The sequence below is a fragment of the Dermabacter vaginalis genome (assembly GCF_001678905.1).
In the GTDB taxonomy this organism is placed as follows: domain Bacteria; phylum Actinomycetota; class Actinomycetes; order Actinomycetales; family Dermabacteraceae; genus Dermabacter; species Dermabacter vaginalis.
The window spans coordinates 1,614,804-1,728,734 of record NZ_CP012117.1; the positions used below are offsets into that span (position 1 = coordinate 1,614,804).

110 protein-coding genes, 2 tRNA genes and 1 other RNA gene (2 of these 113 running past the window's edge) are annotated in these 113,931 nt (G+C 62.4%); 34 read left to right on the top strand and 79 right to left on the bottom strand.

The annotated features are described in order from the left end of the window. From DAD186_RS07055 to DAD186_RS10880, 7 genes are all read right to left on the bottom strand, one after another. Positions 1 to 3,437, bottom strand: the 5' portion of a protein-coding gene (locus DAD186_RS07055; protein WP_081976507.1) for an LPXTG cell wall anchor domain-containing protein. 1,129 nt of this gene lie to the left of the window's left edge; the window shows 3,437 of its 4,566 coding nt (coding positions 1-3,437); the start codon lies at positions 3,435 to 3,437; its stop codon lies beyond the left edge, outside the window. A 134-nt stretch (positions 3,438 to 3,571) separates the two neighbouring features. Then, positions 3,572 to 4,789, bottom strand: a complete 1,218-nt coding sequence (locus DAD186_RS07060; protein WP_065248068.1) for a hypothetical protein — start codon at positions 4,787 to 4,789, stop codon at positions 3,572 to 3,574. Between the two features lie 100 nt (positions 4,790 to 4,889). After that, a complete protein-coding gene (locus DAD186_RS10655; RefSeq protein WP_082991127.1) occupies positions 4,890 to 5,927 on the bottom strand; it encodes a helix-turn-helix domain-containing protein in 1,038 nt (345 codons plus the stop codon). A 3-nt stretch (positions 5,928 to 5,930) separates the two neighbouring features. Continuing rightward, positions 5,931 to 6,260: a hypothetical protein gene (locus DAD186_RS07070; RefSeq protein ID WP_157457113.1), complete on the bottom strand. Its 330-nt coding sequence runs from the start codon at positions 6,258 to 6,260 to the stop codon at positions 5,931 to 5,933. Between the two features lie 46 nt (positions 6,261 to 6,306). Next, positions 6,307 to 7,056 carry a sigma-70 RNA polymerase sigma factor region 4 domain-containing protein gene (locus DAD186_RS07075; protein ID WP_034373829.1) on the bottom strand — a complete coding sequence of 250 codons (750 nt, stop codon included), beginning with the start codon at positions 7,054 to 7,056 and terminating at the stop codon, positions 6,307 to 6,309. A gap of 41 nt (positions 7,057 to 7,097) precedes the next feature. Further along, the gene (locus tag DAD186_RS10875) at positions 7,098 to 8,177 is read right to left on the bottom strand and encodes a helix-turn-helix domain-containing protein (protein WP_144246009.1); all 1,080 of its coding nucleotides are present in this window, start codon (positions 8,175 to 8,177) and stop codon (positions 7,098 to 7,100) included. Continuing rightward, positions 8,174 to 8,401 (bottom strand): hypothetical protein, encoded by a 228-nt coding sequence (locus DAD186_RS10880; protein ID WP_144246010.1) that lies wholly within the window; start codon positions 8,399 to 8,401, stop codon positions 8,174 to 8,176. Before DAD186_RS10880 ends, DAD186_RS10875 begins: the two co-directional genes overlap by 4 nt. 123 nt (positions 8,402 to 8,524) lie before the next feature. Here DAD186_RS10880 and DAD186_RS10660 point away from each other — a divergent pair, with 123 nt between their 5' ends. Beyond that, positions 8,525 to 8,827, top strand: coding sequence for a helix-turn-helix domain-containing protein (locus DAD186_RS10660; RefSeq protein WP_167550769.1), 303 nt, complete (start codon positions 8,525 to 8,527; stop codon positions 8,825 to 8,827). Here DAD186_RS10660 and DAD186_RS07090 read toward each other — a convergent pair. Then, positions 8,793 to 8,866 (bottom strand) — tRNA-Lys (locus DAD186_RS07090). The genes DAD186_RS10660 and DAD186_RS07090 overlap by 35 nt on opposite strands. Positions 8,867 to 9,001: 135 nt before the next feature. Between DAD186_RS07090 and DAD186_RS07095 the strand changes: the two genes are divergently transcribed. The 5 genes from DAD186_RS07095 (at position 9,002) to DAD186_RS07115 (ending at position 13,330) form a co-directional block, all read left to right on the top strand. Continuing rightward, positions 9,002 to 9,898, top strand: a complete 897-nt coding sequence (locus DAD186_RS07095) for an NAD-dependent epimerase/dehydratase family protein (RefSeq protein ID WP_065248072.1) — start codon at positions 9,002 to 9,004, stop codon at positions 9,896 to 9,898. Positions 9,899 to 9,991: 93 nt separating this feature from the next. Then, entirely contained in the window at positions 9,992 to 10,891 is a 900-nt protein-coding gene (locus tag DAD186_RS07100) for an ABC transporter ATP-binding protein (RefSeq protein ID WP_065248073.1), read from the top strand. Next, complete coding sequence (locus tag DAD186_RS07105; protein ID WP_065248074.1) at positions 10,891 to 11,637, top strand: ABC transporter permease; 747 nt, start codon at positions 10,891 to 10,893, stop codon at positions 11,635 to 11,637. The genes DAD186_RS07100 and DAD186_RS07105 overlap by 1 nt, the downstream gene beginning before the upstream one ends. Further along, entirely contained in the window at positions 11,637 to 12,728 is a 1,092-nt protein-coding gene (locus DAD186_RS07110) for a sensor histidine kinase (protein WP_065248075.1), read from the top strand. The genes DAD186_RS07105 and DAD186_RS07110 overlap by 1 nt, the downstream gene beginning before the upstream one ends. Next, positions 12,725 to 13,330: a response regulator transcription factor gene (locus DAD186_RS07115; protein WP_074299018.1), complete on the top strand. Its 606-nt coding sequence runs from the start codon at positions 12,725 to 12,727 to the stop codon at positions 13,328 to 13,330. Before DAD186_RS07110 ends, DAD186_RS07115 begins: the two co-directional genes overlap by 4 nt. A gap of 34 nt (positions 13,331 to 13,364) precedes the next feature. Here the strand turns inward: DAD186_RS07115 and DAD186_RS07120 are convergent, their stop codons facing one another. The 4 genes from DAD186_RS07120 to DAD186_RS07135 are packed head-to-tail and all read right to left on the bottom strand — an operon-like array spanning position 13,365 to position 16,537. Then, complete coding sequence (locus tag DAD186_RS07120; RefSeq protein WP_065248076.1) at positions 13,365 to 15,083, bottom strand: cation:proton antiporter; 1,719 nt, start codon at positions 15,081 to 15,083, stop codon at positions 13,365 to 13,367. A 33-nt stretch (positions 15,084 to 15,116) separates the two neighbouring features. Next, complete coding sequence (locus tag DAD186_RS07125; RefSeq protein WP_065248077.1) at positions 15,117 to 15,869, bottom strand: SDR family oxidoreductase; 753 nt, start codon at positions 15,867 to 15,869, stop codon at positions 15,117 to 15,119. A gap of 33 nt (positions 15,870 to 15,902) precedes the next feature. After that, the gene (locus tag DAD186_RS07130; protein ID WP_065248078.1) at positions 15,903 to 16,226 is read right to left on the bottom strand and encodes a GroES family chaperonin; all 324 of its coding nucleotides are present in this window, start codon (positions 16,224 to 16,226) and stop codon (positions 15,903 to 15,905) included. Then, positions 16,223 to 16,537 (bottom strand): hypothetical protein, encoded by a 315-nt coding sequence (locus DAD186_RS07135; RefSeq protein WP_065248079.1) that lies wholly within the window; start codon positions 16,535 to 16,537, stop codon positions 16,223 to 16,225. Before DAD186_RS07135 ends, DAD186_RS07130 begins: the two co-directional genes overlap by 4 nt. 105 nt (positions 16,538 to 16,642) lie before the next feature. Between DAD186_RS07135 and DAD186_RS07140 the strand changes: the two genes are divergently transcribed. The 3 genes from DAD186_RS07140 to DAD186_RS07150 all read left to right on the top strand — a co-directional run bounded on the left by DAD186_RS07140 (position 16,643) and on the right by DAD186_RS07150 (position 18,030). Further along, positions 16,643 to 16,724 (top strand) — tRNA-Leu (locus DAD186_RS07140). 44 nt (positions 16,725 to 16,768) lie between these two features. Further along, on the top strand, positions 16,769 to 17,497 hold the full coding sequence (locus tag DAD186_RS07145; protein WP_065248080.1) for a histidine phosphatase family protein: 729 nt from the start codon (positions 16,769 to 16,771) through the stop codon (positions 17,495 to 17,497). After that, positions 17,494 to 18,030, top strand: a complete 537-nt coding sequence (locus DAD186_RS07150; protein ID WP_065248081.1) for a DUF4916 domain-containing protein — start codon at positions 17,494 to 17,496, stop codon at positions 18,028 to 18,030. Before DAD186_RS07145 ends, DAD186_RS07150 begins: the two co-directional genes overlap by 4 nt. Before the next feature lie 34 nt (positions 18,031 to 18,064). Here the strand turns inward: DAD186_RS07150 and rdgB are convergent, their stop codons facing one another. The 6 genes from rdgB to clpS all read right to left on the bottom strand — a co-directional run bounded on the left by rdgB (position 18,065) and on the right by clpS (position 22,072). Then, entirely contained in the window at positions 18,065 to 18,694 is a 630-nt protein-coding gene (rdgB, locus tag DAD186_RS07155; RefSeq protein ID WP_065248082.1) for an RdgB/HAM1 family non-canonical purine NTP pyrophosphatase, read from the bottom strand. Beyond that, positions 18,691 to 19,434, bottom strand: a complete 744-nt coding sequence (gene rph, locus DAD186_RS07160) for a ribonuclease PH (protein ID WP_065248083.1) — start codon at positions 19,432 to 19,434, stop codon at positions 18,691 to 18,693. The genes rdgB and rph overlap by 4 nt, the downstream gene beginning before the upstream one ends. 31 nt (positions 19,435 to 19,465) lie before the next feature. After that, entirely contained in the window at positions 19,466 to 20,248 is a 783-nt protein-coding gene (locus DAD186_RS07165) for an MBL fold metallo-hydrolase (protein WP_208854252.1), read from the bottom strand. Continuing rightward, positions 20,245 to 21,066 carry a glutamate racemase gene (gene murI / locus DAD186_RS07170; protein ID WP_065248084.1) on the bottom strand — a complete coding sequence of 274 codons (822 nt, stop codon included), beginning with the start codon at positions 21,064 to 21,066 and terminating at the stop codon, positions 20,245 to 20,247. The genes DAD186_RS07165 and murI overlap by 4 nt, the downstream gene beginning before the upstream one ends. A 71-nt stretch (positions 21,067 to 21,137) precedes the next feature. Beyond that, entirely contained in the window at positions 21,138 to 21,791 is a 654-nt protein-coding gene (locus tag DAD186_RS07175) for a DUF2017 family protein (RefSeq protein WP_065248085.1), read from the bottom strand. Beyond that, positions 21,791 to 22,072 (bottom strand): ATP-dependent Clp protease adapter ClpS, encoded by a 282-nt coding sequence (clpS, locus tag DAD186_RS07180; protein ID WP_065248086.1) that lies wholly within the window; start codon positions 22,070 to 22,072, stop codon positions 21,791 to 21,793. Before clpS ends, DAD186_RS07175 begins: the two co-directional genes overlap by 1 nt. Positions 22,073 to 22,156: 84 nt before the next feature. Here clpS and DAD186_RS07185 point away from each other — a divergent pair, with 84 nt between their 5' ends. Next, positions 22,157 to 23,500, top strand: coding sequence for a nicotinate phosphoribosyltransferase (locus DAD186_RS07185; RefSeq protein WP_065248087.1), 1,344 nt, complete (start codon positions 22,157 to 22,159; stop codon positions 23,498 to 23,500). 73 nt (positions 23,501 to 23,573) lie between these two features. Here DAD186_RS07185 and DAD186_RS07190 read toward each other — a convergent pair whose 3' ends face one another. From DAD186_RS07190 to hrpA, 4 genes are read right to left on the bottom strand one after another with little or no spacing between them, the layout of a single operon-like run. Next, positions 23,574 to 25,439 (bottom strand): DEAD/DEAH box helicase, encoded by a 1,866-nt coding sequence (locus tag DAD186_RS07190; protein WP_082991128.1) that lies wholly within the window; start codon positions 25,437 to 25,439, stop codon positions 23,574 to 23,576. Between the two features lie 40 nt (positions 25,440 to 25,479). Then, entirely contained in the window at positions 25,480 to 25,887 is a 408-nt protein-coding gene (locus tag DAD186_RS07195) for a DUF3039 domain-containing protein (protein ID WP_065248088.1), read from the bottom strand. A gap of 9 nt (positions 25,888 to 25,896) precedes the next feature. Then, positions 25,897 to 27,096 carry an NAD(P)-dependent malic enzyme gene (locus tag DAD186_RS07200; protein ID WP_065248089.1) on the bottom strand — a complete coding sequence of 400 codons (1,200 nt, stop codon included), beginning with the start codon at positions 27,094 to 27,096 and terminating at the stop codon, positions 25,897 to 25,899. A gap of 40 nt (positions 27,097 to 27,136) precedes the next feature. Next, positions 27,137 to 31,057, bottom strand: coding sequence for an ATP-dependent RNA helicase HrpA (hrpA, locus tag DAD186_RS07205; protein ID WP_065248090.1), 3,921 nt, complete (start codon positions 31,055 to 31,057; stop codon positions 27,137 to 27,139). A 152-nt stretch (positions 31,058 to 31,209) separates the two neighbouring features. Here hrpA and tdh point away from each other — a divergent pair, with 152 nt between their 5' ends. Then, the gene (gene tdh, locus DAD186_RS07210; RefSeq protein WP_065248091.1) at positions 31,210 to 32,271 is read left to right on the top strand and encodes an L-threonine 3-dehydrogenase; all 1,062 of its coding nucleotides are present in this window, start codon (positions 31,210 to 31,212) and stop codon (positions 32,269 to 32,271) included. Positions 32,272 to 32,280: 9 nt separating this feature from the next. Continuing rightward, complete coding sequence (locus tag DAD186_RS07215) at positions 32,281 to 33,477, top strand: glycine C-acetyltransferase (protein ID WP_065248092.1); 1,197 nt, start codon at positions 32,281 to 32,283, stop codon at positions 33,475 to 33,477. A gap of 157 nt (positions 33,478 to 33,634) precedes the next feature. Here DAD186_RS07215 and DAD186_RS07220 read toward each other — a convergent pair whose 3' ends face one another. The 3 genes from DAD186_RS07220 to DAD186_RS07230 all read right to left on the bottom strand — a co-directional run bounded on the left by DAD186_RS07220 (position 33,635) and on the right by DAD186_RS07230 (position 34,570). Continuing rightward, positions 33,635 to 33,925: a hypothetical protein gene (locus DAD186_RS07220; protein WP_065248093.1), complete on the bottom strand. Its 291-nt coding sequence runs from the start codon at positions 33,923 to 33,925 to the stop codon at positions 33,635 to 33,637. After that, on the bottom strand, positions 33,918 to 34,217 hold the full coding sequence (locus DAD186_RS07225) for an ArsR/SmtB family transcription factor (RefSeq protein ID WP_065248094.1): 300 nt from the start codon (positions 34,215 to 34,217) through the stop codon (positions 33,918 to 33,920). The genes DAD186_RS07220 and DAD186_RS07225 overlap by 8 nt, the downstream gene beginning before the upstream one ends. Before the next feature lie 77 nt (positions 34,218 to 34,294). Beyond that, complete coding sequence (locus DAD186_RS07230) at positions 34,295 to 34,570, bottom strand: hypothetical protein (RefSeq protein WP_236886226.1); 276 nt, start codon at positions 34,568 to 34,570, stop codon at positions 34,295 to 34,297. A gap of 200 nt (positions 34,571 to 34,770) precedes the next feature. Between DAD186_RS07230 and DAD186_RS07235 the strand changes: the two genes are divergently transcribed. Beyond that, entirely contained in the window at positions 34,771 to 35,460 is a 690-nt protein-coding gene (locus tag DAD186_RS07235) for a SatD family protein (RefSeq protein WP_065248095.1), read from the top strand. Positions 35,461 to 35,472: 12 nt separating this feature from the next. Here DAD186_RS07235 and DAD186_RS07240 read toward each other — a convergent pair whose 3' ends face one another. The 14 genes from DAD186_RS07240 to DAD186_RS07305 all read right to left on the bottom strand — a co-directional run bounded on the left by DAD186_RS07240 (position 35,473) and on the right by DAD186_RS07305 (position 46,615). Continuing rightward, positions 35,473 to 35,961, bottom strand: a complete 489-nt coding sequence (locus tag DAD186_RS07240; protein ID WP_065248096.1) for a GNAT family N-acetyltransferase — start codon at positions 35,959 to 35,961, stop codon at positions 35,473 to 35,475. A gap of 151 nt (positions 35,962 to 36,112) precedes the next feature. Beyond that, positions 36,113 to 36,483: a transfer-messenger RNA gene (gene ssrA / locus DAD186_RS07245) on the bottom strand. A gap of 236 nt (positions 36,484 to 36,719) precedes the next feature. Beyond that, on the bottom strand, positions 36,720 to 37,226 hold the full coding sequence (smpB, locus tag DAD186_RS07250; protein ID WP_065248097.1) for an SsrA-binding protein SmpB: 507 nt from the start codon (positions 37,224 to 37,226) through the stop codon (positions 36,720 to 36,722). A 35-nt stretch (positions 37,227 to 37,261) separates the two neighbouring features. Beyond that, a complete protein-coding gene (locus DAD186_RS07255) occupies positions 37,262 to 38,674 on the bottom strand; it encodes a M23 family metallopeptidase (RefSeq protein WP_065248098.1) in 1,413 nt (470 codons plus the stop codon). 13 nt (positions 38,675 to 38,687) lie between these two features. Next, positions 38,688 to 39,605, bottom strand: coding sequence for a permease-like cell division protein FtsX (gene ftsX / locus DAD186_RS07260; RefSeq protein ID WP_065248099.1), 918 nt, complete (start codon positions 39,603 to 39,605; stop codon positions 38,688 to 38,690). Continuing rightward, the gene (ftsE, locus tag DAD186_RS07265; RefSeq protein ID WP_065248100.1) at positions 39,602 to 40,495 is read right to left on the bottom strand and encodes a cell division ATP-binding protein FtsE; all 894 of its coding nucleotides are present in this window, start codon (positions 40,493 to 40,495) and stop codon (positions 39,602 to 39,604) included. Before ftsE ends, ftsX begins: the two co-directional genes overlap by 4 nt. Positions 40,496 to 40,743: 248 nt before the next feature. Next, complete coding sequence (gene prfB / locus DAD186_RS07270) at positions 40,744 to 41,856, bottom strand: peptide chain release factor 2 (RefSeq protein WP_065248101.1); 1,113 nt, start codon at positions 41,854 to 41,856, stop codon at positions 40,744 to 40,746. Positions 41,857 to 41,955: 99 nt separating this feature from the next. Further along, complete coding sequence (locus DAD186_RS07275) at positions 41,956 to 42,414, bottom strand: flp pilus-assembly TadE/G-like family protein (protein ID WP_065248102.1); 459 nt, start codon at positions 42,412 to 42,414, stop codon at positions 41,956 to 41,958. Then, entirely contained in the window at positions 42,411 to 42,860 is a 450-nt protein-coding gene (locus DAD186_RS07280) for a hypothetical protein (protein WP_082991129.1), read from the bottom strand. The genes DAD186_RS07275 and DAD186_RS07280 overlap by 4 nt, the downstream gene beginning before the upstream one ends. Before the next feature lies 1 nt (position 42,861). Continuing rightward, complete coding sequence (locus DAD186_RS07285; RefSeq protein WP_065248104.1) at positions 42,862 to 43,260, bottom strand: hypothetical protein; 399 nt, start codon at positions 43,258 to 43,260, stop codon at positions 42,862 to 42,864. Between the two features lies 1 nt (position 43,261). Next, positions 43,262 to 43,510 (bottom strand): hypothetical protein, encoded by a 249-nt coding sequence (locus DAD186_RS07290; protein WP_236886227.1) that lies wholly within the window; start codon positions 43,508 to 43,510, stop codon positions 43,262 to 43,264. A gap of 53 nt (positions 43,511 to 43,563) precedes the next feature. Beyond that, positions 43,564 to 44,520: a type II secretion system F family protein gene (locus DAD186_RS07295; RefSeq protein WP_065248105.1), complete on the bottom strand. Its 957-nt coding sequence runs from the start codon at positions 44,518 to 44,520 to the stop codon at positions 43,564 to 43,566. Then, positions 44,517 to 45,395, bottom strand: coding sequence for a type II secretion system F family protein (locus DAD186_RS07300; protein ID WP_065248106.1), 879 nt, complete (start codon positions 45,393 to 45,395; stop codon positions 44,517 to 44,519). The genes DAD186_RS07295 and DAD186_RS07300 overlap by 4 nt, the downstream gene beginning before the upstream one ends. Further along, positions 45,392 to 46,615: a CpaF family protein gene (locus DAD186_RS07305; RefSeq protein WP_065248786.1), complete on the bottom strand. Its 1,224-nt coding sequence runs from the start codon at positions 46,613 to 46,615 to the stop codon at positions 45,392 to 45,394. Before DAD186_RS07305 ends, DAD186_RS07300 begins: the two co-directional genes overlap by 4 nt. 240 nt (positions 46,616 to 46,855) lie before the next feature. On the opposite strand from DAD186_RS07305, the gene DAD186_RS07310 reads away from it, so the two are divergent. Together DAD186_RS07310 and DAD186_RS07315 are read left to right on the top strand one after the other, a co-directional pair. Then, positions 46,856 to 48,067 carry a YihY/virulence factor BrkB family protein gene (locus DAD186_RS07310; protein ID WP_065248107.1) on the top strand — a complete coding sequence of 404 codons (1,212 nt, stop codon included), beginning with the start codon at positions 46,856 to 46,858 and terminating at the stop codon, positions 48,065 to 48,067. Between the two features lie 14 nt (positions 48,068 to 48,081). Next, positions 48,082 to 48,807: an SOS response-associated peptidase gene (locus DAD186_RS07315; protein WP_065248108.1), complete on the top strand. Its 726-nt coding sequence runs from the start codon at positions 48,082 to 48,084 to the stop codon at positions 48,805 to 48,807. A 13-nt stretch (positions 48,808 to 48,820) separates the two neighbouring features. Here DAD186_RS07315 and DAD186_RS07320 read toward each other — a convergent pair whose 3' ends face one another. Further along, positions 48,821 to 49,255 (bottom strand): hypothetical protein, encoded by a 435-nt coding sequence (locus DAD186_RS07320; RefSeq protein ID WP_065248109.1) that lies wholly within the window; start codon positions 49,253 to 49,255, stop codon positions 48,821 to 48,823. A gap of 248 nt (positions 49,256 to 49,503) precedes the next feature. Here DAD186_RS07320 and DAD186_RS07325 point away from each other — a divergent pair, with 248 nt between their 5' ends. Beyond that, entirely contained in the window at positions 49,504 to 49,752 is a 249-nt protein-coding gene (locus DAD186_RS07325; protein ID WP_016664986.1) for a WhiB family transcriptional regulator, read from the top strand. A gap of 137 nt (positions 49,753 to 49,889) precedes the next feature. On the opposite strand, the gene DAD186_RS07330 is transcribed toward DAD186_RS07325, so the two are convergent. After that, positions 49,890 to 51,395 carry a sensor histidine kinase gene (locus DAD186_RS07330; protein WP_065248110.1) on the bottom strand — a complete coding sequence of 502 codons (1,506 nt, stop codon included), beginning with the start codon at positions 51,393 to 51,395 and terminating at the stop codon, positions 49,890 to 49,892. A gap of 103 nt (positions 51,396 to 51,498) precedes the next feature. Between DAD186_RS07330 and DAD186_RS07335 the strand changes: the two genes are divergently transcribed. Further along, positions 51,499 to 52,002: a DUF2505 domain-containing protein gene (locus tag DAD186_RS07335; protein ID WP_065248111.1), complete on the top strand. Its 504-nt coding sequence runs from the start codon at positions 51,499 to 51,501 to the stop codon at positions 52,000 to 52,002. Here the strand turns inward: DAD186_RS07335 and DAD186_RS07340 are convergent. The 3 genes from DAD186_RS07340 to DAD186_RS07350 are packed head-to-tail and all read right to left on the bottom strand — an operon-like array spanning position 51,999 to position 54,323. Next, a complete protein-coding gene (locus tag DAD186_RS07340; RefSeq protein WP_065248112.1) occupies positions 51,999 to 52,445 on the bottom strand; it encodes a hypothetical protein in 447 nt (148 codons plus the stop codon). The two genes, DAD186_RS07335 and DAD186_RS07340, sit on opposite strands and share 4 nt — an antisense overlap. Positions 52,446 to 52,485: 40 nt before the next feature. After that, entirely contained in the window at positions 52,486 to 53,673 is a 1,188-nt protein-coding gene (locus tag DAD186_RS07345) for a CpaE/TadZ family protein (RefSeq protein WP_065248113.1), read from the bottom strand. Further along, positions 53,670 to 54,323, bottom strand: coding sequence for an SAF domain-containing protein (locus DAD186_RS07350; protein ID WP_167550770.1), 654 nt, complete (start codon positions 54,321 to 54,323; stop codon positions 53,670 to 53,672). Before DAD186_RS07350 ends, DAD186_RS07345 begins: the two co-directional genes overlap by 4 nt. A gap of 163 nt (positions 54,324 to 54,486) precedes the next feature. On the opposite strand from DAD186_RS07350, the gene DAD186_RS07355 reads away from it, so the two are divergent. Beyond that, positions 54,487 to 54,729, top strand: a complete 243-nt coding sequence (locus tag DAD186_RS07355) for a helix-turn-helix domain-containing protein (protein ID WP_065248114.1) — start codon at positions 54,487 to 54,489, stop codon at positions 54,727 to 54,729. Here DAD186_RS07355 and DAD186_RS07360 read toward each other — a convergent pair. Further along, positions 54,726 to 55,265, bottom strand: coding sequence for a hypothetical protein (locus DAD186_RS07360; protein WP_065248115.1), 540 nt, complete (start codon positions 55,263 to 55,265; stop codon positions 54,726 to 54,728). The genes DAD186_RS07355 and DAD186_RS07360 overlap by 4 nt on opposite strands. A 200-nt stretch (positions 55,266 to 55,465) precedes the next feature. On the opposite strand from DAD186_RS07360, the gene DAD186_RS07365 reads away from it, so the two are divergent. Together DAD186_RS07365 and DAD186_RS07370 are read left to right on the top strand one after the other, a co-directional pair. Beyond that, positions 55,466 to 56,422 carry a LysM peptidoglycan-binding domain-containing protein gene (locus tag DAD186_RS07365; RefSeq protein ID WP_065248116.1) on the top strand — a complete coding sequence of 319 codons (957 nt, stop codon included), beginning with the start codon at positions 55,466 to 55,468 and terminating at the stop codon, positions 56,420 to 56,422. Positions 56,423 to 56,455: 33 nt separating this feature from the next. Beyond that, complete coding sequence (locus DAD186_RS07370; RefSeq protein WP_065248117.1) at positions 56,456 to 56,845, top strand: Rv3235 family protein; 390 nt, start codon at positions 56,456 to 56,458, stop codon at positions 56,843 to 56,845. 28 nt (positions 56,846 to 56,873) lie between these two features. Here the strand turns inward: DAD186_RS07370 and secA are convergent, their stop codons facing one another. The 8 genes from secA to DAD186_RS07410 form a co-directional block, all read right to left on the bottom strand. Further along, positions 56,874 to 59,663 carry a preprotein translocase subunit SecA gene (gene secA, locus DAD186_RS07375; protein ID WP_065248118.1) on the bottom strand — a complete coding sequence of 930 codons (2,790 nt, stop codon included), beginning with the start codon at positions 59,661 to 59,663 and terminating at the stop codon, positions 56,874 to 56,876. 205 nt (positions 59,664 to 59,868) lie between these two features. After that, a complete protein-coding gene (gene hpf / locus DAD186_RS07380) occupies positions 59,869 to 60,513 on the bottom strand; it encodes a ribosome hibernation-promoting factor, HPF/YfiA family (RefSeq protein ID WP_065248119.1) in 645 nt (214 codons plus the stop codon). Between the two features lie 152 nt (positions 60,514 to 60,665). Then, positions 60,666 to 61,448, bottom strand: coding sequence for a ComF family protein (locus DAD186_RS07385; RefSeq protein WP_065248120.1), 783 nt, complete (start codon positions 61,446 to 61,448; stop codon positions 60,666 to 60,668). Between the two features lie 80 nt (positions 61,449 to 61,528). Then, on the bottom strand, positions 61,529 to 63,232 hold the full coding sequence (locus tag DAD186_RS07390) for an LpqB family beta-propeller domain-containing protein (protein WP_065248121.1): 1,704 nt from the start codon (positions 63,230 to 63,232) through the stop codon (positions 61,529 to 61,531). Next, positions 63,229 to 64,851 carry an MtrAB system histidine kinase MtrB gene (gene mtrB, locus DAD186_RS07395; RefSeq protein ID WP_065248122.1) on the bottom strand — a complete coding sequence of 541 codons (1,623 nt, stop codon included), beginning with the start codon at positions 64,849 to 64,851 and terminating at the stop codon, positions 63,229 to 63,231. The genes DAD186_RS07390 and mtrB overlap by 4 nt, the downstream gene beginning before the upstream one ends. After that, entirely contained in the window at positions 64,844 to 65,524 is a 681-nt protein-coding gene (mtrA, locus tag DAD186_RS07400; RefSeq protein WP_065248123.1) for an MtrAB system response regulator MtrA, read from the bottom strand. Before mtrA ends, mtrB begins: the two co-directional genes overlap by 8 nt. A gap of 64 nt (positions 65,525 to 65,588) precedes the next feature. Then, entirely contained in the window at positions 65,589 to 67,235 is a 1,647-nt protein-coding gene (locus DAD186_RS07405; RefSeq protein ID WP_065248124.1) for a hypothetical protein, read from the bottom strand. Continuing rightward, positions 67,225 to 67,602 (bottom strand): DUF3499 domain-containing protein, encoded by a 378-nt coding sequence (locus tag DAD186_RS07410; protein WP_082991132.1) that lies wholly within the window; start codon positions 67,600 to 67,602, stop codon positions 67,225 to 67,227. The genes DAD186_RS07405 and DAD186_RS07410 overlap by 11 nt, the downstream gene beginning before the upstream one ends. Positions 67,603 to 67,659: 57 nt before the next feature. Between DAD186_RS07410 and DAD186_RS07415 the strand changes: the two genes are divergently transcribed. Next, a complete protein-coding gene (locus tag DAD186_RS07415; protein WP_065248126.1) occupies positions 67,660 to 68,073 on the top strand; it encodes a metallopeptidase family protein in 414 nt (137 codons plus the stop codon). 13 nt (positions 68,074 to 68,086) lie between these two features. On the opposite strand, the gene DAD186_RS07420 is transcribed toward DAD186_RS07415, so the two are convergent. Genes DAD186_RS07420 through DAD186_RS07430 form a run of 3 tightly spaced genes read right to left on the bottom strand, consistent with a single transcriptional unit; the run spans position 68,087 to position 73,617 of the window. Further along, positions 68,087 to 69,718: a DUF5719 family protein gene (locus DAD186_RS07420; RefSeq protein ID WP_065248127.1), complete on the bottom strand. Its 1,632-nt coding sequence runs from the start codon at positions 69,716 to 69,718 to the stop codon at positions 68,087 to 68,089. Further along, a complete protein-coding gene (locus DAD186_RS07425; RefSeq protein ID WP_167550771.1) occupies positions 69,715 to 73,284 on the bottom strand; it encodes a glycosyltransferase in 3,570 nt (1,189 codons plus the stop codon). The genes DAD186_RS07420 and DAD186_RS07425 overlap by 4 nt, the downstream gene beginning before the upstream one ends. 30 nt (positions 73,285 to 73,314) lie before the next feature. After that, positions 73,315 to 73,617 (bottom strand): WhiB family transcriptional regulator, encoded by a 303-nt coding sequence (locus tag DAD186_RS07430; RefSeq protein ID WP_065248129.1) that lies wholly within the window; start codon positions 73,615 to 73,617, stop codon positions 73,315 to 73,317. A gap of 252 nt (positions 73,618 to 73,869) precedes the next feature. Here DAD186_RS07430 and DAD186_RS07435 point away from each other — a divergent pair, with 252 nt between their 5' ends. Both DAD186_RS07435 and DAD186_RS07440 read left to right on the top strand, forming a co-directional pair. Next, on the top strand, positions 73,870 to 75,135 hold the full coding sequence (locus tag DAD186_RS07435) for a folylpolyglutamate synthase/dihydrofolate synthase family protein (RefSeq protein ID WP_065248130.1): 1,266 nt from the start codon (positions 73,870 to 73,872) through the stop codon (positions 75,133 to 75,135). Beyond that, a complete protein-coding gene (locus DAD186_RS07440) occupies positions 75,132 to 75,779 on the top strand; it encodes a TIGR03089 family protein (protein ID WP_065248131.1) in 648 nt (215 codons plus the stop codon). Before DAD186_RS07435 ends, DAD186_RS07440 begins: the two co-directional genes overlap by 4 nt. Here the strand turns inward: DAD186_RS07440 and DAD186_RS07445 are convergent. The 6 genes from DAD186_RS07445 to DAD186_RS10665 form a co-directional block, all read right to left on the bottom strand. After that, entirely contained in the window at positions 75,776 to 76,519 is a 744-nt protein-coding gene (locus tag DAD186_RS07445; RefSeq protein WP_065248132.1) for an ABC transporter ATP-binding protein, read from the bottom strand. The genes DAD186_RS07440 and DAD186_RS07445 overlap by 4 nt on opposite strands. Beyond that, the gene (locus tag DAD186_RS07450; protein ID WP_065248133.1) at positions 76,519 to 77,427 is read right to left on the bottom strand and encodes an ABC transporter permease; all 909 of its coding nucleotides are present in this window, start codon (positions 77,425 to 77,427) and stop codon (positions 76,519 to 76,521) included. The genes DAD186_RS07445 and DAD186_RS07450 overlap by 1 nt, the downstream gene beginning before the upstream one ends. Further along, positions 77,424 to 79,430: a glycosyltransferase gene (locus DAD186_RS07455; protein ID WP_236886229.1), complete on the bottom strand. Its 2,007-nt coding sequence runs from the start codon at positions 79,428 to 79,430 to the stop codon at positions 77,424 to 77,426. Before DAD186_RS07455 ends, DAD186_RS07450 begins: the two co-directional genes overlap by 4 nt. A 42-nt stretch (positions 79,431 to 79,472) precedes the next feature. After that, positions 79,473 to 80,630: a UDP-galactopyranose mutase gene (gene glf / locus DAD186_RS07460; RefSeq protein ID WP_065248134.1), complete on the bottom strand. Its 1,158-nt coding sequence runs from the start codon at positions 80,628 to 80,630 to the stop codon at positions 79,473 to 79,475. A gap of 134 nt (positions 80,631 to 80,764) precedes the next feature. Beyond that, positions 80,765 to 81,640, bottom strand: coding sequence for a glycosyltransferase (locus tag DAD186_RS07465; RefSeq protein WP_157457115.1), 876 nt, complete (start codon positions 81,638 to 81,640; stop codon positions 80,765 to 80,767). Next, positions 81,637 to 83,673: an NAD-dependent epimerase/dehydratase family protein gene (locus tag DAD186_RS10665; protein WP_167550772.1), complete on the bottom strand. Its 2,037-nt coding sequence runs from the start codon at positions 83,671 to 83,673 to the stop codon at positions 81,637 to 81,639. The genes DAD186_RS07465 and DAD186_RS10665 overlap by 4 nt, the downstream gene beginning before the upstream one ends. 564 nt (positions 83,674 to 84,237) lie before the next feature. Here DAD186_RS10665 and DAD186_RS07475 point away from each other — a divergent pair. Next, positions 84,238 to 85,110: an LCP family protein gene (locus DAD186_RS07475; protein WP_236886230.1), complete on the top strand. Its 873-nt coding sequence runs from the start codon at positions 84,238 to 84,240 to the stop codon at positions 85,108 to 85,110. Positions 85,111 to 85,141: 31 nt separating this feature from the next. Here DAD186_RS07475 and DAD186_RS07480 read toward each other — a convergent pair whose 3' ends face one another. Then, positions 85,142 to 85,825 carry a glycosyltransferase family 2 protein gene (locus DAD186_RS07480; protein ID WP_065248135.1) on the bottom strand — a complete coding sequence of 228 codons (684 nt, stop codon included), beginning with the start codon at positions 85,823 to 85,825 and terminating at the stop codon, positions 85,142 to 85,144. A gap of 374 nt (positions 85,826 to 86,199) precedes the next feature. On the opposite strand from DAD186_RS07480, the gene DAD186_RS11155 reads away from it, so the two are divergent. Together DAD186_RS11155 and DAD186_RS07490 are read left to right on the top strand one after the other, a co-directional pair. Beyond that, positions 86,200 to 86,808: a hypothetical protein gene (locus DAD186_RS11155; protein WP_065248136.1), complete on the top strand. Its 609-nt coding sequence runs from the start codon at positions 86,200 to 86,202 to the stop codon at positions 86,806 to 86,808. Positions 86,809 to 86,955: 147 nt separating this feature from the next. After that, the gene (locus DAD186_RS07490) at positions 86,956 to 87,375 is read left to right on the top strand and encodes a DUF2304 domain-containing protein (protein WP_065248137.1); all 420 of its coding nucleotides are present in this window, start codon (positions 86,956 to 86,958) and stop codon (positions 87,373 to 87,375) included. A 4-nt stretch (positions 87,376 to 87,379) separates the two neighbouring features. Here DAD186_RS07490 and DAD186_RS07495 read toward each other — a convergent pair whose 3' ends face one another. From DAD186_RS07495 to DAD186_RS07525, 7 genes are all read right to left on the bottom strand, one after another. After that, positions 87,380 to 87,589 (bottom strand): DegT/DnrJ/EryC1/StrS family aminotransferase, encoded by a 210-nt coding sequence (locus DAD186_RS07495; RefSeq protein ID WP_082991134.1) that lies wholly within the window; start codon positions 87,587 to 87,589, stop codon positions 87,380 to 87,382. 211 nt (positions 87,590 to 87,800) lie between these two features. After that, positions 87,801 to 88,343: a 5-(carboxyamino)imidazole ribonucleotide mutase gene (gene purE, locus DAD186_RS07500; protein ID WP_065248139.1), complete on the bottom strand. Its 543-nt coding sequence runs from the start codon at positions 88,341 to 88,343 to the stop codon at positions 87,801 to 87,803. A gap of 3 nt (positions 88,344 to 88,346) precedes the next feature. Beyond that, complete coding sequence (locus DAD186_RS07505) at positions 88,347 to 89,540, bottom strand: 5-(carboxyamino)imidazole ribonucleotide synthase (RefSeq protein WP_190870426.1); 1,194 nt, start codon at positions 89,538 to 89,540, stop codon at positions 88,347 to 88,349. A 4-nt stretch (positions 89,541 to 89,544) separates the two neighbouring features. Next, on the bottom strand, positions 89,545 to 91,005 hold the full coding sequence (locus tag DAD186_RS07510; protein ID WP_065248140.1) for a sensor histidine kinase: 1,461 nt from the start codon (positions 91,003 to 91,005) through the stop codon (positions 89,545 to 89,547). A gap of 19 nt (positions 91,006 to 91,024) precedes the next feature. Further along, the gene (locus DAD186_RS07515) at positions 91,025 to 91,723 is read right to left on the bottom strand and encodes a response regulator transcription factor (protein WP_065248141.1); all 699 of its coding nucleotides are present in this window, start codon (positions 91,721 to 91,723) and stop codon (positions 91,025 to 91,027) included. A gap of 72 nt (positions 91,724 to 91,795) precedes the next feature. After that, the gene (locus tag DAD186_RS07520) at positions 91,796 to 92,905 is read right to left on the bottom strand and encodes an adenylate/guanylate cyclase domain-containing protein (protein WP_065248142.1); all 1,110 of its coding nucleotides are present in this window, start codon (positions 92,903 to 92,905) and stop codon (positions 91,796 to 91,798) included. Then, on the bottom strand, positions 92,865 to 93,764 hold the full coding sequence (locus tag DAD186_RS07525) for a biotin--[acetyl-CoA-carboxylase] ligase (protein WP_150332949.1): 900 nt from the start codon (positions 93,762 to 93,764) through the stop codon (positions 92,865 to 92,867). The genes DAD186_RS07520 and DAD186_RS07525 overlap by 41 nt, the downstream gene beginning before the upstream one ends. Positions 93,765 to 93,804: 40 nt before the next feature. On the opposite strand from DAD186_RS07525, the gene DAD186_RS07530 reads away from it, so the two are divergent. The 7 genes from DAD186_RS07530 (at position 93,805) to DAD186_RS07560 (ending at position 102,579) form a co-directional block, all read left to right on the top strand. Beyond that, complete coding sequence (locus DAD186_RS07530; RefSeq protein ID WP_065248144.1) at positions 93,805 to 95,391, top strand: acyl-CoA carboxylase subunit beta; 1,587 nt, start codon at positions 93,805 to 93,807, stop codon at positions 95,389 to 95,391. Next, the gene (locus DAD186_RS07535; RefSeq protein WP_065248145.1) at positions 95,388 to 95,681 is read left to right on the top strand and encodes an acyl-CoA carboxylase epsilon subunit; all 294 of its coding nucleotides are present in this window, start codon (positions 95,388 to 95,390) and stop codon (positions 95,679 to 95,681) included. Before DAD186_RS07530 ends, DAD186_RS07535 begins: the two co-directional genes overlap by 4 nt. Before the next feature lie 22 nt (positions 95,682 to 95,703). Next, positions 95,704 to 97,404, top strand: a complete 1,701-nt coding sequence (locus tag DAD186_RS07540) for a DUF885 domain-containing protein (protein ID WP_065248146.1) — start codon at positions 95,704 to 95,706, stop codon at positions 97,402 to 97,404. Next, positions 97,401 to 98,120 carry a Maf family protein gene (locus DAD186_RS07545; RefSeq protein WP_082991136.1) on the top strand — a complete coding sequence of 240 codons (720 nt, stop codon included), beginning with the start codon at positions 97,401 to 97,403 and terminating at the stop codon, positions 98,118 to 98,120. Before DAD186_RS07540 ends, DAD186_RS07545 begins: the two co-directional genes overlap by 4 nt. 76 nt (positions 98,121 to 98,196) lie before the next feature. Continuing rightward, positions 98,197 to 99,972, top strand: a complete 1,776-nt coding sequence (locus tag DAD186_RS07550; protein WP_065248147.1) for an acetyl/propionyl/methylcrotonyl-CoA carboxylase subunit alpha — start codon at positions 98,197 to 98,199, stop codon at positions 99,970 to 99,972. 28 nt (positions 99,973 to 100,000) lie between these two features. Beyond that, positions 100,001 to 100,837 (top strand): purine-nucleoside phosphorylase, encoded by an 837-nt coding sequence (locus DAD186_RS07555; protein ID WP_065248148.1) that lies wholly within the window; start codon positions 100,001 to 100,003, stop codon positions 100,835 to 100,837. Further along, positions 100,834 to 102,579, top strand: a complete 1,746-nt coding sequence (locus DAD186_RS07560; protein WP_065248149.1) for a phospho-sugar mutase — start codon at positions 100,834 to 100,836, stop codon at positions 102,577 to 102,579. Before DAD186_RS07555 ends, DAD186_RS07560 begins: the two co-directional genes overlap by 4 nt. On the opposite strand, the gene deoC is transcribed toward DAD186_RS07560, so the two are convergent. Continuing rightward, positions 102,576 to 103,256, bottom strand: coding sequence for a deoxyribose-phosphate aldolase (deoC, locus tag DAD186_RS07565; RefSeq protein WP_065248150.1), 681 nt, complete (start codon positions 103,254 to 103,256; stop codon positions 102,576 to 102,578). The genes DAD186_RS07560 and deoC overlap by 4 nt on opposite strands. A gap of 65 nt (positions 103,257 to 103,321) precedes the next feature. On the opposite strand from deoC, the gene DAD186_RS11090 reads away from it, so the two are divergent. Beyond that, positions 103,322 to 104,455, top strand: coding sequence for an NUDIX domain-containing protein (locus DAD186_RS11090; protein ID WP_236886231.1), 1,134 nt, complete (start codon positions 103,322 to 103,324; stop codon positions 104,453 to 104,455). Between the two features lie 62 nt (positions 104,456 to 104,517). Here the strand turns inward: DAD186_RS11090 and DAD186_RS07575 are convergent, their stop codons facing one another. The 8 genes from DAD186_RS07575 to DAD186_RS07610 form a co-directional block, all read right to left on the bottom strand. After that, positions 104,518 to 105,804, bottom strand: a complete 1,287-nt coding sequence (locus DAD186_RS07575; protein WP_065248151.1) for a thymidine phosphorylase — start codon at positions 105,802 to 105,804, stop codon at positions 104,518 to 104,520. 38 nt (positions 105,805 to 105,842) lie between these two features. Further along, complete coding sequence (locus DAD186_RS07580) at positions 105,843 to 106,244, bottom strand: cytidine deaminase (RefSeq protein WP_065248152.1); 402 nt, start codon at positions 106,242 to 106,244, stop codon at positions 105,843 to 105,845. Positions 106,245 to 106,258: 14 nt separating this feature from the next. After that, the gene (locus DAD186_RS07585) at positions 106,259 to 107,608 is read right to left on the bottom strand and encodes an ABC transporter permease (RefSeq protein WP_065248153.1); all 1,350 of its coding nucleotides are present in this window, start codon (positions 107,606 to 107,608) and stop codon (positions 106,259 to 106,261) included. A gap of 1 nt (position 107,609) precedes the next feature. Further along, positions 107,610 to 108,941 (bottom strand): ABC transporter permease, encoded by a 1,332-nt coding sequence (locus DAD186_RS07590; protein WP_065248154.1) that lies wholly within the window; start codon positions 108,939 to 108,941, stop codon positions 107,610 to 107,612. After that, the gene (locus tag DAD186_RS07595; protein ID WP_065248155.1) at positions 108,938 to 110,512 is read right to left on the bottom strand and encodes an ABC transporter ATP-binding protein; all 1,575 of its coding nucleotides are present in this window, start codon (positions 110,510 to 110,512) and stop codon (positions 108,938 to 108,940) included. Before DAD186_RS07595 ends, DAD186_RS07590 begins: the two co-directional genes overlap by 4 nt. A 155-nt stretch (positions 110,513 to 110,667) precedes the next feature. Then, entirely contained in the window at positions 110,668 to 111,762 is a 1,095-nt protein-coding gene (locus DAD186_RS07600; RefSeq protein ID WP_065248156.1) for a BMP family lipoprotein, read from the bottom strand. A gap of 130 nt (positions 111,763 to 111,892) precedes the next feature. Then, positions 111,893 to 113,014: a mannose-1-phosphate guanylyltransferase gene (locus DAD186_RS07605; RefSeq protein WP_065248157.1), complete on the bottom strand. Its 1,122-nt coding sequence runs from the start codon at positions 113,012 to 113,014 to the stop codon at positions 111,893 to 111,895. A 26-nt stretch (positions 113,015 to 113,040) separates the two neighbouring features. After that, positions 113,041 to 113,931: the 3' portion of a Dyp-type peroxidase gene (locus tag DAD186_RS07610; protein ID WP_065248158.1), read on the bottom strand. It continues 354 nt past the right edge of the window; 891 of the gene's 1,245 nt are visible here — the last part of the coding sequence; its start codon lies beyond the right edge, outside the window; the stop codon is at positions 113,041 to 113,043.

The following is a 113,931-nucleotide window of genomic DNA, read 5'->3' on the forward strand; positions in this document are numbered from 1 at the left end:
GTTTCGGTCTGCTGAACAAAGTTGTTCGTGGACTGCCAGGCCGTGTTGAGGATGGTGTAACCGTCGGTTTCTTTCTTCACGGTTGCGGGCAGGTACACGTAGTAGTCCTTGCCGAGTAGCGCCTGGTCGATGATTGCGCTTGTTCGAGCGTTCACCGCTTGGGCAGCATACGCGGCAAGGTCAGCGGGCTGCGGGTCGCCCGGGATGTCCTCGTCCCAAGCGTTATGCGTGTCGATGGTCTTGGCGAAGATGTAGGCCTTGCCGTCCTTGACCTGAACGTTGAACTTGCTGGTGACGTCGTCGCCGGTCTCCTTGTCCACGACACTGATTCCCTCGGCCTTGAGGTCGAGGTAGTTTTCGTCGTAGTCGTCAACGAGGCCGAGCTTGCGCACGTCGTAGGCGAGTTCGCTGCGCGGTGCGCCGCCGTCGAGGGTGAGGCGGTACAGAATAATGTCGCCTTCCACAACGGTCTTACCGTCAATGTCCTGCTTGTCGGTGTTGAGGTCTTCCTTGTGAGGTTCCACGTTCGGAATGTTCACTTCGGGGATCTCGGTTGCGGTCTTGGCGCCGTTGAGAATTTCGAAGGCTTGGTTGCGGACCTGAGTTCCGCCGACAGCGGTGTCTTTGATTGTGCCGTCGAAGCGCATGATGAGCCATCCGCTTTCGCCTGCCTTGAGGTTCTTGGCAACCCAGTCGTCGTGGAACGTGACCACGAAGGAGTGGGTGTCGGTGTTCCACTTGACGGTGTAGTTGCTGCGCGGGATCGGGCGGTTCGTGCGCGTGTCGTAAAACTCGAGGGAGTCACGGTTCGGCTCGAACTGCGGATCGTACTGGTCTTCAACGGCGAACGACTTGACCGGCTGATCACCGTGGGCGGTGTTGTCGGGGATGTTCACGTCGAGTTCGACGTTGTATTCGACCGTCTGGCCGGGGAATACACCGAGGCCGTCGATGGAGGCCTGGTCGCCGCCTTCGCTCAGCGAACCGTAGACGTCCTTGTGGGGGTCGGGGGTCCACGTGAACACGGGCGGTACGTTCGTGGGGCGCTCGGTGTCGTTCCATTGTTCGAAGCCAGCGTTCGTGAGCTTCACGAGGTCGCCGTGGGTGGCGTAGTCGTCGCGGAAGTGTCCGCCGATCACGAGGTCAGTGACGCCATCCTTGTCCAGGCCCTTGGTCTGATCGAGGAAGGACTGCTTGGCGGTGGCAATCGTCTTGGTGCCGTCGACCTTGATGGTGAACTGGTCCGTGACGTCCTTGCCGTTGAAGAACACTTTCGCCTTAGAGGCGTCAGTGAAGTCCACATACTTGGCCGCGTCGGTCCAGTCGTCGGTGATGACGTACTTGGTCAGCGGGCGGGCGAGGTTCGCGGGGACCTTGCCGTTGACGCTCGCATACACGGTGTCGTTTTGAAGGAACGTCTTTTGGTCGGCGCCTTTCTTGTTTGTCCACTCGGGATCGTTCGCTACGAGGGCACCGTTTTCGTCAAGCGCCCACACCTTGTCAGGCTTCGGTGTTTGCGTGAACACGGGCGGGGTGTTGGTTTGGTGGCCTTCGTTGTTGAGGGTGAACGTGCCGTCGTTGTGGAGGACGGTGTTCTTCCCGTTCGTGTCGTAGTCGCTCTTGAATGCGCCCGTGATGACGAGCTTGAGTTCACCGTCTTTGTCCAGGCCCTTGGTCTTGTCCAGGAAGGACTTCTTGGCGGTGGCAATCGTCTTGGTGCCTTCCACCTTGATAGTGAATTGATCCGTGACGTCCGCACCGTTGTAGTACACCTTGGCCTTGGAGGCGTCGGTGAAGTCTACGTACTGTGCGGCCTTCGTCCAGTCGTCGGTGATCTCGAGGGATTCGAGGTTGCTTGGCATGTGCGCGGGCACGTTGCCGTTGACGACTGCGCTGACGGGTGAGCCAGGAAGGAATACTTTGCCGTCCGCGCCAACGGTGTTGGTGTGGTCGGGATCGGCGGTTGTGAGGGCGCCTTCCTGGTCGAGTACCCATGCCTTGTCGGTGTGGGGAATGACCTTGCGGGTGCCCTTGCTGTTGCCGTTGTAGGTGGTGCCTTCGATGATGACCTTGGAGTCGTCGGGAAGGTCGTATTCCTTCTTGTTCGGCAGAACATAGGTAGGTACGACGAGGGTGTAGTCGCCTGGAGCCGTCATGCCGGTTACGTGTGCGGAGACGATGATCTTTCCGCTAGTGCCGCGATCAATCTTGATATCGGCGGGGACCTTCTTGCCGTTCGGGTCGAGAACATACACGGCGTCTTTGACGTCGGCGGCGTTGGAGCCGATGAAGGCCTGATCGGTGTTGATCGTGTCCACGATGGTCATTGCGTCGTAGCCGTTGGAGTTCGCGACGATACGCGCGTCGGTTGCTTGACCAGCAACGAGCTGAGCGCTGCTTGGCAGGGTCTCGGTGGTGCCGGGGACGTAGAGTTCCTTTTCGACGCTCGGGTTGAGTTTCGCATCCCAGGTTTCGCGCGGGTCACGGTCGGGAGTATCGACCGCTGCGGCCATTTTCCCTTGTTTGTCGATCTTCACGTCGAACCAGAACTTGCCTGCGGGCCATTCGCTCCAACCGAAGTCGGCGGGAGTGAAGTTGGGGCTGCGGGTGTCGCCCTTGGTTTTGAGGTCGATGTTCTTAGAGACGGACTTGCCCTTGTTCTTGCCAGCGCCGTCCCAGTGGAGGATGACGTCGGCCTTGACGCTCGAGCCGTCACCGTCAGCGGCGTGAATCATGTCGTTGACGGGGGTTGTCGTACCGGCCATCTCGAACGAGGTCGCCACGTCGGTGGTGATCTTGAGGTTGTAGTTCGGGGACTTCGGTTCTTCTTCGTTCAGCGCCACGCAGACAACGGAAACGTTCGCGCCGGCGTCGCGAGTTTCCTGCATAAACTCCTCATACACACTGCGCTGCTGTGCTGCGTTATATCCCTTGAGGGATTTGGCGGCGTCGGCCCAGTACTGGTTGTACCAGCGTTGATAGTCGGTGTTGACCGCGCCAAAGGTCGAGAACTTGCCGTCGACTTTGCCGTAGGAGACGCCTACCTGGACAACGCGCGACGGTCGCTTGCCATCGGACGAGCGTGCGGTGGCTTCTTGAAGGGCATCGCTACAAGCATTCGTGAATGAGTTTTGGATGCGTTCGGGGCGTGTGAGGGGGAAGGTCTCATTGTTTTGCGCCATGTTGATGAAGTAGTTGATTGAGTCCGTTCCCCATCCCTGTCGCGGGTTGGTGTTCGGATCGCCATCAGTGACCGCGTATGCGTCGTCCTCGGTGTAGAGGGCGAAGTGGGTGGCGGCGCTTCCACCTGCGCCGCCGCCGCTTACTGCGCCGCCTCCGACGGCGGCGAACGCTGCCGGGGCACTGATCGCGGTAATGGTCACTGCCGCGCCTACTGCTCGAAGCAGGGGCCGTTTGTTGGGGGTTGTGGTAGTCATGTATGTCCTTCTCACGTGAAAGAGGGGTATTACCACCTACTTATCGCGCAACGAGTGACACTGTGACTGAGTTCTATGGGACACAGCAAAGGCCCGCCACAGGCGTGGCGGGCCTTGTGCTTCGTGGGGGCGTTCTACGGCCAGATTTCGTTTCCGGTGCAGTCACGACCGTAGATGTTGCCGAAGGAGTCCTTGTGGCAACCCGGAGGAGCGCCGCGGTCGTCGTAGTTATCCTCGAACTTCGGGGTCTTGAAGCCGGGGGTGGTGTTGGAGTCGCCTCCCTTGGAGGGTTTCTTCGACTTCTTCGGGGCGTCCTTCTTCTTCCCACTGCTCTTCTTTGGCGTGGACTTCTTTGTGCCGGACTGTTTCTTGCTGCTGCTCTTCTTCGAGTCCGACTTCGATGTTTTCGAGCTGGACTGTTTCTTGCTACTGCTCTTCTTCGAGTCAGAGGAGGGCTTCTTCGAGCTGGACTTGGACTTCGTGGAGTCCGACGTTGACTTCTTCGAGCTGGTCTTCTTGCTGCTGTCCTGCTTAGAGTCCGAGGAGGACTTCTGCGAGGTGGACTTCGTCGAGCTGGAGTGTTTCGAGTCGGACGTGGCCTTCTTCGAGGCGTCGTCGTTGGTGTTCGAGCTTGCTTTGGAGTTGTTGCTCTTGGGTTGAGCGTTCTGGGCGTTGGCCTTGGTTTGCTGGGATGCTTCCACGGCGCCCTTTTGTTCATTCAGGGCCTTGAGCTGGTTGTGAAGCGCTGCTGTGTGTTCGTCGAGGGCTGCCGGGTCGTTGGTGTCAACGGTGGCGTTGAGTGTTTTCTGAGCTTCGTCGATCCTCGCGCGTAGCTGGTCGCGGGTAGCGTTGTCGGCTACCTTGTCGGCGCTGGAGTCGTGAAGGGTGTTGGCGGCGTCGAGCGCAGTGGTGAGTGCTTGTGCGGCTTCGCTGTTGCGGTCTTTTGCGGCTGCAAGCACCGTTTCGTCGAGGTCGGCAATGAGGGCGCTTGTGGAGGTATTGAGGTTCGTTGTGGCGCTTTTGAGTGTGGCGGCGTGTTGGTCGATTGTCGCTGCGTCGTCTTTGCCTTGGCATGCGGGGACACTGTCGGCCTTGGTTTCTTCGAGTGTGGCGGTCAGTGCCTTAGCGTCTTCGTTATTGTCGAGGGTGAAGCCTTCAGTGGCACGGGCTTTATCGAGGGTGGCAGTGGCGGTGTCCGCTGCGTCGTGGTAGGCGGTGAGTGCGGTCTGGTAGCTCTTTGTGGCGCTGTCGCAGGTCGGGGCGGCGGTGGCGTTGGAGGTGCAGCCGGTGCCTCCGATGACGAGGGCGAGCGCCGTGATCGCGGTGGCGATGATCGGCGTTGTGCGTTTCATTGTCGCGTCCTTTTCAGTGTGTGGGGTTCGGTTTCATTGTCTGCCAGGAGTGGCGGGACTGTCATGGGTTTGCGGGGTTGCTGTGAGCGGGTTGTGGTGGTTAGGGCGAGTTGTTGGCGATGCGCTCCATCCAGTCGCGGGTGGTTTCTCCTTCTCGTCGTTTGGTTTTGTTAGCACTCGTGCGGCGTTCCTTGCGGCACTTCCAGCATTCGGTGCGAGTGATGTCCACACGTGTGTGTACCGGGCAGAACACTTTGGTCGGTTCGGGTTCTGGGGCTGGGGGTTCGAGTTCGCGCAGGTAGGTGATTACGGCTCCGGAGCGTGCTCCGGTCCAGTCGCGTGCGAGGGCGTCGCGCAGTTGTTGGAGGGTGATGCCGAGTGCGAAGGGGCGTTGGAGGGCCTTGCGGATCGCGGTCGGGGTGAGCGTCATCGACAGTTGGCGGGGTAGTCCGTGGCGGACCTCGTAGATCAGCGCGTTCATGTCAGTGGAGGAAGTGTTTCCACCACTAGCCGCGTCAGCGGCCCTCGCGAGACTGCTCACCTCGTTTGGTGTCGGGTTATTGCTAGAACCATTGGTGGTTGGTGTTAACTTTTCTTTTTCCTTTAAAGAGGTATCGGGGTCGATGTCCGGCAGATTTTGCCGGACAGTCCGGAAGTGTTTGCCGGACAACTCTTCTAAACCGGGTGCTAAAGGCTCGCGTGTCCGGCAGATTTTGCCGGACAACTCTTCTAAACCAGGTTCTAAAGTGTCCTCGAGTGGGGCTTGGGTAGGGGTTGTTGAGCGGGCCGCGCGTTTTCTGGCTGCCTCTACCATGCGGCGTTTCGTGCGTGTGTCGGCGAGGTGTCGTCCGTGGTTGGAGCTGCCGTCACACGTTGGTGGGCAGGTTAGGGCCAGGGTGTAGAGACGGGTGCCGTCGCCGCTCTCACTGATAGTGAATTCGTTGAGTGTTTCGAGTTCTTTGAGGGCTTTGCGGATCGTTCGCTCTGATGCGCCGGTGTCGAGCATGAGCAGGTCGATGCTGGGCCAAGCGGCGAGGGTGTCCGCGTTGCAGTAGTGCGCGAGGACAAGACCGATAAAGCGGGTCATTCCGTTCGTCTCGGAGTGGGCTTTGAACAGGTCTACGGCTTGATAGCTCATGCCCTATGCCCTCCTAGGGGTGAGGGCTGCAAAGTCGCTTTTGGTGCGGTGCGCGGCGGTGCGGTCGCACTCCAGCGGGCAACGAAGAACGAGGCGCATAACGCGGGTGCCGTTAATCGTGGGGCGGGACCACTCCCCTAGTTTGAGGAGCTGATCGAAAGCACGTGCGACTTGCGCGGGTGTGGCGTTTGCTTCGCGGCATAGGAGGGCAATGGATGCCACGGAGTAGTCGGCCTCGGGGTCGTAGTTATTGGCGAGGCTCATGGCCACCAGGCGCGTGACGGCCTTGGACGCGGAGTGAGAGACAACGAGTGCCATATGTGATGCGCTCATTGCGGAAAGTCTCCTTCAGGGATGGATGTATGGGATGAAAGCGGGGTTAGTGGGTGTGGGTGCGTGCGGCGCGTGCCGCTTGAAGTAGGCCCTCGTAGACGTCGGCGCTGGTACCGCACAGCGTGCAGTGCACGTGGTAGCCGTCGCCGCGACTGATTGGGTGGGCCACAACTGTCCCGGGGTCAGTGGCCTCGGTCGCTTCGCTGCCGAAATAGGTGACGGGCAGGCCGCTCTCGTCGGCGAGAAGCTCGCGCAATTCGCTACGGGCGGCTGCGCCTCGCTGTTCCTGCGGCGCCATATGCGTGAGGCGTTGCCACTGTTTGATTCCACCAGGGGTAGCAAGAACTCGCTCCCGCACCTTTTGAAGGAGGAACTTGAGGAAGTCCCCCTCGTCCTCGAGAGCGTCCATCGTGATGACCTCTCGGGCGAATTCCTCGGTGTAGGACACTTCGCGGGCACGGCGTTTGCCGCTTTGGCGATAGTGCTCGTTCAATCGTGACTTGGCGACGCCGGTCGCCCACCTCACCAGCGGCACGTTTCCCTTCGCTTCGTAGTTGGGCAGGGAGTTAAGGACGTGCTCGCTTATGTCGCCCATGACGTCATCAAAGTCAGCGGTGGCACCGCGTGACTTGAGGGTGGAAAGGACCATCGGGCGCTGTGCGTCGATAGCTTCGGTGATCTCCTCTTTAGGGAAACGTGCAACCGACTGAGCGATGCGTTGACGTTTGGCGAGAGCTTGCGCGTCCTCGCGGGCGAGTTTCTGTAAGGGGGTTTCGGTCTCGTTCGGATGGTGCATGGGATATGCCTTCGCTAGAGATAAGAATCAGGGCGTTGGGTTTAGTCCTCCGGAACGAGGTTTCCGGTCGCTGACGAAAGCGCCTTGACAGCCTCGATCAGGTGGTCGTGGTACTGCATGCGCTTGTCTTCGGGCACGTCGTCCCAACGAAACTCGTGGCCAAGCCAGTGCGCGAACGCGTGGATAGTCGAGATCAGGGAGGGAGCAAGGATGCTCGAGCACTCAGCCTCGGCACCCAGCCACGAGTCGTTGAACACGACACTTTCGGTCAGGAACTCGACGTCTGCACTAAGGCCTTTCGCGGCAGAACGGGCAGCACTAACAATTGCGCGCTGTGTACTCGAAATCGGCGTCAAGCCCACAAGCTCGGTCAGTTCCGTACGACTCAAACGCCCTTCGTCTAGACGCTGCTGTTGAGCGCTATCGAGTTTTTGCTTGTACTGTGCAATCGCTTGAGTGTCGTTCGATACTGTGCGCTGGGTCAGGTCAAGCTCGGCAGCAATCTCAGCCTGCGTCTTCCCCTCAGCACGCTTTTGCGCCACCAGAAGACGACGGTCCACCAGCTCTTGCCCAATAGGACGCTGACGAATTGCGCCGTCAAGGCCACGACTCTTGCGCGGACTGGACGAGGCTAGGGCTGTATCTGAAGTTGAAGGAGGTTGCGTAGCAACTGCGACATTTGACGCAGTTGCTACATCGTTTGCGTCACTACCGGTAGCAACTGCGTCATTTGACGCAGTTGCTAAGTCGCGGCGAACAGTCGCGTCGCTCGTGCCCATGACGGCGGCGATAGCGCGTGTGCTCATACCAACGTTCAAAAGGAGGCTATGAACTGTCTTTCGGCGCGCTTCGATGGTGTCCCACATGCGGGCTTCCGAAAACTCGCGTTTGCACAGTTCCTCCCAGGAGGCGTAGCCCATTTCTTCCCATGCGCGCTGCAAGTACGCGACTTGAATGCAGGAAGAAAGTTCTTCGTCCGTCTCGGCAAGCTGCGTAAGCTGCTCGTGACGCCGCGCGGCAAGCTGACGAATGCGGTCACAGATTTGACGCCCCTTCTCCAACGGAAGGACGGGCAGGTCATCACGCTCCGCGATAACTGAAGGAATCATTGCGGTACTCACGCCTGCACCTCCGCACGCTTGCGCTCAATGGCCTTGAGCCACTGGCACAACGCCTGGCCGGTCACGACTACACGCCCATCCGAGATCTGTCCCAGCTCGTCGGCAAGAAGGTTGTATGAGGGCGGCCGTACCTTCCCGTTGCGGCGGTTCATTGCCCAAGTCCAAAGGTCTCCGTGGCCTTGTGCCTGAAGAATCATGTCTGCAAGTTCTGCTGTCGTTGTCATATCTCAACTGTAGTACAGAAAAGTGTACGTACATCCGCAAAACTGATAACGATTTGATAACGCGTCACTGTGAAGCGGTTTCTCAGCTAGCATGCGTATATGGCTAGAAGAAATACAAGTATCGTGACAACTGACCACTACGACACTGCAATCTCATCGGCAGCACGCGCCCTTGTCGCCCTCAACGGCGAAAAAAATGAAAAGTTAATGGACGTTCTCGGCTTGTCATACGGAGCCGTCTACGCAAAACTTCGAGGCGATTCACCGTGGAAGGCCTCGGAAGTGGCGATCATGGCGGAGTACTTCGGTGTACCCATCGCCTCGTTCTACGACGGCCTTGCTTCGCTATATAGCAGTGAAGCCCCCGCTCAAGGAGCGAGGGCTTCTGTTGTGCGCCATCAGGGACTCGAACCCCGGACCCACTGATTAAGAGTCAGTTGCTCTAACCAACTGAGCTAATGGCGCCTAACGAAGAAATACTTTACGCCGCACTGTGCCGCTCGCGCCAATCGAGCCTGGATTTTTATGCCGAAGCACACATTCAGTGCCGCCACTTAGACTGTGACGGTGAGTCGTAGCCGAACCATAAGGAGCTGAGCGGTGAGGATCGCAGTCACGGGTGCCACGGGAGTCCTTGGGCAGCAGGCTGTCGAAGCTCTCGTCGCGGCCGGGCACGAAGTCACGGGTGTCACGCGTCGCGAGCGCGGCCTTCCCATTGTCGAGGGGCGCGGCGCCCACGGCGTCATCGCCGATGTCTTCTCCGCAAGCGACCTCGAGCGCACCTTTCGCGGCCACGACGTCGTGATCAATACCCTTGCGAAGATCCCCACGGGAATGGGCGCACTTCGCCCCTTCGCCTGGCGCGAGGACGACCGCCTTCACCTTGAAGCCTCCGCGGCAATCGCCACAGCTGCCGCGCGTGCAGGGGTCGGCAAACTCATCCAAGAATCCTCGATGTTCATGTACCCCGATAACGGGAGCAAATGGATCAGCGAGGATCACCCTCTCGCCGTGAAAAACCAGGCCTTCAAACCCCGCGTGCGCGAAATGCGCGCGGCGGTCGACTTCGCGGAAAATGGACGCAGCGCCGTCATCCTCCGCCTCGGGCAGCTGTACGGCCGCGACCCGGGCACCACCTACGCTCTTCGCAAGACTCGCGAGGGCGAAGCGGTTCTCCTCGGCAAGCCGAGCGACTACCTCACTCTCGTGCACCACATCGACGCGGGCCGAGCCTTCCTCGCGGCCCTCGGTGCCCGATCCGGCTTCTACAACGTGGGCGGCGAGCCCATTACCCGTGCACGATGGGCGAAGGACCTCGGTCGTGAAGCGCGCGCGGGCATGGATGCGAAGTTCTTTCCCGCAGCAACCCAGGCCGTACTCCCCGCAAAAATGGACGTGCAACGCCGCTCGCTGCGGGTCTCCTCGATTCGATTCATGCGCGAGACGGGCTGGCGACCCACGATCGGGCCGTCGAGTCTCGGCTGGTCGCGGATCTAAACCGCCGACGCACGACGATTCATGACACCTGTCACGTCAATGTCGTGACAGGTTCCGATAGCGAGAAATTCGTGCCTGAAAAAGACTTGAGGCATGAACGAAGTAGCAGTGGAGATCACGGGGCTCCGTAAACAATTCCCCTCGGTGCTTGCCGTCAACGACATCGATCTCACGGTCGAACGCGGCGAGATTCTTGCGTTTCTCGGGCCGAACGGCGCGGGAAAAACCACGACGCTCGACATGGTGCTCGGCCTCTCGCACCCCACGTCGGGGAGCATCCGGGTGTGCGGCACCACGCCGCGCGAAGCGATCAAGGCCGGGAAAGTCTCGGCGCTTTTGCAGACGGGCGGGCTCATTGCCGACATCACGGTGGGAGAAACCGTCGATTACATCGCCTCAACCTTTCCGAAGCCCACGATGGGCCGGCGTGCTCTTGAGCTCGCGGGCATCACGGACCTCGCTAATCGCAAGGTCAAAGCGTGTTCAGGCGGCGAGCAGCAACGCCTCAAGTTCGCGCTCGCGCTCCTGCCTGATCCCGAGGTACTCATCCTCGATGAGCCAACGGCTGGCATGGACGTCACGGCTCGCCGCGCTTTTTGGGATCGAATGCAGGCCGAGGCAACCTCCGGACGCACGGTCATTTTTGCCACCCACTACCTCGAAGAGGCCGAGCAGTTTGCGCGGCGCGTCGTTTTCATCTCCGAGGGTTCGATCGTGGCCGACGGCCCCACGGACCAGATTCGCGATCTCACCGGCGCGCGCGAAGTGCGTGTGCGCGCGAACAATCCCGAAACTGTCATGGCTGCCCTTCGCGAGCGCTTCCCGAGCCAGCGCGTAGAGATCGCTGGTTCGAGTGTGGCGACCGTCAGCACCGAAAGCGACAACGTCGCTCGGTTCCTGCTCGCCATGGACGGCGTAAGTGCACTCGAAATCTCACATCCCTCCCTCGAAGACTCCTTTGTTCGCCTCACGAAAGATCGGAAGGTCAGCTAATGTTTGCGATCGAACTCAAGCGCCAATTCAGAGATCTCGTCAATCTCTTCTTCATCGTGGGGTTGCCGGTCCTCATTTACATCGCGATCGGGACGACAAACGACTTTGCCGACATCAACTTCGGCGACGGCAACATTGCCATGTCGATCATGATTGCCCTCGCCGCGTATGGCGCCGCAAGCGCGACAACCGGCATTGCCACGCAGGCCGGCGTTGAAAAAATCCGCGGTTGGGGCAGGCAGCTCGGACTCACGCCGCTGAGCGACGCACGCTACATCGCGGTCAAGGTGGGAGTTGGAAGCATCATCGCTCTCCTCCCGCTCGTGATCGTGTATGCGATCGGCGCCCTCACCAAAGCAGAGGCCCCACTCGAGGATTGGATTCTCACGTTCCTCATCCTTTTTGTGGGCTCAATGATGTTCGGATTTTACGGATTGATTTTCGCATTCGCCATGCGAAGCGAGGGCGCTGCCAACGCTTCGACCGGCCTTCTCGTGCTGTTCGGCTTCCTCGGGAATCTCTTCATTCCCCTCAGCGGCACGCTTCTCCAGATCGGCCGGTTCACGCCGTTTTACGGGTATGCGATGCTCGCCAAATACCCCGTGGTCCATGGGAAGATGTATTCCACCGGCGCAGACTTTTACGAGGACCCGCTGTGGTACGGGCTTGTGAACATGGCGGTGTGGCTCGTGATCTTCGTAGTCCTCGCCCTCGTGCTCGCCCGGAAGACTCGCGAAAGGCAGTAATGCTCGACAAAACGGAACAGGAAGCCACGAAGGCACGCGGGCGCGCAATCGCGTATGCCATGTCGCTCGTGTGGCTCCTTTTCCTCACCTTCCCGCTGATCACGGCATGCCAGGGAGGGTTTCCGACGCTCGCCGGCGCCGCCTCGATCCTCCTGACTCTCGCGTTTGCCGCGCTCTATGCGATATCGATGATTCGGTACTTTCGCGATCCCGATAGGATCACCGAATCGCTCACGTGGCAAAGCGTCGCGTTCATCGCGCTGCTCATCGCGATTTGCGTCGCGCAAATGTTCCTGATCGGCACGGACGCCTTGTCACTCGCGATTTTCGTCGTACCCGTGACGGTCTTCCTCCTCCCCCCGCGCCCCGGTTACCTCGCAGGCGCGTGCGTCGTCTTCGCGACCCTCGCCTATCCCCTCCTTGCGCGGGAGTTCTGGTCGCTCTCCTTCGGAATCATCGCCTCGGGCGTGTTCCTTGGCTGCGCGGGATCGGTGTTTTTCACGAAGTCCGCCCTCGACGACTCGAGAGTGGCCTCGCAAGAGGCGGTGCTCGATGAGCGCGAGAGAGTCGCACGCGACATCCATGACGTTCTCGGGCACACCCTCACCGCGATTGCCCTCAAGTCCGAGCTCGCCGAGCGGCTCGTGGATAAGGATTCGGCCGCGGCGAAGCGCGAAATCGCCCTCATCACTCAACTCTCACGCGAGGGCATTGCCGATGTGCGCTCCACGGTGCTCGGTCTTCGCGTGCGCCAGCTTGGAGTCGAGCTCGAGCAAGCCCGCTCCGTCGTGCGCGAAGCTGGGGTCGATTTGACGGTCTTTGGCGAGGCAGACGACGTTGACCCCCGTTACCGGATCCTTTTCGCGTGGGCTTTGCGCGAAGCCATGACGAACATCGTGCGTCACGCACACGCCTCCCACGCAAGGATCACCCTGCACAATCACCGCATCGAAGTTAGCGACGACGGCGTAGGGTTCTCGGGCACGAGCGGGAACGGCCTGCGCGGCCTTCGCGAACGCGTCGAAGATGCAGGCGGATCACTCACCCTCACCGGCGGCAACGACGGAACGACAGTGCAGGTGCAGATGTGATCAGGGTTCTCATCGCGGACGACCAGGCGATGGTGCGCGGAGCACTCGTCGCCCTCCTGAGTCTCGAAGACGACATCGACGTCGTTGCCGAGGCCTCGAACGGCGAAGAGGCACTCGCGATCCTGCGCACCACTGACGTGGACGTGGCCCTCCTCGACATCGAGATGCCCAAACGCGACGGCATCGACGCGACCGCCGCGATCGCGCGTGAGGGTCTTGGAGCACGCTGTCTCATTGTGACCACGTTCGGCCGTCCCGGATACCTGCGCCGTGCCCTCGACGCCGGCGCAAGCGGCTTCGTGGTGAAAGAAACCCCCGCCGATCAACTCGCCGAAGCCGTGCGGAAAGTCCACGCGGGCCAGCGAGTCGTCGACCCGGCTCTCGCCACGGAATCCCTTTTCGAGGGGGCAAACCCCCTCACCGAACGCGAGCAAGAAATCCTGCGTATCGCCCGCGAAGGCGACAAAATCTCAAGCATCGCGAAGAGGGTTCACCTGAGCGAAGGAACCGTGCGAAACTACCTCTCTTCAGCGATCCACAAGACCGGCGCCGCGACGAGGGCCGCCGCCGCAAAGCGCGCCGAAGAACGCGGCTGGCTCTAAACGCCAGCTAACGTCGGCCCCCACCCGCCGGGACTTAGCCACGCGAGCGAGAGTTGACCTCGAACCGGTCGAGCATCTCCTCCGCCGCACGGAGCGCATGGTGGGAGTACGCACCCACGGAGCGCTCCTCCTCGAGGGCAAGTCTGAGCGCGTCGAGATACCGCGTGAAAAGCGCCCAGTAGATATCGCGCGTATCGCGCTCGAGGCGAAGCGCCTCCGTATTCGTGCGGTTGTTGAGCACCGCCATACGCCGCTCAAGTCGCGTGATGACGTGAGGCGGGACCGGCTCGCCGTCAATCAGCTGGTCGGCGAGGGGGCCTAGCTCGCGATTGACTGTCTCGAGCATGCTCCTCACAAGCATCTTCTCCTCGTGCCGGCGCTCATCAACGCCGGGAGCCGCTAGCCCCGTGGCCCGAATGATGAAAGGAAGAGTTCCTCCGAAAAGCAAGAGCGATGCCACGGCGACAAGGAAGGCCACGAGAATCACGGTTTCGCGATGCTGCACCAGTTGCCCACCCGCAACATACGGGAGAGTTTGGATCGCCGCGAGCGTCACCACTCCTCGCATCCCGGCCCACGCAAGGACGATTCCGCCCTTGGGCGAAATCTGCTCGGTAAGCGCATAGTCGATATCAGCTCGCGTGCGGTTGAGCCATCGCGAGCTTTCCGATTCCCAGTTCTCACCGAAGCGGATCCGCGCCCGCTGCTCTCCCTCGTCGGAAAGCCCACCCTTGAGCGTGCGGCCAAGGGCGCGCGCACGAGCCTCACGGTGGTTCGACATCCACACGACACACGCAACCCCAACGGCCCGCAAGACGATGAGCACAACGAGCACAACGGTTGCCATGAGCCACACGCTACCCATGCCACCACTTAACCGTGAATCGCTCACGAGCAGCGTGATTTGCATGCCCATGAGGAGGAACACCGCGTGCTCAAGCACATAGCTCACCGTCGCCCACGTCGACCTCACCATTGTCCGTTCCTCGGCATTAAGCGAACGCGGCGCAAGGTGCGTCATGACAACCGAACTGACGACGACCGCAATCACGCCAGAAGCGTGCACCTGCTCGGCGGGAATGTACGACGCCCACGGACTCGCGAGGGTCGCGACGGTCACGAGGATCGGATCATCGAGCCTTCCGCGCGCCCAATTGATGAGCCTGCCCACCACGTATCCGATCGCGAGGCCACCCGCCACGGCCCACAGGAAACCAATACTCGCTTCCACGAACGAGAAGCCGGCAGCGAGGGCCGCAACCGCCATCCGCATCGTCACGAGAGCCGCAGCGTCGTTAAAAAGGCTCTCCCCTTCAAGCAGGGTCATGATGCGATCGGGCAGGCCGAGCCTTCGGCCAATGCTCGTCGCCGCGACTGCATCGATCGGGGACACCGCCGCGCCAAGGGCGATCGCAAGCGGAAGCGAGATCTCACGAAAGAGAGCGTGAACCGTGATGCCCACGACCAGCGCCGGCACGATCACCATGACGATGCTGAGCCACGCTATCGGCTTCAGGTTCCTTCGAAGCTCGATCGCTGGAACGTTACGCCCCGAGGCGAAGAGAATCGGCGGCAAGATGCCGAAAAGCACCAATTCGTTCGTCAGCTCAACATCGGGGACCCACGGCACAAAGCTCGCGATAATCCCGAGAACGAGCAGCAAAAGCGGGGCGGCAATTCCCGTTCGGCGAGAGAAGATCGCCGAAAGCAGAAGAACCGTGAGGCCCACGAGCGCGAGAACAATCAGTTCCATGCTTGTGCCTTCTTCCTTGCGAGAGCCGTTGACTTACTTGGAATCAACGCGCGCGAGGAAATCCTTCGCGCCACCCACGAGCTCGACGTGCCCGGTGGGAAGATCAGCGAGGGCAAGCTTCGCAATTTCCTCGGCGAACTCGCGCACCGAGTAGAGCTTGCCCGCGGCCTCGCGACGCGCCTCGAGCGCACCAGGCTCCATGCGGTTGAGAAGGGTCGCCGTGACGGTGCCCTCGATCATGTCGCCGGAGGCCACCACGAAGCTCACGCCTTTCTCACTCATCTCGGGGATGCGCGAGGTCAGTTCGTCTTCACCCGCGCGCTTCGATTTCGCGACCGCGTCGTACGCGTCCATGGTCTCGACATCATTGATGAAGTGCGCCTGGTGGCTCGTCACGAAGATCACGCGACCGCCGGGATTCATGCGCTTAAGGGCGGCGGTGAGGGCGTTCGTTTGCGCGTCGCGGTTGAGGCGAAGAGCGTAGTTCTCGCCGAGGTCCTTTTCCATGCCGCCCGAGGCGTTGAGCACGAGAAGATCGAGCGAACCGAATTCGTCAATCGCCGTTTGCATGAGGCGTTCGAGATCGTCCTCGTTCGTGAGGTCGGCCCCCACGGCAATGGCGTGACCGCCAGCCTCCTCGATCTCCTTCACGACCTTGTTCGCGCGCGGCGCCTTCTGTCGGTAATTCACGACGACGTTGTAGCCGCCCGCGGCAAGGATCTTCGCGGTATCGGCGCCCACGCCTCGCGACGAGCCCGTGATGACGGCGGTCTTAGTGGTGGTCATGAATGATTCCTTCCGTTCGGAGGCGAAATGGGGTCAGAGGTAGAGGCCGGCGACGTCACCCTCGCGCGCGTCTTCGTACACGGCATGCACGTCGCGCTCGCGAAGGAGCACATACACTTTCGCGTCGAGTTCAACCTCGGCACGGTCGGCGGGATCAAAAAGCACACGGTCCCCCACGCGCACTTGGCGCACGTTGCTACCGGCAGCGACAACGTTTGCCCACGAGAGCCGAGTCGAAACGTTTACTGTCGCCGGAATGAGAATGCCGGACTTGCTGCGGCGCTCACCCTCGGGATCGGGCTCCACGAGCAGTCGGTCGTGGAGCATCCGCAGGGGAAGCGCGGGTGTGTCGCTCACTTCTGGCGGTAGTCGCGGTCGAAGTAGTCGCCGTCCTTCGGCGTGCGTGTCACAAGCACAATGGCGCCGGCAGTGATCGCGAGGAGGCCGAGAGCGCCACCGATGAGGCCTGCGACCGGAGCAGGCTTCACGGCGCCGCTATCGGCGACGAAAAAAGACTTCGCGGAATCCGTTGCTTCGTTCTTCCAGCGCTGGATGGCGTTGACGGGGTTGATGCGGTCGAGCAGTTCGTCGATGTCAGCGGCGAGGTTGTCCTGGCGGCGCAGTGCCTCACCCTTCATGTCCTCGAGGCTTTCCTTCTTCTTTCCCACGAGTTCCTCCCGGGATGTGTCGTCGCATGGTCGTACCGCTCGAGTCTACCGGGCGCCGGCTGGACTTTCACCGCGATGCGTTGGCCGGGTAGGCTAGACGGGTATGCGCACGTGGCGGAATTGGTAGACGCGCTGGATTTAGGTTCCAGTGCCCTCGGGCGTGGGGGTTCAAGTCCCCCCGTGCGTACTCGCTCTTAACTCGACAGCGCCTCGTGCGTTGAGGAGGAATCGATGACCCTGATCGGCCTCGTGCGTCACGGCCAAACCGACTGGAACCTCAACAACATCTTCCAGGGGGCGAGCGATGTGCCCCTGAACGCGACCGGTATCGAGCAGGCCCACCACGCGCTCGACTTCTCCCCCGCACTCCCGTGGGACTTCGTCATGAGTTCGCCGCTCATCCGCGCACGCCGCACCGCTGAGATCATCGCCGCCGACCACAACCTCCGATTTACCGGAGTTCACGAAGGCTTTCGCGAGGTAGATTTCGGGTGGGCCGAAGGTAAGCCGACCGCCGAGGCCTACGAAGCGTACCCCCAGCGTGACTTCCCGGGCCGCGAAAGCATCGACGCGGTTCTCGAGCGCGCATGCGCGGCGCTTCGCGATGTTTCGTCGCAGCACCCCGATGGGCGCATTCTCGTGGTCGCCCACGGAACGCTCATCCGCTATCTTGTGAGCGCCGTGGCCGAGCGTGCCTTCACCTCGCTCCCCAACACCTCCCTCACGATGCTCGAGGTATCCCCCACCCTGTGGCGCGTGCCTATGATCGCCGGCTTCTCCCTTCGCAAGCCCTTCGAGTGGCGTCACAGCGAGGGAGCGATCCCCACGATGAATCCCGCGTGGGACGCACCTTGCGGCATCGACCCGTCCACCCTCCCCCTCGCGGAGCACTCCGCGCTCGAGGCCTACCTTCCCGCCACCGATACCGCCCCCGCGAACGATCCCGAGGAGTCACAATGACGCGCACTGCAGTGGGAACTGAATCCAATTGGTTTGACGACGACGAGATTCGCGATCTTCGCCGCAAACTCCCGATCCTCTACGTTGATGTCGTTCCCGTGCGGCTCGACTCCTACGGGGCCATCAAAGACATCGGGCTTCTGCTTCGGGCCGACGGTTCCGGACGCATCATCCGCTCCCTCGTGTCGGGTCGCGTTCTCGTGCACGAAAGTTTGCGCGAAGCGATCATTCGCCACGTTGAAAAGGACCTGGGCACGGTCGCACTCCCGAAGGTGCCCACCTCGATGGTGCCGTTCACCGTTGCCGAATACTTCCCCACACCGGGCCAGTCGCCGTTCGTGGATCCGCGCCAGCATGCAGTGTCACTCGCCTACATCGTTCCCGTTGAAGGCGACTGCGCTCCGCAAGAGGACGCGCTTGATCTCGGTTGGTTTGAGGCAGCGACGATCCTTGAGTCGGCTGTCATGGACGAGCTCGAGGAATCCCACGCGATCCTCGTGCGCCGTGCCCTCGCCGCGGGCGGCATCAGCTAGCCGCGCGCGAGTCACCGCGCCGAGTTCGACGGGATCAGATCAGGGTCGCGAGGTGCATCGCGAGCGCGCGAAATGCCTTGCCGCGGTGGCTGATCGCGTTCTTTTCCTCAGGGGTCAGTTCCGCCGACGTCTTCTCGTGTCCCTCGGGGACGAAAAGCGGATCGTAGCCAAACCCACCCTCGCCGCGCGGGGCGCGAAGGAGCGCCCCTCGCATCGTGCCGAGCTCGACAACTTCATGGGCTGGGCCGCCGTCGGACCCCGGAACGACCGCCGCGGCCGCGCACACGAACCGAGCGCCGCGGTTGGCGGGCGCGATATCGGCAAGCTGGGCGAGAAGGAGAGCGTTGTTGGCGGCATCGTCGCCGTGACGCCCGGACCAGCGCGCGCTAAAAATTCCGGGGCTTCCGCCGAGAATGTCGACGGCGAGGCCCGAATCGTCGGCGATCGCGATGCGGCCGCTCTCACGTGCGGCCGCGCGGGCTTTAATCAGGGCATTCTCCTCAAAGCTCACGCCGTCCTCGACAGGGTCGGTGAGGCCGAGATCCGCGCTCGAGACGACATGTGCGGGATCGAAGCCCTCGATGGCGTCCGCGAGTACCTCGCGTAGCTCCTTGAGTTTCTTCTGGTTGTGGCTCGCGAGCACAACCTTCGCGTTCGCACTCACTTGTGTTCCTCAAATGCCGCAAGCTGCATTTGAATGAGTTCTTCGCAGCCCTTCGAGGCGAGGCCAAGCAGCTCGTGGAGTTCGTCGTAGCTGAAAGGCGCGCTCTCGGCAGTACCCTGTACCTCCACGAACTCACCCGAGCCGGTCATCACCACGTTCATGTCGGTCTCGGCCTTGACATCTTCGCGGTACTCGAGGTCGAGCATCGGGATGCCGTCGATGATGCCCACGCTCACGGCGGAAACGGAATCGCTAAGGACGTCCGCGAGCACGGGGATCGAGGCATGGCGCTTGCCCCACGCGATCGCGTCGACGAGGGCGACATAGGCGCCCGTGATCGCCGCGGTGCGTGTACCGCCATCGGCCTGGAGCACGTCGCAATCGAGTTGAATCGTGTTCTCACCGAGCGCCTTCATGTCCACGACGCTGCGCAGTGAACGGCCAATGAGGCGCGAGATCTCGTGGGTACGCCCACCGATCTTGCCTTTGACGCTTTCGCGATCGGAGCGGGACCCGGTCGCGCGCGGAAGCATCGCGTACTCGGCGGTCACCCAGCCGGTGCCGCTGCCCTTCTTCCAGCGTGGAACGCCCTCGGTGAAGCTTGCCGCGCACAGTACGCGGGTGCGCCCAAATTCAATGAGGCAGCTGCCTTCTGCGTGGTCGAGCCAGCCGCGCGTGATCTTCACGTCGCGGAGCTGATCGACGGTGCGGCCGTCGACTCGGGTGATCTGCTCGGTCATGGCTTTCTCCTCGTTGGTCGCGAGCTGGGAATTAAAGCGTGTAGGTGCGAAGTGACTCGGCGAGCTCGAGAGGTCCATCGAACTCGGCCCTCGCCTCTTCGAGCGGGACTTCGCGATCGGTCCACGGCGGGATGTGGGTCAGCACGAGCTTCTTCGCACCGGCTTCGCGTGCCAGAATACCGGCGCGCTTGCCCGTCAAGTGGATGCCCTGGAAGTGGTCGTCACGCCCCTCAACGTACCCCGCCTCACACAAGAGAAGGTCGGCGCCGTTCGCGACGGTCGTGGCTCCCTCGCACGTATCCGTATCCCCCGTGTAGGCCACAACAGTGTCTCCCACGGCGATGCGGAAACCGAACGCGGGAACGGGATGCTCCACGGCAACCGCGGTGATGATCGCGCGGCCCGCTTCGATGCTGTCGCCCTCCGAAAGCGGAATGAACTCATACGGTGCGCGTCTAGCACCCGGCGGAATCGGATCGGGGTTTCCGGTCGCGGCACTCAAACGCTCGTCGATGCCTTCGGGAGCGAATACTCGCACGGTCGGGCAGTTCACGAGCGGGTGATACGCGAGGTACACCTCGAGGCCTGCGAGGTCGAGGAAGTGATCCGCGTGCAGGTGCGAGATGAGGATGATGTCGATGTGGGAGGGGTCGATGACCTTGTGGAGGTTCGAGAGGGCGCCGTTACCGCAATCGATAAGAATACGAAAGGGCTTGCCGCGCTTACCCGGGACGGTCACGAGGTAGCACGAGGCCGGCTCGCCCGGCCCTTCGTAGCTGCCGGAGCAGCCAACCACGGTCAATTCGATGCTCATGCACCCTCCTCGATGACGGGGATGGAAGTCGTGTGGGTAATCGCGGGACCAAGGAAGCGCTGGGAGAGACGCTCGAAGTTGCTTGCGCGCCCCACTCGTGGCGCAGTTTCGGCAAACACGTGGAGCGGCGGCGTGGTCGCGGTACGCATGAGGTCCTTCTCCTGGAGCGTGCGGTAGACGTCCATCGCGGTTTCCTCAGAGGAGGATACGAGGGTGACATCGGGCCCCATGACGTAGCTGATGACTCCAGCGAGCATCGGGTAATGCGTGCAGCCGAGAACGAGGGTATCGACATCCGCAGCTTTGAGTGGCGCGAGGTACTCTTCGGCAGCGGCGAGAACCTCGTCGCCCGAGTCCGTGCCCTCCTCAAGGAATTCAACGAAACGGGGGCACGCGGCGGCTTCAACGTGCACGTCAACAGCCGCGGAGAACGCATCCTGGTAGGCACCCGACTTCACGGTCGCTCGCGTGCCGATCACGCCAACGCGCTTGTTATGCGTGACTGAAACGGCGCGGCGCACGGCCGGCTTGATGACTTCGAGCACGGGAACGCTATAGCGCTCGCGTGCGTCAGCGAGAACCGCCGCGGTTGCCGTATTGCACGCGATCACGAGCATCTTCACGTCGTGTTCAACGAGTTCGTCCATCACGGCGAGCGCATACTCTCGCACCTGCGCAAGCGGTTTGTCGCCGTAGGGCGTATGGGCCGTGTCGCCGATGTAGAAAAGTTCTTCGTTCGGCAACTGATCGATGATCGCGCGCGCGACAGTGAGCCCGCCGATCCCGCTATCAAAAATCCCGATGGGTGAATCGTTCACGCTTTCAATCTATCCATCTTCACCCCTGCGAGAGTGCTCCGGCGCACGCGTGCAAGCGATCTCACAGGTGCCTACGAGCGTGCGTTCAATGCCCCGATCAAGCTCGCCTGGAGCCACGACGCAAACTCATAGAGGGTTGCGAGGAACTCCATTCCCGCAACTCCCGGCTCCGCCTCGACCTGTTCGAGGTCGTTCGAGCACAGAAGTTGAAGGGCCTCGAAATCGCCGTCGTTTTCAATGCCCATGCGATCGGCAAGCACAAGGCGGATCACGTTGAGCGCTTTAAGCCACGAAAGCGCATCGGCACTCTCGATCACGATCTCGTCGTGCGGGCCCTCACCCCCGATATCGCCCGCGGCCTCGAGACTCGCCCGCAGAGCACTCAGGTGTGCGATGTGGGCTTCCGCGAGGTTCGCTTGGGTGAGGCGGCGGTACTCCCCCGCCTCATCCTCATCGTTGCTTCCGGGCGGAAAGAGCCGCCGGGTGGCACTATCGCGCGGGATCTCGGTGCGCGCGCTCACCGTTTCTGCTTCGAGCCGCGCAAGTGGATCCTCAGACATGGCTTCGCCCGGCTCCGACTCTCCATAACCGTGATCGCCGATTCCAAGATCAACCCGGATGAGGCCGGTAATTTCGCCGGCGACCTGCGCGAGCACAGCGCGCTCTTCCGCCTCGAGTCTGCACATGAGGCGACCGTCGGCACGCGCAATAAACGAGTGCGCCATCACGCCTCCTCAAGAATCGCGAGCAGGCCAAACTCGTGCATTGCCCCCACGTGAGACTCCGCCTGTTCGCGCCCATCGCACGACACGATCGCCCGGCCTTCCGTGTGCACTTGCATCATGAGCGCGTGGGCCTTCGAGCGCGAATATCCAAAGTGCGTGCGGAACACGTACGTCACGTACGTTTGTTCATTCACGGCGTCGTTGAGCACCACGGTGTTCCACTTCCGGTCGGTTTCGGTTCCGACGCTTGCCAGGGGTTCACTCTGGCCTTTTTCACGCACGGCGTCTCCTCCCTCGCCTCACGCTCGCACTCCTTACGGGCATGGAGCTTAAGACTACCCGGCTTCCTCGTTTAGGCTTAGTTCGTGGCGACAACTTCTCTTTACACTGATCTGTACGAACTCACCATGATCCAGGCGGCACGCGAAGCGGGCGTTGCGGATCGCCGTTGCGTATTCGAAGTGTTCACGCGCTCGCTCCCCGATGGGCGGCGCTACGGCGCCTTCGCCGGGATTGGGCGCATTCTCGACGCGCTCGCGGATTTCCGTTTCGATGAAACCGACCTCGATTTTCTGCGCTCGACCGGGCAATTTACGGAGGATCTGCTCACCTACCTCGAGGGGTACCGTTTCGAGGGGAACATCGAGGCCTATGCCGAAGGGGAGGTCTTTTTCCCTAACTCCCCCGTGGTGCGCATCGAAGGCACGTTTGAGCAGTGCGTGCTCCTTGAAACCCTCGTACTCTCGATCCTCAATCACGATTCGGCGATTGCCTCGGTCGGCTCGCGCATGATCCAGGCCGCTCAGGGGCGTCCGTGCATCGAGATGGGCTCACGACGCGTGCACGAACACGCTGCCGTTGCGGCTTCGCGCGCCGCCGCGATCGTGGGCTTCTCCTCGACCTCGAACCTCGAGGCTGGACGAATCTACGACATTCCCGTTGTGGGGACCTCCGCCCATGCCTTCACGCTCCTCTTTGACACGGAAGCGGACGCCTTTCGCGCACAAGTACACTCACTCGGTGCGGGAACAAGCCTTCTCGTGGACACCTTCGACATTCGCGAAGCTCTCAACTCCGCCGTTGAGATTGCAGGCCCCGACCTTGGAGCCGTACGCATCGACTCCGGGAATCTTGGGCAAACGGCGCGCGAGGTGCGAGCCCAGCTCGATGCCCTCGGAGCAACGGACACGAGGATCACCGCGACGAGCGACCTCGATGAATACCGCGTTTTTGACCTTCGCGACTATCCACTCGACGGGTACGGCATCGGCACGCGCCTCGTGACGGGCGGCGACCACCCCGCACAGGGCTTCGTGTTCAAGCTCGTCGAACGCGAAAACTCTTCCGGCACGATGGAAGCCGTCGCGAAGAAATCCGTGCAAAAAGCCACGATCGCGGGGAGCAAGCGTGCCTATCGCGTGTGCGATGCGAACGGTGCGGCCCGCGCCGAGCTCGTTCTCGCCGACGATTCGGGCGAACAGCCGTCGGCCTCCCTCAACGCGCGCCCGCTCCTCACACGCCTCGTGGAAAACGGTGAGGTTCTCGACTCCCGCAGCCAGTGGGAGCGTATCGAGAAAGCGCGCCGCGTACACGAACGCGCGCTCGAGGAACTCTCGCTCGCCGATTCGCACATTCGCACGGGCCAGGACGGCGCGGTACTGCTACCCGTTGTGCATTCTCTTCAGGAACTTCAGGAGCTTTCGCACTGACGCTTCGGACTCCGCCACCGCGAGCCACGCGGCGCAAAGTGTGGAAGATTCGCCTGGCCAGGCAAGCGTCGGATTATTTCTTCCCCACGAACCAGCCGCGGAGGATGTCGATCCTTTTTTGAATCTGCTCGGCGCTCGCCTGCGGAACGGCCGGGCCACCCGAGCGGCGACGCAGCTCGTTATGCACCTGGCCGTGCGGGGTTCCCGTGCGCCTCGCCCAGCCCGACACGAGCGAGCTAAGCTCCTTGCGAAGCGCCGTCACGTCACGGTGCGTGGGCCCCGCGGGGGCACTCGAAAGACGCGCACTTCGCTGCTGCTGATTCCTCTGACGCTCACGCAAGAGCGAGGTCACCTGCTCAGGCTCCAGCAGCCCGGGAATCCCGAGAAACTCCCGCTCCTCCTCGCTACCCGCCATCGCGAGCGAACCGTACTCACCACCGTCGAAAAGCACGCGATCGAAATGAGCATCCGATTCGAGGGCCTCGTAGCTGCCCTCGAGCTCGCTGCTCGCTCTCTCCTCGCGGTTCGCCTCGCGCAACGCTTCTTCGTCCAGACCCGTCTCCGGGTCGAGCTGCTCCTTCTCGCGCGTATCGAGCACGTGGTCGCGCTCGGCTTCCATCTCATTCGCGAGGCCGAGGAGGACGGGCACGGACGGGAGGAACACGCTCGCGGTCTCACCACGCGTACGCGAACGCACGAAACGCCCCACCGCCTGGGCAAAGAACATCGGGGTCGAGGTCGAGGTCGCGTATACGCCCACCGAAAGGCGCGGAACGTCAACGCCTTCGGACACCATGCGCACCGCGACCATCCATCGGTCGGTCGAGTCATTGAACGCCTCGATTTTGCGGCCAGCGCTCGAGTCATCAGAAAGCACGAGAGTGGGCTTCTCACCCGTGACCCGCTCGAGAATCTTCGCGTAGGCGCGCGCGGTTGACTGGTCCGTTGCAATCACGAGACCGCCCGCATCCTTCACACCGCGGCGCACTTCCGTGAGGCGCTGATCCGCGGCCTGGAGAACCGTGGGAATCCACTCGCCCTTGGGGTCGAGAGCCGTGCGCCACGCCTGCTGCATGATGTCTTTCGTTTCGAGGCCGCCGAGCTGCGCGGAAACCTCATCGCCGCTCTTCGTGCGCCAGTGCATGCGACCCGAATACGTCATGAAGAGCACCGGGCGCACAACGTGGTCCTGGAGCGCCTCGCGGTAACCGTAGGTGTAATCGGCCTTGGAGCGGAGGAAGCCCTCGCCATCAGCTTCGTAGCGCACGAAGGGAATGTGGGCATCATCCGAACGGAAGGGCGTGCCCGTAAGCGCGAGGCGCCGCTTCGCCGGGTCGAAGGCCTCGCGCACACCGTCACCCCACGTGAGCGCATCACCCGCGTGATGAATCTCGTCGAGGATCACGAGGGTAGGGGCGGCCTCCGTTCGCGCCCGATGCAGCCGAGGGTTCGCGCCCACCTGGGCGTATGTCAGTGCCACGCCCTGGTAGTGATCGCCGTGGCGCCCCTGGGCGTTGGAAAAGTTCGGATCAATCTGGATTCCCACGCGCAACGCGGAATCCGCCCACTGAGTTTTAAGGTGCTCCGTGGGAGCAACGACCGTCACGCGGCGCACGATCCCTTCGCGAAGAAGGCCCGCGGCAACCTGGAGCGCAAAGGTCGTTTTACCGGCACCGGGCGTCGCGACCGTCATGAAGTCGCGCGGTTGCGAATCCTGGTAGAGCCTCAGCGCCTCCGCCTGCCATGCACGAAGCTTCGGAGCCGTGCCCCACGCCGCTCGCTCGGGAAATGCCGGCGGCATTTGCTGCGCCGCAAACGAGGAAGGCTTGCGAGGCGTTGCCTGGGTATGCACGGCCGGCGCTTGCTGCTCGTTCGTGCGAGTGGACTCCAGGTAGTTCGAGAACAGGTCGGGCGAAGCGGAAGATTCGTGGGCATTCATAGGCGCCCTCCACGATAAACCCGTGAGCGCTTAGAGAGCCTTAGCGACCCGAGCCGAAAAGCCCACGGAAGCCGCCAAACCCGCCTTTACCTCGTCCTTTATCGTCGCCTTCGCCCGAGTTGCCTCCGTCACCTATGCCTTCGTAGATCTCCTTGCACTGCGGGCACACGGGGTATTTCTTTGGGTCTCGGCCCGGAACCCACACCTTGCCGCACAGGGCGATCACCGGTGAATTATTGAGTGCGGCCTTCGCGATCTTTTCTTTCTGCACATAGTGGGCGAAGCGGTCGTGATCACCGGGGTCGGCGTCCTCGGTTTGCTCCTCGCGCTCGAGCACCGCGGTCGAGCTCGGGGCGGCGCCAGGGGCCGCGGGGGCCTGAGGCGCGCCGTGGTCCGGAGAGTTCGGATCCGAAATCGAGGCCGTGAAACGAATGCGTGAAATGCTCATGGATCGATCCTAACCGCGCTCGCCCGAGCCTGCGACAGCGTGCGCTACGGCCGGGGTCACGCGCTCGTCAAACACGCTCGGCACAATGTGGCGGGCTGAAAGCTCATCGTCGCTCACCACGGCAGCGATCGCGTGAGCCGCCGCGAGGAGAGCTTCGTCGGTCACCTCGCGCGCGTGAGCATCAATGAGACCGCGGAACACGCCTGGGAAGGCAAGCACGTTATTGATCTGATTCGCGAAATCGCTACGACCGGTCGCCACAACGGCAGCGTGCTGCCACGCGATATCCGGGTCGACCTCGGGAACGGGATTCGAAAGTGCGAACACAATTGCGCGCGCGTTCATGCTCCTCAGCATTTCCTCGTCGAGGATGTTCGGCACGCTCACGCCAATGAAAACGTCGGCACCGTTCACGGCCTCGCGCAGCCCGCCCTCGACTCCGCGAGGGTTCGTGTGATCCGCGATCCACTCGAGGCGGTCGCCCTTTGTGCGGCCCGTCGTCACGATGCCCTTCGAGTTGGTCACGATCACGTCGCGCGCGCCGGCTGCACGGAGAAGCCGAAGGATCGCCGTGCCGGCCGCGCCCGCACCCGACATCGCGATGCGGACTTCATCGATGCTCTTTCCCACTACTTTGAGCGCGTTGGTGAGGGCCGCGAGCACGCACACGGCCGTGCCGTGCTGATCGTCGTGAAACACGGGAATATCGAGCTCGGCACGCAAACGGTCCTCGATCTCGAAGCAGCGCGGCGCGGAAATATCCTCAAGATTGATGCCGGCGAAAGCGGGGGCGATAGCTTTCACGTGGGCGACGATCTCGTCTACGTCGTGTGCGTCAAGGCAGATCGGAAAGGCGTCCACACCCGCGAAACGCGAGAACAGCGCTGCCTTTCCCTCCATGACGGGAAGCGCGGCAAGCGGGCCACGGTCGCCGAGGCCAAGGATTGCGGAGCCGTCGGTCACGACCGCGACCGTGTTCTTCTTGATCGTGAATTCGCGTGCCTTCTCGGGGTGCTCGGCGATCTCCTCCACAACGCGGGCAACGCCCGGGGTATACACAATCGCGAGGTCGTCAGCATTGTCGATCGGGGCAGTGGGCTCGACGGTGAGCTTCCCGCCCTCGTGGGCCTCGAAAATGCGTCGTTCAACGGCCTCGGTGCCGGTCGCGAGGCGCGTAGGTTCGGTGTTGTCTGATGTGTGCGTAGCCATGCCCCTCATCTTTGCACGCACGCGGCCACCGCGCCGGGACTTAGCCGAGATCCGCGATCGCGCGGCGCACTCTCTTATCCGAAACCGTGTACCTGGTTCCGAGCTGTTGGGCAAAGAAAGATACGCGTAGCTCCTCGAGCATCCACGGGATCTCGCGCGCCTCCTCGCTCTCGAGCACTTCAGCCGAGAGCTTGTGTTTCGCCTTGTCGAACATGTTCTTGAGGTCCTCGAGCTGCCAGGCAAGTTGCGCATCGCGCGCGGGGTTGTCCTGCATTTTCTCGACTCTGTGAAGGTCGGCCTTGAGGTACCGGGGAATCTCGGTGACGATGTGCGCGGGCGTACGAGAGATAAAGCGCCCGGAAGTGAGCGAGTCGGCATGTTCACGGATCTGCGTGAGCTGCTGAAGCACTGCGAGACTCGAGACTTTCGAGACGGCACGCTGGAGTTTCGCGTGCACCGCGAGGGCATCAATCGCGGCGAGCACGAGCGTGCGCGAAAGCTCCGCATGCGCAGCGCTCGTGGCCTCCACGAGACCATCAAACTCAGCCTTCGTGAAAACGAGGCCCTTGCTGTCGGTGCGCGAGATGAGCTCCGCGGTTGCCGCAAGCGAGGCGTCCGCAAGCAGCGCCTTCGCGCTCCCGTAGCTCGATTGCGAGATCGCGAGCTTCGTGGGGTTCGGGAGCGAGGAAAGCACCTGCGCCGAATCGGAGCCGAGCGCCTCCGTCACGAGGTGCGTCACGGCACGCACGTGCTCGCGTCGCTGATCCAGTGCGGTGGGCATCGCCGTGAGATCAACGCTCACCTTGCCGCCCTCCTCGCGCAGCTTGAGTGCGGGATACACGACGACGTTGAGGCCGCCCTGCCGATTGCGCTTCGTGGGCGGAATCTCGAACTCGGGAAAGCCCTCGAGGTCGCGGTCGCCGAAGGACTCCGCCTGGCGCGCTGCGCTCGATTCAACGCGCGCGCGGTGCTTTTTCTTGAGCGCGTCAAGATCGTCACCCGAGCCGATCTCTCGACCCCGGTCATCGCGTACAGAAAAATGCATGCGCAAGTGCGCGGGAAGTTTCGTCACCTCGAACTCGTCGCCATAGAGCGGGAGATCATCTGGCACTCCGGGGAGCGCTACGAGCTCGTCAGCAACGGCTTCGACGAACCTTTCGCCGGTGTTCGGGTCGTCCTCGCGCAAGATCTGGGCGACAGCGCGCGCTTTATCGGGGGCGGGGATGAGGTGGCGCCGGATCGGCTTCGGAAGCGTGCGAATGAGCTCCGCGATCTTTTCCTCGCGCATTCCTGGCACGAGCCAGTCGAAACCTTTTGCCTCAAGCCTGCCGAGCACAGCGAGGGGAACGAGCGCCGTCACGCCATCCTTCACAGTTCCCTTCGTGGACGGCCGGGAAGCGTCGGAACCCTCTCGAGCCGAAGGCTCGAACGCGTACCGAAGCGCGAGCGTAATATCCCTCTGCACCCACGTGTCCGGGAACCCCGCGGCGTGCTCCTCCGCATCGTCTTCAAGCAGAATGTCGCGCGTGAGATGCAAGAGTTCGGGGGTCTCGTGGCGCTGCTTTTTCCACCATGCATCGAAGTGCCGCCCACTCGTGACCTTCGCGGGGATGCGCGCGTCATAAAACTCGAAAAGTGCGGCGTCTCCCGCGATGAGGTCTCTGCGCCTCGCCTTGTTCTCGAGTTCCTCGAGCTCCTCGATGAGGCGCACGTTGTCCCTAAAGAAGTGGTGGCGCGTGCTCCACTGTCCCTCGATCAGGGCGTGCTGAATGAAAATCTCGCGCGAAAGCTCGTGATCGATGCGACCGTAGGTGACGGCCCGGCGCGCGATGATCGGCACTCCGTAGAGGGTCGCTTTCTCATATGCCATCGCACTTGCCTTCTTCGAACTCCAGTGCGGCTCGGAGTAGGAGCGTTTCAGCACGTGGGCGCCCACGTCCTCGATCCACGCGGGATCGATTTTCGCGGCGGTGCGCGCGAACAGGCGTGAAGTCTCCACGAGCTCGGCGGCCATGACGTAGTCGTGACGTTTCTTGGCGATCGCGCTCCCAGGCCACACGACGAAGCGGGAGTTACGCGCACCCTGATAGTCACGCGTGCGCTCATCGTAGAGCCCCACGTGACTGAGGAGCCCCGCCAGCAAACTCTGGTGGATGCTCGCCTCGCTCGCCGGGTTGTCCGACGGCCGCAGCCCCACATCGCGGCACATGTCTTTGAGTTGCGCGTGCAGATCCCACCATTCGCGGATGCGCACGTAGTGCAGGTATTCACTCTTGACTTCGCGCTTGAACGCCGAGTTGGAGAGCGCCTTGCGGCGCTCGCTCAGGTGGCGCCACAGCTTGAGGTAGGTGAGGAAGTCGCTCGTTTCATGCGTGAAGCGCGCATGGAGCTGATCCGCGTGCGCTTTCTTTTCGAGGGGGCGCTCGCGCGGATCTTGAATGGAGAGCGCGGCGACAATCACGAGAACCTCGCGGAGCGCGCCGCGCTTATCAGCCTCGAGCAGCATGCGCGCCATGCGCGGGTCGAGCGGGAAACGCGAAATTTGCTCGCCAATGTGGGTGAGGGTGCGGCCTCCGGGCGCGTTTTTCTCGGGTCGAATCGCACCAAGTTCTTCGAGAAGGCGCACGCCATCACGCACCGCACGTTTATCGGGAGCTTCGACGAACTCGAAGCTCTCGATGTCGCCGAGCCCGAGAGCGGTCATCTGCAGGACAACGCTCGCGAGGGCCGTGCGCAGAATCTCCGGTTCGGTGAACTCGGGGCGAGCGTCAAAATCTTGCTCGGAGTAGAGACGAATCGCGATGCCCGGGCTCGTGCGGCCCGAGCGCCCCGAGCGCTGCTTGGCGCTCGCCTGGCTAATCGGTTCAATTGGGAGGCGCTGGACCTTCGTGCGCTGCGAGTAGCGGGAGATACGCGCGAGCCCCGAATCGACGACGTATTTAATGCCCGGAACGGTGAGGGAGGTTTCCGCGACGTTTGTCGCGAGAACGATCCTGCGGCGGCCGTTTTTCGGCGGGCTAAAAATCTTCTGTTGATCCTGCTCGGAGAGGCGTCCGAAAAGGGGAAGAACGTCGGTGCGGCTCGCCACTCCCCCGCGTTTTTGGAGGTGTGCCTCAAGTTCGTCCCCGACCTCGCGAATTTCGCGCTCACCGGGGAGGAAGACGAGGATGTCGCCCGGCCCTTCAGCGATAAGTTCATCGCATGCGTCGGTAATGGCCTCGGTGAGGTCGCGCTCCTCGCTGCGGAGGTCGGCGAGGTCGTCCTCTTCTTCAACCTCGGGCTCGAGCACGAGCGGTCGATAACGGATCTCCACCGGATAGGTGCGGCCCGACACCTCGATAATGGGGGCGGGGTGCAGGTCGCCCGCGCGGTCCTTCTTCCCGAAGAACTCGGCGAAACGTTCGGGGTCGATTGTCGCCGACGTGATGATGATTTTGAGATCCGGGCGGCGGCGAGCGATGCGTTTGAGGTAGCCGAGCAGCATATCGATCGTGAGGCTGCGCTCGTGGGCCTCGTCGATGATGATCGCGTCGTACTTCTTCAGCTGCCGGTCGCCGTGAATCTCTGAGAGCAGGATGCCGTCGGTCATGACCTTGAGGCGCGTGGATTCGGCGGTGTTTTTCGTGAACCGCACCTGGTATCCGACGGCTCCCTCGCCGAGCTTTTCGCCGAGTTCGTGCGCGATGCGGCTTGCGACACTTCGGGCGGCGATTCTTCGGGGTTGGGTGTGCCCGATCATGCGGCCACGGGCGCCGTAACCGAGCTCGAGCAGCATTTTCGGCAGCTGTGTTGTTTTGCCCGAGCCCGTCTCCCCCGCGACGATCACGATTTGATTGTCGCGGATCGCACGCTGGATCTCCTCGCGCTGCTGCGAGACGGGAAGGTCAGCGGGATAAGTGATCGCGAGGCGCGGCTCTCCTTCGCGAGGGAGGGCGCCAGAGTTCTCGTTCCTGGGGCTCATATCCCCTCTATCGTAGTCACCACGCGCCCGCTGCCGTCCGTGCGAGTGGACACAAGCGTTCTATAGGCAACATTCGAGACCGCGCATCCGAGTCTCGTTCAGCAGGACGCCCCTACGATTGAGTCGCATCCTTACCGAACAGAGAGGTTCTTATGAAAGCCCTTCGCAAGGCTGCCCCCCAGAAGGGGCTCGAAATCGTTGACATCCCGGAGCCACAGGTCGGCCCCAACGATGTCAAGGTGCGCGTCATGCGCGCCGGTATCTGCGGCACCGACCTCCACATCCTCGAGTGGGACGCTTCGGCACAGGACATGTGCGACAACGTCCCCTTCACGCCTGGCCACGAGTTCTACGGCGAAGTCACCGAGATTGGCGAGGACGTCGTGGACGTGCGTGTGGGCGATCGCATTTCTGGCGAGGGCCACGTGGTGTGCGGTATTTGCCGTAACTGTCGCGCGGGTCGCCGCCACATGTGCATTCGCACCCGCTCGATCGGTGTGCAGCGCGATGGAGCCTTCGCCGAATATGTCGTGATCCCCCAGCAAAACGTGTGGGTGCATCACCGCGACGGCGGTGAGAACATCATTACGCCTGAGCTCGGCGCGATTTTCGATCCGCTCGGCAACGCCGTGCACACGACCCTGAAGTTCCCCGTCATCGGCGAGGACGTACTCATCACGGGTGCTGGCCCCATCGGTCTCATGTGCGCCGCGGTGGCCCGCCACGCCGGTGCACGCTACATCGCGATCACTGACGTCAAGGACCATCGCCTTGCAATGGCGAAGGAGATGGGCACCGACGCCCAGATCGACGTCTCGACAACGAGCGTCCGCGATATTCAGGCCTCGCTCGGAATGCGCGAGGGTTTTGACGTTGGGCTCGAAATCTCGGGCCAAGCGAGTGCGCTGCAGGACATGATCGACAACATGAACCACGGCGGCAAAATTTCCATGCTCGGCCTGCCCTCCAAGCAGTTCGAGATCAACTGGACGACCGTTGTCACGCGAATGCTGACCCTCCAGGGCATCTACGGGCGCGAAATGTTCGAGACGTGGAATGCCATGAATGCCATGGTGCGCACGTCGAAGGTTCTTCGCGAACGCGTGCTCTCGACGGTGACCGACGTGCTGCCCGCCGAGAAGTGGGAGGATGCGTACGCGCTCGCGCGCTCAGGCGAAGCTGGCAAGATCGTTCTCGACTGGGAAAACATTTAAGGAGTATCGATGTACACGAGCATGAAAGACGAGCTGACCGCGGAACTCAACGCCATCCGTGAGGCCGGAACCTTTAAGAACGAGCGCCCGATTCTCACCCCACAGTCGAACGAGGTCTCGGCATCCTCGGCCCGAGGCGAAGAGGGCCGCGAGGTTCTGAACTTCTGCGCGAACAACTACCTCGGCCTCGCCGATCACCCCGAGCTTATTGCCGCCGCGAAGCGCGCGCTTGACGAGCGCGGCTTTGGCATGGCGAGCGTGCGCTTTATTTGCGGCACGCAGGATCGCCACCTCGTGCTCGAGGAGAAGCTCAGCGAGTTCCTCGGAACCGACGACACGATCCTGTTCTCCTCGTGCTTCGATGCGAACGGGGGCGTTTTCGAGTCGCTTTTCACGAAGGACGACGCCATCATCTCCGATGAGCTCAACCACGCGAGCCTCATCGATGGCATCCGCCTATCGAAGGCGGCGCGGTACCGCTACAAGAACGCTGACATGGACGATCTTCGCGCCCAGCTCGAGGCCGCCAAAGGTGCACGCCGCACCGTCATCGTGACCGACGGCGTGTTCTCCATGGACGGCTACCTCGCCCCACTGGACAAGATCTGCGATCTCGCCGACGAGTTCGGCGCTCTCGTACTCGTGGACGACTCGCACGCCGTGGGCTTCATGGGCGAGACCGGCGCGGGCACGCCCGAGCACTTCGGCGTCTCCGATCGCGTCGATATCTACACGGGCACGTTCGGCAAGGCCCTCGGCGGCGCGAGCGGCGGCTATGTGTCGGCGCATCAGGAGATCATCGATGTTCTGCGCCAACGCGCGAGGCCGTACCTCTTCTCGAACTCGCTCGCCCCCGCGATCGTCGAGGCGACGATTGCCGCGCTCGACCTCGTGAAGAACTCGGGCGAGCTTCGCGCGAAGCTGTTCGAGAATGCGGAACATTTCCGCAGCGCCATGACCGAGGCCGGCTTTGAGCTTCTCGACGGCGAGCACGCGATTGTTCCCGTAATGTTCGGTGACGCCGCCCTCGCGGGCCGCATCGCGGACCGCATGCTCGAGCACGGCGTATATGTCACGGCGTTCAGCTACCCGGTGGTGCCGAAGGAGAAGGCGCGCATCCGCGTGCAGCTCTCGGCCGCGCACACAAGCGACGACATCGACCGTGCTGTCGCGGCGTTCGTCGCGGCCCGCGACGCGGAAAACTGAGCATCTCCCTCCCCTCTCCTGAATTGCATAGGGGTTGTGGGGGTTTGACCCCCGGCCATCCCCGGATAGCGAAAGGCCCGGCAGTACTGCCGGGCCTTCCTCTTGTCGGTAGCAGCGGCTCAGGAGTCGCGCCTTCCTACGCCGCCTTCACCGCGCCTCAGTGCTCGTCGTAGTGACCGTCGTGTTCCGCGTGGCGGTGACCGTCGTGGACGTAGTCCACATGGTCCTCGTGCTGCACGGCTTCGTGGCCGCAATCTTCGCCGTGCTGGTGATCCGCAACGGTGTGCTCAGCCTGCGGCTGGTGCTCATCGTAGTGGTCGCCGTGCTCGGCGTGCAGGTGGCCATCGTGCTTGTAGTCCACGTGGTCGCCGTGCTGGACAGCCTCGTGGCCGCAGCCCGCGCCGTGGGTGTGTTCGGTAGGGGTGTGTTCAGCTTTGTGGTCAGTCATGGTGTTCTCCTTCTTGTGTGTGCGCCAGGGTGTCGTGGATGACGTGAGCGACGTGGGCGTCGACGATGGAGTATCGCGTCGCTTTGCCTTCACGTTCCCCCTTCACCACGTGCACCTCGCGAAGTTTCGCGAGGTGCTGGGACACGAGCGGTTGCGAAAAACCCGTGCATTCCACGAGCTCCGTTACCGTGCACGCATGATCGGAAAGGTGCAGCACAATTTCGAGGCGTGCCGGGTTGCCGAGCGCCTTGAAAACGCGTGCTGCGTGGTCGATCTGCGAGCTGTCTCCCATGGCACAAGTCAACCATAGTCATCAAGGTATTGCAATACCTTTATTTTTGGGAACTATTCCCACCCTCACTCGCACACTCACGCCGCAATGAGCGCGCACACGCCGACGGCAATTCCCGCCCACGCCGCGGCCCAGAGCACCGAGGCGAAGGTGCCAATAATGAAAAGCTCCCCCACGCGGGCCGCCTCGCGCCCCTCTTTTTCGACGCGAAGCTCCGGGTAGCGCCCGAGCCCCTTGACCGCGAGGACGACGGCAATACCGGCAGGGAACCCCGCAACGATCGAGACATACACGGCAAGCCTCTCGAGAATCCCGATCCAACGCCCACCAGGCAGTTCCTTTTGCGCACTCATAAGAGAACCCTGCACAGCAGTCCCACGCGCCCCGCCACGATCAATACGGCGCAAGAGTGCGCGAATGGCTCGATTTCCAGCCACAGCACCACAGCCACATATTGCCAGCACGACCGCACACCAGAGAAGGTTCACCACGCCCACAGCACCCCCATTTAGCTTTTCGCTAAATTCTTCGCTAATTAAGCTATAATCTACACATGGCAGCTCTGAAGTCTCGCGCTTACGCCGTCGCGGTCATCGGCGACATCGTCAACTCTCGCGAGCACGACCGCACCGCACTCCACCGCACCCTCAAAGCTGCCCTCGCCACGCTCACCGAGCACGGAATCGAACCCCTCCACCCTACCGTCGGCGACGAAATCCAAGGCATCTTCGCCACGCACGGCGAGGCACTTCGCGCCACCCATCTTCTTCGCCTCCACCTTCGCGAAAGCGGCTACGACATACGCTTCGGCATCGGCGCAGGCGAGATCCGCATCGTCGATCGCGACAGCGACATCCAAGATGGCCCCGCCTGGTGGTCAGCACGAGAGGCCCTCAACCACACCGAACAGCTCGCCACCACCCCCGGATGGGCTGGCATTCGCACAGGGCTCGGCCCGGGCTCCCCCAACACAAAAGAGTCCGACGGCAGCCAAGCATCCGTCGGAACCACACCTTCACAGAAGGACGACACGCCCCCAGCACCAGCACTCTGCCACCTCATCGACGCCCACATCAGCACCCTGAACCCCAGCACGTGCGGAACACTCCGAGGCCTTCTCGAAGGCGAACCCAACACCGAGACCGCCGCACGCCTCGGCATCTCCCCGAGCGCCAACACTCAACGCATCACCCGCCACAACCTACGCCCCCTCAAAGAAGCGATCCGCGCGACGTGGACATAGACCCCGCCCCTGCTACACCACCCGGACCATAATGAGGCACGGCGTATCGGCGCCCCAAAGCTCGGTTTCCTCGAGCGGAATAAAGTCAAGCGCTTCGTAAAACTTTCGTGTCGCCGCATAGCCTTCATCCGGATGAGACCTACCGAGAGTTTTGACCTGAAGGAGCCTCACCGAGCGTTCACGGCAATGCTCCACGATCGATTCCACAAGTGCAGTCCCAACCCCGGCTCCCCTAAACTCACGTTCTACGGCGATGAAAAAGAGATCGGCAGCGCGGTCAAAGTGGTAATCGACGAGGGCGGCGCCTCGCACACATCCGGCTTCGTCGCGAACCGTCCACGTTTCTTTCTCCCGCGCAGCCTCGATGTACTCGGCGTTCGCCTCAGGGATGCCAAACCATTCCGGCAGGCTGGCAAGGATGCGCTCAACGTCATTCGGCACCGGCGCATCGCGCCTGGCCTCCCACCTATCGGCGTGAGCCAAATCGACGGAATTGCTCATTCACACACCTTTTCCTCCGAGAGAAAAGCACAGGGCACCGCGGTCATACACACCGCTATTGCCATCGTATCGACGCAGTCCAAGCACGACCCGCTGCAACCGAAAAAGGGAACGAAAAAGGCGCCCACTATGCAGATAGTGGGCGCCCTGTTTGTGGAGCCGGCGGGAATCGAACCCGCGTCCGATAGTGCGAAGCCAGGGCTTCTCCGGGCGCAGTCCGCGAAATCGTTTTCTCAGCCCCAGCGCTCACACGGACACGTCGCTGACAGGCTCAGTCACTCTAAAGTGTTCACCCAACCCCGGTGACCAGGGTTGGTAGCAGTGGCCCTCTAGATGATGGACAGGTCAGGTCGAAGGCAATCCCTGACGGTCCAGACTGCTATCGCTGATCAGGCAGCGAGAGCGAAGTCAGTGCGCTTAGGTTCGGCACTTATTGTTTTCCAGGGAGCGTTAGCGAGATAACCCTGGATCCTCGGCCCGCTTCCCCTCGCTGGACAACTACCGTCGAAACCGATCGACCCCGTATCGGGTGGCAACGCCCCAAAAGCGGGACGTGCCAGATAATCTGCACCCGCTTTTGCGGGTGGGATGCGTGCCTGATTCGCACACCCTATTCGATTATCAAAAACTCGTGCACCAATGAGTGCAGTAGTTCAGTATACAGCCCTCAACGCGCAACACCAAGGCCTTATTCCCGGCGAGCAACCGTCGGACCCGCTTTCCTGCCGCCCGTCCAGGACGGGCGGGAGCGTGCGACGCTAGCTGAGCATCTCGCGCCGCCTCATCGCACGCTGTGCCTCGCGAGCATCCTGCTTCTCGCGCAAGGTCTGGCGCTTATCCCATTCCTTCTTACCGCGTGCGAGGGCGATCTCCACCTTCGCATGCGAGCCGAGGAAGTAGATCGAGAGCGGAATGATCGTGTAGCCCTTTTCGCGAGTTTTATTCATGAGCTTCAGAATCTCGCGCTTATGCAGCAAGAGCTTGCGCTTGCGACGTGCAGCGTGATTCGTCCACGTGCCTCGCACGTACGGCGCGATGTGCACGGCATCCATCCACACTTCGCCGTTGTCGATATAGCAGTAGCCATCAACGAGGGACGCGCCACGCTCGCGGAGCGACTTCACCTCGGTGCCCTGGAGGACCACGCCGGCCTCCCACGTCGCATCGATGTGGTAATCGTGTCGCGCCTTCTTATTTGAGGCGATGAGCTGCTTCGTGCGCTCAGGCCCCGCGGGCGCTTTCGTCTTTTCGGCCTTCTTGGCCACGGCAATCCTTCCGAAGGTATCGATACAGCAACCGTTTAGTATCCCACAAATTTGCGGGGGTCGAGCGCCGTGCCGTCGAGGTGCGTCTCGAAATGCAGGTGGCAGCCGGTCGAAGCTCCCGTGGAGCCGACGTAACCCACGGTCTGCCCAGCATCGATCCGCTGGCCGGCAGAGACCGCGAACCCCTGAAGGTGGTGATAGGAAGTCGTGAGGATCTGACCGTTATGCAGGCCATGGCTCACGATGACCTTGTTGCCGGCGCCGCTGTTGTGAGTCGTCGCAAGGACCTTCCCCGCAGCCATCGCCCCCACGGGAGTCCCGCATGCCGCCGCATAATCCATACCCTTGTGGAGTTTGCGCGTGTGGTACACGGGGTGGAACCTATAACCAAACATCGAGCTGCGACGGGCCGAAACCGGATCACGGAATTTTCCAGACGACGCTCCACCAGAAGAACCACCTGAGGACTTCGGCGGCGAAACCTTGCGTGGTTTTCGACGCTCGCGCCTTGCTCGACGTTCCTCCGCTTCACGCGCCTCACGGGCCTTCCGCTCCGCTTCGCGCTGGCGAGCGAGCTCCTCCTGCCGCTCTTTTTCGATAAGACGCTGAATATCCGCCTCGAGTGCGCTTGATTGCGATTCGAGTTCCGACTCGCTCGCGCGATACTTTTCTTTGAGCGTTTCGAGAGTGGCCGCCTGCGTTTTTTGCGACGTGTAGAGATTGTCGAGATCCTTCTTCGCTTGTGCCGCTTCGCTCTCGGCCTGGCGTCGTTCGGCCACCGCTATCGCTGACTTCTTTTTAAGATCCTCGATCTCGGCCCGGATGGCTTCGAGACGGTCCGCCGAGTTCACGTTCATCGCCTGCTGGCCACGCAAATCCGTGAGCTTCGCCCCCTGTGCCTGAAGCGTAAGCCGGTAGTTCATCGTTCGATCGACGGCATCCTGCGGATTTTCCGCATTCAAAAAAATCGACGCGGGATTCGGAGCACCCGTGCCCTTGTACGCCTCGATCGAGGCACGCGAGACGTCTTCGTTCGACTGCGAGATTTTATGTTCGCCGCTTTCGACCGCTTGGCGGATCTCGCGTTCTTCCGCCTCGGCGTCCTTGAGGCGCGCCGCCTGGCGTGCGTCCTCGGCTTTTGCAGCCTCGAGAGCTGAGCGTGCCGAGTCGAGGCGCGCTTGCGCATCGGGAATACGCGCCTCGGTTTCTGCGAGTGAAAGGTAGGCGTCAGCGAGCTCCGTATCGACTTCGTTGAGATCTTCGCGAAGTGACGCAAGCTTTTCGTCGACGCTCTTCTTTTCTTTCTTTTTATCGTCGATACCATCGGCGAGAACGCTCTCGCCCGAGAGTGCACCCGATGTGGTGAGGCCCAGGACAGCCGCGAACGACGCGCCTTTCACGAGTGTGCGCCGAGAAAGAAACGGCTTCTTTCTCTCATCATTTGGCATATCGAGAACCTGCCTAAACCTTCAAATAACGATTGAGCGAAACGACGGACGAGCCTACGGCGAGAATAGCACCGAGAGCGAGGAGAATCGGCCCTACCCATAGAAGATCTGTCATCGACATCCGAATAAGATCAGAGCCAAGAGCCGGCTCGAGCCAACCCTCGACAAGGTATTTGATCGCGAAAGAAAGCACGCCGGTGGCGAGGGCGCCACCGATCAGCGCGGCAACCGCCCCCTCGAGAAGGAAAGGCAAGCGAATGAAAATGTTGCTTGCACCCACAAGACGCATGATCGCGATCTCTCGCCTCCGGTTCGCGACCGACATGCGGATCGTTGTGGCAACAAGCAACACGGCGGCGACGAGCATGACGGCTGCAAGGGAAATCGCAAAGACGGTGGATTGATTGAGAATCTTGATGAAGGGCGCGTACACCGCGAGCAGATCCGAGACATCGTCGATGCCGTCGCGCCCTCGGAAAAAGTCGACGACCGCGCTTGAGCGCTTTGCATCGGCGAGCGTGATGTGGAAACTCACCGGCATGTCCTCGGCCGTGAAATCCTGAGCGAAACTCTCCCCACCGAACTGGGAGCGATATACCTCGAGAGCTTCCTCTTGCGAACGCTCATCCACGGTCGCAATGTACGGCCCCAAAATATCGCCTTCGAGGGCCTCACGAACCTCGGCAATCTGTGCGTCCGTCGCAGCGCCGCCGGCACATGATGTCGCCGTCGAATGCGGAGAACACATATAGACGCTAATTTGCGAGTTCTTCACGAGGATGTCTTGAAGCGCGACAATCTGCTTCTGCATGAGAAGCCCCGCTCCCACGAACGTGAGCGAAACCGCGGTCACAATGACCACGGAAATGACCATGGCGATATTGCGGCGAAGCCCGCCAAAGCTTTCCTTAATGATGTATCGCAGCCTCATGCGATCTCGCCCTCCTCACGCTCATCCGTTTCCTCAAAGGCGCGATCAAGGTCTCCCATGCGCTCGCCTTCGCTCGCGCTTTCATCAAAACGCTCATACGCCACGTCAGAAGCGCGTGCACTTCCTCCGGGGAAGGGGGCCGACGCTTGCCGCTCCCCCGCCGCGTCGCCATCGGGTACCGCTCCCGAGATCACACTTTCATCTGCGGCCCCGCGATAGTGGCCGCGCATTTCATCGCGAACAACATGGCCATCCACAAGTTCGACAACGCGCTTACTCAAGCGATTCACCGCTTTTTCATCATGGGTGGCCATGAGCACGGTCGTGCCACGCTCATTGATATCGGCGAGAATATCCATGATGCCCTTTGCCGTCTCCGGGTCAAGGTTGCCCGTGGGCTCATCGGCAAGAAGTATCGTGGGCCGATTCACGTAGGCGCGCGCGATCGCGACGCGCTGCTGCTCACCACCGGAAAGCTCGTGGGGCAGTCGTTGACCCTTGCCTTCAAGGCCGACCATGTCGAGAACCTCAGGCACGAGCTTCTTCACCACACTGCGCGGGGTGCCGATGACTTGCAGCGCGAACTCCACATTCTCGAAAGCAGTTTTTGTGGGCAGCAAACGAAAATCCTGGAACACCATACCGATCTCGCGGCGAAGGCGCGGAACCTTCCAGCTCGATAGCCGCGAAAGGTCCTTGCCCGCCACAAAGATCGAGCCCGACGTAGGGTTCGTTTCCTTAAGGATGAGGCGCAGCATCGTGGACTTCCCCGAGCCCGACGCCCCCACGAGAAACGCGAACTCGCCACGCTCAAATTCGAGTGACAGATCAGCAAGCGCGGGAACGCTCTTACGCTGATACGTCTTCGTCACGTGCTCGAAACGAATCACAAGTTCATCCCATCTGGGCGGGTCGACAGCACCCCTCGAAACGTCCGCGGGCGTGGCGAGGGCCAGTACGCGACCACACTAACGAGACCGCGCCTCAAATCGGCGGATTCACCCCGGTCACTCGGGTCACGTTTTGCTCAAGAATTCGTCAAGGACGTGAGAGGCGGTGTGCGAATGCGTGAAGCAGTGTGAGCTCGGCAAGCGTCGGACCCCGGCGTTACGGCGATGCGCCCACCCGGCGGGGCGGATTAATCCTCCAGGCGGGACTGCTCCACGCGCCAGCGGATGCCCGCCTCGATAAACCCATCAATGTTGCCGTCGAATACCGAACTCGGGTTGCCTTCGGAGTACTCGGTTCGCAGATCCTTGACCATTTGGTATGGATTCAGCACGTACGAGCGCATTTGGTCGCCCCAGCTCGCCTTGATGTCTCCCGCAAGCTCCTTGCGCTTGGCGTCTTCTTCTTGCTTCTTGAGGAGCAAAAGGCGCGACTGGAGAACACGCAACGCGGCAGCACGGTTTTGAATCTGGGACTTCTCGTCCTGCATCGACACCACAATGCCAGTGGGAATGTGAGTCATACGCACGGCCGAGTCCGTCGTGTTCACGCTCTGGCCGCCGGGACCAGAGGAACGGAACACGTCGATCTTGAGTTCGTTCTCGGGGATCTCAATGCTGTCGGTCGTCTCGATCAACGGGATCACTTCGACCGCCGCGAATGAGGTTTGGCGGCGCCCCTGATTATCGAACGGGGAAATGCGCACGAGGCGGTGCGTACCGCCCTCGACGCTGAGCGTTCCATACGCGTAGGGCGCACTCACCTCGAACGTGACGGACTTAAGGCCAGCCTCTTCCGCGTAGGAAGTATCCATCACCTTCGTGGGATAACCCTTGTGTTCGGCCCACCGCAGATACATACGCAAGAGCATCTCGGCAAAGTCTGCGGCATCCACGCCGCCGGCACCCGCACGGATCGTCACGACGGCATTTCGTTGGTCGTATTCACCGCTCAGCATCGTGCGAACCTCGAGTTCGTCGAGGGCCTTACGGATAGAGGCGAGCTCAGTTTCGGCATCCTCGGCCAGCTGCGCATCGCCTTCCTCTTCGCCAAGCTCGACCATGACCTCGAGATCATCAATACGGCTCGAAAGCTCGCTCACGCGGCGCTTTTCTGCCTGCGCGTGCGAGAGATCGGACGTCACCTTTTGCGCTGCCTCCGGGTCATCCCACAGATCGGGGGCGGCAGCTTGCTCCTCAAGATCGGCGATCCTGGCCGTGAGGGCCTCAAGATCGGTCACCTTCTCGATCGATTCGAGGGTCGAGCGAAGGTGGGGAATTTCAGCAGAAAAATCAGAACTCACAAAAGTCCACTCTACGCTACGAGGGCCTCGCGGGGCAGGGACGCGGTGGTGAGGGCATGCGCCAATGCGGCATGCTCCACAGCCTCGCCACCCCTCCAGTCAGTGTGCGTGGGCCGACGATTGCACGCGCACGACAAGCGGAGAATCAAGTGCTCGAGAGATCCAGCCCACGAGGGGTGGATGAAGGCGCGCTTCGAGTGTAATCGTGACCTCGCCGCTCGGCGCGAGGGAGAGCGAGGCGATGCGCATATCGCTCACACGCGAGAACTGATAAGGATACGACGCAAGGTAAGCCTGGGCGCGTTCGCGCGCTTCCTCCTCGGTGGGCGTGCGCGGATCACCCGATGCGTCATAGAGCGTGTTTTCGCTCGTGGCTCCCGCAGCATGGAGCGCCGCACCATCGGCCACGAACTGGGCACGATTACGGTCAATCTCCACTCCGGTCACCGCAATACCAAAGGCGATCACCATGAGCACCACAACACTCACGCCGATCGTCAGGACGCTAGCGTTCCCGCGTTCTGCGCCGAGGAGCGCTGCACCATGTTTGCATCTCACCGAGCATTCCCTTCCGAGATCAGCGCGTGACGCCCCGTCACGCCGACGATCGATGAGTCGATCCCGACCACGCCGAGACCCGGAATCGGCACTGCGAGACTTACCTCAACCGACACGGCTTCTCCCGCTACCGGGCATGTGGCTGCGGGGCATGCCACGGATATGTCTGCCGGATCGACGTCCACCCCGTAATCGCGCTCAACCTCAGCAATGATGTGCCCAATCCGTTCCTCGCGGCCTTCCGCAAGTTCCTGCACCGAATACACGCGCGCGATCTGGCGCGCGAGCGTATCGGCCGCAAAAGTCGCCGACTGCATCGAGGCGCACGTGAGCAAGAGATACACGAGCGGGATGAGGAGGACCACCGACAGGCCAGTGAACTCCACGATCGAGTTTCCGGAGGCATCCTTGAGGCGGCACGCGACTTTTCTCGCTACCGCCTTCACCCTAGAGCGCATCTTCATTAACTGCGTGTCCCACAACGCGGAGTGCGTTGCTCGGCCCGAAGAAACCGATGAGCGGCAAGTCCGCATGGATCTCCACTTCGATGACTCCAACTCCTTCACGGGCCTCGACGTAGACGTCCCCCAGTTGAGGGAAGCGGGCCGAGGCCAACTCTGCGGCTCGAGCGCTGCCATCATTCGCATCGTTCCCCAGCAGCGCGCCGTGGTACGCCGACTGCACAGCGATATCCGTGAGCCCATTGCGTACGTGAAGGAACAGCGCAAGCTGGAGAAGGCTCAAACCAAGCACCACGATGAGCGCCGAGATGAGAGGAAACTCCACGACGGCATTGCCGCGCTCCTCGCGCACGCGCGCCCAAAGGCGCCGTACACGTCTCTTCACGCTACTCGGTGAACTGGCTCATGGCCTGGTTGAACAGGCCTACGAGAGCGTCGGACGCCACGGCCCACAGCGCCACGACAATTCCCGCGGTCATGAGGGTAATGAGGACCCACCCGGGAACATCGCCGCGCTCTGAGGCAAAGCGCTCACGCGCTGCGACGAGTGCGCGAACCCCCGCACGAACTACGCGTTCGCGCAGCCCCGAGTGAGTGGTCGCGTTGTCAACGAGGGTCGAACGGTTGATGGACATGAAGTTCTCCTTAGGTGAAGAGAGGGTGGGTGAGCAATATCGGGTCATGGAGGTCAAAGCCCCACTTGTAGTGCGGTGATTCCGGGGAACACCGCAAACACGATGACAAGCGGCATGAGGAGAAAGACGACGGGCATCAGCATGTACACTTCCCGCCGCCCGGCACTTTCCATGAGGGTCCGCTTCGAAAGCTCGCGAGCATCCTGCGCCTGTGCGCGCATGACGTCCGCGAGCGGGGTGCCTCTTTCGAGGGCGACGGCGATGGTCTCCGCAAAACGCGAGACGGAATCCAGTGGCGAGCGGGTGCCGAGGTTCATGAGGGCGTCCTCAAGCGTGGAACCTGCGCGAATTTCAAAGACGGCGATAGCGAGTTCACGCGAGAGTTCCCCGCGAGAGGTGCGCGCGACTCGCTCCATTGCGGCGATGGGCCCCTCCCCCGCGGAGATAGCGAGCGCGAGAAGATCAGCGACGGTGGGGAACTCGCGGGCCATCGCTTGCTTGCGCGACGTAATCGCGCTCGTGAGGAGGTAATCACGCATGAGGGGCGCGGTGACGGTCGCGATCACGACGAATGCGAGAAGGGCGATAAGCGGTGCCCGGCCGAGGGCGAAGAGCCCCATGCCGAGCGCAGCGCTCGCGACGAACGCGATAATCGCCCACGTCAGCTGTTGCACGCGAAAATCGCGATAGTTGAGTCGACCGCCCGCGAGCGCAAGCCGCTTCTCGATTTCTCTCTGGCTTCCAAAGGTGCGTGCTGCGAAGGCACGCGCCCTCACGAGAAACGGGCCGAGGTTTGTGTCGATCACGGGATGCACACGCCTCCCATGATCGAGGAAACCGAGCGCTCCGCGAGCCTTCCCTTGCTTCACGTACGGGGCGACGCGCGCCTCGACCGAACGGGGCCTTCTCCACGGGTTTTCAAGGATCACAAGGGCGATCCCGAGCCCAAATAGTGCTCCGAGTGCACATCCGAGCAGGATGATCGTGAAAGTGTTGTCGCGGATGCTCATTCGCGTAGCACCCTCTCGTCCTGGGGTAAACGCGCAAACGTGAGCATGAGCCGATAGGCAAAGAAGGATACGGCCGCACCGACAATAATGAGCATTCCGCCTGCGGCCGTGTCGTAGGCCTCGGCTGCTTCGGGCCGCAGGATCATGAGACCGAGAACGACCCATGGCGCGATGAGCGCAAGCTTTGCTCCGTTGACCGTCCAACTTTGACGTGCTTCAAGTTCGGAGCGCACGCGCGCATCCTCACGAAGGAACGAGGAAAGTGTACGAAGCAGCGTGCCAAGATCGGTGCCGCCAACGTCGCGCGTGATGCGAAGCGCTTCGATAATGCGGTCGGCAACGGGGTCACTCAAGCGCTCCTTGAGCCGATCGAGGCTATAGGAAAAATCTCCAGTCGCGTGGTATTCACGGGCGAACTCGCCAAAGGGCGAGCGCAGCTGCTCGGGCCCGCGCTCGGCAAGTTGAGCAAGCGATTCCGGTAGCGAGAGACCAGCTCGGACGGCCGATCCCACGAGGTCAATCACTTCCGGCCATACCTCACGGAGGTTTTCTTGCCGGCGCCGTGCGAGTGTGCGAAGCGCCCATGCCGGCAGAAAAAATGCGCCCGCGCCCGCCGCAGCGCTCGGAATCATGGCTGTGCTGATACCGAGCGTCAGGATGAAAACTAGGCCCGCGAGCACCACGGAAGCGAGAAGGAGGTGAAGCGGGCGCGCGCTCGCAAGCCCGATTCTCGCGAAGTCATCGCGAATCCTCTGTTCGAAACGGGTTCGTGAACCGCTCCGCCCGGCCCTTCGTGCCTCGCGCGGCCAATAGGCCGACCAGATCGTCACGACGCCAAGGCCGAAAAGGGCCCCGGTGGCGAACCCCGGAATCATCGCTCGCCCCCAAGGAGTGTGGAGAGCGAAAAGCCGGCGCGTTCAAATCGCTCGGGGTGGGGCGGGTACGCCTCTCCCCGGCATAAACGCCCGCGCCGCCACTCAAATACGTGCCCGAGTTCCACCACAGAATCTTCAACGCGACCCGGGACAGCGACGATCTCACGCACGCGACGCGTGCCGTCATGAAGATGATCGAGGTGGACAACGAGGTCGATCGCATTGGCAACCGTGGGAGTGACGAACGAGCTGCTAACGTTCTCCCCCGCGAGCAACGGAAGCGTGCACAGCTTCGCAATTGTGTCGCGCGCAGAGTTCGAGTGGATCGTGGCCATGCCCGGTAAGCCACTGTTGAGGGCAATGAGCATATCGAGAGACTCGGCTTCACGAACCTCGCCCACGATGATGCGGCTAGGCCTCATGCGCAGCGCTTCCTTCACGAGCCGCCGCATGCTGATCTCGCCGACGCCCTCAAGATTTGGTTGCCGGCACTGCATTCCCACGACATCCCGAGCCCGGATATCGAGTTCGAAAACCTCTTCGATCGTCACGACCCGCTCGCGCGGGTAAACGGCCGAGCCTAAGCAGTTCACCATCGTGGTTTTTCCTGAGCCCACGCTCCCGGACACGATGATATTGAGGCCCGCTTTCACACTCGCATCGAGCACATCGGCGGCCTGCTGGGTCAGGGACCCGAGTGCAACGAGATCCGAGAGAGAGTGTGCCTTCGAGATGAACTTTCGAATGTTGACCGACCAGTGCGTGCGCGTGACATTGGGAATCACGGCGTGCAGGCGGGCCCCGCTCGGTAAAAGCGCGTCAACGAAAGGAGTGCTGAGGTCGAGGCGCCTGCCTGTTTGAGCGAGCATTCGCTCGACGAGTCCGCGAACTTCAGCAGCCGAGAGCACGAGGGGCGTGAGCTCGCTGACCCCGTTCCGGTGAACGAAAATTTCGCTCGGCGAGTTGATCCAGATTTCTTCGATTTCCGGATCGTCGAGGAAGGCTTGGAGGGCGCCGAAGCCGCCGATGCGCGTGGCTACCTCGCCGACTGCGGCGTCGCGGTCTCGCAGGGGTGGAACTTCGCCTCGCGTAGCTTTTGCATCGTACTGCGCCACCACGTGTGCGATGAGGTCATCGAGAGATGACGAGGATGCATCGAGCCCTTGCGCACGGATCGCTTGCCTGGCCTCAGCCTCGATGATCCCGAGTGCGTCCCGCATAGGCGCTTCCCCCTTAGTGATCGTGGCGCCTGCCTTGGCCACCATCTCGGCTCCCATCCCCCAGGGAGCGTTCTGTCATCTTTCTACCAGAGTATGGAAGTGGGCGAAACGCTGTTCGCGAATTGTGGATAACTACCCTTTTGTTTTCCAGAGTGCTGCGTCTTCTCGTGGTGTGGCATCCGTGCAGATCAGCCGTATAGACTCACGTCGTCCCGTCCCCCTGCCCAAGAGGATGACCGCATGGCAACGCGCCTAAATGACCGCGACACCGTGACCGAAGCAAAGATGTCGAAGACCGAGTGGGTCTACGCCGCAAAGCGCACTCTCACCGAGTTCACACGCGCGGGAGGAACGGATCTCGCCGCCCAGCTCACCTACTTCATCGTGCTCGCCGTCGCCCCCACCTTCCTTGCGCTCTTCTCTCTCGCAGCGCTCGTCCTGAGCGGTTTCCAGGACGAAATCGTGAAGGTCATTACCGATGCGGTCAAGAACTCAAACATCGCGAATGGCTCAACGGATCTCACCGGCGCCATCGAATCAACGCTTAAGTCGCTCCTCGGCTCGACCTCTTCGGGGACGATCGCCCTCATCATCGGTATTTTGACGGCGCTGTGGTCCGCCTCGGCGTTTGTGAAGGCCTTCTCTCGCGCCTCGAACAAGATTTATCGTGTGGAAGAAACCCGAGGTCCGGTCAAGCTTAATCTTTCGATGCTCGCCGTCACCGCTGCTCTCATCGTGGGAATCCTTCTCCTTTTCGTGTCCATGATGCTGAGCCAGAGCATGATGGATTCGATCCTCGGCCCGATTTTCTCAACTATCAACATGTCGGGCCTCCTCGACTTCCTCACGAACACGTTCATCCCGATCTGGGCGTGGGTGAAGTGGCCGTTCATGCTCGCGCTCCTGTTCGCCGTCGTGTCCCTCCTGTACTGGGCAACACCGAACCTCAAGCACAAGTACCGCTTCATCTCGCCTGGTGGCGTCTTCGCCATCATCGGCATCGCCCTCGCACTCCTTGCCCTGAGCGTCTATATGTCGACGTTGGCGAGCTACTCGAGCTACGGCGCCATCGGTGGTGTGATGGCAGTTCTGTTCGTTCTGTGGGTCGTGAGCATCGTGCTGATTCTCGGTGCGGCTTTTGACGCGGAGGTTCTGCGCGGCCGCCAGCTCGCTGCGGGCATGCCCGCCGAGGATGGTTTCGAGCTGCCGAGCCGCGGTGCCGAGCCGCCTACGAAAGCCGACCTGAAGTACGCAAAGATTGTGGACGAGGGCCGCGAGATCCGCGTTGGCAATCTCTACAAGAACCAGGACAATTACACCGCCACGTTCGCGGGTGCGGATGCGCTACGCAAGGGCGACGAGGAGGTCTTCACCGTCCGCGAGGAGGACCGCAACTCGAGCACTCCCTCCGCGGTAAGCACCGAGAAAAGCGCTGAGGACGCACGAGACTAGGAGTAATCTGAGCCGTGTGTGGGCGCTTTGCGTTTTTCCAAGAGATCGAGCCTATGCTCGACGATCTCGGCGCGCTTGATCTCGCGGATCCGCACCTTCACGCGCGCTACAACATTCCTCCCACGGCACCGATTTACGTCGTTACCGAAGGACTCGAACGCGCTACGGGCGAACTTAGGCGAGGCGTGCGCACCGCGCGCTGGGGCCTTCTTCCACGGTTCGCGAAAGACCTCTCGTTTTCCGCGAAGACCTTCAATGCCCGCCGCGAGTCTCTCGTGGAGAAGCCGAGTTTCCGCGGTTCGCTCGAGCGTTACCGCGCGCTCGTCCCCATGAACGGCTATTTCGAGTGGCAAGCAGGCGCACACGGCAAAGTCCCTCATTTCATTCACGGCCGCGATACGCCGCTTCTTTACGCAGCCGGTCTTGTGTCGTGGTGGAAGAACCCCGCAGATCCCGAGGCCACATGGCTTTTGAGCGCCACCATCATCACGAAAGCCGCCGAAGGGCACCTCAAGCACATCCATTCCCGCATGCCCGTTTTCCTCGACCCGGATGGCCGTGAAACGTGGCTCAGCCTCGACTCGTTCTCTTCGGGCGCCGAAGCCCACGCGTGGGTGGGCGGCACGGAGGGCCAGCTTGCGTCGGCGGCGCTCGAGGCCTTCCCGGTGGGACGCGAGGTGGGAAGCGTCGCAAACGAGGGCCCACACCTTCTCGAGCGAGAGAGTCCTACGCCTACCTAACCCCTCGCGCGCCTCACGTATCGTCGTCGACGAAGAGCTCGCGGTTAGGTCGATTCTCCGGCCGCAAGAGAAGAACAAAAAGTGCCGCTGCGAGGGCCAGTGCACCGAAGCCCGCCCAGAGAAGCCCTCCGCGGATGAGGCTGCCTCCCACAAGAGCCTGGAACAGCTGCCACGTCACACCGAAGCTCACCCCGTAGCGACCTCGTTTCATAAGCGAACGCGCAGCGAAACCCACCATGAGGGCGAAAATCCCAAGGAAAACCGTGAGCCCCACCGCGACCGTTTTCAGGTCGGCAGCCTGCGCCGGGAGCGTCACGAGCGCGTAGAGCGCGGCACCGCCAAGAAGGAGCGCTTCGAGAATGAGGAGAAGGGCACTCACGCGGCGCAGCGGGTGTGTGGCGCGCTTGAACGTCGCCTCGGCTTCAGAGTCGCCATGGTGGGAGGTCATGCCCCCACCCTAGTGCCCGGTACGCTGCGGGGCGGCCGGTGGCAAGATGCAAACGGTGTGGAAAAGATTACGAGGGATCTTTCTTCTAGATCCTTGTCCGTTAGCGCCGTTGCCAGGAACAATGGAGTACTACATCGCTTCAACACAAAGGTGTCTGTGGCGATCCGCATTGATGTCGAGGCCCTGTGGGCCGCACGCCATCGTGGCCCCACTACGGTCACGATGCACTGGAAAGAGAGAGTGACCCGATGGATTGGCGCCACCGCGCTGCATGTCTCACCGAAGATCCCGAGCTTTTCTTCCCCATCGGGAACACGGGACCGGCGATCACCCAGATCCAGGAAGCCAAGGCAGTGTGCCAGCGCTGCGAGGTCATGAACATCTGTTTGAAGTTTGCGCTTGAATCCGGTCAGGATTCGGGCGTGTGGGGCGGCCTTTCCGAAGATGAGCGCCGCTCGCTTAAGCGCCGCACCGCGCGTGCGCGCCGCGTCGCCTGACGCCGCCTCAGAGCCCGCCTTTCGGCGCGGCCACGTCAGCTCCCATACGCAACTGGGTCGCTCTGGGCGAGCCCCATTGAGCGCGCAAAGTATGGCCCCGCACGCCCTTCGGACTCAGGCCAACGGCCACCCCTCTATTAGCGTGAGAGCGGGTCGAGATACACGTCAATCATGGCACGCGTGCCACCGTCGGGCCTGTTCTCCCACGTGAGCACCCCACCGAGCTCCCCCTGCACGAGAGTTTGCGCAATGTTCGTGCCGAGCCCTTCGGGCTTGCGAGGCATGCCGCTGCCGTCATCATCGACGTAAATCACGAGGTGCGTTCCACTGCGCTCACTTGTGACCGTGAGATTTCCCCCCGTTTCCGAGAGCCCGTGCTCGACCGCATTCGTCGCGAGCTCGGTGAGCACGAGTGCAAGCGGCGTGGCTTCCTCGGCTCGAACCAGCCCAGCCTTACCAATCTTGTGCGTCGCAACCGTGACCTGCCCAAAGCCGCTCGCGTGGTCGGCAGAACGTACCGTTGCCGCAGCCGCATCAACCGCGAGACGGAGGCAACGATCGATCACATCGTCGAGCAAAACGGTCTCCTCGCTCCCCTGCAAAAGGGATTCGTGCACAAGCGCGATCGTCGAAACGCGACGCATAGCTTCAAGTAGGGCTTCCTTAGCTTCGTCGCTTTTCATACGTCGCGATTGAAGGCGCAAAAGCGCCGCGACCGTTTGAAGATTGTTCTTGACACGGTGATGGACCTCGCGGATCGTCGCGTCTTTGGTCATGAGTTCTTTCTCGCGGCGCCGCACTTCGGTGACATCACGTACGAGGATGATCGCCTCCGTGCGTTTGCCCTTGCGCGTAATCGGAATCGCGCGTAGCGAGAGAATCCCACCTCGCGCCTGCATGTCCACGCGCCACGCGGCGCGCCCCGTCAGCACGAGCGGGAGCGACTCGTCAACAGGGATGCGCGACTGAAGATCGGCCGTGGCGAGCTCCGCGAGAAGACATCCGACCATGTCTCCCTGCATTCCGCAGCGGTGGAAGGCCGAAAGTGCGTTGGGCGAGGCCGCCTTCACGACGCCCTCGCTGTCGACAGACACCCAACCATCACCCACACGCGGCGCCCCGCGGCGAGGCGGAACCGGCGCCCCCTTGATGGGGAACGCCCCCTCCCCCATCATGAGGAGAAGCTCTCGGCCGAGACGGTACTGCTCCACTTCCGAAGCCGTGAGCCGCGCATCAGCCGGTGAAGTAAATGACTCGATCGAAAGAACCGCGAGCACCGCCCCCTTACGGCGCACGGGCGCGAAACGCACGAACGCCGGGCGTGACTCGCGCTCGACCGTCACGAAAGTGTCAATGTCGTCGTTGCCCGCCTCGGCATTGTCGAATGCATCGAGCAGTTCAGGCCAGTCCTCACGCGTGTACACGCTCGAGATTGGGTCCTCAAAATACACGGTATTGCCGTTGGCCGGGCGCGAATGCGCAGTCGCACACATGCCCTCTTCGCGAGGCACCCACAGCACGAGATCCGAACCGAGCAGATCTGAAATGACCTGCCAATCCCCAAGCAAAAGCTGAAGCCATTCAACCTCGGGCTTCGGCGTTTCATCGTCGTAGGTGAGAACGTTGTTCACAGTGGGAGCCATGCCTCAAGCCTACTGCCTCGCGGCACTCCACCTCTCTCGGGCGCAGGCTCGCGTCACCGAGGCTCGATAGGCTTGAGCACACACGAGAGTTGAGGAGACCGCAGTGAAAACACTCCACGAAACCATCGAGTACAACGCGAGCACCGAGGAGGTCGCACATTTTTACGCGAGCCGTGAGAGTGCGCTAGAGCGTGCCTCGAGACTCGGTGTGCGAGACACGCGTGTGGAGGTTCAGGGGGATTCCGACGGCGCCTTCACCACAACGATCCTGGCGAATGTGCCTCGTGAGCAGGTGAACCACGAGAAGTTCCGCCGTTTTCTCCCGGAGCACCTCGAGGCCACCATCGTGCACGAATGGGATGCGCCTTCGGGCGGTGCGCGCACGGGTCGGCTCCGCGCGACAGTCGCCTCGCTACCGGTGAACCTCTCTGCGGATTTCACGCTTGAGGGCAACGGCGAACATTCGCACATGAAGATTGAGGCGCAGCTCAGCGTAAAGATCCCCCTCGTGGGAGGGGCAGTGGAGAAGGCAGGAGCCGAAGCCGCTGGGGAGATCTTCCGCACCGAGGAGTCGTTCGCGAACGAGGTCCTTCGGCGGGAGCGCTAGCCTTCGAGAAACTCCCTCACGGAGCTCGCCTCACTCGGGTCGAACCACAGTGCATCGGGCGCGTAGGGGTCATCAGCGACCTCCGAAGCCGAGTTTTGGGTGATGAGGTAGGCCTTGAGCGGAATCGTGTAAGCCTCGCTGCGTAGCACGTGCGACCATTCCCCGGTTTCGGGCGAGGAGTCGCGTTCGAGTGCGCGGTCGGGGAGGTCGAACGCCGCAATGGCGATACGAGAAGCGCCCCTGTTCGCATGGGCAAATGACAAAATGCATTCGCACAGTGCCTCGAACTCTCGCTCTTCCACCTCGTCGCCGCTGAGTGCGGTCGTCGATGCGGTGGGCACTCCCCACACGCGGGCCTTTGCAGGCAGATCGAACGTGGGGCTCGACATGTCGGTGACGCTCGTGTCTCCCGCGAGCGCATTCACGGGGCAGTACACGCGCATGTGCACCCTCCTTGGCCTCGTAGCTGCTAGAACCTCAAGATTAGCGAAAAAGGTTGTGGTGGAGGTGAGCGGCCAGTCGCGTGAGAGACTGGCGAAGCTTCGATTTTGGCGCGGATTCGGCGAGAAGCACGCCGTCCCACCTTGCTCGAGAGACCGTTGCCGCATCGAGCGGCAGTGCAAGACACGCGTCAAAGTCGAGGCGTGAGCGGAGAGTTCTTTCGATGCTTGCGAGTGTCACGCTCGAGTCAAGTTTGTTCACCACGACAGTGATGGGGCTCTGCGTGAGCTCCGCGACCTGAGGCGCTTCGCGCACGAACCGAGTCACGCTGATGGGGTCTGCCGCCACCACGGCGAGAACGTGCGAAGCGGCCGCAAGTGCGGTTCGCGTTGCGCCGTTGCGTTCCTGGGTTCCGTAGTCGCTGCTCCCACTCTCGCTCTCGAGGGGTCCCGCAACATCGGCGACGACGACGTTCGACGCCTCCCGGGCCTTCGCGAAAACCCCTTCGAGGGCGTTGTCGTACACCTCGATGTACCGAGAAGGAACGCCAATACCGCTCAGGAGGTGGAGGTCATCGCTGACAAGCGGAGAATGGTGAAGCAAAACCTCTGGCGTGAGTGCGCCCTTATCGCTCGCGCGGCATGCGGCAACGAGGCCCGGAACTTCATCGAGTACGCCAAAGAGCTGTGTGAGGCACGGGCCGTAGGTATCGGCGTCGATGAGGATGCTTTCTCCCCTGAGAAGCGACAGTTCGTGCGCAAGGTGCGCGGCGACGAACGAGCGGCCTGGCGCACCTCCGGGCCCCCACACCGTCATCATCGGCGCTGACGGTGCCTCTCCATCGGGATCTTGCGTCCACGTCGCCTGATCCGGATCCTCAGCCTCGAGCCCGGCTTGCATGAGGAGTTCGTAGAGCGCTTCCGGTTCGATCCCACCGTGTGCTTCGAGGGTGATTCCCAGGGTCGCGGGATCGGTGCGGCTCGCGGGAGACGTGATGGCGATAACCCCCGTTCCGCCGCGCCTGATCTCGTGGACGACTTCGCGTGAAAGCCCTTCCACATCGACATCTAGGAGGAGCACGTCACCGAGTTCGGCTCGCGTGAGCGCAAGAAGTTCCGTGAGGTCAACGCAACGACGAAGTACTCGCGCGTGTGAAGCAAGCCGCTGTGCGATCGTCGAAACGAGCTGAACCTCATCGGCACCTGATGCGCATACGAGAACGTCGATCATTCGGCATCCTCGAACAAACCCGGTGCTTCAACGACGTAAAGATTCCTCTTCGCTCCCAGGGCATCGAGGACACTTGCGACACTAGAAGCGGGGACCAGCACCTCAACGCGGGCGCCACGGCCGCTGAGGCCACCGCCTTCGTCAACGCCACGCACGATGGCACCTTCGACGAGGATTGTCGAGGGCTCTCCTTCCTCACCGCCCGAAGCCCACACATCCACGAGCGCACCTTTTCTGAGCGACGATGTGACGGGTTGTGCGACCTGGATTGTCACTGGACGCATCGCGGAATCTGAGGCTTGCCCCACGGCAGCGCGCGGAAGAAGTTCGCCTCGGGCGATGCTCTCGCGCGCGACGGCACCTTCCCCAATCGCCTCGGGCCGTTGCACATAGTGTTCGCGGCTCTCGCCCATGCGGACCTCGGCGACGGCAAAGTGCTCGGGCGTGAGGACGTCCCCCTCGGCGATGTCAGTCGTGGCAACGAGGACATCCTCACTCGAGGAAACCATCGCAAAAGCAAGACCGCCCACGAGTGTGCTGCCGAGTACGAGCGCCGCTCCCGTGAGAAGTCGAGTATCGCGGTACGGATTTTTCCTGATGCGTCGAAAGCGCGTACGCTCCCCCATTGCCCCCCAATGTTCGTGAACCACGTAGTTCCCCTTGAGCATAACGACAGTCACGACAGTGCGCGAGCGATTTATTCGAATGTGGACAACCCTTGATCGACTCGCCTCGCGACACTTATCCACACCGTCGCACCACGAGCGCGTGTCCATGCGAAAATAGTGGAAGCCAGGCTGACCGAGGAGCACCATGCCAATGCACTTCTACACGCTCGACGAGGTGTGCGAGATTCTCGCGATTGAGAAACCGCAAGCCTATTCGCTCGTGCGCAGCGGGAGTTTGCGCGCGATCAAGCTTGGAGGTCGTGGTCAATGGCGCGTGGAGGAGGCCGAGCTACGCGCGTTCGTCGATCGCGCCTATGCCGAAACAGAGGCCGAGATCCTCGCTCACAACACCGCGCGCGCACCTAAGCGCACGCGCGAAACTTCCTAGACGACCCACAGGGCTTCGAGCGAAGAAAAAGGGACGGAAGTGAGCCCTCGCGAGGGCGTGGAGGCGTCGGATCCCTTCACCACCCTCAGCTCAAGGTGGTCCGCAAAAACTCGTGCAACCACACCTGAAAAATCCCCCGCAACCGTGACGAGAACCGCTCGGCGTCCAGTTTCGGCAAGCCCTTGAACGGCGCTGCGTATACGTAGCCGCGGGTGCCTCTCGTCGGTGGGGCGGACCCGGCTAAGCGGCCCACTCAGCCAGGCGATTCTCTGAGCATTCACGATAATTCTCCGCGGTGGGTGGAGGGCGTCGAGTTCGATCCAATCGCGCCCTACCCGACGAACACGACCTTCGTAGGCACGGCCAGAGACGAGCCCCACCGTTACGGCGGCCCCTACCGCCCCTGCGACCCGGTCGAGAAGTTCTACTTCAGAGCGCTCCGCATCGGCTAGCTCGTGCGCGTCCTCGCGAACGCGCTCAAGGCGCTCGCGCTCGAACCAGCGATCCAGGTCATCGAGGCGGTCTTCGGCACTCATGCGAACAAAGTACCGCACGAATGATCGTGACCCCTTGCACATCCACCAAAGAGCACATACCATCATCAACGAACACCTAAGTTCATCAAATCGCATCAAATGGCGCGTGGACTATCAGTGGAACAGGGAGCCCACTCGAACACCCGGGAATCCAATACTCCCCGGATCACCACAGCGTCATTAGCCAAGGGGGAAAAACGATGACCACCACAGCACTGCGGCATGGCCACCGCGCCGAAAGCACAACGGCACACGATGCTTCAGGGTGCATTCCCCTGGAGATCAGGAAGTCACGCGCACTCGCGAAGGCCCTCGCTTGGCTCGCAGTGAGTGCCATGGCCGCAACCGCCCTTACCTATGCCGTCCAGGGCACCCACGCGAGTGGCGGAGCGCGGCAATTTACACTCGCGATCTTCGCCCTCGGTGCGGGCGGCTTCACCGCACTTACCGCCCACCTGAGTGTGACGTGGATCCTCATCTGGTGCGCTGTTGCTGCACCTCAGCGATCTGCTCGCCGAATCTGCGCACTCAAGGTGCTTCGACTCTGGTCGCCTCGAGCTGCGCGCCTCGCCGTCGTTGCGTTAGGGGTATCGGCCACAGCACTCTCACTGGGAAATCCGTCGCGCGCCTTCGCCGAGGCGGCAACTCCAATAGCCACCGTCACGCACGCGAACAGCGCCTCCGATTCTGGCGGAGATGATCAGGTCAAGGAGGAAGCACGCGGCAACGAAGCACCCGATGCCTCGGGGGTCACAACCCTCGGTTGGGCTCCAACGGAAGAGGCAGCCAACGCCAGCTCGATCCCTCCACTGCACGCCACCCCCGAGCCAGAGCCGTCCTACGCCATCGCCTTCTCAGGTTCTTCGGAATCGTTGCCCGCACCGGAGCCCCTGCAGCACGCGCCTTCACCAAAGTCTCCCGGTCACGGGGAGATCGCCGCCCCGACGCGAGAACATCGCGCCACGCACTCGGATCACACCTACACGGTGAAGCCCGGTGACACCCTGTGGTCCATCGCGAGGCAGCATCTCACGCATGAAAAAGGCGAGCGCCCCACAAACGGTGCGATCGTTCGTGAAATCGACCGGATCGCCTCGCTAAATCCCACGATCGACAACGTCGACCTCATCTTCCCCGGCCAAACCTTCCGCCTCTAATCCCTAGCCCCATCACGAAGAAAGACTCACGCCATGCTCAACAACACTCAGCCTTCCTCGCCCGGCACCCACACGCCCTTCGACAACGACGAGAAAGCACGCACAGTCGTCGAAGCCGTCGCGCGTCAAGCACTCGAGATTCTCAATGGCTATCGACCGCCAACATCCCTGAGCAAGATCCTTATCCCGCAGGAACAGGAGAGCTTCGCGAAACGGGTCTCATGCGTGAAAACGTACCGGAAAAACGCGGGCATCCGGGTCTCGCCACGTATAAGCGTTGGCGGCGTGCACATCTGCCGGGTCAACGACGACGTGATCGAAGCAAACTCGGTCGTGCGAGATTCGCTTCGAGCCCGTTTCGTGTGCATGCGATGGGAGAAGAAACGCTCAGGCTGGAAGATCACAGCTCTCGAACTCGGCTAGCCCCACTTTCACGAGGAGCGCCGGAGCGTCAATTCTTCTTCGCGCGCTTGCGCTCCTCACGTTCCTTGCGTCGGCGTTCCGCACGCGAAAGCGGACGTTCAGGAACGGCTTCCCCTTCTGAAGAGCTGTAGGAGAGCTCCTCAACCTTGGGACCATCTCCGAGGCCCTTCGCGGAAATGTCGACGCCCTCGGCTCGGGCGCTCTCGCTCATCTCCTCAGATGCAGGCTCCGTGGCGCCAGACACGACCTTTGCCTTCGCAGCAGCGTCGCGCACGAGCTTCGCGACCTTCTCGGGGACCTGCCCCTTGGTCGGTGCCTCCTGAACCTTGACTTCGAGGTTGAAGAGGTAGCCCACAACGTCTTCCTTGATGCCCGCGACCATGTCGTTGTACATGAGGAAGCCTTCGCGCGCGTACTCGATAACCGGATCACGCTGCGCCATCGCGCGCAGGCCGATGCCCTCCTTGAGGTAATCCATCTCGTAGAGATGCTCGCGCCAGCGCCGGTCGATCACCGAGAGCAGTACTCGGCGCTCAAGCTGGCGCATAGCCGCCTCACCGAGCTCGTCCTCGCGCTTCTCATAGGCAAGGGCAATATCCGAGCGGATCTCTCGTTCGAGACGTTTCGCCGTGAGGTTTTCCTTGCCGCCAACTTCCTCGACGACGTCCTCGGCGGTAATGGACGCGGGGTAGAGCGCCTTGAGGCTGCCCCACAGCTCGTCAAGCTCAAAATCCTCGGCGCTCTTGCCAGCAGTAGCGTTGCGCACGAGCGCCCCAACAACATCGTCGATATAGCTCGAGATCGACTCGTCGAGGTCCTCTCCCTCGAGAATGCGATTGCGATCCTCGTACACGCGGGCGCGCTGCTTTGTCAGCACGTCGTCGTACTTCACGACGTTCTTACGGATTTCGAAGTTCTGTGACTCGATACGCTTTTGAGCCCCCTGGATGGAACCCGTCACAATGCGTCCCGTGAGCGGAGTGTCCTCGTCTACGCCGCCGCGCTCCAGGATCTGCTCGGCGCGTCCCTGCGAGAAGCGGCGCACGAGGTCGTCTTGAAGTGAAAGGTAGAAGCGGGACTCACCCGGATCACCCTGGCGGCCCGAACGGCCGCGAAGCTGGTTATCGATGCGGCGCGACTCGTGACGTTCGGTGCCGAGAACGTAGAGCCCGCCGAGTTCAACGACCTCGTCGTGCTCCTTGGCGACCTGTTCGCGTGCGGCTTCGAGCGCACCGTCCCATGCAGCCTCGTACTCTTCAGGCTGCTCTTCCGGATCGAGACCTCGTTGTTCGAGGTCTTTCGTTGCCATGAACTCGACGTTGCCGCCGAGCATGATGTCGGTACCGCGGCCCGCCATGTTGGTGGCAACCGTCACGGCGCCCTTGCGACCGGCCATGGCCACGACGGCGGCCTCCCCCTCGTTGTTCTTCGCATTGAGAACGTTGTGAGGGATGCCCTTCTTTTTGAGGAGCGAGGAGAGGTACTCCGACTTCTCAACGCTCACCGTGCCCACGAGCACGGGTTGTCCCTTCTCGTGGCGCTCCTCGATGTCGGCAACGACAGCGCGGTACTTGGCCTTCTCCGTGCGGTAGATCTGATCCATTTGATCGATGCGCTGCAGCGGCAGGTTCGTGGGAATGGGCACGACGCCGAGCTTGTACGTTCCCATGAACTCGGCAGCCTCGGTTTCGGCGGTACCGGTCATGCCCGCGAGCTTCTCGTAAAGCTTGAAGTAGTTTTGGAGGGTGATCGTGGCGAGCGTCTGGTTCTCAGCCTTGATGGCGACGCCTTCCTTCGCTTCGATCGCCTGATGCACGCCTTCGTTGTAGCGGCGGCCCGAAAGGATACGGCCCGTGTGCTCGTCGACGATCATGACTTCGCCGTTCATGACGACGTAGTCCTTATCGCGTTTGAACAGTTCCTTCGCCTTGATGGCGTTGTTGAGGAACCCGATCAGCGGAGTATTGAGCGACTCGTAGAGATTATCGATGCCGAGCTGGTCTTCGACGAGGTCGATGCCTGGCTCGAGAATGCCGACAGTGCGCTTCTTTTCATCGACTTCGTAGTCTCGATCGCGCTTAAGCTTCGTGGCGACGCGCGCAAACTCAGCGAACCACTTATTGACATCTCCCGATGCCGGGCCCGAAATAATGAGCGGAGTACGAGCCTCATCGATAAGGATCGAGTCAACCTCGTCGACAATCGCGAAGAAGTGGCCGCGCTGCACCTTGTCGCTCACGGAGTGCGCCATGTTGTCGCGCAAGTAGTCGAAGCCGAATTCGTTGTTCGTGCCGTAGGTGATGTCGGCGGCGTACTGTTGGCGACGCTCCGCGGGGTCTTGTCCGGAGACGATCACGCCGGTCGTGAGACCGAGCATACGGAACACACGCCCCATGATCTCGCCCTGGTATTTCGCGAGGTAGTCATTAACCGTCACGATGTGCACGCCCTTACCGGCGAGCGCATTGAGGTAGGCGGGAAGTGTGGCGACGAGGGTCTTGCCCTCACCGGTTTTCATCTCGGCAATTTCGCCACGGTGAAGCGCGGCACCGCCCATGAGCTGCACGGGGTAGGCGCGCTGGCCGAGCGTGCGTCGTGCAGCTTCGCGCACGGTCGCGAAAGCCTCGACCTGGATGTCATCGAGAGTTTCGCCGTCGGCGAGGCGCTTCTTGAACTTCTCGGTCTCATCGCGAAGTTCTTCATCGGAGAGTTCGAGGAAGCCCTCCTCGATATCATCAACGCGTTGCGCGATGTCGGCGAGGCGCTTGCGCTCACGGCCCTCACCGGCACGAAGAATGACGTCGAAAAGCTTGGCCACTGGAAAACTCCCTTAGAGGATCTCGTCATGCACGCTCACGTGCGGAACACTCACGGCGCGGTTTCCTTACAGATAACAGCGCGAACCGTCCCAGTCTACGTGGCGAAGGGGGTCCGCGCGCTACTCGAGCGCCCGAACCCCCCGAGGAAGTCGTCACACGCCGGAAAAGCCCCCTGCTAACTGGGCTTTTACCGTGCAAATAGTTTTATTCCAATTCGATAACGCCATAGTTCCAGCCCTTACGGCGGTACACCACTTTCGGGTTGGAGGTCTCTTCGTCGATGAAGAGGTAGAAGTCGTGGCCAACGAGCTCCATTTGGTAAAGGGCGTCATCGATGCTCATCGGTTGCGCCTTGTGCTTCTTTTCGCGAATCACGATGGGGGAAGTGGGCGCCGATTCCTCGACCGGTTCCTCGCCCTCGTTCTTGAGGTCTTTGCGCCCCTCGTTTTCGGCCTGCACAAAAAGCTCTTCAATGCGTTCGGTATCCGCCTGCATTTTGCGAAGTGTTTCCGCATCGGCACCGTGCCCCCTTGAGCGTCCGCGGTGACGGTCCTTACGCCGATCGGCAAGGCGACGCAAGCGTTCAAGGAGCTTCGCGAGCGCGAGGTCAAGAGCCGAGTAGAGGTCCCCGGAGCGCGCTTCGGAGCGGATAACCTGACCCTCGTCATGGACGGTGAGCTCGACACGCTCGCTTTCTTCGGCGCGGCGTGGGTTCTTTTCGGACGAAACCTCGACGTCAATTCGCATGGCGCTTGGCGCGAGCTGGGAGACCTTTTCGAGCTTGCCCTCGAGGTGGCGCTGGAAGCGTTCGGAAACGTCCATTTGACGGCCAACAACATTGATATCCATGAGAAATCCTCCAGAGTTGAGAAGTGTGTGGGCGGCCACGTTCCGCCCGGTTCTACGGGTGGGTGGTTCACCTCCTCCTCATGAGGTTCGCAGCGTCCCTGCCGCTTTGAGTCCTTCAATTATGGGACTTCTGACTGAAAACGTACCGCAGGTCACACGGGTAGACTTGGAGTGTTTGCGCGCGGAAGCCTCGCTGAGGCGATCGTGAGTGCCGCGCACGTGCGCACGCCGAGGGCCTCGAGAGCATCGCTCGTCTTCTTGAGAGTGCTGCCGGTTGTCACAACATCGTCGAGAATGACAGCCCGCATGCCCCTCATCCCCTCCCATTCGGCTACCCTTTTCGGGCCGATCACCCGCTCCGTGCCTCGTGCCCTCTCACGCTTGGTCCGTGAATGTTGACTCATTCCGCTGAGCACTAGCGCCGGTGCCACGCCCACCCTTGCGTGTGCACCCACACTTTCGGCAAGGAGTCGCATATGGTCCTCTCCCCGACGCCTCACCGCTTCGGCCCGCGAGGGCACGGGGACGATCACGTGTCTGTGCATGCACCCTTCACTGAGCTCAGTGAGGGCATCGGCAAGGAGAGGCCCCAAGTAGTTGGCGAGAGCAAAATGGCCCCCGTTTTTGTAGTCGAGGATGGCACTTTTCGCGCGCCCTTCATATTCGGCAAGCGTCGCCACACGAAATGCCGGCGCAATCTCGAGCTCACGACCGTCGGCACTCGGGCGCGCTTCGCACACGCCCTCGCACACGCCCTCCACCCAAACGGTTCCGCGCGAGAATTCGCCCGCACATTCGTCACACAAGTGAAGGCCGCTCTCACCGCACGGGCATGAGAACGGCACGAGGGACTGCAGCGCGATACTCGCAAACCGCGCGAAGACCCGAGGGCAGTCAATGCTCATACCCTTATTCGAGCGCGTGGGAGGGGGCATGCCAAGTCCCCTTCGCGAACGTGGGGAAAACCGGCAGCCGTGGAGCACGTTCCGACGGCTGCGCCGCCACCACCTCGGCTCTAGTACAGAGCGATATCTCGCCCGCGCACGTCGATGTGCGCCCACGAATCCACTTTCCTTTGGACGACTTGGCCGTCTCCGCTCCCCACGAACATGAGACGTGCCTCGAGCGAGCCGGCCACCGACGTCGTGTTCTCGCGCAACTCGCTCACTTGCTCGAAACCCGTGTGCATATTCCACGAGATTGCCATGGGCAGGGTGCTTTCTCCCGAAGTTCCCCACAGCAGGATCGATTCCTCGGAATACCACGCGATACCGTCAACGGTCTCGAGTGCGACGCTTACGCTGAGAGGCTCCGCAAGGCCCAATGGGGCGCCATGCTTCTCTCGCACGATCCCGATGATGCTCAGGGTGATGGCTCCGCGCGAGCCATGCACGACAGCGAGGCGCACCCCATCCGAGGAGAGGGAAGTGAAGGCAATGTCGGCTGTGGGCTGCCATGGAACGGGAAGCCGTCGCACCTCAACCGATAAATCGGCGCTCACCGCGATAAGTTCGGGCGCGCCGACGCTCGGCATCGTCCAGGCATACCCAAATTGATCGATGCTCGGGGCACACAACTCTTCGGCCAGGCTTTCGCGGCGCACATGAGCGTCAGCAGAACGGTCGGTCACGAGAAGCGTTCGGCGATCAAGGCTCACCGCGCTTGCGTAGCGACCGTTGGCGCTTATTCTGCCCAGCCGAACAGTCTCGGATGCGAGGGCCGGCACGAGCGATGCTCCTCCGGTGTCGCTTGCGAGTGACACGATGCCGCTGTCCCCCGAGCCATAGAGCCTGTGGCCCACCGAGGCTTTTACAGGGTGGGAATCAGGGGGAAGGGCGATTTCCTCCCGACCGTCCATGAACACCACTCTTGGGACTCGCTTGAGGCTCAGAAGGGTTGCGGAGATCTGGGCGAGGGCAAGGGCGCGTTCATCGTGAGGGAGTTCAAGAACCGACGCCGGGGGCTGCACAACGAGGTCACCCGCCTCATTCCTTGAGAGCGCACTCGGGGCAATGACGCTGCCCTCGTTGAGCGCGGAACGCACAGCATCCTTCAGGTATTGAGGCGGCCCGAGCGCGAGCCGGTTGAAGGCCGAGGCAAACGTCGATTGACGCAAGAACCATCGAGGATCGGCGACGAGAGCATCTCCCGCATTCGCCACGAAGTACACGCGCACGGGTTCGAATAGTCGCGCGAAATCTTCCGACCCGAGCACGAGCGCATCGGGGGTTTCGGAGATTCGCCACTGCCCGTTGACCTGCACGAGGCGAAACTCTGCCTTTTCCCGCTCGGCATGAAGATTGACCGCGCGAGCCCCGGTGGGTGACACCTTGGAGACTACCGGTACTGTCACGGAAACTTTGTCGCCATCTAATTCCTGGAATACCAGTCCCTCGGTCTCAGAAAATTCAATCCCGGTCATGGGTTTCCACGACTTGCGAATACTCTCCGCAAGGTATTCGCGAGCAGTGCGGTTGCCATCCTCGACTCCGAGATGCGCGGCAAGGAACCCTCGCACAATATCGATCTTTGTGGCTCCCGGATCGGGCGGTGCCACGGCTGTGTCTCCCTGTGCACCGAGACCGATCCCCTTCACTGGAGTTGTGTGCACCTCCGAGGAATTGGGGATGCGTGCACATCCCGCGAGCGCCGCGACGCTCGCCCCTGCGAGAACGGCGCGTCGCCGAAGCATTCGCGCACCGAACGCTTGCCTCTTCACTCCGTGTCCCCCTTCTCGACCGGCCGCACGAGCGCGAGCGGCGCCGCAGCGAGTTTCTCCCCTGGGGTTCGCGGCAAAAGTAGCCGGAACACCGCGGTTTCCCCTTTGACGCCCCAAGCTTCGAGGAGGCCTCCGTGTGCTTCGGCATCCTCTTGCGCAATCGCGAGCCCAAGCCCCGTTCCGCCTAGCGTATGTGTACGCGAGGGTGCGGCGCGCCAAAACCGATCAAACACCCGCTGCGCCTCTTGCGGGCTTAGGCCTGCACCGAAGTCTTGTACCGTGAGTGCGAGCGTCGATCCGCGCGCCGCCGTTCGCACATCAATCACGCCGCCTGAGCCGTGCTCGATCGCATTCGTCAAGAGGTTCCGCACGATCCGCTCGATGCGCCTCGAATCCATCTCCCCGACGGTATCGTCACTCAAGTGGTGCACGCGGATATCGGCGTCATATTCCCGCGCAATGGGCACCAACTGCTCGACCTGCTCGTCAACCAGGCCCGCGAGTGACGTCGGCTTCGCCTCAAGCTCGACCGTGCCGGCCTCGTGCCGTGAAATCTCGAGGAGATCCGCGATAAGTGCCTCGAATCGCGCGACTTGCTCCCGCAAGAGTTCGAGACTGCGCTTGCCCGAAGGAGTAAAGGACTCTTTTTCCATCTCGAGCATCGCGGCGGCCATCTTAATTGTGGTGAACGGCGTGCGTAGCTCGTGGGAGACGTCGGAAACGAAGCGTTTTTCAAGCTCGGAAAGCTCAACGAGCTCGGTAATGGTCGATTGCAGCGAGGCCGCCATATTGTTGAAGCTCGTTCCCATGCGCGCGAGGTCATCACCACCTTGGATGACAAGGCGATAATCGAGGTCGTTATCCGAAATATGGTCGACCGCTCGCGCCGCGCGCTTGAGGGGCGTCGTGACGATGCGCGAGATGACGAGGGAGACGAGGAAGAACAACAGTACGAGAACCGCCCCGCCGATGACGAGGATCGCGTTGACGCGGTCGAGAGTCTCCTGCTCCTGCGAAACCGAATACAGCATGAGGAGTCTGTAGCGGCCCGCACCCGCAACATCAATGGTTGTGCCCACGAGGATTGCTGGCCCCGAAACTCCATGCTCAACGTATTCGATGCTCCGATACACGAACTGGTCATTGGCCGCATCGAGTTCCCGCTCGAATTCAGCGTTCACGAAGGCTGTCAGTGCCCCATTGTTGGTCACAGCGTCGCCCGGGGTTGGCCCCACGGGGATCACTGCGAGTCCTTTAAAGACTTTTGGATCTCCCGCGGTCACCCCTTCCATGAACGAGATAATCACGTCTTGCCGCTCGTTCACGGACATGCCGACGAGGGGCTCGAGATCGCTCACGAGTGTTCCTCGCATGGTCTCGGACTGCTCGAGAGAGCGGTCACGCCTCAATTCGTAGAGCGCGTCGGAAATCGCGGTGGAAAGGAAAGTTTCCACAACAAGGATCGCAAGAACCGACAGGAGCATCGTTGCAAAAACTGCACGTGCCGCGATCGGCCACGTCGAGAATTCGCGAAGGCGAACGCGCCCCGCACTTCGCGAACTGATCTGAGAGTCGTCCGCAGCAGCCGGGGGAAAAAGGCGTTCGCGAAGACTACTCACCCGCGCGGTAGCCCACCCCGCGCACCGTCACGATCAGGCGCGGATTGTCGGGATCAATTTCGATTTTCGAACGCAAGCGTTGCACGTGCACATTCACAAGACGCGTATCTTTTGAGTGCTGATAGCCCCACACTTCCCGCAAAAGATCCTCGCGGCTAAACACCTGGGAGGGGTTGCGGGTCATCTGAATGAGAAGACCGAATTCTATCGGAGTAAGGCGGATCGTTTCACCGTTCCTCAGCACCTGGCGGCGATCAACATTGATCTCGAGATCCCCGAGTGTAAGGATCTCCGCCTCACCGTGCGGTGCTCGGCGCACTCGCGCACGAATGCGCGCAACAAGTTCCTCGGGTTCGAACGGCTTCGTGAGATAGTCGTCGGCGCCGACCTCAAGCCCCTCGACCACCTTTTCGGTTTCGGTGCGGGCTGTCAGCATGATGATGGGAACATTCGAGCTTTCGCGAATGTTCCTGCAAATCTCGATGCCGTCCATTCCGGGCAACATGAGGTCGAGAAGGACGAGGTCAATGTTCTCGCGCTCAAGAATGGCGAGTCCTTTACGCGCGTCGGGAGCCGTCACGACGCTATATCCGCGGCCTTCAAGAAGAATTGAGACCATCTCTGCAATTGCGGCATCATCGTCAATCGCGAGAATCCTAGGGGGTGTGCTCATGCCGTTATCCTGCCAGAAACCTGTGATGGTCGAAACTCTTCTTACTCATCAAACTCTGAGAGTCTCACACTATGAGCATAGGAACGTCACCTTCACGCGTGTATGTGCGACCGCACGCAGTGCATGAAATCGGCTCTACCCGCAGATCAAGTTTGCCATGGCACGCAGGGCAACGCATGAGGTTTGCGACCCAGCTTTCCTCGCTCTGGCTTTTCTTTTCCGACGCCACCTGCGCCCCCTCTTTCCCGGAATCACGCGTGGTGCTCCCGTCTGGTAGTCCCCGTTCATTCCGAACCGCGGCGAGGGCCAGATCGCGCATGCGTTCCATGGTCGCCTCGTTGGCAGCCTCCACATTGAGCCGCACGAGCGGCTCAGTTCCCGACGCGCGCACCGATAGCCACCAGCGTTCGCTCGGGTCATGGGAATCGTCCCAGTGGGTAAGCGTCACGCCGTCAAGATCATCGCGCCGTGCACCCCGCTCGACACACAGCGTTGCGACGCGTTCAAGCACGTCGGTCACTGGCTCTGTGACCCGTGAGTTGATCTCACCGCTTACCGCGTACGGAGCGTAGCGCTCGAGAAGCGCACTCAAGGGCACCTCTCCCGCCCGTTCAAGTGCGCGCAAAACGTGCAGCGCCGCGAGCATTCCCGAATCAGCAAAGAAAAAGTCGCGGAAGTAATAGTGCGCAGAGTGCTCGCCGCCGAAAATCGCCTCGCGCTCCGCCATCACCTGCTTGATGATCGAATGCCCCACCTTTGTGCGCACATACTCGCCGCCAGCCGCCTCAACAATCTCACGGACCGCACGGCTCGAGACGGCGTTGCCAATCACCACGGGGCGTGAGTGAGCGTCGGACCGTGCCCGGGCGATTTCGCCTTCGGCAATCATCGCGGTGAGCGCGGATGGCGGCACGATCTCGCCTCGCTCGTTCACAACGATGCAGCGATCTGCATCGCCGTCGAACGCGAGACCGAGATCCGCGCCGCTCTCACGCACCGCCGCTTGCAGGTCCCGGAGGTTCTTCGGCTCCAGGGGGTTCGCTTCGTGATTCGGGAACGTACCGTCGAGATCAAAAAAGAGCGGGATGATCTCAAGCGAAGGAAGATGAGAGGCGAGTGCCGGGACCGTGTGTCCGGCCATCGCGTTTGCCGCGTCCACCACAACTTTGAGCCTGCGCGTGCCCTCGAGCGGGACGAGCCGGAGCATCGTCGCGATATAGTCCTCAAGCGTATCTAGTGATTCGAGTCTCCCACCCTCGCGCACGGGAATGCTTCCTTTGGCAAGGTAAGCGCGCGCACCGTCACGCACGTCAAGAAGCCCGTTGGCGCGCCCCACGGGTTTCGCGTGAGCAAAGCACATTTTAATGCCGTTGTCGCACGCCGGGTTGTGGGAGGCCGTGATCTGCGCACCCGCTGCGGCAAAGAGCCCACTCGCACAGTAGAGCTGATCGGTCGAACTGAGCCCCGCATACGCGACAGTAGAGCCTCGCCTTACCGCACCGCGGGCGAATGCGTCCGCGAGATCAGGGCTCGAGATCCGCATATCGTGCGCAACGATAATGTCGCCCGCATCGAGGTAGTCAGCGAAGGCCGCGCCGAGGGCTCCCGCAACCTCCGGGGTAAGAGTCTCGTAGGCGACGCCACGAATGTCGTAGCTACCGACGATCTTGTCGAGAATCCCCGCAGCGGATCGCTCTCTCTCAGCGTTCATCGCTCTCGTCCCTCACGAGCGTGAGGCGCCGGCGCCCTGAGGGATGAGGGGCCGACGCTTGCTCACGTTCATCGGTTCCCACATTCTGGTAACTCGCTTTGGCGTCAGGTTCATCGGCGAGTGCACGCGCAAGCGCGAGCACGTCGTCTTCCGGTTCGAGCGGGGCCGGGGCCATCACCACCGTCCACCCTCTCGGGGCCGTAAACGCTGCGGCGTGCTGTGCGCACAGGTCGTAGGTGTGAGGCTCGCTCTCGCGTGAAAGCGGGCCGATGACCGCGGTCGAATCCGCGTACACAAACGTGAGGGTTGCGACGGCTGGCTGAGAACATGAGGACTTTGAGCATGAACGGGCAGACACGACCACCATCTTACGGCGCAATCACCCACGAACCACACGACGCGGCCGCCCGCGTAGGCTAATGGCATGCCTTTCACACGAAAAGCCGGGCCGCGCAGGCGAGATCGGCACGGACGCGGACTGCGAAGCGATCTCATCCCTTCGCATCTTCCGGGGTTCATGACGCCGAGCGACCACTTCGATGCGCTCGTCGCTGAAACGATGGGGCCCCTGTATGCACGTTTCTCGAAGCTCGAATTCCTCCAGGTCCTCATCGAGGAGGTGCCTCTCGACACGGGTGCACTCGATGCACCGCCACTAGGGCGATATTTTCCCGGCGACCGTCGGGCACGCCCACGGATCGTCCTTTACCGGCGCGCGATCGAATCGCGCGCGAGAAATCGCGATGAGCTCGCGGAACTCGTGTATGTCGTCATCCTCGAGAACGTTGCGGTGGCCCTCGGAAAACGGGTTGAGGAGGTCGATCCCTGGGCTGAGTAAGGCGCGAGTGCGCCTAGTGCTCCACGCGCACGGTCATTCCCGTCGCGCGCGCAGCGTTGGCGATAAGCGGGAGAGTCGTCACGAGGGTGCCGCCATCATCTGCCGCGATCGCCTGTGACCATGAGCCGCGGTAGAGACCGCCATCCTGAGAAACGACGATCACGCCGGCAATCGATGAGGGATCCTCGGCCAGGTCGCTTGCGGCTAAGGTCAGGGAATGCCCCGCCTCGAGCTCGTGTGCTGCACCCGTTCCTATTGAGCCATCGCGCTTGATGACGGCGACGCTCAGTTGCGCGCCGCTCTCGCTTTCGAGGGTAAGGGTGCCACCCGCAGCACCGCGTCCAAGGGCAAGAATCGACGCCGAGTCGATGCCTTCCCCGGGGGTGTACGTCGCAAAATCCTCCGGAAGTCCCACCGTATCGCCCTGGCGGGCGCCGCTCGCCACCCGGGAGTTCACGGTTCCCACAACGGACGATCGTGCGCTCACAACGATCGTGTAGGTGCCACTGTCGAGGCCCTCAAGCGCGGTATCGATGCTCGCTCCCTGGCCCGGGTCCTTCACCTCCCACTCTTTCATCAGGGCGCCTTTCGAATCGAAGGCGCGGGCCGTGGCAATCGAGTCCTCGGCACGCACTGATGCGGGGTCGCCCGGCGCTCCTCCTCGCGCAGTACGCGCGAGCGCAAGGTGAGCGGAACCACCATCGCGCACCGCAACTCCCGGGAACACAAGCGTACTTTCCGGAGTGCTCGGTTGAACGTGCTCGGTGCCCATGGGCACGAGACCGTCGCGTCTCACGAGCTCGGCACTCATCGCGAGTGCGGTTCCGTGAACTTCAACATCGAGTGCCACGGTTTCGCGCTCGTCAACGAGCGTCGCAAGCGGAACTCGAATGGTCTCACCTGGGCCCACGACAATGTCGGACCCCTGTGTAGCCGGTTCAACCCCATTTTCTGAAAAAGCCGTCACGCGAGCGCGAGATGCGCGGCTGCCAGGGTTGATCAGGACGAGAGCGTCTGAGGTGCCCGCGCGCGTCGTGAGTCCCGCAAACGACGCCGCCGTTGTCGCCCTCGCGCAGCGCGAGAGTGCAAAGCCGCGGTAGTCTCCACTCCCCGTCACGTGCGCCTGAGTTGCCTCCACAACGGGCTCGGCTCCGTCTGCGGTGCTCGCGGTCACGACACTCGAGTTTTCGAGAGTCTCGAGGCTGTACACGGCATTGAGCAGCGCACTCGTTGCCGGATCGACCTCGGTCGCGTTTCCCTCGGCATCAAGGCGAGCAATTCGAGGGGCAGCATCCTTGCCGCCGGCGTCAGACGGACCGGGCTTGAAGCTGGTCTGTGAACTCTGTTCAACCCCGTAGAGGGCATTGGAGGTGGGATCGAGGGCGATCGCACTCATTGACACCGTTGACGCGGGCGCGCCGCCGGCGAAGTCGGCGTCTCCAGCGCTCTCACCCGCTTGGCGCGCGTCGATCGGCCCCTGGCAGGCCCGAACGGCCCGTGTAGAGGTCGACGTCGCGGTCGCGAGGCTCGCTTTGGTCAAGGTTTTTTCGGGAACAACAATCACGACGCTTGCGACCAGGACGAGGATGGCGCAGACCACGAGCGCAGCGAGGGGTGCCCGTGAGTTTTCGCGATTACCAGTCATCGTTTCTCCTCGCTTCGGTTGCGTCTTGGAACCGCAGCGAGCGCACAGATGATGAGACCTATGACGGTCACAATTCCCGCACCGAACTGCAAATCGTCTCGGTACGACACCTCGAGGTGGCCGTGTTCTCCCGCGGGAACGATAAAGCCCTGCTTCCAGGTGTCGAGAATCGTGGGCCTGAGCTCTTCGCCGTCGAGTGTTGCCCTCCAGTGTGGATCGCTGCGCACGGCGAGTGCGAGCTCACGCTCCGTGTTAGAGGCGTCAACCGTGCCGGTCACGCGGGTTCGTTCGGCGTTAAGGGGGGTGACCTCCCCGTTCGCACCCGAGGCGGCCGTGAGGTGCGCGCGAGGGCTCGCGCCCGCTACTCGCCACAGACCGCCCATGTCACTCGACGTCACGAAGTCAAGCTGCGGGGCAGCGGCAAGCGCATCGTAAAGGCGAGCTTGCGCGCCCGGCTCCCCCATGACAACAACGTACCCGATGGCGAAATCGGCGAGATCCACCTTGGCCTCGGCTCCGATTTCCGAACCAAGCGCGCTCGCGACGGCCCGGGCGAGGGCATCCTCAGCTGCATCGGATGGTTGGCCACGTTCTGCCGCTCGAGCCCGCGCAGTTTCATACGCCGCGGAGGAGTCGTCGACACTCATATGCGCGCCATTCACAAGATGCGCCCGCACCTCACCGCGTGAATCCTCATGCAGCACCAACGTGCGTGTGCGCTCAGTTCCCGCGGACGAATCTACGGCGACCGCAGGAATTTCGCTACTCGCACGGCGCTCAACCTCGAGTGCACCGCTCCCTTTCGCGGTCCAGAGCCCAGCAGACGCCACGAGCGCCACAAGACACAGCCCTTGCACCGCAAATGCCGCGATTTTCTGTGCACCGTTAGCGGGTGCGTGGGAGCTTCTGGCCATTGCGTCCCCCACGCAAATGAGCCCAACGATCGCCGCACCACTTGCCACCATGAGCGCCGCACCAGGGTAGGCGGTGTGGGGGGTGGAGCCCTCAAAGCCCACTACCGTGCGCTGTGAAACCCACGCGAGAGCCACGGCACCGGCAAGCGCAAGCCCGCTTATCCGACCGGTGAGGCCCGCCGTGTGGCGTAGGAATCCGGATACGACGGTCGCGGCCACGGAAATCATCGCAGGCATGAACAACAGGCCCAGTGTCCACCAGCTCGATCCCGCGCCGAGTATCTGCGCGACGGGGTCAGCGGGCGTCGGCGTAAGGGCGAGAAGGCGCATGACTCCCGGGGCCTCAAACGCCAGCGGCATACCCGCGTTCGCGAGAAGAGTCTCAGGCCGGGCGAGGTAGTCCGGCAGCGTGCCGAGGTGAAGGAAAAGTGTCGGGAGCGCCACCCACCACAAGCGTTTGCGACGCCCGGGGACAAACGGCGCCACGGCTGCCGTGCCAAGGAAAAAGAGAACGGCAAGGGCCGGCTGCACGAGCGAGACGATAGCGACCATGAACCCCGCCATTGCGGCAGCGGGGATGCTCGCTTGCGAAACCTTATGCGGGAGCCCCACGGCTCGCGCGAAGAAAAGCGTGGCCAGGGGAACGGCAACGCCGAGAAGCATAAGGGGCCAGCGCCCCTCGAGCACGGCACACACAAAAGCGGGAGAAAGCACCCACGCGAGAGTCGCGATGATGCGCACCACGATGCTTCGCGTCACGGTACCGCTTGCGCACCACGCCGCTATCGCACTCAAGGCAATGCCCGTGAGAAGAATCCAGGCACTCACGCTCGCGCCGCTCACGGGGATAAGCGCCATCACTCGCGCGAGAAGATCCGCCGGCCCCTCAGCGCCAAGGCCGCCGGGAAGCCACGCCGATGTCACGATGTCCCAGTTATCATGCGCGTTCGACGCGAGAGGAAGGTAGTGGGCGCCCCCTAAAGTGCCCTCTCCAATGAGAGGGCGTACCGCGAAGAGCCCACCGACGAGGGACGCGAGAGCGACGATGACCGTCCAGGCCGTGTGCCGACCATAATCAGCATCGTCGAGACCATGGCGCGTTCCTGCGATGCCCCAGCTCGTCCGGCGAATCATCCGCGTACGCTCATCGTCAGCGAACATGGAGGTCCACCATGCGTCGAGTCGCTCACGCATCGCCACCTTGCGTGGCATGTAAAGAGCGCTCATGCGCTTACGCGACATGCGGGCCCTGCCCGCCGCCTTCCGGGAGCGCACCAGGACCCCGGGGGCCTTCGCAAAAACCCTGAGGAACGCGAGAAACTCGTGCTTAACCGCATGCGCATCGTGGCGCGTGACCGCACGCGCCATGCGCGCGAGGGTGACCAGGGGCAGGGCGATAAGAGTCAAAAGCGCCAGCGGAAGGGAGCGGAACTTCACGAGCGAAAGGACCTGCGAAGACCGGTACCGAAAATCCTGTGGACGCGTACGGATATCGTGCGGGATACGGGTGGAGGCGGATGGCACGACCTTGACGCGCTCACCCGCGCGCCACACCCGCTGGGAGAGGTCGATGTCGTCCCACGGTGCCGTAAGGGCAGGATCCAAGCCACGAAGCTTATCGAACGTGCGAGCCCTCACAAGCAGGCCCGGAGCCGTGACCGCGAGGACCTCGCTGCGCCAGTCAGTTTGTCCCTGGTCGATCTCACCCGGATCCACACTCGTGAGGAGCCTATGGGAGTGCGTGAGAGAAAGGCCCAGATCCACGAGGCGCGAGGCGGGACGATCGAGATCGTCGAACGCAAGATGCTTGGTGCCAACAAGGCCCACCGTTGGGTCCTGTTCGAGAGCGTCTTCGAGCTCCTCGAGACACGTTGCGCTTGGGACCGCTGCGCCGTCAAGGATCCACAGCCATGACTCACCATCACCGCTGCGCTTACGCCGGCGACCAGCTCCACTCGAGCCGTGGCGTTCGCGAGTGTCCTCCCTCAGCCGTTCAGGGACGAGCGCTGTGTGGGTCGCAGTTCGTTCTTCGCGCCGTTCCTCGCGGTCGAGATTGATGTCTCTCGCTCGTCGCCCAAGCGTCCCACTCGTGAGGTACGCTCGCTTTTCCCAGTCGAGATCACGGGCCGAATGCACCGTTGGCTCGGCCTCACCGGAAACAGAGAGGGGTTCCGACGCTTGCTCGGCGACCGTCGGACTTTCCTCCTCGTGCTGTGCCCGCCCGCCAAACGCGGGGTTCAGAAGAGTGAAATTACGCGGCGCATTCTCATTTTCGCCCGCGGCCTGCGTTGGCGCTGAGGTCTCCTGCCCACGCGCAGCTTGAGTGTCGCTAGCGTGCCGGCGCTCCGGCAACTCGGTTCGGGGGCGATCCCGCCGGGCCGTCTTTGCTTCTTCAACGGCGCTCTCGAGATCCTCGACAATCGTGTCGCGACGCGCGTGAGCCGGGTAAACGCGTAGCAGGTCGAGGAGTCCCTCGTCGCGCGCCGCCTCGAGACCGTCTCGCAGTTCTTTGGTGGCCGATTCCACAACGGCGGTGAGCACGCACGCGGGACGGACTGACTGGGTGCGCACCGACTCGAGGGTGCGTTTGACATCCTCGATTCCGTGGGTAGCGGAAACGAGGATGAGAGCGGCAACGTCCCGTTCGGTCACCGGGCACAACCGCCGATCAGCAAAGAAAAGCTAGAGCGCACGCTTCTTGAGCTTGCGGCGCTCGCGCTCCGAAAGGCCGCCCCAAATACCAAATCGTTCATCATTCGCGAGAGCGTACTCGAGGCACTCGGCACGCACCTCACACGAGATGCAGACCTTCTTTGCCTCGCGAGTCGAGCCGCCCTTCTCCGGGAAGAACGCTTCCGGGTCGGTTTGGGCGCACAGAGCGCGCTCTTGCCACGAGCCCTCGCCCTCGCCCTCGGGGAGCAGCGAGGAGAACTCGACCAGAGTGAGCTCGCGGCGAGCATCATCCTCGAATGCCTGGAGGGTCATGAGGGTCCTTTCGAGAGTACGGGCGATGTTGTTGACGGTTACTGCCGATGCTCCGCGAACACCCCGCAAGCGGGGCTAGAGTTGTCCTGGAGCCGTTCGGCGTTAGCACTAAAATACACCGATGTAACTTAGGCGCGTCAAGCCGCTTTTGAGAATCTTGAGAGTTATGATCTTCCACTTTAAGGCGCTGCGAGCGAAGAAACCCAGCGACGCTATCACCGCCTGACACCCTGACCTGCAAAGGAACCTCATATGCCCGCACGCCATCTCCCCGGGGACGAACCGTTCTTCCGCGAATGGAACGCGCATCACGGGCCGTATACTCGCTCACGCTCACGAGCAAAAATTTTCGCTCGAGCGATCAGTCTCGACACTTCGCCGAGCGTTCCCGTCATCGGGGTTGTCGGGTCAAAGGGCAAGGGATCGGCGGTCGCCGCCACTACCCAGTACCTCATGACGCTCGGGTACACCGTGGGCACGATCTCCTCTCCCCCGTTCCTCACCAACCGCGAACGCATACGACTCAACGCCAAGCCGCTTCCTGAAAGCGACTACAACGCGCTTGCCTCGCGCGTATCACACGCACTCACCCTCATGCCTCCTGTGGAGGACACAGGAGGCTACCTCGCCCCTACGGGGCTCTTCACACTCGCGGGAGCCGACTACCTCCTTCGCCACGGCGTCGATGCTCTCGTCATCGAAGAAGGGCTCGGAGGGGCAACCGACGAAATCTCGCAGTTTCGTCTCGACACTCTCGTCGTCACCCCCGTGTTCCTCGAACACGAAGGTGTCATCGGTGACACCGTCGACGCGATCGCTCGGAACCTTGTTGGCGCGGGCGATGAGCGCACCCGAGAGGTGGTGTTCCCCGAGACTCTCTGCCGCGAGGCCCGCGAAGCCATCGACCAGCTTCTCCCAAACGCCACTCGCCACGAAGTGTCCGCGCCGAAGGACCTCGGTTTCGGTCCTCTCACCTCCATGAACGTCGCAACGGGATACGCTGCGGCCTCCGTCACCCACGCGGCGCTGCAGAACCTGCTCCCCTCCCCCATTCAGCACAAAGAGGCCTTCCGCCTCGCCAGCACACTGCACCTTCCCGGCCGCTCCTCCCTCGTACACGCTCACGGGACCCGGTGGCTTCTCGATGCGGCTATCTCCCGCGAAGGCGTCGCCTCCGCTCTCGAGAATGCGCGCAGCACGGGCCAATTCGACGACGCCCACACCCTCGTGTGCATGCCGGATATCAAAGACATTGCAAGCATTCTCGACCTCCTCGAGAAAGACCGCACGATCCTTGCGACAACGCACGAGGACCACCTGTTCTTCGAAAACTACCCCTCAGACTGGGAAACCTTGCCGCTCGACCAATCACTCGCCACCATGAAAAGCCGAGCCACGAGCGTCATCGCCCTAGGGACCATGAGCTTTGCGGCCGAAATGGCGGCCTATCTCGAACTCGACACAGAACACTGGATCTCCCCGGGTAGCGAACCCTGCCCAGACAAGGCGACGAAATGAGTGCTCTCCTTCAATCCCTCGATCGCATGGGCACCACCCCCGCCCTCGTGAGCTATGCCGAGGACGGCCGCACCGAACTCTCCGGCCGCGTCCTTGCCAACTGGATCATCAAATCGATCAACTTCTTCGCGAACGAACTGCTCGTGGACGAAGGCTTCACGCTCGTCCTCGACCTTCCCCCGCACTTTAAGCGCAGCGTTCTCCAGATTGCCGCGTGGCACCTCGGTGCGACCGTCTCCATCGCGGGCGTAGACGACCTCCCCGAGCACATCGATGTTCTCGCCACGTCACACCCCGACACGGCGCTCGCAGAGCGCGCCGAGGACGTCCTCGTCCTCGAAGCTCGCGCGCTGTCCCTCGCGTTCCCGGGCGAGATTCCCCCTCTCGCCCTTGACTGGGTCCAAGCCGTGCGAGCGGCAGGAGACGATCTCGAGGTTCCCCTCGGGGCCTTCACGGGGCCCTCACCTACGCCACGGCCCGAGTGGGGTTCCGCGCGAAGGGTGGGACTCGACGATATCGATCTCCAGGAGGCTGCCGAGGCACTCGCGGCATGGGAGGAAGGGCGTACGATCGTCGCGCCCTATACGAAGCTCGATGCCGCCACACGCACAGCCGAGGGCCTCGAAAGCACCTCCGAGGCTTAGGCGCTTGCGCGCAGAGTTTCCACGCCCTCGGTGGGATCGCCGTCGAAGATCACGCGCCCCTTTTCGAGGACCACGATGCGCGTACACAACTCGGTGAGCATGTCGAGCTCGTGCGAAACAATCACCATCGTCTTGCCGCTCTCCTGCATCTCACGAATCCTCGCGAGACACTTCCTCTGGAAGGGCTCGTCGCCCACCGCCAGAATCTCGTCAACAAGGAAAATATCAGGATCCGTGTGCACCGCGACTGCGAAGGCCAAGCGCAGAAACATTCCTGAGCTGTAGTACTTCACATCCGTGTCGATGAACTGCTCGATCTCACTGAACGCGACGATGTCATCGAAACACGCGTCAATCTCGCTTTTCGACATCCCGAGAATCGCACCATTGAGATACACATTCTCGCGACCCGACAGATCCGGGTGGAAGCCCGCCCCCACCTCGATCAGACCGGCAACCTTGCCACGCACACTCACGCGACCGCTATCGGGGAAAAGCACACCCGAAATCGTCTTCAGGAGCGTGGACTTGCCCGAACCGTTAAACCCGATCAGCCCGACGGTCTCCCCCGCACGCACCGTCACGTCGACACCGTCGAGTGCCATGAACGTGTCACGGAGCTTCTTCCCCTTGAGGGCCGAAAACACGAGCTCTTTCAATGCCCTCGTGTGTCGCAGGGAGAACTCCTTGTACACGTTCTCGATACGCACCATTTCGCGTGGGGATTCAGAAACAGGCATCACAGCTCCTGCGCAAATTTCCGCTTTGAGCGCTCAAACACGAACGTTCCCATCGCAAAGACCGCAACCGCGATCAGGAGCCCCGCCCACCAGAGCTCCGCGGCTTCAGCGCCAGCAGCAACCGTTGGCGCCGATGCGCCCGATTCGTCGAGCGCATGCGCCATCGGGCGCCAAAACGCTCCGTGGAAACACTCCACGACGATCGTGATCGGATTGAGCCTATAAAGCGTCCACCAGATGCTTCCTCCAATGGCCTCCTTCACCATTGCGAGTGCGTACAGCACGGGCGAGGTCCACGTCGCCACCATGATGATGAGATCGACGAAGTTCTCAACATCGCGGAACGCCGCATTGAGGGCCGCCGCGAGCATGCCGAGCCCCACCGTAAAGACGAGCAGAATCACCATGCCGATGAGGAACCACCAGCCTTCGGCAATGCTCGGCCGCCACCCGAAAAGGCCGGCCCCCACCATGAGGACGAGCACTTGCGGCACGAAGTGCACGAGCGCCACGAGCGCACTCGCCCATGGGAAAAGCTCAGAGGGGAGGTAAATTTTCGACACGAGCGGTGCATTCGACGCGATCGAGCGCGTGCAGTTCCCGAACACCTCGCTGAAGAGGTTGATCACGATGATGCCGGAAAACAAATACGCCGCGTACGCGGGTAGTGAACGATTGAGCTGGAGGAACACACCGAGCGCGAGATAAAAGACCGCAAACTGCACCGCGGGCTTCGCGTAGCTCCACGCCATCCCAAGCACGCTACCGCGATAGCGCACCCGCAGTTCCTTCCTCACGAGAAGCTTGAGAAGAAACCGCTCGTAGAAGGGGTTGAGCCAGCCCTTATCGCTTCCCGGGATACGCCAACCTTCAGTCTTCTCCGCACGCGTCAAAGACGGAATACTCACGCGTTTTTGCCCTCGCGTTCCGATGCGGGATTTGCCGCGAAAGTACGCTCCCACGACTCAAACGACGTGAGTTCATGCGCCGCTGCACGGTACTGCTCGCGCAGCGTATTCCACTTCGCAAAGAGCTCAGCGTGCGTGCGCACAGCTTCCGCGAGAAGTTCGCGTACCTGCTTCGGGTCTCGCTTGTACCAGGCGAGCTGAGTACCCTCGGCGTTCGACACGAGCGCACTGTCGTAATGCGAAAGACGCCACCAGCGCGCATCCTGGTGCGCAATCGCTTCCTGCGGGTGCTCGCGCGAAAGTTCGCTCGGCTTCGACAAGGCCTGCTTCGCAAGCTGCTTGATCGTCCACGCCGGCATGAGGAGTCGTCGAGGCTGGCTAAAGCCCCGACCTTTGCGTGGCGGCTTGTTCGTGCGCACGTCAGGGTAGTCGTCGACGTCTTTCTTCTGCACGGCGTCGTCGAACTGAGCGGCCAGTGCCCGAATCTCCGGAAGCGTCGTTCCGATCGTCTCGTGAAGATGCTCAGGACCTGCAAGAACATCACGCTGAGCCATGAGGCGGCCCGTCTGGGTGTAGTACTGCATGGAAATCACATGCTTGATGTCCATGAAGTGCGATTCCTTCACGAGCCTGCCGCCGCGCTCATAGGGCGAATGCAAAAGCGCCGTGATGAGCCTGTTGCGCTCGTGGAAGAACGCCTGCCATCCCACAAGGTCGTCCTTATCCCCCCACGCCACGTGCCATACTCCAGCGCCGGGAAGGGACACGGTCGAGTATCCGGCGTTCTTCGCCCGCAGGCCGTATTCGGCGTCGTCCCATTTGATGAATACCGGAAGAGACAGGCCGATCTCGCGCACGACCTCGGTGGGGATGAGGCACATCCACCAACCGTTGTAGTCGACATCGACTCGACGGTGCAGCCAGGGCGTCGCCCTCAGCGGATGCGACGCAAGGTCGTAGCTGAGGGACATCTCCTGATGCGGAAGCGCCGGCTGGATGCGCCACCGATCGACGATCTCTCCGAACGTGTGGAGGGACGTGCGATTGTTGAGATCAAACATGTGCGCACCCACGATCGTGGGCTTTGTCGCGAAGTCGGCGAAGGTCACGAGACGCTCGAGCGAGACGGGCTCGATCACAATATCGTCATCGCAATTGACGACGTAGGTCGATTCGTGCGCGACGCTGGCTTCGTACATCCCGCGCGAGAAACCACCTGAACCGCCGATATTCCCTTGCTCAATGACCCGGAGTTTGCCACCCATGGCCGCCTCGAGCTCGGCGAGTTCATCGGCGTGATCGCGAAGGCGGTCGCTTCCCTGATCGACGATGAACATCGTGTCGAGAAGTTCAAGCAAACGCGGTGAATCCGCGATCGTGCGGATGTTCTCGAAACAGTAACTGACCTTGTTCATGGTCGTCATCGCGATCGAGAACGAACCGCGCCCGCGCGCGAGGCTTTCGGAGGCCGAGTACGCAGCGCCGCCTACCTCAAGATCTTCCGCACCCGCATAGGCGTCGAACCAGTACCAGCCGCCGTCGCCGAACGCCGTGAGCGGAAGGACGAAGGTCGATGCTTCCTCACCCGAAACGGCCCTCGAGGCCACGCGCTGCGAGCGCCCCTTCGCGTTGGAGCGGTGCACAACAATCGTCCCTTCGCCGCTGGTCACGACCGTAAGTGTCACCTCACGTACGGGGGTCCATCGACGCCAGTACGAAGCCGGGAACGCGTTGAAATAGGTACCAAACGAGCGCATGCGCCCCGCCGGGATCGTCAGCCCCGTCCGGGAATAGGCATCAGCACTCGCTTCAGCGTTCGCTGGCGACGACACGCTCGCGAGAGTTTCCGCAAATCCGCCCGGCGATCCCCCTGCCACTTCGATCGGGGTGACGTGAGCCTGCGACTCAACGTACAGCGGCATCGTTTCGGGGCTCGCGCCGAGCGGCATGACGAGCCGGTGGAGTTCGCGGTGCCCTTCGGGCAGGTTCAACGTGTCGTTCATGGTGCTCTTTTCACTCATCGGGGTCACGGAGGATGCGCACAACTAGCGGCGCAAAAGGTCCTCAAGTTTGTTGTCGGCCATCGAGAGCGCGGCACCGATCGCCATGTGCATGTCGAGGTACTGGTAGGTGCCGAGACGACCGCCGAAAAGGGTCGAGGGCTCAGCCTCGGCCCGCTCGCGGTATTCGAGGAGGGTCGAGCGATCATCCGCGGAATTCACCGGGTAGTACGGTTCATCCTCGCGGCTCGCGAAGCGCGAGTACTCGCGCATGATAATCGTCTTGTCTTTCGCGTAGTCACGCTCGGGGTGGAAGTGGCGCGGCTCGATGATGCGCGTAAAGGGAACGGACTCATCGGCGTAGTTCATCACCGACGTTCCCTGGAAATCGCCGGTCTCGAGGGTTTCGGACTCGAGATCGATCGTGCGCCACTTGAGGTCACCGAGTTCGTAGTCGAAGTAGCGATCGACGGGGCCCGTATACACAACGGGAAGCTGACCGCGCACGTCCTTTTTATTGAACGGCTGCGACTCGTCGAAGTAGTCCACGCCGAGCTTAACCTCGATGTTCGGGTGGTCCGCCATATTTTCGAGCCAGGCCGTGTACCCGTTGGTGGGCAAGCCCTCGTACGTGTCGTTGAAGTAGCGGTTGTCGTAGGTGTAGCGCACGGGCAGGCGCTTGATGATCGAGGCGGGCAGATCTTTGGGATCCGTTTGCCATTGCTTGCCCGTGTAGTGCTTGATAAAGGCCTCGTAGAGGGGGCGCCCGATGAGTGAGATTCCCTTGTCGTTGAGGTTTTCAGGGTCCTGCCCCGCGAACTCGCCGGCTTGTTCCGCAATGAGCGCGCGCGCTTCGTCGGGAGTCATGGCCGCGTTGAAGAACTGGTTGATGGTGCCGAGGTTGATCGGCATGGGGTACACGATGCCTTTGTGGGTCGTGTACACGCGGTGCACATAGTTGGTGAACGACGTGAACTCGTTCACGTACTCCCACACGCGCGTGTTGGATGTATGGAAGAGGTGGGCGCCGTACTTGTGCACCTCGATCCCCGTCTCGGGATCGATCTCGCTGTAGGCATTCCCACCGATGTGCGGGCGATTGTCGATCACGGTCACCTTCGCACCGTGTTCGCGCGCGGCACGATCCGCGAGCGTGAGGCCGAAAAGGCCGGAGCCGACAATGAGGAGGTCGGGCGTACTCATGGGGTGTCTTTCCCTTCGAGGCTTGATGGGTCGCTCCCACAATAGCGGTCGCGCCCGCATAATCACGTCTACGCACCGCCCCCACGGCACTGGTTCGTCACATCACGTGGTACGGCGAGGGCAGAAGCTTCGCGCTACCGCATGAGGCCACGTTCAATCACGCGCCAGTAGACTCGATCGCGCACCGCTGCCGGGATCGTGCGGTACACAGCGCGCCCGAAGAGATTCCGCACAGCCCTCGACACGCTCGTGGTCCCGCTCTTGAGCATCGCGAATTGCATACGTACGTCACTCACAAAGAGGGTGAGACCTCCGCGGCGCCGGTAGAGATTCGCGCTCACGCGATATTCCACGAGCACGTCGGGAACGTTCCCCATCCGTGCGCCTGAGCGGAGCATGCGGTGCCAAAGGTCGTAGTCCTCCATGAGGGGAACATCTCGATACCCGCCCGCTTTTTGCACAGCACTCATGCGCATGAGCACCGTGGGGTGATGGAACGGTGAGTGATCGCGCATGTAGCGTGCAATTTCTTCATGCGCGAGGGGACGACGGCGAATGAGATCCTCGCCGTCCTCGCTCCGGCGGGGCCGCGATCGCTCATCGATCTCCCGCATGTAGGCCCCAACAATGTCAAGGTCTCCGTCGCGTAATGCCGAAAGCTGCACCGCAAACCGCTCGGGTCGGCTCACGTCGTCGGCGTCGGCTCTCGCAACAAGGGCACTCTCACAGTGCGCGAGTGCACTGTCGAGGGTCCGCGCAAGTCCGCAGTGCCGCTTGTTTCGCACGACGCGAGCGCGCCCGTAATCACCATCCAGCACCTCGGAAACGACCTCTTCAAGCCCCTGTGGAAGCGGGCCGTCAATCGCGAGAAGCAAAAGCCCTGGTGCGACAGTTTGGTGAAGCGTAGCGGAGGCGAGCGCTTCACGCGCATGGTCGGGGTCGTCCCCCTTCCACAGGGGCATGAGGACCGTGAGATCAGTATCAACCTCAGGCTCACGATGCGGGCTCACGTGAGAGCCCTTCGCGAACGCTCGGCGCTATCAATCGACGCCTCAAGAGCACGGATCTCGGTCGCACTCATGGGGTCGGCAGCAAGAACCACGCTCGAGCGCCTAGGCGACGTGAAGAGCCCTTCCCTCATGCCTTTCATCGCGACAGGGAGCACGTCTGCGCGAGTACGCACGAGGGTCTGCACCCAGCCGAGTGCGCTCTTACCGCCATAGAGCACCTTTTCAATCGGGGTGAATGACTCGGTCTTCGTGAGCGCCCACAGTCGATTACGCACGTCAAAGTAGAAACGCGAACCGGGGTTTGTTTGGGCGTTAGAAAACTTCCGGGTACGGTGCTCGACCGTGCTTGATGCGACAGCGAAACCGTGGGAGTCGCGTAAAAGACGGCCCGTGTATTCGAAGTCGTCGGACCAAATGAAGTAGTCGGCAATGGGGAGTCCGTGTTCCCACACATCCTCGGCGGCAATGAGCGCCGAGACAAAGCTCGCCGTGCGGATGGGGCGCGCCCCAAGCTGTGCGTAACGATCGAGCTCGGCGTCACTCGTGCCAAGGCGTGTACGCGAGGAATTCATGGGGTGCGGCCTACCGTCGGTCCAGACCGCAAGCGAGCTAAGAACGCTTGCGTGAACATCGAGCTTGCACTCAACCTCGAGGAGCTTCTCGAGCGCATCGGGCGCTGGAACTGTGTCGTCGTCCATGATCCACAGGAAATCCGGGCTGTGCTCAAGGAGCGCATGCGCCATGCCCGTACAAAAGCCACCGGCACCGCCCACGTTGCGATTGAGGTGAACCACGTCGGCGTCGATCGGGTGAGCGTCGGCGACGGCACCGGAACGGTCCGTGCTTGCGTTGTCAACGATCACCACACCGTCGAGGGGTCTCGTTTGGGAATGGAGAGCACCGAGACACACCCCAAGTAGCTCCGCGCGGTTGTAGGTCACCACTACCGCCACGACTCGACGCGTATCCTCTTCTGCCTCGCTCTCACTGGGCACGAAACGCTCGGCAATCGGAATAGCATGATCGGGACCGCTCGGCATTCCATGCGCACGCACCCAACTCACGGTCTCGCGCAGAGACTCCTCGAGTGAGGGGCGCTCAGGAAGAAGCGCCTCCAATTTTTCCCGTGAAAGCTCGGCGCTCGGGCGTGCGTCAAGCGCGAATCTTTCGAGCCGGCGCGGAAGCTCGAGTCCGCTCGCACGCACTGCTTCACCTGCGCGTCCCGCGCGCGCCATCAGGCGCCTGCCCGGCAGGGAGAGCGCAAGCGGCGCAGTTTTCGCGATGGAACGCACGACGGCGCGCAACTCATGGTCATCGAGGCGCGGAGAGTCGGCGACGTTGAGGACGTACGGCTCTCCGGTAGGCGGGTTCAGTTCGAGGGCGGCACGGGCGGCTCGTGCAAGTGTTCCGACGCTTGCCAGGGGGCGCGCGATCACCGTAGGCGTAAGCGAGACCATCCCCGAATTCACGAGCGAGGCAATCACCCGCGAAACCCGCGCGTGAGATCCAGGGCCAAAAAGCTCGGCAGCGCGTAAAACTACCAGGCGTCGGCCTTCGCCCGCACTCGCCCACTGTCCGTACAACCGTTCCGCTTCCGCAAACGCGCGCCCCTCCGCTGTGGTGGGGGCGAGCGGGAGCGTTTCGTCCGCGCTCACCTCCCCCGTGTCACCGTAGACGACACCGCTAGAGACGAACACGAGCGTGCGCACCCCTTCGCTCTCCGCTGCGGCGATGAGTGAGCGCGCCCCGCCCACGAGAATCGAATTGAGCGTGCGCACACTGACGCTGGAAGGGTCGGGCACACCGGCAGCATTGACGACCGTGTCGCAGCCGCGAAGCTTGCCACGCAGGGCCCTTTCGTCACGGATGTCGAGAGTGGTGTGGCAACCGTGTTCATGCGAAGGCCGAATATCCGCGGTCGAAACATTCCACCCGTGCGTGCGGAGCTCGCGGGCGATATGAGAACCCGCGAAACCTGCACCACCGAGAACGAGGGTGTCCACCGGTCCATTCGGTTGGCTTTTTCCTGACACGTTGTCTCCTCGCTTCACCACCGCGCTTGCCGCGAAAGTCTAGGCCCGATTTTACGGGGGAGCAGGCTCAAGCCTCGCGCGTACACGCCATTTTCTCGTCGCAAATATGCCTCACCTCGAGCCCGCCTCTGGGGTTTCTGCACTGAGCAGTGTGTACTGTGGGAGCGCGCCAAAGCGCGACTAACCGCACTCTCCGGATGAGAAAAGGTCAACACGATGACGGGTGACTTCCCACGTGACGGCGGCCACGACCGCCCGCGCCCCGGCCATTCGCGCGCCCGAGCAGGCGGATCGGCCCGCCCCATCGCGCGGCCACACGCCCCGAGGAAGCGCGACTCGTACGCTGAGCAGGCGTCGGCTCCGGAGACTCCCACCCGCCAGATGCCGCCGGTCCGCCCCCAAGGGCGCCCGGGGGCTGTGAAGATGGATTCGCGCCCTCGCGCGAATGACGGACGGAATGGGCAAGGACCACCCGCGCCTGCCTCAACCGGCCAGGCCTTCCCCCCGCCCCGGCGCAAAAAAGGCTTTTCCCGAAAACGTACTTTCCGTCTCGCCCGCACAATCGTGCTCTTCGTCGTCGTGATTGCGCTCGCGTGGCCCGTGGGACTCGGGCTATGGGCAAATTCGAAAATCGCGCACACGGACGCGCTCTCTGGAGCGGCCGATACGCCAGGCGAAACCTACCTTCTTGCAGGAGCCGACATCGAACAGGGCGGCGCCCAGCGCACCGACACCCTCATGCTGCTGCACAAGGCACCAAACGGGAAGCAGTACCTCGTTTCCATTCCACGCGACACACTTGCCGAGATTCCCGAGCACGGAACGCACAAAATCAACGCCGCCTACTCGATGGGTGGCGCCCCCCTTCTCGTCAGAACCGTTGAGAAGCTCACGGGGCTCACGATCGATCATTTTGTCGTGATCGGCTTCTCCGGAGTAGAGGATGTCGTCAATGCAATCGGCACAGTGAACCTCTGCATCGACCGCGATGTCGATGACGTGCGTTCGGGCCTCAAGATGACCCAAGGCTGCCACGACGTGGGCGGTGAGCAAGCCCTCGCGTTCGTACGCGCCCGCTATTTCGATCCCACAGCCGACATAGGCAGGCAGCAGCGCCAGCGGCAGTTCGTCAGCGCTCTGATGAAAAAGGCATCCTCACCAGGCGTCCTGCTCAATCCCCTCACCCAGGTGAATCTCGCAAACGCCGGAACGAAAGCCCTCGTGACCGATAACGACACGGGCCTCATCGACCTCGCGAGTGCCGCGCTGGTCATGCGTGCAGCCCCCAACTCTGGAGGTGTTCTCGCCATGCCGATCGAGGACCCCAATTACAAGACGAAGCACTCCGGGGTCGCGATCAAAGTTGACGACGAGGACGTGCGCGCGTTCTTCTCATCGATCGCCGACGGCTCGGCCGAAGCCAAGCCGGAAGGCTAGGGACCGCCTCACGAAGCGACGTTCATCGCCTCTACTTAAAGAGAAGGTCCGTGACGATGTTGATCGCGTTCAGCAGCGGCTGCCCCTTTGCCTTCGAATAATCCGTGTAAAGGATATGCACGGGGTATTCGGCGTAGGTCAGCTCGTGGCGCCCAATCTCCGAGACGATTTCCGAGGCGTGTGCCATACGGTTCTGCTCGATTGAGATGGACTCGCACGCGTGACGGCTGAGCACGCGAAGGCCGTTGTGAGTATCGGTGAGGCGCACCCCGCTCGTGAAGTTCGTGAACACGATCGCCATGCGCAACACGATGCCTTTAAGAAAACCCGGCTTGGTACGGCTATCCAGGAAGCGTGAACCGAGCACACAGTCGACGCGTTCTGACTGCATTTTCTCGATCATCGCCGCGGCGTCGGCGACCTGGTGCTGTCCGTCGGCATCAAATGTCACGACCTGCTTCATCGAAGGATCTCGGCGTGCGTAATCAATACCGGTCTTGATCGCCGCTCCCTGCCCCATGTTGTAGGGGTGGCGCACGACGACTGCACCAGCGGCTTCGGCTTCGGCAGCGGAGTCGTCGTGGGACCCATCGTCAACACAGACGACAAGAGGGTAGGTTTCGCGCAGCGCGCGAATAACGCCGCCAATCACCGGCCCCTCGTTATACAGGGGGATCACGAACCAAGTGCTGTCGGCTCCGGGGCCAAGGGTCATCGGTAGTCCTCGTAAGATTTGACGATTGCGGCGCGTTTCTTGGCGCAGGCGACGCATAATCGCCCCTGCAAAGGCTACCCTAGTCGGTAGTGACACCTGCGCATTGCGCTTCGAAAAACTCGACTTCCCGAAGGGACCGCTCCTCATGAAGGTCGCCGTCGCGGCACTTGTAACGATCGGATTGCCGCTCGCCGTGCAGTTCGCCGCAAGTGGGCACGAGGTAGTTGCACCGACGCCGTGGTCCTTATCGCCCCGGCTTCCGTAGACGAAGAGTCACTTGGGAGCCGAACTTCCGTTACACGGGTGCGGCCACGCGTTCGCTCGCCGAACACCTCACGCCTGGCGCCGTTGTTGCGTGCGAAACGACACTTCCGGTGGGGACGACTCGCACACCCTTCGTTCCCGCCCTCGAACGCACCAACGCCGTGTGGGACCTCGACTCGCCGGAAGCCGCCGAGCTCGCCAAACTCACCGAAACAACTTCCCGAGACCTCAATATCGGCTTTGCGAACGAGCTCGCGCTTTTCTGCCAGAACCAGGACCTCGACGTCTACAAGATCATTGCCGCACCCAGTTCTCAGGCGTACTCAAAAATTTACCAGCCGATAATTGCAGTAGGTGGCCACTGCGTTCCCGTCTACCGCAGCTCTACCTTTGGACTGACCCTCATGCCGAAGCTTTTCGTACGGTTCGTAAACTCAACGCCTCGGTTCCGGGCGAGCTCGTGGGCTGAGCGAAGGAGCTTCACGGTTCGCTTGAAGGGCTCACAGCTGTGGTGCACGGCGCGGCGTACCGAGTTGGGGTCAAGGAGACAGCGGTCTCAGGCGTCTTCCCCACCGTTGCCGGGCTCGAGGCGCGAGGAGAAGCCCGGGTACGTGTTCACGACCCGTTCTACAGCGACGAAGAACTCGCCCAAGAGGGTTGGGTCGCTTGGCACGAGTGCGACAGCGCCGATCTCGCCTCAGGATCGTAAAAACGAATAACCCTGAGTACCGCGGGTACACTGCTGTAACGAACCCAGGTGTGCGACTGCTCATCGGTGGCCGAAACATCACCTCGTTCGAGAACCGGGTAGGCACACCGCGCTTCGCACTAAGCAATGGCGAGAACTCAACTTTAGGAAAGGCCTCATGATCGACATCATCAGCTCTCCAACCGAACTTGTTCTCGACAGTCGCTCGCTGATTATCCAGATCATCCTCATTCTCGGGATTCTAGGGATCACCGCGTGGCTGTTCATTAAGCGCGGGGCAAAGCAGCTCGCCATTCGGCGACTCATTATCCTTGCGTTTGCTGTTTTCGCCGTCCTTGCAGTCATCTTCCCCGGCGCCGTGACTACCGTTGCCCAGTTCGTGGGCGTCGGACGTGGCACCGACCTCTTGCTCTACGCCACCGTTGTTGTGCTTCTCGGCTTCCTGGCTCTCCAGGAGGCGCGCACGAAGAATGCAGAAAAGCGAACGACAAAGCTGGCACGGAAAGTTGCCGTCTACGAAGCGGAGCAACCTGAGGCATTTCGCAATCACGCCTTAAAAGTCACGAAAAATTCATGAGCGCCTAGTCTGTGTTCTTAGTCGGGCACAGCGAGAATATGCCCATGCGACCGAACGTACCGACCTGCTTGCCCTTGCGAATCGCGTCGTGGGCCTGCGCAGCATCTTCGCCAACCCATAGGCTGCGCTTCTTTACGATTTCACAGATGTGCTTCATCGCAGCCAGCTGACCGTACAGGTACACGGACTGAATCGACACCGTTCGCACGGCAATCGCCGCTTCGAATTACGCGGATTCCATGCAGAACGTACCAAGATCGATATCGGTGAAAACTGGCGTCGCTCCTCTTCACCGATGATGCAATTCTCACCGAGTGGGGCCCTCTCGCGGGCCTGCGCATAGTCCCACACGGCGCTTCCCGAGCCGACGGTCGCCTCAGGCGAAACGTCCACTCCCTCTGCGAGTCGGCAATTGCACTAGATGCTTATGCCTCCGCCTTGCCACCCATAACGTCGTGACCCCGGGACTCCCGCAGCCTCGCACCTTTTTCATACGCGAGATCGCGCAGTTCTGTTTGATACGTCACCATATTTTCGCGGATCTCGCGCGCCATATCCGAATCTCCGGAGCCCAGAATCCGAGCGGCGAGCAAGCCCGCATTGGCAGCGCCACCGATCGACACGGTTGCGACGGGCACCCCCTTGGGCATTTGCACGATCGACAGGAGGGAATCCATGCCGTCGAGATGGCGCAGAGGCACCGGGACGCCGATGACGGGTAGAGGTGTGAGCGCGGCGAGCATCCCGGGGAGGTGGGCGGCCCCGCCTGCGCCGGCAATGATCACGCGGAGACCGCGCTCGTGCGCCGAGCGTCCGTACTGGACCATGTCTTCGGGCATGCGGTGGGCGCTCACGACCTCGACCTCGCATGCGATGCCGAAATGGGCGAGCTGTTCTTCAGCGTCTTTCATCACGGGGTAGTCCGAATCGGACCCCATGACGATACCGACCGCAGGTTTCTTACTCATGTCTTAATCCTTCGATTCGTCGCCGGTCACGATGGTGTGCGCCGCGGCGCGAGCACGACGCTCGGTCTGTTCGAGGTCCGTGCCGAGGGCCGTGACGTGACCGAGTTTGCGGCCTTGACGCACGCTTTTGCCGTACAGGTGAACCTTGATTGCGGGGTCATGCGCGAGCGCCTCGCGCGCTCCCTCGGCGAGGTTCTCGCGCGTGTCACCGAGGGTATTGACCATGACGGTCCACGGGGAGGTTGGCGTGGTGTCACCGAGCGGGAGATCCGCGACAGCGCGAAGGTGCTGCTCGAATTGGCTAGTGACGCACCCGTCCATACTCCAGTGACCCGTGTTGTGGGGGCGCATCGCGAGCTCGTTCACGGCGATGCGCCCATCGGGGTATTCGAAGAGCTCAACGGCGAGCATTCCCACCACGCCGAGGTCGTTCGCAATATTCGCGGCAAGGTCACGGGCGCGCGTGGAGGCTTCGACAGAGAGTCCAGGTGCGGGCGCGCTCACGCGGAAGCACACGCCGTCTTTTTGCTCGGATTCGGTCACGGGATACGAGGCAATCTCTCCGCCGGGGCGCCTCGCGACCTGTGCTGAAAGTTCACGCACGAAGGGGACCCGTTCCTCGGCAAGCAGCGGCTCGCCTCGCTCGAGCCAGTCCCGCGCATCCTCAATGGCGCGAACCCGCCTCACCCCGTGGCCGTCGTAGCCGCCGCGCGCGGTCTTCAGGATGAGGTCTCCCCCGCTCTTGCGGAGGGCGGTTTCGAGGTCGGCTTCAGTTTCGACCCGCCACCATGCGGGGCACGGATGTCCAAGTTCAGTGAGCCGCGCGCGCATCGCAAGCTTGTCCTGGGCATACACGAGGGCCTCCGGGCCGGGCCTCACCGCAACTCCTTCGTGCTCGAGGGCGTGGAGGAGACCGGTGGGGACGTGCTCGTGGTCGAAGGTGACGACGTCGACGCTCCTCGCGAATGCCGTGACCGCTTCGGGGTCATCGTGATGCCCGAGCATCACGTGTGGGCTCACGCGCGCCGCCGATTCATCCGGGGAGGTCGCGAGGACGTGGAGTTCAAGGTCAAGCTCGATCGCGACGGGAATCATCATGCGTGCGAGCTGGCCACCGCCGATCACGCCTATGCGCGGTGGCCGCACAGTTTTCTTCTCGGTCGTGCTGGGCTGAGTGGGGGCGTGTTGGGTACTCACGCGGCTAGTGTAGTGCGCCGCTCTCGCCTGTGTCTTCGACGCGCGGAACACTCACGGCGCCGGTGGCCAATGCCTCAGGCGTAGTTGCCGCTGAGGCTGCGGCTTCTCGCTGGTGCCGCTCCGCGCGCCGCTTTTCGCGTCGCGCAACAAGCCCGTGGGGTTTGGCTGGGGCCGACGGTTGCTGGCCCTCCGCGTTTCCGAGCTCGGGATCCTCGGGAGCGGGCGCCGTCGACAGGAAGATGCCAAAGCGCGCGGGGCGTTCGTCGATGAGCTCGAGTCGACCGCCGTCGTCTTCCACGAGGGTGCGAGCGAGGGCAAGCCCCACGCCGGTCCCGCTCGAGCCCTTACCGGAAACGGAACGTTCGAAAATTCGCTGACCGAGCGAGGGATCAATCCCTTCGCCTTCGTCGGAAACCTCGATCACGGTGGATTGCTCATTGCGACGAACCTTGACGCGCGTAGTACCCCCGCCGTGGGCGAGGGAGTTCTCGATGAGCGTGGCAATGACCTGCGTAAGCGGCCCATGCGATGCCCACACGGCAGCAGCGTGCGGCACCTGGATCCGCAGTTCTCGTTCCGCGCCGCGGAAGGCATGTTTCCATTCCTCGGCTTGCTGCACGAGCACCTGCCGAAGGTCGACCACGCCGGGGGTGCGGCGCTGTGAGGCGCGAGGCGCGTTGATGAGGTCATGGACGACCTGAGTGAGGCGGTCAACCTGCTCGAGTGACACGCGCGCTTCCTCACGCACCCACTCCTCCGAACTCGTCGCGAGGATCTCGTCGAGTCGCATGGAAAGCGCGGTGAGGGGTGTGCGCAACTGGTGGGAGGCGTCAGAGGCGAGCGCAGATTCCGCTTCGAGCCTCTCGGTGAGCATCGCACCCGAACGCGTGAGTTCAACCGCGACAGTGTCGATTTCCGCGATCCCGCTCGGCTTCCATTCTGATCGGCTCCTGCCGCTCCCGAGCTCCTCGGCCCGTCGTGTCAAACGGACGAGGGGGGCCGAGAGTCTTTGCGCTTGCCACAGCGCGACCGATACGCCGATCGCGATCGCGCTGATCGCGGCCACGAGGATGAGCACCCATGCACTTGCGGTGTGGGCGCGCACGTCGGATTGGGGGATTCGCACGGTGACGATCTGACCGTTAACCCCTTGCGCGGACTGTTGCAGGGCATCGGGCCCGGCATCTTCGCCCGCTTCGAGCTCAGCGTTTTGGTAGTTCACCGCGATCTGGACGTCGAGGTTGACGACTTGGTCCACGGTTTCTTGGAGCATCGTCTCATCGATCGGAAGCCCTTCGTTGAGCCGGTGGTCGGTCTCCGAAATGACGTCTTGGAGCAAAGTACCGGCTTGCGCCGAGAGATTGTCACGCACGGCTGTAAGCCACGCCGCGCCAAGGGGAATGCCGAGCAGGAGGACCGCGAGGAGCACGGTCATGAGGGTCGCCTGCAGAACTCGAAGCTGCATCGTTCGCGCCTACTGCGCCCTAGTGGGCGTCGGTGTCTTCGAAGCGAAAGCCCACGCCACGTACGGTCGTGATGCGCCTCGGGCTCGTCGCGTCATCACCGAGCTTGCGGCGCAGCCACGAGATGTGCATGTCGAGCGTTTTCGTGGAACCCCACCATTCGGCACCCCAGACCTCACGCATGAGATCGTCACGCGTGACAACGCTGCCTGCCTCACGCATGAGTACGGCGAGGAGATCAAATTCCTTCGCGCTGAGCGAGAGCTCCTCGTCGTCGACGTACACGCGTCGCGCCGAAGGGTCGAGGCTTACGCCGTTGATGTCGTACGTGCTTGCGCTCGTGTCTTCGACAACCTGAGTGCGACGCAAAAGAGCCCTAATGCGGGCTTGAAGTTCTCCAAGGCGGAACGGCTTCGTCACATAATCGTCAGCGCCCGCGTCGAGGCCCACGACTGCGTCGACCTCGTCGGCACGTGCCGTGAGGATCAATACGGGAGCCTCGAGGCCTCCCTTGCGCAGCCTCCTACACACTTCGAGGCCGTCGATATCGGGGAGGCCAAGATCGAGGATCACGAAATCGATGTGGCCTTCGGTGGCGGCAATCGTCAGCGCGTCGATCCCTCGCGACGCTCTCACAACGGAATAGCCTTCGCGATCGAGGGCGCGCGAGAGAGGCTCTGCGATCGCCGAATCGTCTTCAACGAGAAGTAGTCGTGTCACGAAGTCATCCTTACCAAAATGCGTGTGCTCCCGCTGTGAAATGCGCGAGCCGTCAAGCGACTCTCTACTCTCTCACGAGTGACGCTCGATGAGCGAGGCCGCGGCTCGCTCGACCCTCACAATTGTCGTCTCCCCTATGCCGTGCAGTTCTTCTGTCCACTCTGCGACACGCCTGAACCCGCCGGGGAAGGCGCGGTCGACGAGATCCGCTGTTTCACCGTCGACCACAACTGCACCGGGCTCGGCGATTCCCTCGAGACGGGCGGCGAGGTTGACCTTGGGGCCAAACACATCCCCGTAACGCGAAAACATATTCCCCCAGGCGAGTCCAACGCGCACGTTCGGGAGCGAAGGCTGGCGCTTAATGTTCTCGGCAATCGAGAGTGCGATCCGCACGCCGTCTTCGGGCGTGTCGGCGAGGAACATGACCTCGTCACCCACGGTTTTCACAACGCGCCCGCCACCGTCGGAAATGACATCCCGCGTGAGGTTTTCGAAGTCCCTAATCACACCCGCGAGCTCGATCCCATCGATCGACTGGGCAAGGCGCGTGAACTGCACGAGGTCGGCAAAGCCTACGGCGCGCGGGAGGGGAAGCGACTCATCATCCCAGTCACTCGTCGAGGTACGCAGGATCTCGGCGCCCGCACGCGCGGTATAGGCCGACATCTGTCGTCGAAACACGTGGATGGCCTGGTGCTCGAAGATCTCGATGAACTGCGGGACCGATTCAAGCATGTGCATGCGTGCTTCGGTGTCACTCATATCGTGGCGCTGCTTCGCATCGTCCACGAGCGCCTCGGTGAGCCACATGGCAAGGCGCCCCATGTGAAACCCCAGCCCGCGCACGATCGTGACAAACGTATCGTCGCTGAGCGTTCCATCGTTCACGAGCGCGGCGAGGTCGGCGATCGCTTCAGCGTCGTCTTCGGTAAAGGCGGTCGTGTCGAGGGCGACGTTCGAAAAGCCGAGCCCGCGCCAGTAATCGGTACTGAGCTGCCGGTCGACATTGAAATCTTCTTCGAGGTCGCGTCTGGAGTACTCCCGTTCACCGTCGAGAAGGGAGCGCTCAAGGGCACCGATAGCGCCCCGCACGCGCGCGAAGCGTTCGTTGAGGGCATTTGGCATGGCTCCCTCGGCACTATGCTCGCTCGGCTCCTCGCGATCGTGAACGATGCTCATCTGGTCCTTTCGTCTTCTTCGCGCCTTGCCCGCCGGGTGATTCTCCCCCTCCGGGGCGCGCAAGGTGCACGTCGGCGGCGTCGAGGGCGTGGCGGCCTCGCTCCGCATTCTCCACGAGGAGCCTGCCCGTCGGATCAACGTCGAGCGCGTGCGCGTCGTACCGCGCACCTGCCGGTGTGACTACGACAACCCGCGACCCGAGAGTGAGGCAGTTCACAGCATACCGCGTTCGCAGGTCCCGAAAGTCCCTTCCTCCAGAATCCACGAGCGCGAAAATGCGCGCGATGTTTCGCGCGAGCACCTCGCCGAACTCGCGGCGTCCCTCAAGGTCACTGAGCGCGGTGCCGTAACGCGAATCAAGACTCGCGAGCGTCGCCGCTTTCTCAAGCCCCTCGCGTTCTCGTTCGATCGCCCCCGCGAGATTGACTCCGACCCCCGCGAGAAGACGCCCCGCGTCCACGCGCACGAGGATCCCCGCGATCTTCTCCCCCGCCGGCGAGAGGATGTCATTTGGCCATTTAAGACCGGGCAGAGGCGCCCCAGGCGCGACCTCGGCACAGGCGTCGAGCACGGCAAGCGCGCTCGCGAGCGGATACCAGCCGCGAAGCTGCGGGGCCGGCAGTGGCCAGGCAACCGTCAACGCGAGCGATTCGCCCGGCCTGTTCTGCCACCGCCTACCTTGACGGCCGTGCCCCGCGCGCTGATCGAGAGTCATGAGCGCAAACGGCGCTTCGAGCGCGTCGTACGGCGGTTCGGCGAGAATGTCGAGAGTTGAGGTGCACGAGTGCACGTAGTCAATGCGCAGCGGCTCGCTCACGTACTTTTGCTCCCTCATTTTTCGTGCATGGCGTACACTCACGAGAGCAATTGTGCCAGGCCACGACGGAGCAGGAGTGGGAGTGAACGAGACGCCGAGGCGGTCCACCACCGCCGAGAGACTTGAAGAACTTCGGTCTCGCGAGAATGCGGCCGTCACGGAGGCGGGCGCAAGCGCGATCAAAAAACAGCACGCACGGGGGAAGAAAACTGCCCGCGAGCGCATCGAGGAACTTCTCGATTCGGGCTCGTTCGTGGAGACCGATCGCTTCGTGCGCCACCAAAGCCATAACTTCGGGCTCGAAAAGAAGCGCATCGACGGTGACGGCATCGTCACGGGTTACGGCACGATCGACGGCCGCCAGGTCTGCGTGTACTCGCAGGATTTCACTGTTCTCGGTGGCTCCCTCGGCGAAGCCCACGGGAAGAAGATTCAAAAAATCCAGGATCTCGCTCTCTCGACCGGAGTGCCGATCATCGGCATTCTTGACGGCGGCGGCGCACGCATCCAGGAAGGTGTCGCTTCACTCGCGACCTTCGCGGGAATCTTCCGCCGCAACACTCGCGCCTCGGGCGTCATCCCCCAAATCTCGCTCATCATGGGGCCGGCAGCGGGGGGTGCGGTGTACTCCCCCGCCTTGACCGACATCATCGTGATGGTCGAGAAGTCCTCCCATATGTTCATCACCGGCCCGGACGTCATCAAGACCGTCACGGGCGAGAACGTTGGCTTCGAGGAGCTCGGCGGCGCCCGCACCCATTCGAGCACATCTGGCGTCGCGCACTACATGGCTAGCGATGAGTCGGATGCGCTCGACTACGTGCGCGATCTGCTCTCCTATCTCCCCGCGAACACGCTCACAGAAGCTCCCGTCTACCCTGACGAAGCCGACCTTGAACCGACCCCCGAGGATCGCGCACTTGATCGCCTTATCCCGGATTCCCCGAATCAGCCCTACGACATGCAGAGCGTCATCGAGGCCATCCTCGATGACGAGTTCCTTGAACTCCACGGAAACTTCGCAAAGAACGTCGTGGTGGGTTTCGGGCGCGTCGAAGGCCATAGCGTGGGCATCGTCGCGAATCAGCCCTCGCAGCTCGCGGGCACACTCGATATCGATGCGAGCGAGAAAGCTGCGCGCTTCGTGCGCCTGTGCGACTCCTATAACGTCCCCGTGCTCACGCTCGTAGATGTCCCGGGCTTCCTCCCGGGGACCGATCAGGAGTACGGCGGAATTATTAGGCGTGGCGCAAAGCTTCTGTACGCATACGCGGAGGCCACGGTCCCGCTCGTGACCGTCATCACTCGCAAAGCGTACGGCGGCGCCTACATTGTCATGGGGTCGAAGGAGCTTGGCGCTGACGTCAATCTCGCGTGGCCCACGGCCCAGATCGCCGTGATGGGTGCGCAGGGCGCGGTCAATATTCTTCACCGCAAGGAACTTAAGGCCGCTACCGAAGCGGGCAAGGATGCCGAGGCTCTCCGCGCACAATTCCAAGCGGAGTACGAGGAGACGTTCGCGAATCCCTACGTTGCTGCGGAACGCGGCCTCCTCGACGGCGTGATTCAGCCGCACGAAACGCGTGAAGCGATCACGCGCGCGCTGCGGGCCTTGCGCACTAAGCGCGACGCACTACCCACGAAAAAACACGGGAATATCCCCCTGTGAGCACCGAAGAAACGGGCACGGTCCCAACGACGATCCCCGCGCACGAAGAGCCGAGCAGCCCGAGCGTCGAGCTCGTTTCGGGCCACCTTGCTGATCACGAGATCGCGGCGATCGCGGTCGCCGTCGCGGCGATGAGTGCCATCTCGCGCGAAGAGGCACATCAGCGCGAAATAGCAGAGCGCGCAGGTCACTCCACATCGGCATGGAACTCCCCCGTGGCCACGCACAGGTCGGCGTATCCCCTGCGGGCGAGCGCAGGACCGAAGTCGTGGATGTTCTCCCAGCGCTAGCGCCCACGGTTAGAGTGGTGCCATGACAACGATGCGTACCCCTAGCCCCACCGACAATCTTGCGAACGGCTTTGTTGAGCGTTCGATCGCCTTGAGTCCCATGACGGCCACGAGTCTCGGCACCCCCGGCCAGGATCGCCTCATGGATGACCTCTCCCCCGAAGGCCTCGAGCAAGTGGCGACCCTGGCCCGCGACACTCTCGCAGGACTCGATTCCGTTGAGCGCGAGCACCCCGGCGATGACGTCGATCGCGTGACACGCGCCGCGATGCGCGAGCGCCTCGGCCTCGAACTCGAACACCACGACGCGCTCCTCACGCATGCCTCGGTCAACAACATCGCGTCGCCTGTCCAGGGCATCCGCAGCATTTTCGACATGATGCCGCAGGACACCGCTGAGGACTGGGCCACCATCAGCGAACGCCTCTCCCGCGTGCCCGAAGCCGTGCACGGTTATGCCGAGTCGCTTCGATACGCCGCCTCGAAGGGCGTTCTCGCGGCGAAGCGCCAGCAGCGCATTGGCGCGGAGCAGTCGCGTTCCTTTACGAAGGCCGACGGTTTCTTCCCCTCTCTCGTGGCAAAGTCTGGCCTCGAGGGCTCGGCCCGCGAGGATTTCGAGCGCCGCGTGGCACTCGCATGCGAGGCATACAACGAACTTGCCGCCGTATTCGATGAGCTCGAGGAGAAGGCCCCCGAGAAAGATGCGGTGGGCCGCGAGGCCTACCAGCTCGGTTCGCGCACGTTCCTCGGCGAAGAGATCGACGTCGAGGAGGCATACGAGTTCGGTGTTGAGGAACTCACCCGATTGATCGACGAGCAAAAGCAGGTGGCCTCGCGCCTGAATGCGCACTATGGCAACGGCGGCGGCGATTCGATCGACGCGGCGATGGCTTCGCTCAATGCCGATGAAGCACTCGTGCTGCACGGTACCGATAGCCTCAAAGCGTGGATGCAAGAGCTTTCAGATGCCGCAATCCGTGACCTTGCGGGCACCCACTTCGACATCCCGGAAGAGCTCACACGCCTCGAATGCATGATCGCCGAGACAGGCGCGGGCGGCATCTACTACACGGGGCCAAGCGAGGACTTCTCACGCCCGGGCCGCATGTGGTGGGACACCCCCGCAGGGGTTGACACGTTCCGCACCTGGAGCGAAACCACGACCGTCTATCACGAGGGTGTTCCCGGCCATCACCTCCAGGTGGGCACGCAGCAGCTTCAGTCGGAGCGTCTCAATCGTTGGCGGGCCTCCTTCATGTGGGTGTCGGGCCACGGCGAGGGCTGGGCTCTCTACGCGGAGCGGCTCATGGAAGAACTCGGCTACCTCACAACCGACGGGGAAAAGCTCGGCATGCTCATGGAGCAGCGTATGCGCGCGGGCCGCGTCGTTCTCGACATTGGACTCCACAACGAGCTTCCCGTCCCCGAGCGATTCGGTGGCGGAAAGTGGACCTACGAGCGCGGCTGGGACTTCGTTCGCGAACACTGGCGCATGGAGGAGCCCATCCAGCGCTTCGAGTATCACCGCTACCTCGGCTGGGCAGGCCAGGCGCCGAGCTACAAGCTCGGCCAGCGGGTCTGGGAGCAGCTGCGCGATGAGGCTCTCGCGCGGGGCACATCGCTGCGAGACTTCCACCGCGAAGCGCTTGAGCTTGGCGGCCTGCCCCTTTCCGTGCTGCGATCCGCTCTTTCTGCTCACGGGACCGGCGAGGTCGGGGCATGAGCGGCGGGCTTACCGGGAAAGGTGAAAGGGCCGACGCTCGCCCGGCGACCGTCGGAACCCCGCCTCACGAGCCTCTCCTGCTCCTCGCTTCGCAATCCGCCGGCCGCAAGGCCGTACTTTCGCGCGCGGGGATCGAGTTCACGGCGCTGCCCGCGGACGTCGATGAAGATGCCGTTCTCGCTTCCGCACTCGATACCTCGGGTCAGTTGGCTTTTGAGGACCGCGTGCTGACTCTTGCCCGAGCGAAAGCGGAAGCCTCGTGCGCGGCGAGCGAGGGTGGCTATGTCGTGCTCGGGGGCGATTCCATGCTTGAGTTCGAGGGAGAGCTCGTGGGTAAGCCCCGCACCGCAGAAACCGCACGCGAGCGATGGCATGCAATGCGCGGAAAGAAAGCACGCCTCCACTCGGGGCATTGGCTCATCGACGATCGCGATCCTCTCGACGGTGGGACGGGGGCGACGTTCGGGGAAACCGCGTCGACCAATGTGTACTTTGCCGACCTTTCGGATGCCGAAATCGATGCCTATGTCGAGACTGGCGAGCCGCTCTGGGTTGCCGGCGCTTTCACGATCGACGGCTATGGAGGCCCGTTCATTGAGCGCATCGAGGGCGATCACCACGCGGTCATCGGCCTCTCGCTTCCACTTCTTCGCCGAATGCTCCGAGAAATCTCCCTCGCGGTCAGCGACCTCTGGCGCCCTGCTCCCATGTCCTAGAACTCCTCCGTCCGCGGGCGGGTATATGCTCGGAAGGTTGCTGAGCACTTCGCCCGACACCTGAGAAGGATCCCGAATGCCAAAGCCTGCACTCCATCGACCGTTCCGCACGGTCCTCATCGCCAACCGCGGTGAGATTGCCGTGCGTATTGCCCGCGCCTGCCGTGACGCCGGGCTCCGATCGATCGCCGTGTACTCGGACTCGGATCGCGATGCCCTCCACACGCGCATCGCGGATGAGGGCTACGCCCTCGGTGGCACGAGCGCCGCGCAAAGCTACCTCGTGATCGACAAGCTTCTCGACATCGCTCAGCGAAGCGGCGCCGAGGCAATTCACCCCGGCTACGGTTTCCTCTCGGAACGCGCTGATTTCGCGCAGGCCGTCATCGATGCGGGACTCGTGTGGATCGGGCCTAGCCCCGACGCAATCGAAAAGCTTGGCGACAAGGTCTCGGCGCGCCACATCGCGCAAGCCGCGGGTGCACCACTCGTGGCCGGCACGAAGGACCCGGTCAAGGATTCCGGTGAAGTTGTGGCATTTGCGAAGGAGCACGGCCTCCCGATTGCGATCAAGGCCGCTTTCGGTGGCGGTGGTCGCGGCCTCAAAGTCGCGCGCGAGCTCGACGAGGTGCGCGAGCTTTTTGATTCCGCGACCCGCGAAGCGATCGCGTCGTTCGGTCGCGGCGAATGCTTCGTCGAGCGCTATCTCGATTCTCCTCGCCACGTGGAGACTCAGTGCCTCGCCGATAGCCACGGCAACGTCCAAGTCGTCTCCACACGCGACTGCTCGCTTCAGCGCCGCCATCAGAAACTCGTCGAGGAGGCGCCCGCACCGTTCTTAAGCGACGAACAGCACGCTCGTCTCGTGGAGTCGTCAAAAGCCATCCTCAAGGAGGCCCGTTACGTCGGCGCGGGCACGTGTGAGTTCCTCGTAGGCCAGGACGGCACCATTTCGTTCCTCGAAGTCAACACGCGCCTCCAGGTGGAGCATCCCGTGACGGAAGAGGTCACGGGCGTGGACCTCGTGCGCGAACAATTCCGCATCGCCGCGGGCGAGGAGATCTCCCCCGTCGATCCCGAGCCCCGCGGGCACTCCTTCGAGTTCCGCATTAACGGCGAAGACCCGGGCCGTGGGTTCCTCCCCTCTCCCGGGCCGGTCAAGGTTTTCGAGCCACCGCTCGGCCCCGGCGTTCGCGTTGATTCGGGGGTGCGCACGGGCGATGCGATCTCGGGGCACTTCGACTCAATGCTCGCAAAACTCATCGTGACAGGGGCGACCCGCGAAGAAGCACTCGAACGCTCGCGTCGTGCACTCGCGGAGTTCCGCATCGAGGGAATCCCCACGGTGATGCCGTTCCACAGGCTCGTGGTGGAGGATCCAGCCTTCGCCCCGCGCCACTCGGATGAGCCCTTCACGGTGCATACGCGCTGGATCGAGACGGAGTTTTCGGGCGACATCGCCCCCGCGCCAGTTCCAAACGCCACGGACGACGTTGAGGATCGTGAGGCGGTCGTCGTCGAGATCGATGGCCGCAAGGTCGAGATCTCGCTTCCCGCCTCGCTCCGCGCGCCTCGCGCACAGACTCCGCAGCGCCGTAAACGCCGTACGAGCGCCGCGCGGGGAACGGCTTCCGGTGGTCACGCCGTGAGCGCCCCTATGCAGGGCACGATCGTCAAGATCGCCGTCGAGGAGGGGCAGACTGTCGCCGACGGTGACCTGATCCTCGTGCTCGAGGCCATGAAGATGGAGCAGCCGATCCTCGCGCACCGCAGCGGCATCGTCACGAATCTCGACGCGGAAATCGGCGCGACCGTCTCCGCGGGTGCGGAACTCTGCACGATCGAAGACTAAAGGCAGCGCGCGCGAGTAGGCTTGGTGCATGACTGACCACCAACACCACTCATCAGATCCGTACCAGCTCGCCAAGGATGCCGCTCACGCGCTCCGTGAAGCATCCGGCATCGACCACATCGACATTGCGGTCACCCTCGGCTCAGGCTGGTCCGGCGCAGCGGACCTGCTCGGAACCGAGCTCTTTCGCACTCCCGCCGATTCAATCCCGGGATTCCAAAAGCCTTCGGTCAAGGGCCACGTGGGCACCCTGCGTATCATCGAGACGCCCAGTGGCGCTCGTGTGCTCGTGCTGGGCGCCCGCACCCACTACTACGAGGGGCGCGGCGTCAGCGCCACGGTGCACGGCGTGCGCACGGCCGCCGAGTTCGGTGCACGAACCCTTGTGCTCACCAACGGGTGTGGCGGCCTCAACGAACAGTGGAAGCCGGGAAGCCCCGTGCTCATCACCGACCACATCAACTTCACGGGCGACAGCCCGATCACGGGTGCGACATTCGTGGACCAGACCGACATCTACACCCCGCGCTTGCGCGAGATCGCCAAGAAGGTGGATCCAAGTCTCGACGAGGGCGTGTACATGCAGTTCCGCGGCCCGTTCTACGAAACACCCGCCGAGGTTCATATGGCGCGCGTACTTGGGGCAAGCCTCGTGGGCATGTCGACGGTGCTCGAGGCGATGGCCGCACGCGAGGCCGGTCTCGAGGTCCTCGGCTTCTCACTCGTCACAAACCTCGCCGCAGGGATCTCCCCCACCCCGTTGAACCACGAGGAAGTGATCGAGGCCGGTCGAGCCGCAGCTCCTCGCCTCGCGAAACTCCTCTCCGACACTATTCACACCATCGCCAAGGAGAGTGACCGATGAGCACACTCAACCCGGAGCTTTCACAGCGCGCTCGTGCGTGGATGAGCGACGATCCCGATCAGTCGACCCGCGACGACCTTGAGCGCCGCCTGACCGCCGCGGAGGCAGGCGACGAGGCTGAACTCACCGAGCTCAAAGGCGCTTTTGACGGCACGCTCCAGTTCGGCACCGCGGGCCTACGCGGCGCGATGGGGCCTGGACCGAACCGGATGAACGTTGCAGTCGTCTCGCGGGCCGCCGCAGGCATAGGCGCGTATCTTCGCGAGGTCGTCGGCGAGGCGCGAGTGGTGATCGGCTACGACGCGCGCTACAACTCCCGCACGTTTGCCGAAACGAGCGCCGCTATCCTCACCGCTGTCGGCCACGAGGTCATCCTGATGCCTCACCACTGGCCTACTCCCGTGCTCGCTCACGCGGTACGTGCCAAGAGCGCGGATTGCGGCATCATGGTCACGGCTTCTCACAACCCCGCACGCGACAACGGCTACAAGGTGTACCTCGGTGGCCGCGCGGCGAGCGAAGACGGCAACGGTGTACAGATCGTTCCGCCGGCCGATGCGGATATCGCCGCGAAGATCGCCGCCGTGGGAGCGGTGCGCGAGATCCCGCTCGCCGAGAGCGGGTGGGAGGTGATGCCCGAGACTTTCGTCGACGACTACATCGACGCGATCCTCCCCATCATCGACCGAGCTAGCACCGCCGATCAGAACACCGTGCGCACTGCCCGCACCGATCTGCGCATCGTGCACACCGCCATGCACGGCGTGGGCAGCGCAACGATGCTTGCGGCGTTTGAGCGCGCGGGATTCACCGACATCCACAGCGTGAAGGAGCAGCAGGAGCCCGATCCTGACTTCCCCACTGTCCCGTTCCCGAATCCTGAGGAAAAGGGCGCGATTGACCTGGCAGCGAAGCTCGCCGAACAGGTCGAAGCCGATCTCGTAATCGCGAACGACCCGGATGCCGATCGCTGCGCCGCCGCGATCTACGACCCGCGCCGCGAGGCATGGCGCATGCTCCACGGCGATGAGCTTGGGCTTCTTCTCGCCACCTACGTTGCGACTCACCGCCAGGTTGACGGGACCTTCGCGAATTCGATCGTGAGTTCACGCTCCCTCGGAGCGCTCGCCGCGGCTCGCGGTTACGCGAGCACGCAAACCCTCACGGGGTTCAAATGGATCGCACGCGCGAAGAACATCGCGTTCGGCTATGAGGAAGCGATTGGCTACTGCGTGCTTCCCAACGTCGTAAAAGACAAGGACGGCATCTCGGCGGCCCTCGCGATTGCCGAGCTCGCTGCCCTCACGAAGGCGAATGGTTCGAGTCTCGTGGAGCTCCTCGATGAACTCGCGCGTGAACTCGGACTCTACCTCACCTCACAGCTCTCGATTCGCGTCAGCAACCTCGACCTCATCAGCCAGATGATGCACACGCTGCGTACGGCTCCGCCGAGCACGCTCGCGGGCTCGGCTGTCGTCGAAGTGCGCGATCTTGCCGAGGGCTCCCTCGAGACGACCGGCCTTCCGCCCACAAACGGCATGCTCCTGCTCGCCGAGGATGACTCGCGCGTGATCGTGCGCCCCTCCGGAACCGAGCCGAAGCTCAAGGCCTACCTCGAGGTCGTCAGCGAAGTCGAGCAGAACGCGAGTTTTCACGACCTCTCGGCCGCACGCGCTGGCGCGGCCGAGAAGCTCGAGAACATGAAGAAGGAACTCGGCGAGCTCCTTGGCGCGAGAAGCTAGGCGCGCGCCTCTAGCTCAGCCAGGATCGCCGCGGAGCCGGACAGGCCAAGCCTGTTCGCGCCCGCGGCGATCATCTCTTCTGCGGCGTCAAGCGTGCGGATGCCGCCAGAGGCCTTTACGCCGAAGTCTTCGCCAACCGTTTCACGCATGAGCTTCACGGCGTGAGCGGAGGCGCCACCTGCCGGGTGGAAACCGGTGGAGGTCTTCACGAAGTCGGCGCCGGCGCGCTTCGCGGCTTCGCACGAGGCGACGATCTGCTCGTCACTCAACGCGGCAGATTCGATGATGACTTTGAGGACAACGGGCTTCGGCGCGGCCTCACGCACGGCACGAATCTCCTGCTCGGTGAAGTCACTGTCGCCCGCGATCGCACGGCCCACGTTGATCACCATGTCGACTTCTTCGGCACCCTTCTTGACCGAATCGGCGGCTTCAAAGGCCTTCACCTCGGGGGCGACTTGCCCAGAGGGGAAGCCACACACGGTCGCGACGTGGACACTCGTCTCGATCGGGAGCATCGAAGGTGATACACAGATGGAGTAGGTACCGAGCTTTTCGGCCTCGCGCGCGAGGGCGGCGGCGTCGGCGGGAGTCGATTCGGGCTTGAGGAGCGTGTGGTCGATCATGGCGGCCAGCTCGTCATAAGAAACAGGGGTCTTTTCACTGTGAGTTGTCATGCGTTCATTCTCCCACGCTCACACGTCATGTCTCTCAAAACCTCGAGGGCATAGGATGAGGTTCCGTGAGTGATCGCCCCAGCACCCCTTTTCCACGCATAGCAGCCGACCGCGACGGTACCCGGCCCCCGCGCCGCATCGTCCTCCTTTCGGGTCCCTCGGGAAGCGGGAAAGGGCGCCTCGCCGAGCACTCTGGTCTGCCCGTGCTCAATCTCGATGACTTTTACCGCGACCACGATGAAGAAGGTCTGCCTCGCGCGTTCGGGATCGTGGACTGGGACGATCCCGCCTCGTGGCGCGCCGACGACGCTCTCAGGGCCCTCGAAACCCTGTGCCATGAGGGAACCGTCGAGGTACCCACATATTCCATTTCACAGTCACGGCGCACCGGTACGCGCATCTTTAGCGCAGAAGAGTCTCCGCTCGTGATTGCCGAGGGGATTTTCGCTTCTGCACTCGTCGGGGCCCTCGCCGAACGAGGCCTTCTCGCCGATGCCATCGTTCTCGACCGGCCCGCAGCTCTCGTGTTTGGCCTGCGTTTCATCCGTGACGTGCGTCAGGCACGCAAGCCCATCCCGACCCTCGTACGACGTGGTCTCGCACTCGCCCGCTCCCAGGGCCGGGATGTCGATGAGTGGGCACGCGCCGGTATGCGCAGGCTCGCGCTTCGGCCCGCACTCGCCCGCGTAGGCGGGCTCGAGTGTTTATGGGCGGCCGACGCTCGCTCGGCAACCGTCGGGCGCGCACGCTCACACGAAGCCCCGCCAACGATCACGGTGTCGGCCGTATGCTTCTACGCCAAGACCGAAGGAGAATGGCGCGCTCTCGGCGTCCGCAAGCGCGGCACCGAGAAGTTTATGCAGCCAGGCGGCAAACCCGAGGCGGGCGAAACTCCGCTCGAGTGTGCGACCAGGGAGATTCGCGAGGAACTCCACCTGCGCCTCGACCCGGAAAAACTCGAACATCTTGGCCATTTCCGTACGGCCGCGGCGAACGAGGCCGGCACCCTCCTCATCTCCGACGTCTTTCTCGCCCCCGAGGTCGCAAACCCCGAGGAATTCACCCCGCACGCGGAAATCGAAGAAGTACGCTGGTTCCCCCTCGACACCAATCAGATCGTCGATGCTCACGTGCTCGCACCGCTTTTCCGTGACGAGGTGCTCCCCCTCTTGCGCGCGAGGCTCGGCACCGCGGACTGAGCAGCGAAAAGGCCGGGCGAACCGCACCTCACTGGTGCGGCTTAGCCCAGCCGATGCGGTTTTTAGGCGAGGCGGTCGAGCACGAGTGAGCCGCGCTCAAACTCGTCGACGTTCTCGAGCTTCCACGCCCCATCGATAGCCTCCAGGGACCGCGCAAAGCGATCTTCGGTGTCGGTGAGAAGCGTCGCGAGAACCTCCCCCTTTGTCACCCGATCACCAACCGTCTTGTGGAGGCGCACGCCGGCACCGAACTGCACAGCTTCACCCGGACGCGAGCGCCCAGCGCCGAGGCGCCAACCGGCAACACCGACCTTCATGGCGTCGAGGCCCGTGACGCAACCGTCGGAATCCGCAATGATCTCGTGGCTGTGCTTCGCCACCGGAAGTGCGGCCTCCGGATCACCGCCCTGCGCGCGGATCATCGCTTTCCACGTGTCCATCGCACGGCCATCCTTGAGCGCGGCGTCGACATCAACGTCCTTGAGGCCTGCTGCCGCGAGCATCTCGGTTGCGAGGGCAACGGTGAGTTCGACGACGTCGGCGGGGCCACCGCCGGCGAGCACCTCGACGCTCTCCTCCACTTCGATCGCGTTGCCAACGGCGCGCCCGAGCGGCACCGACATATCGGTGAGAAGCGCGACAGTGTTGACACCCGCATCGGTGCCGAGGTCGACCATCGTGCGCGCAAGTTCGCGTGCCATCTGCTCATCTTCCATGAACGCGCCCGCACCGGTCTTGACATCGAGCACGAGTGAGGCTGTGCCCTCGGCAATTTTCTTGCTCATGATCGAGCTCGCAATGAGCGGAATGCAGTTGACGGTTCCGGTGACATCGCGCAGCGCATAAAGCTTCTTATCGGCCGGAGCGAGTCCACTGCCCGCCGCGCACACGACCGCACCAACGGTCTCGAGCTGGCGCATCATTTCATCGTTCGTGAGATTTGCGCGCCAACCGGGGATCGACTCGAGTTTGTCGAGCGTACCTCCCGTGTGGCCGAGACCGCGGCCGCTCAGCTGCGGGACCGCCACGCCAAAGGACGCGACGAGTGGAGCGAGCGGGAGGGTAATCTTATCGCCCACGCCGCCAGTCGAGTGCTTATCGGTCGTCGTCTTCGAGAGCGCATCAAAGCTCATGCGCTCGCCCGAGGCGATCATCGCCTTAGTCCACAGGGCGATCTCCTCGCGGTTCATGCCATTAAGGTAGATTGCCATCGCGAGCGCGCTCATCTGTTCTTCGGCGATCACGCCACGCGTGTAGGCGTCGATCGTCCACGCGATTTGCTCGGGAGTGAGCTCGCGCTTGTCTCGCTTGGCGTGAATCACGTCAACGGCATCGAATGCTTCGGCCATGGTTAGTCCTTTCAACAGTGGCGGAGGTGAACGCGCCGCTACGCGCTCGGAGCAGCAGCGTCGAGGTCGGCAGGCCCAAAGGACTGCGGGAGCATCTCCTCGAGGCTTGCTTCGCCCTTCGGCGTGAGGATCGTGAAGTCGCCGGCGGCGTGCTCGGCGAGGAGCTGCCGGCAGCGCCCACACGGCATGATGACCTCACCGAGGCGATTCACACACACGAACGCGCGGATCTTGCCACCGCCGGTCGCCACAAGCTCGGAGATCATGCCGCACTCGGCGCACAGCGTCACGCCGTAGCCGGCGTTCTCAACGTTGCATCCGCGCACGAGGCGACCATCATCCACGAGGCCCGCGGCTCCCACGGGGTAACGGGAATACGGCACGTAGGCGCGCGCCGCAACCTCGCGCGCAGCCTGGAGTAGAGGTTCAAAATCCACCATCGTCAACGCACCTTTTACTGCTTGATGTATGGCTCGCCGTCGGCGGCGGGAACGCGCACGCGTCCCACGAAGCCCGCAACGGCGAATAGGGTCACAACGTACGGCAGCATCGCGAGGAACTCCGAGGGCACGGTGGCCTTGTGAAGGTCCGGCGGAAGAGAACTCGAGAGGATGCCGAGGTTCTGCTGGAGCGCGGTCGCGAACGCGAAGAAGAGCGCCGCACACATCGCCCCCACGGGGTGGTAGCGGCCAAGGATCATCGCGGCAAGCGCAATATAGCCCTTGCCAGCGCTCATTTCCTTCGCGAAGGCCACGTTCGTGCCAATCGTGAGAGTCGCACCGCCGAGGCCGGCGACCGCGGATCCCAAGAGGACGTTGCTCCAGCGGGTCTTCGCAACGTTGATGCCCACGGTGTCGGCGGCGAGCGGATGCTCACCCACGGCGCGCACACGAAGGCCCCAGCGGGTCCAAAAGAGCGCGGTTGTGAGAACGGCAACGATCACCCACATGAGATACACGAGGATGTTCTGGTCGAAGAGCGCCGGACCGATCACCGGGATGTCGGAGAGCACCGGTACGCGAAGATTAGGGAGCCGCATGGGGGTGTTGAAGTGTTCCGGATCCTGCTTCATGAGAGTGCCAAAGAGGAAGCCCGTCAGCCCAATCGCGAGAACGTTCAGCACCACACCCACAATGATCTGCTGGACGTGGTAACCCACGGCAAAGAGCGCGAGTAGGGCGCCGATGAGAAGAGCTACCACCGGGGCGGCGATCATGCCGATCCAGGGGCTGCCCGTCATCGAGCCTACAAGCGCGGCGCCGAAAGCGCCGAGGAGCAGCTGGCCCTCGATCGCGATGTTGACGACGCCCGCGCGCTCCGACAGCACGCCCGAGAGCGCGCCGAACACGAGCGGAACCGCGAGGGCAAGAGTCGCCTGGAGGAGGTAGCCGAGGTCAAGTGCCTGACCCGCGACCGCCCACACGAGGAAGTCAAAGGCCCACAGCACGCCAAACACGACCTGCACGAGGCCCTTGGTGCCGCGTGGCCACGTGAAGTTTTTCGCCTGCACTATCCACACGAGGGCCGCGAGCGCCACGAGAAGAAGGCCGAGCACAAGCGAGGTTGCTTGCGCGGGCATCGAAATTTTCTGGGGCACCCCCATGTCGGTAAACATCGATTCGCGGGCAATCGTGAAGGTCGAATCGTGGCCTGGAACCGCACCAAGCCAAAAGCCTGCAAGGGCGATGAGAGCAAAGATGCTCAGGGCTAAGGGCATGTGCCACCAATTCGGGAGGCGCCCCTTGACCGTATCGAGAACGACAACGTCATCGGTGGGAAGCGCGCGAGGATCGTGAGCGCTCATCTCATGCCTCCTTCGAAGCGTCAGTGGTGCCGTCGGCGGGTGCGTCCGCTCGGTGACTGCCGGCTACGGCGGGGGTTTCTGAAGTTCCGACGGTTGCCGTGGAGGCGTCGGATTCCTCCGTCGCGGGGGCGGCACTAACCGACGGTGTGTCGTCGTCCTTTTTGTCTCGCGCGAGGAACGAGAGACCGGTGAGGGTTCTCACGAGCGGCGGCGCGGCAATGAAAAGCACCACGAGTGCCTGGACGATGCTCACGAGATCGATCGGGACGCCCTGGCTCGACTCCATAAAGCGGCCACCAACGCCAAGGGCGGCGAAGAGGAGGCCCGCGAGGAGGATGCCAACGGGGCCGGAGCGGCCAAGAAGCGCCACCGTGATCGCATCAAAACCGATGCTGCCCGCGATGCCGCTCGTGAGGCGGTGTTCGGTCCCGAGCAGATGCACGGAGCCGGCGAGACCCACGAGAGCGCCTGCGACCACCATGACGAGGAAGCTCGTCGTGCCGACCTTGATGCCCGCGACCTGCGCGGCGCGGGGGTTTTCACCGACGGTCCGGAACTTGAAGCCGAGCGAGCTGCGCGTGAGCAGCCACCACATGAACACGCCCGCGAGGAGCATGATGACGATGCCCGCGTGCAAACGATAGCCGGTCAGAAGCGTGGGCAGCTGAGCATTGACGGCAACGTCGGGCGAAACGGGCTGCGAACTGTTAGCGGCAGTGAAGGCCTCGGTCGTCAGCAAAAAACCGAGAAGAGAAACCGCGATCCAGTTGAGCATGATGGTCGAGATCACTTCGTTCGCCTCGAAGCGCGCCTTGAGGAAGCCCGCGATTCCGCCCCAGGCTGCGCCCGCGAGCGCGCCCACGATGAGCGCGACGATGAGGTGGACGACGGGCGGAAGGAAGGTCCACGTAAAGCCAACGTAGCCAGACATCGCCGCTCCCATGAGCAGCTGACCCGTGCCACCAATGTTGAACATGCCGGCCCTGAAACCAACAGCCATGCCGTAGGCGGCGATAATGAGGGGTGTGGCGACCGTCAGGGTTTCAAAGAGGGGGCGCCACATGAGAGCGGTCGTTCGCGCGTTGTAGTCGAAGATTGCGCCGCGGAACATCGCCTCGTACGCCCCGGCGATCGCTGCCCACGATGCCTCAAAGAAATCGCTCGGGCGCGCGAAGACATAGCCGAAGGACTCACGTACATCTTCATTGGCGATCAAGATGAGAACGCTACCGATGATCGCGGCAATGATGAATGCACCGATGACGACCGAGATTTCGCTGCGGCCAATCCGCTGGGCGAGGGTGCGACTCGACGTGGTGTTTTTCTCGCTCACGAGAGCTCTCCTTCCTCGGTCAGGGCGCTCTCACTCAGCGTTCCCGTTCCGTTAGCGACGGCCTCGCGGGCCGCCTCGGCGCTATAGCCTGCCATCATGAGGCCCAGCACTTCGCGGCTTTCGTCTCCAGGCACAATCCCGAGGATCTCACCGCGGTACATCACTGCGATGCGGTCGGCAAGCTGGCACACCTCGTCGAGTTCGGTCGAGACGATGATGACCGGGGTTCCCTTGTCTCGTTCGAGAACGATGCGTTTGTGGAGGAACTCGATCGAACCAACGTCAACGCCGCGTGTGGGCTGCGAGGCGATGAAGAGCGAAAGGTCGCGCGAAAGCGCGCGGCTCATCACGACCTTCTGCTGGTTTCCACCTGAGAGGGAGCCAACGGGAAGGTCAATTCCGGCCGTACGAATGTCGAACTCCTTGACCTGGCTTTCAGCGTGCGTGCGGATCGTGCCCGGGTGAAGGGAGATTACCGAGCCGAAAGGCCTGCGGTCGTGTTGGTCGAGAACGAGGTTTTCGGCGACCGAGAACGACTTCATGAGGGCGTCCTCGGTGCGGTCCTCGGGGACAAATCCGACGCCTTCGTCCAGGATCCGTTTCGTGCTGAGGCCCACGAGGTCGGTGCCATTCAAATAGGCGTGCCCGCTCACGTGCTGCTGAAGGCCGAGAAGGGCTTCGGTGAGCTCAGTTTGACCGTTCCCCTGGACCCCCGCGACGCCGAGGATCTCTCCTTCGTGAACGTCGAAACTCACGGAGTTCAGGAGCTTGAGGCCATTGTTGTCAGTGACAGTGAGGCCCTCAACCTTGAGGGCGGCTTTCCCACCCTTCGGCGCAGTTTTCTCGAAATCGAGAGCAACGGTGCGGCCCACCATCATGTTCGCGAGATCCGTCTGAGGAGCGCTCGGATCGGCAGATCCCACGACTTTTCCGCGACGAATGACGGTGATGCGATCCGCCACGGCCTTCACTTCCCGGAGCTTGTGAGTGATGAACACGATCGAGGTGCCCTCATCCTTGAGCTGCCTCATGATCTGCATGAGCTCATCGGTCTCTTGGGGCGTGAGAACCGCGGTGGGCTCGTCGAGAACAAGAACCTCGGCGCGGCGCGAAAGCGCCTTGATAATCTCAACGCGCTGCTGGGCACCGACGGGCAGGTCTTCGAGCTTGGCATCCGGGTCGATATCGAAGCCGAACCGCTTCGAAATCTCGCGCACCTTCGCGCGTGCTTGGTCAAGGTCGAGGAAGGCCCCCTTCGTGGGCTCATGACCGAGGGCAACGTTTTCCGCGACGGTGAAAACGGGGATAAGCATGAAGTGCTGGTGCACCATGCCGATCCCGGCCGCCATGGCCTCGCCGGGACCCGCGAAATGCACGGGCTGATCATCGATAAGAATCTGGCCGCCGTCGGGCTGGTAGAGCCCGTACAGGACGTTCATGAGGGTGGACTTGCCCGCGCCGTTTTCACCGAGAAGCGAATGAATTTCGCCCTCGTTGATGACCAGATCGATATGGTCGTTCGCCACGAGCGAGCCGAACACCTTCGTGATGCCTCGCAGTTCGAGTTTCACGCGCACAGCCTTCCGTGAGTGACACGGACCCACCGGGCCCGAGGGGTGTCGGAGTTCGAGTATAAGGGGTTTGGGCACGCTGGCGGCCCCCTCCCGAGAGAGGGGGCCGCCGGCCTAGCGAGTAATGCTCGTCACAGATAACTGAGGGCTAATGCTCAGTGCTGAGGCGAAGCGGGCGAGGTCACTTCGATCTCGCCACTGACGATCTGCTTCTGGAGGTCTTCGACTTCCTTCTTCAGTTCTGCGGGGATCTTGCTATCGAACTCGTGGTAGGAAGCAAGACCGACGCCACCGTTTTCGAGGGTGCCCACGTACGGCTCGTTCGTGAACTTACCTTCAGCAGCCTCCGTGCCGGTCGTCTCGACTGCGGCTGCAATCTCCTTCACCACCGAGGTGAGGATGACGTCCTTTGCGTCGGGGTTGGTCTCAACGCCGTCGGAGTCGACCCACACGACCATGACGCCGTCCTTTTCCTTCGCGGCCGCGAGGGTGCCTGCACCGACGGGGCCCGCCACCGGCATGATGATGTCGGCACCCTGAGAGATGAAACCTTCGGTGAGGGCCTTGCCCTTGGTCTGGTCCTCAAAGTCGCCGGTGAAGGAGCCGTCCTGGCTGTCCTTGTTCCAACCGAGGACCTTAACGTTCGTGCCGTGGGCTTCGTTGTACTTTGCGACGCCATCGGCAAAACCGTCCATGAAGATCGTCACCGTGGGAATCTTCCCGCCACCGTAGGTGGCAACCGTACCGGTCTTGGTGGTACCCGCTGCCACGTAACCCGCAAGGTAAGCGGCCTGGGCGGTGTCGAACGTGAGGGGCTTGACGTTCTCGACCTCGACGGGATTGCCATCCGCATCCTGCGCCGTCGCGTCGATGATGGCGTAATGGGTATCGGGGTTCGCCTCGGCCTCGGCCTTGATGGTCTTCGAGAAGAGGTAGCCGACAGCGTAAATCATGTTGCAGTCGCCCTGCACCATGTTCTGCAGGTTGGGGGCGAAGTCCGCCTCACTCGACGACTCGGCGGTCTGGACCTTATAGCCCTTGTCCTCTTTGAGGGTCGTGAGGCCGTTGAAGCCAGATTCGTTGAACGACTTGTCGTCGAAGCCGCCCGAATCGGACACCATGCATGCCTTGAAGTCGCTGCCCTTGCCGGAACCGGAATCGGCCCCGGATTCTTCGGGAGGAGTGCCACAGGCGGAGAGAACGAGGGCGCCGGCACCGAGCAGTGCGGCCGCGCGGGAAAGGGACTTCACAATTGCCTCCAACGTGAGGGAATGAGTTGACGGTGCGCCCGGCCGATCCGAGCACCCTTCTCATAATGTAACGCTCCGTTAACCTGAATGCACTCCCAGACTCGGAATCTAGGGAGCACCCGTCTGAAGCCTATAAAAGCCCCTCCAGACCTTCCGCTTCTAGCCGCTTCACGAGTGCCCCGACGTCTTGCGCTTTCGCCTCGTCCACGACTAGCAAAACGTCCCCTGCTTCGACGACGCTAATGCCATCGAGACCCACCAGGGCGATCGGCCGCTCGGAGTTCGAATACACGCGCGCCCGAGAATCGACACTCACGACCTTGGCGGTCCCCGCGACCCCCAATTCGCCGTCTGTTTCCTTTTCGCCGCGCACAACTCGCGCGAGCGCCCGAAAGTCTCCGATGTCGTCCCATGCGAAGCTCGCGGGCACGACGGCGACCGCCCCGCGCGAGGCGAGCGGCTCCGCGAGCGCATGATCAATCGCGATCGGCTCGAGGCTCGCCCAGATCGCTTCGCCCTCCCCCGAAAGCTCTCCCCCGGTCTCCTCGAGCGCGAGAGCTCGTGCGGCGTCGCTAATCTCGGGATGGAGATCGTCGAGGGCTTCCAGCAGCACGCGCGCCTTCACGACAAACATCCCCGCATTCCACATGAAACGTCCGCTTCGCACGAACTCGGTAGCGGTCGCGGCATCCGGTTTTTCGACGAAACGGGCAACGTTTAAAGCTCCCGCGGAGCGCAGGGCAATCGCGTCCTCATCGGCCGCATCTGACGGGCAGGTCTCGATGTACCCGAAAGCACTCGACGCCGACGTGGGTTCAATCCCGATGGTCGCGAGGTAGCCGAGCTCCGCAGCGGCGATCGCGCTGTAGACGCCCTTCCAGAAGTCTTCCTTCGGTGCGATCACGTGGTCGGCTGCGAAGGAGCCAATGATGGCACCAGGGTGCTCGCGTTCGGCAAGCGCGGCAGCCCACGCGATCGCTGGCATCGAGTTTTTTCCACTCGGCTCGGAAAGGATCTGGGCACCGTCGCCAACCTGGGCGGCAACTGCCTCACGGTGCGCACGCCCCGTCACGATAATGGGTCGCGCCGAGGACAGGGGCGCGAGACGCTCGAGAGTATTGACAAGGAGACTCGCACCGTTGCCCTCAAGGTCGAGGAGAAACTTCGGGTGGCTCTGACGCGAAAGCGGCCAGAGCCTCGTGCCTGAGCCTCCAGCCGGAATGACGGGAATAAACGGGGAGGAGGTGGTCATAGGCCAAGGCTAACGGAGCCGGTGCGTCAACGCTGAAAGAGACTCTGCCCGACAAAACCGCCCTCGCGGCACCCGGGAAGGACCACAAACACAGCCGAGCCAATCGGCGTCGTCCATGTATTGAGTAAGTCGCCGTCGGAAAGCCGCTGTTGCATGGGGACGAACTGTTCGTCGACGTCGCGCTGATAGCTCACGAAAATAAGCCCGGTGTTCGAGATCTCGCTCCCGGTGGGGGCATCGTCGTAGTTGAAGGGCCGTCGGAGAATCTGCTCATGCTCGTGGCGCGTACCGTCGTCCGCCAACCTCGCGCGCCGCATATGGGAGTATTCGCCGATCACGTGAAATCCGTGCTTGTCCTTTGCGGCAAAATCGGCCTCGCCGTTCTCGCCTGGCCCACCGGCGAGCGGGGCGCCGTCGGACATCCGTCGCCCCACGGAAAACTCGCGACCCACGCGGTCCACACGGTCCCACTCGTCAACGTCCATCGCGATCCTGCGCACCACCATCGAACAGCCACCGGCGAACGGACCATCGGTGATCCATACGTGCGTGTCGAGACCGCTGCCCTCCGGGTTCACCGTCCCGTCAATCTGCCCAAACAGATTCCTTTGAGACCCCGTGGGGGCAGCAAAGCGCGCGTTCCTGAAACCCTTTTGCACCCAGGTGAGCGTGCAGAACGCGCGCGAATCCTTGAGCAGCATCCGTTGAGCGTGGGCGAGCGCGATCGGGTCGTCCGATTGCAGGGCGATCAGCACGTCTCCGCCCGACCAACGCTCCTCGAGCCTGTCGATCTCAAACGCTGGCAGCGGCCTCAGCCACGAGGGCGGCTCAACACCAGCGAGCGCGACCGCCTTCTCGCCGAGGGCAAACATCACCCGAAGCCGTGCGGGCGCATCGGCGAGTTCAGGCTCCGTGTC

Coding starts and splice junctions, on each gene's coding strand:
- DAD186_RS07060 (WP_065248068.1), bottom strand. CDS start 4,789: ATGAAACGCACAACGCCGATCATCGCCACCGCGATCACGGCGCTCGCC.
- DAD186_RS10655 (WP_082991127.1), bottom strand. CDS start 5,927: ATGAGCTATCAAGCCGTAGACCTGTTCAAAGCCCACTCCGAGACGAAC.
- DAD186_RS07070 (WP_157457113.1), bottom strand. CDS start 6,260: ATGAGCGCATCACATATGGCACTCGTTGTCTCTCACTCCGCGTCCAAG.
- DAD186_RS07075 (WP_034373829.1), bottom strand. CDS start 7,056: ATGCACCATCCGAACGAGACCGAAACCCCCTTACAGAAACTCGCCCGC.
- DAD186_RS10880 (WP_144246010.1), bottom strand. CDS start 8,401: ATGACAACGACAGCAGAACTTGCAGACATGATTCTTCAGGCACAAGGC.
- DAD186_RS07100 (WP_065248073.1), top strand. CDS start 9,992: ATGAACGAAGTAGCAGTGGAGATCACGGGGCTCCGTAAACAATTCCCC.
- DAD186_RS07105 (WP_065248074.1), top strand. CDS start 10,891: ATGTTTGCGATCGAACTCAAGCGCCAATTCAGAGATCTCGTCAATCTC.
- DAD186_RS07110 (WP_065248075.1), top strand. CDS start 11,637: ATGCTCGACAAAACGGAACAGGAAGCCACGAAGGCACGCGGGCGCGCA.
- DAD186_RS07120 (WP_065248076.1), bottom strand. CDS start 15,083: ATGGAACTGATTGTTCTCGCGCTCGTGGGCCTCACGGTTCTTCTGCTT.
- DAD186_RS07125 (WP_065248077.1), bottom strand. CDS start 15,869: ATGACCACCACTAAGACCGCCGTCATCACGGGCTCGTCGCGAGGCGTG.
- DAD186_RS07145 (WP_065248080.1), top strand. CDS start 16,769: ATGACCCTGATCGGCCTCGTGCGTCACGGCCAAACCGACTGGAACCTC.
- DAD186_RS07150 (WP_065248081.1), top strand. CDS start 17,494: ATGACGCGCACTGCAGTGGGAACTGAATCCAATTGGTTTGACGACGAC.
- rph (WP_065248083.1), bottom strand. CDS start 19,434: ATGACCGAGCAGATCACCCGAGTCGACGGCCGCACCGTCGATCAGCTC.
- DAD186_RS07165 (WP_208854252.1), bottom strand. CDS start 20,248: ATGAGCATCGAATTGACCGTGGTTGGCTGCTCCGGCAGCTACGAAGGG.
- DAD186_RS07175 (WP_065248085.1), bottom strand. CDS start 21,791: ATGGCGCACTCGTTTATTGCGCGTGCCGACGGTCGCCTCATGTGCAGA.
- DAD186_RS07190 (WP_082991128.1), bottom strand. CDS start 25,439: ATGAATGCCCACGAATCTTCCGCTTCGCCCGACCTGTTCTCGAACTAC.
- DAD186_RS07195 (WP_065248088.1), bottom strand. CDS start 25,887: ATGAGCATTTCACGCATTCGTTTCACGGCCTCGATTTCGGATCCGAAC.
- DAD186_RS07200 (WP_065248089.1), bottom strand. CDS start 27,096: ATGGCTACGCACACATCAGACAACACCGAACCTACGCGCCTCGCGACC.
- hrpA (WP_065248090.1), bottom strand. CDS start 31,057: ATGAGCCCCAGGAACGAGAACTCTGGCGCCCTCCCTCGCGAAGGAGAG.
- tdh (WP_065248091.1), top strand. CDS start 31,210: ATGAAAGCCCTTCGCAAGGCTGCCCCCCAGAAGGGGCTCGAAATCGTT.
- DAD186_RS07215 (WP_065248092.1), top strand. CDS start 32,281: ATGTACACGAGCATGAAAGACGAGCTGACCGCGGAACTCAACGCCATC.
- DAD186_RS07220 (WP_065248093.1), bottom strand. CDS start 33,925: ATGACTGACCACAAAGCTGAACACACCCCTACCGAACACACCCACGGC.
- DAD186_RS07225 (WP_065248094.1), bottom strand. CDS start 34,217: ATGGGAGACAGCTCGCAGATCGACCACGCAGCACGCGTTTTCAAGGCG.
- DAD186_RS07230 (WP_236886226.1), bottom strand. CDS start 34,570: ATGAGTGCGCAAAAGGAACTGCCTGGTGGGCGTTGGATCGGGATTCTC.
- DAD186_RS07235 (WP_065248095.1), top strand. CDS start 34,771: ATGGCAGCTCTGAAGTCTCGCGCTTACGCCGTCGCGGTCATCGGCGAC.
- DAD186_RS07240 (WP_065248096.1), bottom strand. CDS start 35,961: ATGAGCAATTCCGTCGATTTGGCTCACGCCGATAGGTGGGAGGCCAGG.
- DAD186_RS07255 (WP_065248098.1), bottom strand. CDS start 38,674: ATGCCAAATGATGAGAGAAAGAAGCCGTTTCTTTCTCGGCGCACACTC.
- ftsX (WP_065248099.1), bottom strand. CDS start 39,605: ATGAGGCTGCGATACATCATTAAGGAAAGCTTTGGCGGGCTTCGCCGC.
- DAD186_RS07290 (WP_236886227.1), bottom strand. CDS start 43,510: ATGTCCATCAACCGTTCGACCCTCGTTGACAACGCGACCACTCACTCG.
- DAD186_RS07295 (WP_065248105.1), bottom strand. CDS start 44,520: ATGAGCATCCGCGACAACACTTTCACGATCATCCTGCTCGGATGTGCA.
- DAD186_RS07300 (WP_065248106.1), bottom strand. CDS start 45,395: ATGATTCCGGGGTTCGCCACCGGGGCCCTTTTCGGCCTTGGCGTCGTG.
- DAD186_RS07305 (WP_065248786.1), bottom strand. CDS start 46,615: ATGCGGGACGCACTCGGGATCATCGAGGCTGAGGCCAGGCAAGCGATC.
- DAD186_RS07310 (WP_065248107.1), top strand. CDS start 46,856: ATGGCAACGCGCCTAAATGACCGCGACACCGTGACCGAAGCAAAGATG.
- DAD186_RS07320 (WP_065248109.1), bottom strand. CDS start 49,255: ATGACCTCCCACCATGGCGACTCTGAAGCCGAGGCGACGTTCAAGCGC.
- DAD186_RS07325 (WP_016664986.1), top strand. CDS start 49,504: ATGGATTGGCGCCACCGCGCTGCATGTCTCACCGAAGATCCCGAGCTT.
- DAD186_RS07330 (WP_065248110.1), bottom strand. CDS start 51,395: ATGGCTCCCACTGTGAACAACGTTCTCACCTACGACGATGAAACGCCG.
- DAD186_RS07340 (WP_065248112.1), bottom strand. CDS start 52,445: ATGCGCGTGTACTGCCCCGTGAATGCGCTCGCGGGAGACACGAGCGTC.
- DAD186_RS07345 (WP_065248113.1), bottom strand. CDS start 53,673: ATGATCGACGTTCTCGTATGCGCATCAGGTGCCGATGAGGTTCAGCTC.
- DAD186_RS07355 (WP_065248114.1), top strand. CDS start 54,487: ATGCCAATGCACTTCTACACGCTCGACGAGGTGTGCGAGATTCTCGCG.
- DAD186_RS07360 (WP_065248115.1), bottom strand. CDS start 55,265: ATGAGTGCCGAAGACCGCCTCGATGACCTGGATCGCTGGTTCGAGCGC.
- DAD186_RS07365 (WP_065248116.1), top strand. CDS start 55,466: ATGACCACCACAGCACTGCGGCATGGCCACCGCGCCGAAAGCACAACG.
- DAD186_RS07370 (WP_065248117.1), top strand. CDS start 56,456: ATGCTCAACAACACTCAGCCTTCCTCGCCCGGCACCCACACGCCCTTC.
- hpf (WP_065248119.1), bottom strand. CDS start 60,513: ATGGATATCAATGTTGTTGGCCGTCAAATGGACGTTTCCGAACGCTTC.
- DAD186_RS07385 (WP_065248120.1), bottom strand. CDS start 61,448: ATGCCCCCTCCCACGCGCTCGAATAAGGGTATGAGCATTGACTGCCCT.
- mtrA (WP_065248123.1), bottom strand. CDS start 65,524: ATGAGCACACCCCCTAGGATTCTCGCGATTGACGATGATGCCGCAATT.
- DAD186_RS07405 (WP_065248124.1), bottom strand. CDS start 67,235: ATGAACGCTGAGAGAGAGCGATCCGCTGCGGGGATTCTCGACAAGATC.
- DAD186_RS07410 (WP_082991132.1), bottom strand. CDS start 67,602: ATGGTGGTCGTGTCTGCCCGTTCATGCTCAAAGTCCTCATGTTCTCAG.
- DAD186_RS07415 (WP_065248126.1), top strand. CDS start 67,660: ATGCCTTTCACACGAAAAGCCGGGCCGCGCAGGCGAGATCGGCACGGA.
- DAD186_RS07420 (WP_065248127.1), bottom strand. CDS start 69,718: ATGACTGGTAATCGCGAAAACTCACGGGCACCCCTCGCTGCGCTCGTG.
- DAD186_RS07430 (WP_065248129.1), bottom strand. CDS start 73,617: ATGACCCTCCAGGCATTCGAGGATGATGCTCGCCGCGAGCTCACTCTG.
- DAD186_RS07435 (WP_065248130.1), top strand. CDS start 73,870: ATGCCCGCACGCCATCTCCCCGGGGACGAACCGTTCTTCCGCGAATGG.
- DAD186_RS07440 (WP_065248131.1), top strand. CDS start 75,132: ATGAGTGCTCTCCTTCAATCCCTCGATCGCATGGGCACCACCCCCGCC.
- DAD186_RS07445 (WP_065248132.1), bottom strand. CDS start 76,519: ATGCCTGTTTCTGAATCCCCACGCGAAATGGTGCGTATCGAGAACGTG.
- DAD186_RS07455 (WP_236886229.1), bottom strand. CDS start 79,430: ATGAACGACACGTTGAACCTGCCCGAAGGGCACCGCGAACTCCACCGG.
- glf (WP_065248134.1), bottom strand. CDS start 80,630: ATGAGTACGCCCGACCTCCTCATTGTCGGCTCCGGCCTTTTCGGCCTC.
- DAD186_RS07480 (WP_065248135.1), bottom strand. CDS start 85,825: ATGACCCTTGGCCCCGGAGCCGACAGCACTTGGTTCGTGATCCCCCTG.
- DAD186_RS07490 (WP_065248137.1), top strand. CDS start 86,956: ATGATCGACATCATCAGCTCTCCAACCGAACTTGTTCTCGACAGTCGC.
- purE (WP_065248139.1), bottom strand. CDS start 88,343: ATGAGTAAGAAACCTGCGGTCGGTATCGTCATGGGGTCCGATTCGGAC.
- DAD186_RS07510 (WP_065248140.1), bottom strand. CDS start 91,005: ATGCAGCTTCGAGTTCTGCAGGCGACCCTCATGACCGTGCTCCTCGCG.
- DAD186_RS07520 (WP_065248142.1), bottom strand. CDS start 92,905: ATGAGCATCGTTCACGATCGCGAGGAGCCGAGCGAGCATAGTGCCGAG.
- DAD186_RS07540 (WP_065248146.1), top strand. CDS start 95,704: ATGACAACGATGCGTACCCCTAGCCCCACCGACAATCTTGCGAACGGC.
- DAD186_RS07545 (WP_082991136.1), top strand. CDS start 97,401: ATGAGCGGCGGGCTTACCGGGAAAGGTGAAAGGGCCGACGCTCGCCCG.
- DAD186_RS07550 (WP_065248147.1), top strand. CDS start 98,197: ATGCCAAAGCCTGCACTCCATCGACCGTTCCGCACGGTCCTCATCGCC.
- DAD186_RS07555 (WP_065248148.1), top strand. CDS start 100,001: ATGACTGACCACCAACACCACTCATCAGATCCGTACCAGCTCGCCAAG.
- DAD186_RS07560 (WP_065248149.1), top strand. CDS start 100,834: ATGAGCACACTCAACCCGGAGCTTTCACAGCGCGCTCGTGCGTGGATG.
- deoC (WP_065248150.1), bottom strand. CDS start 103,256: ATGACAACTCACAGTGAAAAGACCCCTGTTTCTTATGACGAGCTGGCC.
- DAD186_RS07575 (WP_065248151.1), bottom strand. CDS start 105,804: ATGGCCGAAGCATTCGATGCCGTTGACGTGATTCACGCCAAGCGAGAC.
- DAD186_RS07580 (WP_065248152.1), bottom strand. CDS start 106,244: ATGGTGGATTTTGAACCTCTACTCCAGGCTGCGCGCGAGGTTGCGGCG.
- DAD186_RS07585 (WP_065248153.1), bottom strand. CDS start 107,608: ATGAGCGCTCACGATCCTCGCGCGCTTCCCACCGATGACGTTGTCGTT.
- DAD186_RS07605 (WP_065248157.1), bottom strand. CDS start 113,014: ATGACCACCTCCTCCCCGTTTATTCCCGTCATTCCGGCTGGAGGCTCA.